The organism is Massilia sp. DWR3-1-1, from assembly GCF_049898325.1.
GTDB lineage: Bacteria > Pseudomonadota > Gammaproteobacteria > Burkholderiales > Burkholderiaceae_D > JAFCUW01.
This window is the reverse complement of record NZ_JAFCXL010000007.1, coordinates 55,130-170,472: the sequence shown is the minus strand read 5'-3', so window position 1 is coordinate 170,472 and position 115,343 is coordinate 55,130. Positions and strand designations below refer to the sequence as shown.

At 65.2% G+C, this 115,343-nt stretch carries 93 protein-coding genes, 1 tRNA gene and 2 pseudogenes (2 of these 96 running past the window's edge); 64 read left to right on the top strand and 32 right to left on the bottom strand.

The features are described from left to right. The 15 genes from rlmH to ACP7EY_RS09565 form a co-directional block, all read left to right on the top strand. Positions 1-193 carry the 3' portion of a 23S rRNA (pseudouridine(1915)-N(3))-methyltransferase RlmH gene (gene rlmH / locus ACP7EY_RS09635; RefSeq protein WP_426192843.1) on the top strand. Its footprint begins 278 nt before the window's first position, so the window shows 193 of its 471 coding nt (coding positions 279-471); the start codon falls outside the window, past its left edge; its stop codon occupies positions 191-193. A gap of 103 nt (positions 194-296) precedes the next feature. Next, positions 297-938, top strand: coding sequence for a Maf family protein (locus tag ACP7EY_RS09630; RefSeq protein ID WP_426192841.1), 642 nt, complete (start codon positions 297-299; stop codon positions 936-938). 513 nt (positions 939-1,451) lie between these two features. Next, complete coding sequence (rng, locus tag ACP7EY_RS09625) at positions 1,452-2,915, top strand: ribonuclease G (protein ID WP_426192839.1); 1,464 nt, start codon at positions 1,452-1,454, stop codon at positions 2,913-2,915. 78 nt (positions 2,916-2,993) lie between these two features. Then, positions 2,994-3,500, top strand: a complete 507-nt coding sequence (locus ACP7EY_RS09620; protein WP_426192837.1) for an STY0301 family protein — start codon at positions 2,994-2,996, stop codon at positions 3,498-3,500. Positions 3,501-3,527: 27 nt separating this feature from the next. Further along, complete coding sequence (locus tag ACP7EY_RS09615) at positions 3,528-4,655, top strand: YjhT family mutarotase (RefSeq protein WP_426192835.1); 1,128 nt, start codon at positions 3,528-3,530, stop codon at positions 4,653-4,655. Between the two features lie 16 nt (positions 4,656-4,671). Next, positions 4,672-5,370: a FadR/GntR family transcriptional regulator gene (locus tag ACP7EY_RS09610; RefSeq protein ID WP_426192832.1), complete on the top strand. Its 699-nt coding sequence runs from the start codon at positions 4,672-4,674 to the stop codon at positions 5,368-5,370. Positions 5,371-5,560: 190 nt separating this feature from the next. Then, on the top strand, positions 5,561-7,117 hold the full coding sequence (locus ACP7EY_RS09605) for an ABC transporter substrate-binding protein (protein WP_426192829.1): 1,557 nt from the start codon (positions 5,561-5,563) through the stop codon (positions 7,115-7,117). Between the two features lie 98 nt (positions 7,118-7,215). Beyond that, entirely contained in the window at positions 7,216-8,169 is a 954-nt protein-coding gene (locus tag ACP7EY_RS09600) for an ABC transporter permease (RefSeq protein ID WP_426192827.1), read from the top strand. Positions 8,170-8,199: 30 nt separating this feature from the next. Next, entirely contained in the window at positions 8,200-9,060 is an 861-nt protein-coding gene (locus tag ACP7EY_RS09595) for an ABC transporter permease (protein WP_426192825.1), read from the top strand. Positions 9,061-9,065: 5 nt separating this feature from the next. Further along, positions 9,066-9,986 (top strand): dihydrodipicolinate synthase family protein, encoded by a 921-nt coding sequence (locus ACP7EY_RS09590; RefSeq protein ID WP_426192823.1) that lies wholly within the window; start codon positions 9,066-9,068, stop codon positions 9,984-9,986. A gap of 29 nt (positions 9,987-10,015) precedes the next feature. Next, positions 10,016-10,999 (top strand): ABC transporter ATP-binding protein, encoded by a 984-nt coding sequence (locus ACP7EY_RS09585; RefSeq protein WP_426192821.1) that lies wholly within the window; start codon positions 10,016-10,018, stop codon positions 10,997-10,999. A gap of 19 nt (positions 11,000-11,018) precedes the next feature. Continuing rightward, on the top strand, positions 11,019-12,032 hold the full coding sequence (locus ACP7EY_RS09580) for an oligopeptide/dipeptide ABC transporter ATP-binding protein (RefSeq protein ID WP_426192819.1): 1,014 nt from the start codon (positions 11,019-11,021) through the stop codon (positions 12,030-12,032). Between the two features lie 133 nt (positions 12,033-12,165). Continuing rightward, positions 12,166-12,852, top strand: a complete 687-nt coding sequence (locus tag ACP7EY_RS09575) for an N-acetylmannosamine-6-phosphate 2-epimerase (protein ID WP_426192817.1) — start codon at positions 12,166-12,168, stop codon at positions 12,850-12,852. Beyond that, the gene (locus tag ACP7EY_RS09570) at positions 12,833-13,744 is read left to right on the top strand and encodes an ROK family protein (protein WP_426192815.1); all 912 of its coding nucleotides are present in this window, start codon (positions 12,833-12,835) and stop codon (positions 13,742-13,744) included. The genes ACP7EY_RS09575 and ACP7EY_RS09570 overlap by 20 nt, the downstream gene beginning before the upstream one ends. Then, entirely contained in the window at positions 13,741-14,832 is a 1,092-nt protein-coding gene (locus ACP7EY_RS09565; protein ID WP_426192813.1) for a hypothetical protein, read from the top strand. Before ACP7EY_RS09570 ends, ACP7EY_RS09565 begins: the two co-directional genes overlap by 4 nt. A gap of 91 nt (positions 14,833-14,923) precedes the next feature. Here the strand turns inward: ACP7EY_RS09565 and ACP7EY_RS09560 are convergent, their stop codons facing one another. After that, positions 14,924-16,105, bottom strand: coding sequence for an N-acetylneuraminate epimerase (locus ACP7EY_RS09560; RefSeq protein WP_426192811.1), 1,182 nt, complete (start codon positions 16,103-16,105; stop codon positions 14,924-14,926). Positions 16,106-16,370: 265 nt separating this feature from the next. Between ACP7EY_RS09560 and ACP7EY_RS09555 the strand changes: the two genes are divergently transcribed. The 4 genes from ACP7EY_RS09555 to ACP7EY_RS09540 all read left to right on the top strand — a co-directional run bounded on the left by ACP7EY_RS09555 (position 16,371) and on the right by ACP7EY_RS09540 (position 20,712). Then, the gene (locus ACP7EY_RS09555) at positions 16,371-19,328 is read left to right on the top strand and encodes a TonB-dependent receptor domain-containing protein (protein ID WP_426192809.1); all 2,958 of its coding nucleotides are present in this window, start codon (positions 16,371-16,373) and stop codon (positions 19,326-19,328) included. A 170-nt stretch (positions 19,329-19,498) separates the two neighbouring features. Continuing rightward, positions 19,499-19,645: a hypothetical protein gene (locus tag ACP7EY_RS09550; RefSeq protein ID WP_426192807.1), complete on the top strand. Its 147-nt coding sequence runs from the start codon at positions 19,499-19,501 to the stop codon at positions 19,643-19,645. Between the two features lie 3 nt (positions 19,646-19,648). Beyond that, entirely contained in the window at positions 19,649-19,783 is a 135-nt protein-coding gene (locus ACP7EY_RS09545) for an STY0301 family protein (protein ID WP_426192996.1), read from the top strand. A 146-nt stretch (positions 19,784-19,929) separates the two neighbouring features. Beyond that, the gene (locus ACP7EY_RS09540) at positions 19,930-20,712 is read left to right on the top strand and encodes a nuclear transport factor 2 family protein (protein WP_426192805.1); all 783 of its coding nucleotides are present in this window, start codon (positions 19,930-19,932) and stop codon (positions 20,710-20,712) included. A 21-nt stretch (positions 20,713-20,733) separates the two neighbouring features. Here ACP7EY_RS09540 and ACP7EY_RS09535 read toward each other — a convergent pair whose 3' ends face one another. The 6 genes from ACP7EY_RS09535 to ACP7EY_RS09510 form a co-directional block, all read right to left on the bottom strand. Continuing rightward, entirely contained in the window at positions 20,734-25,890 is a 5,157-nt protein-coding gene (locus ACP7EY_RS09535) for a diguanylate cyclase (protein ID WP_426192803.1), read from the bottom strand. Positions 25,891-26,000: 110 nt separating this feature from the next. Beyond that, complete coding sequence (locus ACP7EY_RS09530; RefSeq protein WP_426192801.1) at positions 26,001-26,810, bottom strand: substrate-binding domain-containing protein; 810 nt, start codon at positions 26,808-26,810, stop codon at positions 26,001-26,003. A 29-nt stretch (positions 26,811-26,839) separates the two neighbouring features. Next, the gene (locus ACP7EY_RS09525) at positions 26,840-27,514 is read right to left on the bottom strand and encodes an energy-coupling factor ABC transporter ATP-binding protein (RefSeq protein WP_426192799.1); all 675 of its coding nucleotides are present in this window, start codon (positions 27,512-27,514) and stop codon (positions 26,840-26,842) included. After that, complete coding sequence (locus tag ACP7EY_RS09520) at positions 27,511-28,218, bottom strand: ABC transporter permease (protein ID WP_426192797.1); 708 nt, start codon at positions 28,216-28,218, stop codon at positions 27,511-27,513. Before ACP7EY_RS09520 ends, ACP7EY_RS09525 begins: the two co-directional genes overlap by 4 nt. A gap of 11 nt (positions 28,219-28,229) precedes the next feature. Beyond that, positions 28,230-29,102 (bottom strand): formate dehydrogenase accessory sulfurtransferase FdhD, encoded by an 873-nt coding sequence (locus tag ACP7EY_RS09515; protein ID WP_426192795.1) that lies wholly within the window; start codon positions 29,100-29,102, stop codon positions 28,230-28,232. A 125-nt stretch (positions 29,103-29,227) separates the two neighbouring features. Next, positions 29,228-30,856, bottom strand: coding sequence for an OFA family MFS transporter (locus tag ACP7EY_RS09510; protein ID WP_426192793.1), 1,629 nt, complete (start codon positions 30,854-30,856; stop codon positions 29,228-29,230). 274 nt (positions 30,857-31,130) lie between these two features. Here ACP7EY_RS09510 and ACP7EY_RS09505 point away from each other — a divergent pair, with 274 nt between their 5' ends. The 8 genes from ACP7EY_RS09505 to ACP7EY_RS09470 all read left to right on the top strand — a co-directional run bounded on the left by ACP7EY_RS09505 (position 31,131) and on the right by ACP7EY_RS09470 (position 39,147). After that, on the top strand, positions 31,131-31,952 hold the full coding sequence (locus ACP7EY_RS09505; protein ID WP_426192994.1) for an IclR family transcriptional regulator: 822 nt from the start codon (positions 31,131-31,133) through the stop codon (positions 31,950-31,952). A 16-nt stretch (positions 31,953-31,968) separates the two neighbouring features. After that, on the top strand, positions 31,969-33,129 hold the full coding sequence (locus ACP7EY_RS09500; RefSeq protein ID WP_426192790.1) for an acyl-CoA dehydrogenase family protein: 1,161 nt from the start codon (positions 31,969-31,971) through the stop codon (positions 33,127-33,129). Beyond that, positions 33,129-34,667, top strand: coding sequence for a class I adenylate-forming enzyme family protein (locus ACP7EY_RS09495; RefSeq protein ID WP_426192788.1), 1,539 nt, complete (start codon positions 33,129-33,131; stop codon positions 34,665-34,667). Before ACP7EY_RS09500 ends, ACP7EY_RS09495 begins: the two co-directional genes overlap by 1 nt. Positions 34,668-34,735: 68 nt before the next feature. Beyond that, positions 34,736-35,890, top strand: coding sequence for an ABC transporter substrate-binding protein (locus tag ACP7EY_RS09490; protein WP_426192992.1), 1,155 nt, complete (start codon positions 34,736-34,738; stop codon positions 35,888-35,890). A gap of 30 nt (positions 35,891-35,920) precedes the next feature. Beyond that, positions 35,921-36,793: a branched-chain amino acid ABC transporter permease gene (locus ACP7EY_RS09485; RefSeq protein ID WP_426192786.1), complete on the top strand. Its 873-nt coding sequence runs from the start codon at positions 35,921-35,923 to the stop codon at positions 36,791-36,793. Next, a complete protein-coding gene (locus tag ACP7EY_RS09480; protein ID WP_426192783.1) occupies positions 36,790-37,734 on the top strand; it encodes a branched-chain amino acid ABC transporter permease in 945 nt (314 codons plus the stop codon). The genes ACP7EY_RS09485 and ACP7EY_RS09480 overlap by 4 nt, the downstream gene beginning before the upstream one ends. Further along, positions 37,727-38,434, top strand: coding sequence for an ABC transporter ATP-binding protein (locus ACP7EY_RS09475; RefSeq protein ID WP_426192781.1), 708 nt, complete (start codon positions 37,727-37,729; stop codon positions 38,432-38,434). The genes ACP7EY_RS09480 and ACP7EY_RS09475 overlap by 8 nt, the downstream gene beginning before the upstream one ends. Positions 38,435-38,445: 11 nt before the next feature. Continuing rightward, positions 38,446-39,147, top strand: coding sequence for an ABC transporter ATP-binding protein (locus ACP7EY_RS09470; protein ID WP_426192990.1), 702 nt, complete (start codon positions 38,446-38,448; stop codon positions 39,145-39,147). Positions 39,148-39,152: 5 nt separating this feature from the next. Here the strand turns inward: ACP7EY_RS09470 and waaF are convergent, their stop codons facing one another. Continuing rightward, entirely contained in the window at positions 39,153-40,178 is a 1,026-nt protein-coding gene (gene waaF / locus ACP7EY_RS09465) for a lipopolysaccharide heptosyltransferase II (protein ID WP_426192779.1), read from the bottom strand. After that, the gene (gene msbA, locus ACP7EY_RS09460) at positions 40,179-41,912 is read right to left on the bottom strand and encodes a lipid A export permease/ATP-binding protein MsbA (RefSeq protein ID WP_426192776.1); all 1,734 of its coding nucleotides are present in this window, start codon (positions 41,910-41,912) and stop codon (positions 40,179-40,181) included. Positions 41,913-42,076: 164 nt separating this feature from the next. On the opposite strand from msbA, the gene ACP7EY_RS09455 reads away from it, so the two are divergent. Then, on the top strand, positions 42,077-43,384 hold the full coding sequence (locus ACP7EY_RS09455) for an O-antigen ligase family protein (RefSeq protein WP_426192774.1): 1,308 nt from the start codon (positions 42,077-42,079) through the stop codon (positions 43,382-43,384). Beyond that, the gene (locus tag ACP7EY_RS09450) at positions 43,381-44,217 is read left to right on the top strand and encodes a glycosyltransferase family 2 protein (protein WP_426192772.1); all 837 of its coding nucleotides are present in this window, start codon (positions 43,381-43,383) and stop codon (positions 44,215-44,217) included. The genes ACP7EY_RS09455 and ACP7EY_RS09450 overlap by 4 nt, the downstream gene beginning before the upstream one ends. An 11-nt stretch (positions 44,218-44,228) precedes the next feature. On the opposite strand, the gene dnaE is transcribed toward ACP7EY_RS09450, so the two are convergent. Beyond that, complete coding sequence (gene dnaE, locus ACP7EY_RS09445; RefSeq protein WP_426192769.1) at positions 44,229-47,780, bottom strand: DNA polymerase III subunit alpha; 3,552 nt, start codon at positions 47,778-47,780, stop codon at positions 44,229-44,231. 173 nt (positions 47,781-47,953) lie between these two features. Between dnaE and ACP7EY_RS09440 the strand changes: the two genes are divergently transcribed. The 9 genes from ACP7EY_RS09440 to ACP7EY_RS09400 all read left to right on the top strand — a co-directional run bounded on the left by ACP7EY_RS09440 (position 47,954) and on the right by ACP7EY_RS09400 (position 60,492). Next, positions 47,954-48,271: a hypothetical protein gene (locus tag ACP7EY_RS09440; protein WP_426192767.1), complete on the top strand. Its 318-nt coding sequence runs from the start codon at positions 47,954-47,956 to the stop codon at positions 48,269-48,271. A gap of 68 nt (positions 48,272-48,339) precedes the next feature. After that, positions 48,340-49,215 carry a sulfurtransferase gene (locus ACP7EY_RS09435; RefSeq protein WP_426192765.1) on the top strand — a complete coding sequence of 292 codons (876 nt, stop codon included), beginning with the start codon at positions 48,340-48,342 and terminating at the stop codon, positions 49,213-49,215. Between the two features lie 201 nt (positions 49,216-49,416). Further along, positions 49,417-50,211, top strand: a complete 795-nt coding sequence (locus tag ACP7EY_RS09430; RefSeq protein ID WP_426192763.1) for an ABC transporter permease — start codon at positions 49,417-49,419, stop codon at positions 50,209-50,211. Further along, positions 50,208-51,458 carry an ABC transporter ATP-binding protein gene (locus tag ACP7EY_RS09425; RefSeq protein WP_426192761.1) on the top strand — a complete coding sequence of 417 codons (1,251 nt, stop codon included), beginning with the start codon at positions 50,208-50,210 and terminating at the stop codon, positions 51,456-51,458. The genes ACP7EY_RS09430 and ACP7EY_RS09425 overlap by 4 nt, the downstream gene beginning before the upstream one ends. Beyond that, on the top strand, positions 51,455-53,110 hold the full coding sequence (locus ACP7EY_RS09420) for an FkbM family methyltransferase (protein ID WP_426192759.1): 1,656 nt from the start codon (positions 51,455-51,457) through the stop codon (positions 53,108-53,110). The genes ACP7EY_RS09425 and ACP7EY_RS09420 overlap by 4 nt, the downstream gene beginning before the upstream one ends. Next, positions 53,110-56,871, top strand: a complete 3,762-nt coding sequence (locus ACP7EY_RS09415) for a glycosyltransferase (RefSeq protein WP_426192757.1) — start codon at positions 53,110-53,112, stop codon at positions 56,869-56,871. Before ACP7EY_RS09420 ends, ACP7EY_RS09415 begins: the two co-directional genes overlap by 1 nt. Before the next feature lie 91 nt (positions 56,872-56,962). Then, positions 56,963-57,940: a glycosyltransferase family 2 protein gene (locus tag ACP7EY_RS09410; protein WP_426192988.1), complete on the top strand. Its 978-nt coding sequence runs from the start codon at positions 56,963-56,965 to the stop codon at positions 57,938-57,940. Continuing rightward, the gene (locus ACP7EY_RS09405; protein WP_426192755.1) at positions 57,933-58,310 is read left to right on the top strand and encodes a GtrA family protein; all 378 of its coding nucleotides are present in this window, start codon (positions 57,933-57,935) and stop codon (positions 58,308-58,310) included. Before ACP7EY_RS09410 ends, ACP7EY_RS09405 begins: the two co-directional genes overlap by 8 nt. Positions 58,311-58,425: 115 nt before the next feature. Continuing rightward, the gene (locus ACP7EY_RS09400) at positions 58,426-60,492 is read left to right on the top strand and encodes a DUF7024 domain-containing protein (protein WP_426192753.1); all 2,067 of its coding nucleotides are present in this window, start codon (positions 58,426-58,428) and stop codon (positions 60,490-60,492) included. Positions 60,493-60,507: 15 nt separating this feature from the next. Here the strand turns inward: ACP7EY_RS09400 and ACP7EY_RS09395 are convergent, their stop codons facing one another. The 3 genes from ACP7EY_RS09395 to ACP7EY_RS09385 form a co-directional block, all read right to left on the bottom strand. After that, positions 60,508-62,577, bottom strand: a complete 2,070-nt coding sequence (locus tag ACP7EY_RS09395) for an acyltransferase family protein (protein WP_426192751.1) — start codon at positions 62,575-62,577, stop codon at positions 60,508-60,510. A 117-nt stretch (positions 62,578-62,694) separates the two neighbouring features. Further along, the gene (locus ACP7EY_RS09390; protein WP_426192749.1) at positions 62,695-62,820 is read right to left on the bottom strand and encodes a hypothetical protein; all 126 of its coding nucleotides are present in this window, start codon (positions 62,818-62,820) and stop codon (positions 62,695-62,697) included. 124 nt (positions 62,821-62,944) lie between these two features. Beyond that, positions 62,945-64,621 (bottom strand): DEAD/DEAH box helicase, encoded by a 1,677-nt coding sequence (locus tag ACP7EY_RS09385; RefSeq protein ID WP_426192747.1) that lies wholly within the window; start codon positions 64,619-64,621, stop codon positions 62,945-62,947. A 419-nt stretch (positions 64,622-65,040) separates the two neighbouring features. Between ACP7EY_RS09385 and ACP7EY_RS09380 the strand changes: the two genes are divergently transcribed. Then, a complete protein-coding gene (locus ACP7EY_RS09380) occupies positions 65,041-68,208 on the top strand; it encodes a ligand-binding sensor domain-containing diguanylate cyclase (protein ID WP_426192745.1) in 3,168 nt (1,055 codons plus the stop codon). 5 nt (positions 68,209-68,213) lie between these two features. Here the strand turns inward: ACP7EY_RS09380 and ACP7EY_RS09375 are convergent, their stop codons facing one another. The 4 genes from ACP7EY_RS09375 to ACP7EY_RS09360 form a co-directional block, all read right to left on the bottom strand. Further along, entirely contained in the window at positions 68,214-69,020 is an 807-nt protein-coding gene (locus ACP7EY_RS09375) for an anti-sigma factor family protein (RefSeq protein WP_426192743.1), read from the bottom strand. Further along, entirely contained in the window at positions 69,017-69,481 is a 465-nt protein-coding gene (locus tag ACP7EY_RS09370; RefSeq protein ID WP_426192741.1) for an RNA polymerase sigma factor, read from the bottom strand. The genes ACP7EY_RS09375 and ACP7EY_RS09370 overlap by 4 nt, the downstream gene beginning before the upstream one ends. Before the next feature lie 201 nt (positions 69,482-69,682). After that, positions 69,683-70,300: an LON peptidase substrate-binding domain-containing protein gene (locus ACP7EY_RS09365; protein WP_426192739.1), complete on the bottom strand. Its 618-nt coding sequence runs from the start codon at positions 70,298-70,300 to the stop codon at positions 69,683-69,685. Between the two features lie 50 nt (positions 70,301-70,350). Continuing rightward, the gene (locus tag ACP7EY_RS09360; RefSeq protein WP_426192737.1) at positions 70,351-70,788 is read right to left on the bottom strand and encodes a hypothetical protein; all 438 of its coding nucleotides are present in this window, start codon (positions 70,786-70,788) and stop codon (positions 70,351-70,353) included. A 192-nt stretch (positions 70,789-70,980) separates the two neighbouring features. Between ACP7EY_RS09360 and ACP7EY_RS09355 the strand changes: the two genes are divergently transcribed. Next, positions 70,981-71,655: a thiol:disulfide interchange protein DsbA/DsbL gene (locus ACP7EY_RS09355; RefSeq protein ID WP_426192735.1), complete on the top strand. Its 675-nt coding sequence runs from the start codon at positions 70,981-70,983 to the stop codon at positions 71,653-71,655. A gap of 39 nt (positions 71,656-71,694) precedes the next feature. Here the strand turns inward: ACP7EY_RS09355 and ACP7EY_RS09350 are convergent, their stop codons facing one another. Then, the gene (locus ACP7EY_RS09350; RefSeq protein WP_426192733.1) at positions 71,695-72,609 is read right to left on the bottom strand and encodes a LysR substrate-binding domain-containing protein; all 915 of its coding nucleotides are present in this window, start codon (positions 72,607-72,609) and stop codon (positions 71,695-71,697) included. Positions 72,610-72,708: 99 nt separating this feature from the next. Between ACP7EY_RS09350 and ACP7EY_RS09345 the strand changes: the two genes are divergently transcribed. Further along, positions 72,709-73,596: a DMT family transporter gene (locus tag ACP7EY_RS09345; protein ID WP_426192731.1), complete on the top strand. Its 888-nt coding sequence runs from the start codon at positions 72,709-72,711 to the stop codon at positions 73,594-73,596. 8 nt (positions 73,597-73,604) lie between these two features. Here ACP7EY_RS09345 and ACP7EY_RS09340 read toward each other — a convergent pair whose 3' ends face one another. Beyond that, complete coding sequence (locus ACP7EY_RS09340; RefSeq protein ID WP_426192729.1) at positions 73,605-74,096, bottom strand: Lrp/AsnC family transcriptional regulator; 492 nt, start codon at positions 74,094-74,096, stop codon at positions 73,605-73,607. Positions 74,097-74,298: 202 nt separating this feature from the next. Between ACP7EY_RS09340 and ACP7EY_RS09335 the strand changes: the two genes are divergently transcribed. Together ACP7EY_RS09335 and ACP7EY_RS09330 are read left to right on the top strand one after the other, a co-directional pair. Further along, complete coding sequence (locus ACP7EY_RS09335) at positions 74,299-77,100, top strand: TonB-dependent receptor (protein WP_426192727.1); 2,802 nt, start codon at positions 74,299-74,301, stop codon at positions 77,098-77,100. A gap of 82 nt (positions 77,101-77,182) precedes the next feature. Further along, entirely contained in the window at positions 77,183-78,556 is a 1,374-nt protein-coding gene (locus ACP7EY_RS09330) for a M20/M25/M40 family metallo-hydrolase (RefSeq protein ID WP_426192725.1), read from the top strand. A gap of 37 nt (positions 78,557-78,593) precedes the next feature. Here the strand turns inward: ACP7EY_RS09330 and ACP7EY_RS09325 are convergent, their stop codons facing one another. Together ACP7EY_RS09325 and ACP7EY_RS09320 are read right to left on the bottom strand one after the other, a co-directional pair. Beyond that, entirely contained in the window at positions 78,594-78,905 is a 312-nt protein-coding gene (locus ACP7EY_RS09325) for a hypothetical protein (protein WP_426192723.1), read from the bottom strand. A 163-nt stretch (positions 78,906-79,068) separates the two neighbouring features. Beyond that, entirely contained in the window at positions 79,069-80,202 is a 1,134-nt protein-coding gene (locus ACP7EY_RS09320) for a sensor histidine kinase (RefSeq protein WP_426192721.1), read from the bottom strand. Between the two features lie 362 nt (positions 80,203-80,564). Here ACP7EY_RS09320 and ACP7EY_RS09315 point away from each other — a divergent pair, with 362 nt between their 5' ends. Genes ACP7EY_RS09315 through ACP7EY_RS09305 form a run of 3 tightly spaced genes read left to right on the top strand, consistent with a single transcriptional unit; the run spans position 80,565 to position 85,485 of the window. Beyond that, a complete protein-coding gene (locus ACP7EY_RS09315) occupies positions 80,565-81,776 on the top strand; it encodes an acetate/propionate family kinase (RefSeq protein WP_426192718.1) in 1,212 nt (403 codons plus the stop codon). Between the two features lie 20 nt (positions 81,777-81,796). Continuing rightward, positions 81,797-84,181 carry a phosphoketolase family protein gene (locus tag ACP7EY_RS09310; protein WP_426192716.1) on the top strand — a complete coding sequence of 795 codons (2,385 nt, stop codon included), beginning with the start codon at positions 81,797-81,799 and terminating at the stop codon, positions 84,179-84,181. Next, on the top strand, positions 84,178-85,485 hold the full coding sequence (locus ACP7EY_RS09305; RefSeq protein WP_426192714.1) for an Nramp family divalent metal transporter: 1,308 nt from the start codon (positions 84,178-84,180) through the stop codon (positions 85,483-85,485). The genes ACP7EY_RS09310 and ACP7EY_RS09305 overlap by 4 nt, the downstream gene beginning before the upstream one ends. A gap of 246 nt (positions 85,486-85,731) precedes the next feature. Here the strand turns inward: ACP7EY_RS09305 and ACP7EY_RS09300 are convergent, their stop codons facing one another. From ACP7EY_RS09300 to ACP7EY_RS09290, 3 genes are all read right to left on the bottom strand, one after another. Then, positions 85,732-86,109 carry a response regulator gene (locus tag ACP7EY_RS09300; RefSeq protein ID WP_426192711.1) on the bottom strand — a complete coding sequence of 126 codons (378 nt, stop codon included), beginning with the start codon at positions 86,107-86,109 and terminating at the stop codon, positions 85,732-85,734. 3 nt (positions 86,110-86,112) lie between these two features. Further along, positions 86,113-87,537: an RAD55 family ATPase gene (locus tag ACP7EY_RS09295; protein WP_426192709.1), complete on the bottom strand. Its 1,425-nt coding sequence runs from the start codon at positions 87,535-87,537 to the stop codon at positions 86,113-86,115. Positions 87,538-87,765: 228 nt separating this feature from the next. Then, complete coding sequence (locus ACP7EY_RS09290; RefSeq protein ID WP_426192986.1) at positions 87,766-88,608, bottom strand: metallophosphoesterase; 843 nt, start codon at positions 88,606-88,608, stop codon at positions 87,766-87,768. Between the two features lie 95 nt (positions 88,609-88,703). Between ACP7EY_RS09290 and ACP7EY_RS09285 the strand changes: the two genes are divergently transcribed. Next, positions 88,704-89,399 (top strand): VIT1/CCC1 transporter family protein, encoded by a 696-nt coding sequence (locus tag ACP7EY_RS09285; protein WP_426192707.1) that lies wholly within the window; start codon positions 88,704-88,706, stop codon positions 89,397-89,399. A gap of 109 nt (positions 89,400-89,508) precedes the next feature. Further along, positions 89,509-90,081: pseudogene (locus tag ACP7EY_RS09280) on the top strand (phosphoribulokinase); the annotation flags it as partial. A gap of 22 nt (positions 90,082-90,103) precedes the next feature. Here the strand turns inward: ACP7EY_RS09280 and ACP7EY_RS09275 are convergent. Both ACP7EY_RS09275 and ACP7EY_RS09270 read right to left on the bottom strand, forming a co-directional pair. Next, entirely contained in the window at positions 90,104-90,289 is a 186-nt protein-coding gene (locus tag ACP7EY_RS09275; protein WP_426192705.1) for a zf-HC2 domain-containing protein, read from the bottom strand. An 18-nt stretch (positions 90,290-90,307) separates the two neighbouring features. Beyond that, positions 90,308-90,883, bottom strand: coding sequence for a sigma-70 family RNA polymerase sigma factor (locus ACP7EY_RS09270; RefSeq protein WP_426192703.1), 576 nt, complete (start codon positions 90,881-90,883; stop codon positions 90,308-90,310). Between the two features lie 202 nt (positions 90,884-91,085). Here ACP7EY_RS09270 and ACP7EY_RS09265 point away from each other — a divergent pair, with 202 nt between their 5' ends. From ACP7EY_RS09265 to ACP7EY_RS09200, 14 genes are all read left to right on the top strand, one after another. After that, positions 91,086-91,682 (top strand): cytochrome b/b6 domain-containing protein, encoded by a 597-nt coding sequence (locus ACP7EY_RS09265; protein ID WP_426192701.1) that lies wholly within the window; start codon positions 91,086-91,088, stop codon positions 91,680-91,682. A 35-nt stretch (positions 91,683-91,717) separates the two neighbouring features. Continuing rightward, positions 91,718-92,497: a molybdopterin-dependent oxidoreductase gene (locus ACP7EY_RS09260; protein ID WP_426192699.1), complete on the top strand. Its 780-nt coding sequence runs from the start codon at positions 91,718-91,720 to the stop codon at positions 92,495-92,497. A 56-nt stretch (positions 92,498-92,553) separates the two neighbouring features. Next, a complete protein-coding gene (locus tag ACP7EY_RS09255) occupies positions 92,554-92,856 on the top strand; it encodes a pentapeptide MXKDX repeat protein (protein WP_426192697.1) in 303 nt (100 codons plus the stop codon). Positions 92,857-92,966: 110 nt separating this feature from the next. After that, on the top strand, positions 92,967-93,731 hold the full coding sequence (locus ACP7EY_RS09250; RefSeq protein WP_426192695.1) for a DUF1223 domain-containing protein: 765 nt from the start codon (positions 92,967-92,969) through the stop codon (positions 93,729-93,731). A gap of 589 nt (positions 93,732-94,320) precedes the next feature. After that, the gene (locus tag ACP7EY_RS09245) at positions 94,321-95,478 is read left to right on the top strand and encodes a methyl-accepting chemotaxis protein (RefSeq protein ID WP_426192693.1); all 1,158 of its coding nucleotides are present in this window, start codon (positions 94,321-94,323) and stop codon (positions 95,476-95,478) included. Between the two features lie 2 nt (positions 95,479-95,480). Next, complete coding sequence (locus ACP7EY_RS09240) at positions 95,481-95,849, top strand: response regulator (protein WP_426192691.1); 369 nt, start codon at positions 95,481-95,483, stop codon at positions 95,847-95,849. Further along, the gene (locus tag ACP7EY_RS09235) at positions 95,846-96,154 is read left to right on the top strand and encodes an STAS domain-containing protein (RefSeq protein ID WP_426192689.1); all 309 of its coding nucleotides are present in this window, start codon (positions 95,846-95,848) and stop codon (positions 96,152-96,154) included. Before ACP7EY_RS09240 ends, ACP7EY_RS09235 begins: the two co-directional genes overlap by 4 nt. Then, on the top strand, positions 96,151-98,241 hold the full coding sequence (locus ACP7EY_RS09230) for a chemotaxis protein CheA (RefSeq protein WP_426192687.1): 2,091 nt from the start codon (positions 96,151-96,153) through the stop codon (positions 98,239-98,241). Before ACP7EY_RS09235 ends, ACP7EY_RS09230 begins: the two co-directional genes overlap by 4 nt. Positions 98,242-98,250: 9 nt before the next feature. Continuing rightward, positions 98,251-99,075, top strand: a complete 825-nt coding sequence (locus tag ACP7EY_RS09225) for a CheR family methyltransferase (RefSeq protein WP_426192685.1) — start codon at positions 98,251-98,253, stop codon at positions 99,073-99,075. 78 nt (positions 99,076-99,153) lie between these two features. Continuing rightward, a complete protein-coding gene (locus ACP7EY_RS09220) occupies positions 99,154-100,800 on the top strand; it encodes a methyl-accepting chemotaxis protein (protein ID WP_426192683.1) in 1,647 nt (548 codons plus the stop codon). Further along, a complete protein-coding gene (locus ACP7EY_RS09215; protein ID WP_426192681.1) occupies positions 100,800-101,345 on the top strand; it encodes a chemotaxis protein CheW in 546 nt (181 codons plus the stop codon). Before ACP7EY_RS09220 ends, ACP7EY_RS09215 begins: the two co-directional genes overlap by 1 nt. Positions 101,346-101,359: 14 nt before the next feature. Further along, entirely contained in the window at positions 101,360-102,931 is a 1,572-nt protein-coding gene (locus tag ACP7EY_RS09210; RefSeq protein WP_426192679.1) for a methyl-accepting chemotaxis protein, read from the top strand. Next, a complete protein-coding gene (locus tag ACP7EY_RS09205) occupies positions 102,932-103,996 on the top strand; it encodes a protein-glutamate methylesterase/protein-glutamine glutaminase (protein WP_426192677.1) in 1,065 nt (354 codons plus the stop codon). Between the two features lie 108 nt (positions 103,997-104,104). Then, positions 104,105-106,609 (top strand): sensor domain-containing protein, encoded by a 2,505-nt coding sequence (locus tag ACP7EY_RS09200; protein ID WP_426192675.1) that lies wholly within the window; start codon positions 104,105-104,107, stop codon positions 106,607-106,609. A gap of 463 nt (positions 106,610-107,072) precedes the next feature. Here the strand turns inward: ACP7EY_RS09200 and ACP7EY_RS09195 are convergent, their stop codons facing one another. Continuing rightward, the gene (locus ACP7EY_RS09195; protein ID WP_426192673.1) at positions 107,073-107,669 is read right to left on the bottom strand and encodes an energy transducer TonB; all 597 of its coding nucleotides are present in this window, start codon (positions 107,667-107,669) and stop codon (positions 107,073-107,075) included. A gap of 300 nt (positions 107,670-107,969) precedes the next feature. Between ACP7EY_RS09195 and ACP7EY_RS09190 the strand changes: the two genes are divergently transcribed. Both ACP7EY_RS09190 and ACP7EY_RS09185 read left to right on the top strand, forming a co-directional pair. After that, positions 107,970-108,437, top strand: a complete 468-nt coding sequence (locus ACP7EY_RS09190) for a cache domain-containing protein (protein WP_426192671.1) — start codon at positions 107,970-107,972, stop codon at positions 108,435-108,437. Between the two features lie 78 nt (positions 108,438-108,515). Continuing rightward, positions 108,516-110,048, top strand: a complete 1,533-nt coding sequence (locus tag ACP7EY_RS09185) for a methyl-accepting chemotaxis protein (RefSeq protein WP_426192669.1) — start codon at positions 108,516-108,518, stop codon at positions 110,046-110,048. An 81-nt stretch (positions 110,049-110,129) separates the two neighbouring features. Here ACP7EY_RS09185 and ACP7EY_RS09180 read toward each other — a convergent pair whose 3' ends face one another. The 5 genes and pseudogenes from ACP7EY_RS09180 to dnaG form a co-directional block, all read right to left on the bottom strand. After that, positions 110,130-110,531, bottom strand: coding sequence for an STY0301 family protein (locus ACP7EY_RS09180; protein WP_426192667.1), 402 nt, complete (start codon positions 110,529-110,531; stop codon positions 110,130-110,132). Between the two features lie 29 nt (positions 110,532-110,560). Further along, positions 110,561-110,946, bottom strand: a pseudogene (locus tag ACP7EY_RS09175) (BPSL0067 family protein). Between the two features lie 228 nt (positions 110,947-111,174). After that, positions 111,175-111,253: transfer RNA gene (locus ACP7EY_RS09170), tRNA-Ile, on the bottom strand. Positions 111,254-111,366: 113 nt separating this feature from the next. Next, the gene (rpoD, locus tag ACP7EY_RS09165; protein ID WP_426192984.1) at positions 111,367-113,559 is read right to left on the bottom strand and encodes an RNA polymerase sigma factor RpoD; all 2,193 of its coding nucleotides are present in this window, start codon (positions 113,557-113,559) and stop codon (positions 111,367-111,369) included. Positions 113,560-113,889: 330 nt separating this feature from the next. Then, a protein-coding gene (dnaG, locus tag ACP7EY_RS09160; RefSeq protein ID WP_426192665.1) for a DNA primase crosses the window boundary here: on the bottom strand, positions 113,890-115,343 show its 3' portion. The gene runs 343 nt beyond the window's last position; only the last 1,454 of its 1,797 coding nucleotides appear in the window; the start codon falls outside the window, past its right edge — the gene reads right to left on this strand; its stop codon occupies positions 113,890-113,892.

Sequence of the window (115,343 nt, the reverse complement as noted above, 5' to 3'; positions counted from 1 at the left end):
GCAGGACGGTGGCGACACGGCGCTGCTGATCGGCGGCGCCGATGGCCTCGATCCGGGCCTGAAAGCGCGCGCCGAAACCCTCATTCGCATCTCCAGCATGACGCTGCCCCACGGCATCGTGCGGGTCATGCTGGCCGAACAGCTCTACCGGGCCTGGTCGATCACCCACAATCACCCGTATCACCGGGTGTGAGGCGGCCCCCGCCCTACCCATAATCATTATTCGCTAGTATTAATGGGTAATACCAGGAACTTTATTGCTATATTGTTCCCTGTTGATCCCACCGGCTACCGCGATGAAACTGCTCGACCATAAAATCTACCTGGCCTCCCAGAGTCCCCGGCGCCGCGAATTGTTGCGCCAGGTGGGGATCGACTTCGAGTTGCTGCTGCTGCGCAACGACAGTGCGCGCGGTGTCGACGTCAGCGAAATCGTGCTGCCGGGCGAAGCGCCGGCCGTGTACGTGGCGCGGGTGGCGGGCGAGAAGGCGGCGTTCGCGTTCAAGGCCGTGCAGATGCGCCGCATGATCCCCCGTCCCGTGCTGGCGGCCGACACCACCGTCACCATCGACGGCTTAATCCTCGGCAAGCCGGCCGACACGGACGAGGCGGTGGCGATGCTCGAGCGCCTGTCCGGCCGCACCCACCAGGTGCTCACCAGCGTGGCGGTGCACCATGCCGGCGTGGCCGAGCAGTTCACCCAGGTCTCGCACGTGCGTTTCGCGCCCCTGTCGGCGGCCACCATCAAGGCCTACTGCGCCACCAGCGAACCGTACGACAAGGCGGGCGGCTACGGCATCCAGGGCCTGGCGGCGCTGTTTGTCGAGCATATCGACGGCAGTCACTCGGGGATCATGGGGTTGCCTTTGTTTGAGACAGCGAAATTAATACGGGATCATACAAAAGTGAACCCCTACTTTTGTATGGGATTGAAGTGACAGAACCTTTTGAACACCGGCTTACAAGCGCACACCCGATCTGATCAAACAAAAGTGAATCCCTACTTTTGTTTGGCTTGAAGTGACAGAACCTTTTGACAACCAGCTTACAAGCGCACACCCGGTCAGGTAAAAATCACTGGCGGAGCCAGATGTTTTTTAGAGGGGTACGCAACCCCGATGCGGATTGGCGGTCGCCTCGGGGAATGGCGCATGGGGTGATGCAGCCTGCCACGGCGAGGGTTTGAACTTCGCGCCGTGCTGCAATTTCTCTACGAGGCGACAGACGATTCGCATCGGGTTTGCGTTCCCTCTGAAATGCCCGGCTTCGCCGGGCGTTTCTGCCTGACCAGCTCCAAACAAAAGTAGGGGTTCACTTTTGTTTGCTCCTCAGCATCGGGTTTGCGTTCCCTCTGAAATGCCCGGCTTCGCCGGGCGTTTCTGCCTGACCAGCTCCAAACAAAAGTAGGGGTTCACTTTTGTTTGCTCCTCAGCGCCGTGTATGATCTCGCCATGAACGAAGACATCCTTATCAATATCACGCCGCAGGAAACCCGGGTCGCCCTGGTACTGCAAGGCGCCGTGCAGGAATTGCACATCGAACGCACCCTCACGCGGGGGCTCGCCGGTAACGTCTATCTGGGCAAGGTGGTGCGGGTGCTGCCCGGCATGCAGTCGGCGTTTATCGACATCGGCCTCGAACGCGCGGCCTTTCTCCACGTGGCCGACATCTGGGAGGCGCGCCCGCACGACGGCCAGAACGTCGCCCCGACCGCCATCGAAAAACTGCTGTTCGACGGCCAGGCCATCACCGTGCAGGTGATCAAGGACCCGATCGGCACCAAGGGCGCGCGCCTGTCGACGCAGATTTCCATCGCCGGGCGCATGCTGGTGTATCTGCCGCAGGACAATCACATCGGCATCTCGCAGAAAATCGAAAAGGAATCGGACCGCGACATCCTGCGCAGCCGATTGCAATCGCTGCTGCCGCCGGAAGAAAAAGGCGGCTACATCGTGCGCACGATGGCCGAGGAAGCCAGCGACGTCGACCTCAAGGCCGACGTCGACTACCTGCGCAAGACCTGGGGCGCCATTTGCGTGGGCGCGCGCACCAAGCCCGCCACCAGCCTGCTGTACCAGGATCTGAACCTGGCCCAGCGCGTGCTGCGCGATTTCGTCCACGACGAGACCGCCACCATCCAGGTCGACTCGCGCGAGAACTATCTGAACCTGGTCGATTTCGCCAAGGCCTACACGCCCACCGAACTGCCGCGCCTGCAGCACTACACGGGCGAGCGCCCCCTGTTCGACCTGTACGGCGTCGAGGAAGAAATCCTGCGGGCGCTGGGCCGCCGGGTCGACCTGAAATCGGGCGGCTACCTGATCGTCGACCAGACCGAGGCGATGACGACGATCGACGTCAACACGGGCGGCTTCGTGGGCGGCCGCAATTTTGCCGACACCATCTTCAAGACCAACCTGGAAGCGGCGCACGCCATCGCCCGCCAGTTGCGCCTGCGCAACTTGGGCGGCATCATCATCCTCGACTTCATCGACATGGACAACGCCGAGCACCGGGGCGCCGTGCTGGCCGAGCTGAAAAAAACCCTCTCGCGCGACCGCACCAAGGTGTCCGTGAGCGGCTTTTCCGCGCTGGGCCTGGTGGAAATGACGCGCAAGCGCACCCGCGAGTCGCTCGCCCATATCCTGTGCGAGCCCTGCCCCGCCTGCGCCGGCAAGGGCCAGGTCAAGACCAGCCGCACCATCTGCTACGAAATCCTGCGCGAACTGCTGCGCGAAGCGAAGCAGTTCAACCCCCGCGAGTTCCGCATCCTGGCGTCGCAGGAAGTAATCGACCTGTTCCTGGAAGAAGAATCGCAGCACTTGGCAATGCTGGGCGATTTCATCGGCAAGCGCATTTCGCTGCAGGTCGAGACCAGCTATCACCAGGAGCAGTACGACGTAATTCTGAATTGATGCCTGGCGTCCGAGCCGCACGATTGGCGCGGTACGACAGCCCGTGACGTTTTCTTTACCGCAAGGGAAAAGAAAGAAATGGGAAATGCATCGATCCCGCTGACAATGCCGATGTGTTTTCCGTCATCGAATCATCCCCGCACGCGCAAATTGATTCTGCTTGCACGCGCGTCCTTCACGGTCACGGCTGGCTTGACGCCGGACGCGTCGGCTGGCAACAGATCACCCATCGTTTGCCCCACCGAACTACCGGCTTCTTCAATCCTCGTACGCTCCGTACCGGCGGGCTGGACGGCGCAGCGGCGGCCGGTCCCGATACGGGCGCTGCGCCAGTCCCCGTCCCGTCGTGGCCCCGCCGGCCAGGTCCATCACTACAAGTTCGCTGCCCCTTTCGTCAATGGCAAATGGATCGAGTGCCACTACGGTGCCTTGAACGAGCTCACACTGTCGCCCCGACTGCCTGACAATACCGCCCAGTGGCAATGCTGCGAGGGGACAATTTTTGCCATTGTAAGATGTTTGACATCTGACATCTTGCATGCTACGATGCAGCCATACAGTCCAACAAACGTACAAGCCGAATAATCACGCTTTGTCGTCACATTCAACGGTATGACAGTGGAAACTTATCATTGCAAGTCAGTTAAGCAAAGCGACCAGGCGCTCGAATTGGCCTGGCCTCATTTTCCACTAGCCTTGACACAGGCAGTCGGTGTTCGTCTTGGTAACACGCTGTTTGCCGGCCTGGGATCGGCAAGTCAGGCCTGGTTTGCGCTCGATATCACCGCGGCGCCCAAGGCCTGGCATCCTCGCGCAGAGTTCCCGTTTGCTGTGCGCAAGGACGCCGTGGCCGCCGCTGCCGATGGCAAAATCTATGTCTTTGGTGGCAGCGGTCGTTCGACGGGAACGCAGAGCCTTCATCAATTCGATAGCATCGCCTGCTACGACCCACAGACCGACTGCTGGACAGAATTGGCAGCCCGTTTGCCAGTTGGCATGTTAGGCGCTTCTGCTGCAGCGATCGGCTCCTGCATCTACATTTTTGGCGGCTACAACAAGCCGCAATTCGATCAGTTTTTTCAAGCTTACGAGACGGCGGCGCGGGAGCAGCAGGCGGCGATTTTGTACGCATTCATGGATCGCGATGCAAAAGAATTTGCCTGGAACGACCATGTCTGGGAATTTGATACGAGCGACCACCGTTGGCGCGATATCGGTCAAGTACCGCATGCACCCAATTGCGGCAGCGGCGTTATCGTCGACGGCGGTGAAGTCTTCCTGGCCAATGGCGAGATCAAGCCCGGTTTGCGAACGGCCAGCGTCAAGCATGGCTCAATTCAAAACGGCGAGTTGATGTGGCTGGCAGATAAAGATCTGCCGCCATCGGATCAGCCGCAAGAAGGAATTGCAGCGGCATTTTCCGGAAAATGCGGTATGGTCAAGATACTCGCGGGTGGTAGCAATTTCATCGGCGCGCGCCAGAACTACCAGTCAGGAAAAAAATACGCACATCGTGGCTTGAACAAACTGTGGCGCGATGAAATTTACGTGATGAGAAATGAAATGTGGGAATTCGCCGGGCGCTTGCCGCATGGCCGTGCAAACGGACTGAGTTTTGAAGTTGAGCAGGGGTTGTTGCTGGTGGGGGGTGATACACAAAATGGACAGCCCTGCCTTGAAACCTGGTTGCTTTCTTATCAAAAATGCACAGGAATAACCATTAGTAGTCACAAATTATGATAGGAAAAGCAACATCATGTCGAAAAAAATTCCTGCTTATCGCCTGGCACAATCACAGATCAAGCAATTCATCGTAAGCAGACGGCTCAAATCAGGCGACGGTCTGCCGCCTGAAGGTGTACTCGCTGAAGATCTTGGCATCAGCCGCCCGTCGCTTCGTGAAGCTGTGAAGTCGTTGGAATCGCTCGGCATCCTGGAATCCCGACACGGCGAAGGGATCTATGTCAAGGCGTTTTCATTCGATTCCATTATTGAGAACCTGCCGTATTCCATGGTGGAGGACGACGCTCAGGTAACCAATCTGCTGTACGTTCGCACCTATCTGGAACTCGGTGCGATTCCCTCGGTCGTCAGAAATATACAACCCGAAAATATCGAAAAACTGCGATCGCTCGCTGAATCCATGTTGAGCAAAGCGTTGGCACATCAGACCTTCTTCGATGAAGATCGGGCCTTCCACGCCGAGATGTATCGCTGCATGGACAACACCTTCCTGCTGTCGCTGATCGATTTGTTCTGGCGGATCTTCAACAACTTGATTCACTATTCGGGCGGACTGGTTGTCGATCCCGGGGAGCTGGAAACGACGGCGCGCGACCATATGGCAATTGTCGAAATGCTGGAAAAGAAAGACAAGGCCGGATTGATGTGGGCGCATTCCAAGCATTTCGAATCAATTTCCAAGCGCTATCCAAAGGCTGCCGAGCAGCTGTAAGAGTTCAGCACCTCAGTGGCACACTCGTTACCTGCGCGTGCTGTCATGAATGAGGCGACCTCGAATTTATAGAAAAATCTGATGGAGCAGTCAGGGTGGAAACGCTCGTCCAAATATTTGATCGCACCACAATAAACAGCCAGCCCGTAACGCCATCGTCCTCTGTCAATTGAACAGGCCCGGAGACCCCATGAATATCAAAAAAAATATCAGCACAACCATCCTGTCGATTGCCTTGGCCGCAATGATGGGGAGCGCGGCCGGCGTGCGTGCCGCCGACCAGATATTTACGGGCGCCTTCGATGTGGGCTCTGCCGGCAATGCGCAAAAATTCAATCCGCTGACGGCCCCCGCAGGTTTTGGTTTTTATAACAAATATTTCAGTACCCTGACTTTATACGACGTCGGTCTTCAGAAAATTTCCGGCGATCTGGCGGAAAGCTGGACGTATGCCAAGGATGGCAAGAGCCTGACCATCAAATTGCGCAAAGGCGTGCAATGGCATGACGGCCAATCGTTCACCGCGGCGGATGTCAAGTTCACCCTGGAACTGGTGAAAAATCCAGCGATGGCCAGCGTATTTTCCTCCCGTCTGAAGGATGTGAGCTCGATCAGGGTACTCGATCCGAATACCGTGGTCATCGATCTGGTGCAGATGGATGCCTCACTGCCAGACGCGTTCACCAACATCATGATGGTGCCAGCGCATTTGTTGGGAAAAATTCCTGCCCGAGAGTTGCGCACATCTAATTGGTGGAAATCGCCGGTCGGCACCGGTCCTTTCAAATGGGCCAAATACACCCCGGATCAATTCGTCGAACTGGTCGCCAATCCAGATTTTTACCGCGGCAAACCCCTGCTTGCCAAAATGGTCAATCGTTACTTCAAGGACGGCAGTGCTGCGACAATCGCCCTGCAAGCCGGTGAAATCCAGTTCAGCGCCATGACGCTCGATGAAGTCAAGGAAAACCAGGGTAGCAAGGCGGTTGACGTGATCGCCGGTCCTTCGCATGTCTTGAACTATATCGGTTTCAATAACAACGATGCGCGTTTCAAGGATGTGCGCGTACGCCAGGCAATCCTGCTGGCGGTGGACCGCAATGCCATCGTGAAGCATATTTACAAGAATACCGCCACCGTCGCCAACTGCGTCTTGACGCTGGCTGATTATGTCCCGGCGGATATCAACAAGTACGACACCAACGTTCAGAAAGCCAGGGCCTTGCTTGCGGCGGCCGGCTGGAATCAATCTGAACCTCTGGAATTGCTGACTTATTACAACGATCAGGCAAGCAAGGACGTGATGGCGGTCTTGCAATCCATGCTGGCGCAGGCGGGTGTCAACGTCAATCCGCGTTTCGTCGACGGGCCGACATTTGGGACCATTGTCGATTCGAATAAGTTCAGCCTGGTGTATGCAGGCGGCGGCAATGGCCCTGACCCAGGCACGCTGGTCCCGTTGATGAAGTCGTCGTACGCACCGCCAAATGGCGTCAACCGCATGCGCGTGAACCTTGCTGAACTCGATGCGCTGTTCGACGCTGCCCAGCAAGAAACCGATAGCGCCAGGCGCACCCTCATCTACCAGCAAATGTGCCGTGTGACCAATGCCCGTTTGCCGTGGATTCCTCTGTGGGTGGGCAATCGTTTCGGCGGGTTTGCGAAGAACGTTCAGAACGTTATATGGACGCCAGCGCCGGGCGGTGGTCGCTATCAGGATTACCCGGAACGCTGGTCCATCAAATAATCGGGCTGGTGGAACCATCGCGCGTTCATTGTGCTAATTATTTTCAAATTGGTTGTTACACCGAGAGGCAGTGCGGCGCAAGCCTGGCTGGATAGAGCATGCTGAAATATATCTTCAATCGTCTGCTGGTCACACTTCCTACGCTGCTGGCGATTTTGGTCACCGTCTTTGCGCTGATCAACATGGCGCCCGGCGATCCGGTCGATGCCTTCGTCCCGCCCAACACCGCCTTGACGCTGGAGCAAAAGGAGGCCTTGCGTCATGAGCTCGGCCTGGACGCATCCGCGCCAGTGCGCTTCATCATGTGGGTCAGGCAAGTCGCTGGCGGCGACCTTGGCTATCGGTACAAGGACGGCTCCAGGGTGCTCGATGAAATCAAGAGTCGGATTGTGCCGACGTTGATGCTGGCCTTCGCCGGACTGACCGGCGGCTCGCTTCTAGGCATCATGCTCGGTATCTTTTCCGCGCGTCGCTACAACAGCAAGACCGACCACGCCTTGTCCGTTCTCGCGTATCTGGCCATTTCAACCCCGACGTTCCTGCTCGGCATCTTGGGCATGTATCTATTTTCCCTGAAGCTGGGCTGGTTTCCAACCGGCGGCTATTCCGCACCAGGCAAAGACGGTCTGCTTCATACCCTGTATTACCTGGCCTTGCCGGCGACGGTATTGTCAATCCAGTTCATTGCCATTCTGATGCGCTACACCCGCGCCGGTTTGCTCGACGTGATGACCCAGGAATACATCCGCACTGCGAAGGCCAAGGGCTTGTCCGCGCGCGCCGTCACCCTGCGCCATGCGTTCCCCAATGCGCTTATTCCCATCGTGACGGTCATCGGCGCCAATTTCGGCGCGCTCATTGGCGGCGCGGTGTTTGTCGAGACGGTGTTTTCCTGGCCTGGCATGGGCATGCTGTTTTTGGACGGCATCGAGAGCCGTGATTATCCACTGATCATGGGCATCGCCCTGTTTATGGCAATTGCAATCCTGCTGTTGAATATGCTGACCGACGTTATTTATTCGTGGATAGATCCGCGCATCACCCTGAAATAATTTACCTGTCAATCGTCATACGGACCTATCGTGATAAATCATACGAGTATCGGCGCAGCACGCTGGAAGAAATACAAATCCAACAAGATGGCGGTCGTTGGTCTCCTGATGTTCTTGTTGATTACCTTGCTGTGCATGTTTTCGCGCGTCCTGTTCCAGTTCGATCCGAATGCGATCGATCTGAATGCGACGCTTTTGCCACCCTCTGCGACGCACTGGCTGGGCACCGACCAGATCGGGCGCGACATGCTGGCGCGGACATTCGCCGCCGGCCGCATTTCCTTGCTGGTCGGTGTCGCCAGTGTGACGCTGGCGGTGCTGATCGGTGCCACGTTGGGCGCACTGTCCGGCTATTTCGGCGGCTGGGTAGACAGCCTGATCATGCGCCTGGTCGACATGGTGATGACTTTTCCGCCAATTATTGTGCTGATGACGCTGGCCGCTGTGATGGGCTCCGGCACGGGCAAGACCGTGATTGTGATCGGCCTTTTATCCTGGCCGCTGGTATGCCGCCTGGTTCGGGCGCGGATACTGAGCTTGCGTGAAATGGAATTCGTGGCTGCTGCCAAAACAATGGGCGCAGGCCATGCCTACATTATGTGCAAGCACTGCCTGCCTAACACCATTGATGTGCTCGTGGTTTTTTCTTCGCTCGGTTTCGTCTCGGCCATCATGGCCGAAGCAGGGCTGAGTTTTCTCGGCTTGGGAGTGCAGTTTCCCGATGCAAGCTGGGGTAGCCTGATCAGTATTGCCCGTGAGGCCTCCGTCCTCAAGCAATATCCGTGGATCTGGCTGCCTTCCGGTATTTTCATCGTGGTGACTGCGCTTTCAGCCAATTTTATCGGCGACGGTTTGCGCCAAATTTTTGACTCCAAAACAACAAAGGAATAATCAGCATGTCCACTTTGAAATTGCATGGCATTGTGCCCCCGGTCGTGACTCCTTTGAACAAGGATTTCGGTGTTGACGAAAAAAGTCTGCGTAGAGTTATTCGCCATCTGATCGACGGCGGTGTGCATGGCCTGTTTCTGCTCGGTTCGACGTCCGAATGCGTGTTTCTGAACGCTAAGCAACGTGCCGAAGTCATCACCATCGCGCTCGATGAGGCCGCTGGCAAAGTCCCTTGCGTGTGCGGCACCATGGATCCCACCACCGACCGCGTTATCGAGAACGCCAGGCAAGCCCAGTCGCTCGGGGTTGACGGCCTGGTTGTCACGTCGCAGTTCTACACCCGCTCCAGCCAGGGCGAAACCATCGACCATTTCAGCATGATCAAGGATGCAGTCGATCTGCCCATCCTGGCCTACGATATTCCAGTTTGCACCAATCTGAAACTGTCGCGCGAAACCATTCGGGAGATGTACCAACGCGGATTGATTTGCGCAGTGAAGGACAGCAGCGGCGATATCGAAAACATGCGCATGCTGGGACTGGATTTTGCCGACGAGCCTGATTTCTCGATTCTCAGCGGCTCTGAAACGGTGGTCGATTACGCTTTGCTTGGCGGTGCGCACGGCAACGTGCCCGGCTTGGGCAACGTCGATCCAGCCGGCTACGTCCGCCTGTATAACGCTGCCAAGGCCGGCGACTGGGTCGCTGCGCGCAAGGAGCAAGAGCGTTTGATCAAATTGTTCCAGATCGTGTTCCAGGGGGTGCCGGACACCAGCCCGAACGCCTCCGGTGTCGGTGGCTTCAAGACGGCGATGCACTTGATGGGCATCATCGAAAACCGCCACATGAGCCGCCCTAACCGGGTGTTGCCCGATGCCGCCGTGGCCAAGGTCAGGGAAATTCTAATCGCCACCGGCCTGCTGTAATTGCGTTGTATAGAAAAGAGGTAATCGCAATGTATAACTCCGCAGTGATTCTCGACGTCAAAGGGCTGACGACATCGTTTCAAACTCCGGGCGGCACCGTCAAGGCGGTGAACGATCTCAGTTTTTCGCTGAAAGGCGGCGAAACGCTCGCCATCGTCGGGGAATCGGGATGCGGCAAATCGGTTACCTCATTTTCTCTCATGCGTCTGCTGTCGCGCCAGGCGGCTATTGAGGGTGAAGTCTGGTTGACAGCGCGCGACGGCAAGCGCCTGAACTTGCTGGCGCTGTCAGAGAAGGAAATGGAAGGCGTGCGCGGCAACCAGCTCGGCATGGTCTTCCAGGAACCGATGACCTCGCTCAATCCCTTGCAGCATGTCGGCGACCAGATCGCCGAAGCGATGATCGCGCATGGCATCTGCAAAACGGCCGCGGCGCAGGCGCGCGCACTCGAGCTGCTCACGCTGGTCGGCATCTCGGCGCCGGAAGTGCGCGCCAGGCAATATCCGCATCAAATGTCGGGAGGGATGCGCCAGCGCGTGATGATTGCGATGGCGCTATCGTGCAATCCGCAAGTACTGATCGCCGACGAGCCGACCACCGCGCTCGACGTCACCATCCAGGCGCAGATCCTGCGGTTGATGCGCAAGCTGCAACGCGAAGTGGGCATGGGCATGGTGTTCATCACGCACGACATGGGCGTCGTCGCTCAAATCGCCGACCGGGTCGCCGTAATGTATGGCGGGCAACTGGTGGAAACCGCCGATACCAAGACCCTGTTCAAGAATCCGCTGCATCCCTACACCCGCGGCCTGCTGGCATCGGTGCCAAGACCGGGGCACAGCGGGCGGCTGGTGGGCATTCCAGGGCAAGTGGAAACCATCTACGGAGAACATGTGGGTTGCCGGTTCGTCAATCGCTGCGCTCAGGCCACCGACCTGTGCCGCGCCGACAGGCCGGCCTTGATCGCGCATGCCGAAGGTCAACTCGTGCGTTGCCATTTCGCCGTTGTATAACGGATTAATAGGGGGAGCCATGTACCCAATGACAGAAAAAACCTCCGTTGCCGGTGAGAGAGGCGACGCCATTTTGAGTTTCGCCAACATTGGCCTGACTTTTCAGACCCGGATTGGCATGTTCGGCAAGCCGCAACCCTTGCATGCGGTGCAGGACGTGTCGTTCGACTTGCTGCGTGGTGAAGTGCTCGGCATCGTCGGCGAATCCGGTAGTGGCAAATCGACGCTGGCCAAGCTCACGATGCGTTTGCTGGAGCCGACGTCGGGCCACATCCTGTATGAAGGCAAGCCGATCGCCTCGTACAAAGGGGCCGCGCAAAAAAAATTGCGCAGCGATATGCAAATGGTGTTCCAGGATCCCAACGCAAGCCTCAATCCGCGTATGACGATAGAACAAAGCCTGCAAGAGCCCTTTGTCTTGCATGGCCGCGGCAGCAAGCGCGAACGGCATGCGGAAATCGTCCGCCTGCTCGGCGTAGTTGGCTTGCCGATAACGGTTTTGCAGCGCTATCCTCAAGAATTGTCGGGTGGACAAAAACAGCGTGTCGTGATTGCGCGCGCCCTGGCGCTGAAGCCGAAAGTGCTGATTGCCGATGAGGCCGTGGCCGCGCTCGACGCATCGGTCAAGGCGCAGATCATTAACCTGCTGCTCGATCTGCAACAACAATTTCAGCTGTCAATCATCTTCATCTCGCACGACTTGCCCATGGTGCAGGCGATGTGCGACCGCGTGCTGGTGCTGTACCTGGGTCGCCTGATGGAATACGCGCCACGCTCCGTGATCGCCGAGGGCGGCGCGCATCCGTACACGCGTGCATTGTGGAAAAGTTCGCCGACCGCCGATCCGGACCAAGGCATGGCGGAACAAGATACGCTGGGCGGAGAGATCGCCAGCCCGCTGAATCCGCCGAGCGGTTGCGTATTTCACACCCGTTGCCCTGAGGCCATGGAACGCTGCAGGCAAGAGCTGCCCAAGCTGACCAGGTTGGCGCCGGCGCATGGCGTAACTTGTATCTTGTTCGAGAAGTCTTAGCGCCGATACGCGCTGCCATGCGCCGGCTTTGTCATTTTTCATCTGCGCCGCCAAGGTTTATTGCGTGAAGCCTCTTACGATGACTCGCAGAACCAGGCCGTGCTGATTACGACCATTCCAAAGACCCCATAAAATGAATCTCTCCCAACTGAAAAACTCGCTCGTCGTTTCCTGTCAACCGGTCCCAGGCAGCCCGATGGACAAGCGCGACATCATCGTCGCCATGGCCGGCGCCGCGGTTGCCGCCGGCGCCGGCGGCTTGCGCATCGAAGGCGCGGACAATGTACGTGCGGTGACTGCGCTGATCAAAAATGTGCCGGTCATCGGCATCGTCAAGCGCGACCTGGATGACAGTCCCGTGCGCATCACGCCGTATTTGCACGACGTGCACGCGCTGATCGAGGCCGGAGCTGCCGTGATCGCCTTCGACGGCACCAATCGTCAGCGTCCGGTTGCAGTGGCTGAACTGCTGGCCGCGACCCATGCCGCGGGGCGCCTGGCGATGGCCGATTGCTCAACCCTGGAAGACGGTCTGGCTTGCATGGCGCTCGGTTGCGATCTGATCGGTTCCACCTTGTCCGGCTACACCGAGCAAACAGCCGGCTTGCCCGATGACGGACCGGACCTGGAATTGGTCAGACAGTTGTCTGCTGCCGGCGCGCTGGTGGTGGCCGAGGGCCGCATCCGCACCGCCGCTGACGCTGCCGCTGCGCTCAGCGCCGGCGCGCATTGTGTGACCGTGGGCTCGGCAATCACGCGCATCGAGCACATCACCGAATGGTTTATCAGCGCCATGAACCATGCAGTCAAGCCAGACTGAAATGCTGCTGGCACTCGATATCGGCGGCACCAAGGTTGCCGCGGCGCGCGTGGAAAACGGCGTCATCCTCGAACGCCGCCAGCAGCCGATGGCGTACGATGCACAAGGTTTTGCGCGCGTTATCGACATCCTGACAGCGGGCTGGTCGGCGCCAGAACGGGTCAGCGTGTGCACCACCGGCTACATCGACGGCGGCAGGGTGCATTCGGTCAATCTCGACATCATCAAATTCTGGGATGGCTTCGCGCTGGCCGATCTGCTGCAGGCGCGTTTCGCTTGCCCGGTCACCCTGATCAATGATGGCCAGGCGGCAGCATGGGGCGAATACCTCGTCCGGCAAACCGACTACGCGCAGGCGGCCAACCTCTTGTTTATCACGCTGTCGACCGGGGTCGGTGGCGGCCTGGTGCTCGATGATCGATTGCGCGTCGGCCCGCACGGCCTGGCCGCGCACGTCGGCCATGCAGGCGTACGGCTGGCGGCGCTGGATGGCGCGACGAGGTGCGGCTGCGGCCGCCTCGGTTGCCTGGAAATGATTGCTTCTGGTACCTCGTTGGCGCGGCAGGCGACAGCGCTGTTCGGCAAGCCCATGAACAGCGCGGAACTGTTTGCGCTCGCCGCCCACGATGACCAGGCCGAAGCCATCATCGCCAATGCCGCGCAAGCGGTGGCGGAAGCGATAGGTGGCTTCCACATGATCGTCGACCTGCAGGAAGTGGTGATCGGCGGCAGCGTGGGCCTGGCCAACGGCATGCTTGATCGCATCCGCACTGCATTAAAGGGCCTTGCGCTGCGCGCCGCGCCCATTCTGAGCGCCGCGCGCCGGGGCGGCGATGCCGGTTTGGCCGGCGTGATCGCGTTGGATAACGCATTTACGGAGAGTTATAAATGATTGAGGAGGAACCAGTCAGCCGGTGGTACGTGCTGGTAATTGCGGGCCAGTCCAATGCGCAGGGTTTCGGTGAAGCCATGCCCGAACTGGACGATTTGCGGAGATCACCCCGCATCCAGCAGTTGGGCCGCTACCGCGGCATGCGCCCCGATGGCGTGTACGAAGACCGTTGGAACAAGATCGTCGACGCCAGCCACGCCCTCGATGATGTCAAGGACATGCGCTTCTGCAATTTGACGGGCAATACCGACCTGCGCCGTTCAGGCACGGTCGGTTCCGGCGTTTTCATTGCCCGTCGCTTGCTGACCTTGTTGCCAGGCGATGCCGGCATACTGCTGCTGCCGCAAGCGCATGGCGGTGCCGGCATGCGCTTCGGCGAACCCGGCTCCTACCGATCCGAACCGGAATGCGCGCCGCAACAGCAACCGGGCGCCAGCGTCGGGCGCAGCGTGTGCAATTATCCTGGCCTGGACGACAGCAACACCCAAGGGGCGATGGCCTGGGCGGGAGCGGATGGCGCTGCGTCGCCGCTGTACCGCGACTTGCGCGACCGTGTGCGCTACGCGCTGGAGTTCAATCGCGCCAATCGTCTGCTCGGTGTCGTCTGGGTCCAGGGCGAAACTGACGCCCACGCGGGCGGTCCTCATGCCGAACACCATTGCGCCGATTTCAGCATGATGGTCGATCGCCTGGGCGCAGACTTGGCCGACCTCGAGTCGCAATTTCCCACAGGCGACTGGACGCAGGTCCCGTGGATCAATGTGCTGGCCACGCACTGGTGGGACGAAGCGATCGAGGGGCATAAAAAAGTCATCGACGGTTACCGCATGCTGGCGCGGCAGCGTCCACAGCAAATGTGCCTGCTCGATGTTCGCCGCACGGAAAGCGGCGAAATCATGGAAACCAACAAGACGCATTGTATCGATCCCGCTAGCGCAGCGTATCCGTCCGCATTGAACAGCGTTGTGACGGACGGACGTTCATGCGAACCCGAAATGATCCACATCCATCTGTCATCGGGCGCCTATCGCGGTGAAGTCTCGCGCCGGATTGCGCAAGCACTGGCACAACGCTGTCTGATCGAATAAGCCACGCGCTGTTTGCGCACGCCGGCAATGCACCTGCGGCCGGCGGATTGCCGGCCATCCGCCGGCATCCCAGCGTGGATATCGCCGGACATCAACGAACGATATCGACGCTCTTGCCGTTCCACTTTATCATGAACACATCATTGCTGCCGGCGCCGCCTTGCAATTCGCCGCCCACCACCAGCACGCCGTCATCGAGCTGGACATAAGAGCCATAGCCCATCGGCGCTGGCAATTTACCGACGGCCATCCATTTCCCCTTGATTTCGGCGTAAATATCGGCGCGCCAGGTCTTGCTGAGCCCTTTGTGGGCAAATAATCGACCACCGTTGAATTGCTTCCAGGCGCCCGGGAAATTGGCACCACCGGCAGCGAGCAAGACGCCGCCGCTGTAACCCGCAAAGGCGCCGGCGATACCTTCTTGCGCGGCTTCACCGGGAGCCGCCGCCATGGGCGACAGCCTGGCCCAGTGCAGTGTTTCGCCGCTCACGGTCAACCGCTTCACATTGGGCGAACGCAGGCCGGGCTTGATCTCTCCGCCGATCAGGGTCACCTGCTTGCCCTTGACCGCAACGGCGCTGGCCACGGTGGCAGGGTTTGGATCGATACCGAGATTGCGCCATTGATTCCTGGCCGGGTTGTAACTCAATACGTGGGCGGTGAACAGATAGTCCTGGGGACGCTGGTCGAAATAACGTTCGTCGACGTCGTCTTGCCTGGCCTTGCTGGTCGCTGTCGCGATAGCGCCGTCTTGCACCCCGGCGCTGGCCGCATCGAAGTAATCGACGAAATACCCTTCAAAGATCGCCTTGCTGGCGCCACCGAAGAACAATATATTCTGGCGATCGGATGTCGTCGCAGCGGAGGCCAGACCGCCCAGCGGTGAACGTGTCGGCACCTTGCTCCAGCTGTTGGCGGCGGTATCGTATTTCCAGACGGTGTCGAAAATGATGAGTCGCTGATCGGCCGGATGCGCTTTTCCCTGGCCGTTGAACACGTACACATTGGCGCCTATCGCGACCGCATTGGCGTTGTTACGCTGCTGGTCGGGGAAAGGCGCGAGCGCTTCCCATTGCGCGCCGGGTTTGGCCATGTCGAGCGCATACCAGGCCTGGCCAGCGCTGCCCAGACCGGCGTAGACGGTATCGCCCACTTTCGCCGCTGCCGTCATTTTTACAGCGAGCGGAAATTTCGGGAGGCGGTCACCGGCCACGGCCGGCGCCGCCACCAACAGGGCGGGAACCAGGACGCAGGCAAAAACAATTTTTTTCATAGTCGGACAAAACCTCAGGATAAGGCATACGCATCGGCGCCGGGCAGATCGGTTCTAGATATATGATATCTGAACTTACGCCATCTGTTCTATACAGGCGGGTAAGAAAGTGCCTCACGCCGGGCGCGTCGCTGTGCTGAAAGTAGGGATTCGGCTGTGATGTCTGTTTTCGACAACAATTCTGTTGGCATTTTAATTGCGTATGGCGCGAGATTAAACTACGATTTGAAAGTCAGATATCTGATATCAAACAAAGGGAGATGTTGTGAAATATTTAACTGCAAAGAAATCGAAGACATGCAAGACCCAGCAGCGCTGGTCGTATGCGGCCCTGATTGCGTGCCCTGCACTCCTGCTGGCTGTCCCGGCGACCAGCTACGCCAACGGGGATCAGGAGGTCGCAGTTTCGACTGAGAAAGATCGCGACAGCACAATACAGGTTGTCACGGTTACCGGGTCGAACATCCGGCAAGCACAAAATTCGGTTTCATCGTCGCCCATCACCGAGGTGGGAGAAAATCTCATCAAGGGTACGGCATCGATCTCCATTGGAGATGTATTAAATAGCATCCCTTCAATCACTTCCGGTATCTCCTCGTCATCGAACAATACCTCTGTCGGCGGCGACGCCGCCAACGTTGGCGTGGCGACGACCTCGCTGCGCAATCTGGGGTCGGCACGAACACTGGTTCTCGTCAACGGTCGCCGCTACGTCTCGGGCGTATCGGCCAACACCGGCTATGGCGTCGACCTCAACAGCATTCCTACTTCACTGATTCAACGTGTCGATGTGCTTACGGGCGGACAGTCGGCAATTTATGGTTCCGATGCCGTTGCTGGTGTCATTAACATTATCACGAAGAAAAATTTCAGCGGCTTTGAATTCAACGCTTTCGGCGCCGGAGCAGAAGCGGGTGGCGCAGGACGAAAAAACGTCGACATGACCTTCGGACGAAACTTCGAATCGGGCAATGCGTGGATCTCCGCCGGCCAGTCCAGGGAAAACGCATTGCGCTCGTCGGAACGGGCTTTCGCAGCCTATGAGCAAGCCTATATCGATGCCGACAAAGATGGCATTCGCGAATCGATCGCGCGGCGCAACGGGCCTGCCCACGTGCCTGGTGCGGCGCTGATTGCGCCGAATGGCTTGTCGATCTTCGGTAACGGCGCCAAATTCAATACGAATCAACCGTTGCTTGATTCTAACTATACCCCTCAGGGAGCGGCCGACTGGGACAACCAGAACGCGCGCCGATTCCTGGTGGCGCCGTATCAGCGCAACTATGTCGCCTCTGGCCTGAACTTCGACCTGAGTCCCACTTCCCGTATCGATGTCGAACTGAACTACAGTGGCACTTCCTCTTCGGTGGCCCTGGAGCCGGCGCCGGTATCGGTCGTCAGCGATGTGTTTCGTGTCGCAACGGGCGGCAAGACCGGCATCAATGTTGCCACCAGCCCGTACTTTGTCGGCAGCAGCGCCGGCGCGCAGCTGGTCAATGCCCTGGGCGCCGACACCTCGCTCGACCGTGTTCAGACGTTCAAGCGACTGACCGAATTCGGCGACCGGACGGTGGCGAACAAGCGAAACACGTTCAGGATCGCGACCGGTCTGACGAACGACCTGAGCAGCGGAATGTCGCTCAAATCGACCGCGGTGTATGGCGTGACCTTGCAAACCCAGACCAACACGGGTGACTTTAGTATCCCCAATTTCCGCAACGCCGTCACGATCGTACCTGACGGCAAGGGTGGCTATCAGTGCGCTGATGCGGTAGCGCGCATTGAAGGCTGTAAGCCGGTCAACCCGTTTGGCACCAGCGACAGTCTGGCAGGCAAAGCCGGCATTACCGGATTTTCACCGGAAGCCATCAAGTATCTGACCATCGCTACCGGTCAGACGGCCGAAATCAAGCAAACCGTTCTGAACAGCGTTCTGTCCGGCGCGCTGCCATTCTCGATTTCCGACAAACAGCCGATCAACTTCGCAGCCGGCGTGGAATACAGAAAAGAGCAAGCCCAGGAAACACCGGATGCTTATCGGCAGCAGGGTCTTTCCCGGGACCTGCAGGTGTCAGCGATATCCGGTCAGTTCGATGTCAAGGAAGCCTTTGCCGAAATCGACGTGCCGGTTGCTCGCTGGCTGAGCGTGGATCTGGCGGCTCGCCTGGGTTCGTACTCGACCATTGGCACTGCGCCCACCTATCGCCTGGGCATCAACGCGCCCGTCATGGACAGCCTTCGCTTCCGGGGCAGCTGGTCCAAGTCGGTACGGGCGCCGAATATCAATGACCTGTTTTCCAACGGCACCACTAGCACTGCCGGGTCGAACACCGATGTATGCAATGGCGTGACTGCAAGCACTGCCGGCAATGTTGCCCAGAATTGCCGTTCGATCCCTGCGGTTGCGCGCCGTATCGCCAGCCTCGGTTCGTACACGCTGGTTGGGTCGGAAGCGAACAACACGCGCCTGTTGCAGGCCGGTTCATCGAGTCTGCGCGAGGAGACCGCCAATTCCGTGACGCTTGGCGCGGTGTTTACGCCGGTACGCGGCCTGTCGTTCTCGGCCGATTACTTCGACATCTCGATCAAGAATGGTATCACCCGTGACACTGCGGATGTGTATGTGCGGCGTTGCTATGGCGCCGCCGCCACTTCGTTCGATCCGACCTGCGGTGGTAACCTGGTGCGCGATATCAATGATGGTCCGATCCTCAATTTGCGCTCACCGCTGATCAACGCCGCCAATATCACCACGCGTGGCGTCGATCTGGAGCTGGACTATTCGCGGCCGAATTTCAACTTTGCCGCATACGCCAACTACTTGAATCGCTACGATGTGACCAACTCGACCGGCGCTGTCGAGAAATTCGTGGACCGTCCCCTCTTTCCGAAGTGGCGACTGTCGTTCAACGGCACCTACAAGGTAACGAAACAGTTCGAAGTATTCTCGCAAGTTCGCTATCGTAGTTCGACCAAGGCGTTTCTGGAGGCGAACAACTTGTCCGAGGATTTGAACAAGCTCAATTCAGCGACCTATGTCGACCTGCGCTTCAATTATCGAATCACCGATAACCTGGATGCCTATGTGGGCGTCAATAATCTCGCTGACGCTCAGCCGGACATCAACCCACGCGATGCGGCTACCGGCACCAATACGGAGCCACGGGCCTACGATGTGATCGGGCGACAGTACTTTGTTGGTCTGAGGGCCAAGTTCAAGTAACCGGGCCAGAACTGGCGGGGCTGCTTTTTGGCCCCGCGCGCGGCCGCCGCCTGGCGCCCGCAGCTAACCCACTGTTTGCGCAGCGGCCGTTCTGCGGCTGCCACCACTGAACCTTGTTGCTGTCGGGGTCGATGCCGGCGGCAAGGGCCAGGCGCTGGTGGTCAACGCATGTGGCGGCGCTCCTGTATCTGCGTGCCGCCGGCGCAGCGCCGGCCGCACCCGACAAGGGCGCGGCGCTGCGCGAGGCCTCGTCCCGTCGTGGCCCCGCCGGCCAGGTCGATCACTACAAGTTCGATGGTCCTTTCGTCGATGGCTAATGGATCGCGTGCAGCCACGCTGCCTTGAACGAGGTCACACTGTCGCGCCGCCTGCCTGACAACACCGCGCAGTGCCTTGTCACCACGTGCAAGGGCGACAAGGCCGGGCAGAGCGCGGTGCACATCGACTGCGACTAGAACGCCCGGGCACAACGCTTATCGCCGTTTGCCACCACTGATGCATACAAGACGACCACTCGTCCTTTCAGCCCGGCAGTCGGGGCGGCCCTGCCGCTACAGTCATCGCCTCTCCACTTACTGCCCCGCACGGCGGGGCGACGACGATGAAAACGACGATCACGACCATGCTGCTCGCCAGCGCCCTGCTGGCCCCCCTCACCCACGCCGCCGGCCCCAAGGCGGGCTGGGAAGCCGAGGTGCGCAGCTTCGACGCGGCCTATTGGGCCGCCTACAACCAGTGCGACCTCAAGGCCCTGCGCGCGATGCACAGCGACGACCTGGAGTTTTATCACGACGCCGGCGGACTGCGGCGCGGCAAGAGCGCGTTCGAGGCGGCGATGGCGAGCAATATCTGCGCCAATCCCGCGCGCAAGGTGCGCCGCGAAGCCATCGCCGGCACCGTGCAGGTGTTTCCCATGATGGAAAACGGCGCCCTGTATGGCGCCGTCGTCGAGGGCAATCACCGCTTCTACAATGCCGCCCCCGGCAACGCCGAGGTGCTCACCGAGCGCGGCCGCTTTACTTCGCTGCTGCTGCTCAAGGACGGGCACTGGACGGTGGCGCGGGCGATGAGCTACGCGCATGCGCCGGCGCCAGCGGCGGCCACGCTGGCCGAAGTGGCAGCGGCGCCGGGTGCCCTCGCGCTGCTGGCCGGCACCTACACGGCCACGGACAAGATGGTGCTGACCGTCAAACCGGCCGGCAATGGCCTGCTGGTGCTGGCCGGCGGCAGCACCTTCGCCCTCTATCCCACCAGCGTCAACAACTTCGCCATGAAAGAGCGCGACATCCAGGTCAGTTTCACGGTCGATGCCGGCGGCAAGGGCCAGGCGCTGGTGGTGCGCGAACGGGGGGCGATCGTGGCGCAGGCGGCGGCGAACCGGTAATCAGGACGGTGGCACGGGCGCTCAGGGCGCGGCCAGCACCACCATGTTGCGCCCGCCCGCCTTGGCCGCGTACAGCGCCGCGTCGGCCGCGTGCAGCAGGCCATCGGCAGCGGCGGTGGAGGTGGGCAGGACCACCGCCACGCCCACGCTGATGCTGACGACGGCATTCGGCACGGCCGCATGGGCCAGCGCCAGGGTGGCGATGGCGGCGCGCAGGTGCTCGCCCACCTGGACGGCGTCGGCCGCCGCGGTGTCGGGCAGCACCACGCAGAATTCCTCGCCACCGTAGCGCGCCACCAGGTCGCCCGGGCGGCGCAGCACGCCCTGCAGGGCCGCCGCCACCTGGGCCAGGCAGGTGTCGCCCGCCTGGTGGCCGTAATGATCGTTGTATTTCTTGAAGTGGTCGATGTCGAGCATGATCACGCCGATGCTGGCGCCGGCCCGCTGGCAGCGCGACCATTCGCGGCGCAGCACGTCGTCGAAGTGGCGCCGGTTGGCCAGGCCGGTGAGCGAGTCCGTCACCGACAGGGTGGCCAGCTGGCGGTTGGCCTCTTCCAGCTGGGCGGTGCGTTCGGCCACCCGCGCCTCGAGACGGTCGTGCATGCGCGCGTGGGCGATCGAGATCATCGCCTGCGCCCCCAGCATGCCCAGGAACTCCACCCGCTCCTGCGTGAAACAGCCTTCGACCAGGCTGTTTTCGAGGTACAGCAGGCCATCGATGCGGCCGCCCTGGCGGATCGGCAGGCACATCACGGAGCGGGCGCCGTGCGCACGCACGTGCGGATCGTTGGCGAACAGGGGCGCGTCGGCGATGCGCTCTTCGATGACGGCGGCGCCGCTGCGCAGTACGTAGCGCAGCACCGACAGCGGCAGCGGCAAGGTGTCGGTGACGACGCCGCCGAACAGATCCACGGGCCGCCCCAGCAGGACGCGCGCGCCATCGCCGTCGATGTCCGCTTCCAGCCGCCACACCGCGCTCTCGCCGTCGCCCTCGCGCAGCAGCAGGCGCGCCACCTGGGCGCCGGCATTCTCGCGCACGATGTCGATCAGGCGGCCCAGCACCGCGCCCAGGCCGATCTCGTTGCCCAGCGCCTGCGCCGCCTTGAGCAGCGAGGCCAGGTCGAGCGCCTCGTTGCCGGCCACGCGCGCGGCGGTGCCGGTCCCGACGCCGCCGGACGCGCTCAGCGTGGACGGCGCCCCCGCATAGGGCGCGCGCCCCAGCCGCGCCAGCGGCGACGCCTGCAGCAGGGCGACCTTGGCGTGGGCGCCCCACTGGCGATAGCGGCCGATGGCGTCGCGCAGGAACACCGCCGCCACTTTCGGCTGGCCCTGCTCGACCCAGAACTGGGCGCACAGCTCATGGGCCAGCGCCTGGATGTTGACGTAGCCGGCCTCGCCGGCGCCGTCGGCCGCCGCCCGGTAGGCATCCACGGCGGTGGCGACATCGCCGGCGTTCCTGGCCCGCTCGGCCAGCACCAGCGCGTATTTCGGTCCCACGTTGGCGGGAGCGTGCCGCGCCCAGCCGGCCAGCTGCCCCACCAGCGGCGCCAGCCGCGCTGCGATGGCGGCGCGCGCTTCGTCGTCGAGTGCGCCGGCCGGCGCGCGCAGGGCGCGCAGCCAGATCAGGGCCGCATGGAAGGTCGCCTCGGGCACCTTTGCCTGGCCACGCATCGATTGCGCCACCAGCGGCAAGCGCAAGGCCAGCGCCTCGGCGTCGGCGCTGGCGAACAGGCAGGCGTTGCGGATCTGGCCCTGCAGGTAATACGCCTGGTACAGATTCGAATTGCCGTAGCGGGCCAGGAAATCGGCTTCGTCGAAGTACAGGTCGGCGGCGGGCGCGGCCACTCCCATCAGCGCCAGGATCGGCTGCACGGCGGCAGCAACGCAGCAGTCGGCCATCGATTGCTGGCCGTTGGCGCGCATCAGCGCCAGGTCGCGCCTTACGCTCTCGAGCAGGTCGGGCAGATAGGCGCCCAGGGCGATGCGATCGGTGGCGCGCACCGCCGCCACCACCCCGACCTGCACGTAGTCGCCGATTTCCAGCGCCCAGCCGAACGCCTCGTCGTACAGCACATCGGAGTCGCGCAGGGGCCGCGTCCAGTGGCTGGTGGCAGCGCCGAACATCAGGCTCGACAAGGTGCGGGTCTGCAGATTGTCGCGGCTGCGGGCCAGCCGCACGGCCATCGCGCCGAAGCGGTAGGCGATCGCCGGATCGAAACCGCGCACCACCTGCATCATGGCGAAGCCGGTGTAGCCGACCGCCGTGAAGTCGCTGTTGCCCTTGTCGATCGACAGCCGCGTCATCGCCATGATCATCATCGTGCACAGCGCCTGCTGGCCGGCGTAATAGCCGGCCATCCACAGCCCCTGCATCATCTGCATGGCCGCCACGGCGGCCGCATCGACCATCTCGGGGGCGCCCAGCAAGGCGTCGATGACGGCATCGACGGCGGCGCCGCCGCCGGCGGTCTGCGCGGCGCGCAATTGCTCGAACTGGCGCTCCGCTTCCTGCACCAGTTCGGCGGCGTCCTCGGGCAGCCCGAAGCCCAGCAGCGCCAGTCCTTCACGCTGGACCGCGATGGCATCGAGCAGGCGGCCCTGCAGCTGGTACTGGTGGGCCTGCACGATGATGCAGCGGGCATGCTCGAGGCGGTCGACGCTGCACGCGCGCACGCGCGGGTAGATCGCTTCGGCCTGGGCGAAATCGCCGCACAGGTAAGCCGCTTCGGCCGCCCCCAGCGCCAGCTCGAACCACAGCCCGTGATGGGGCCCGCTGGGGCGCGCCGCCTGCCAGCCGGGCTGCAGGCCGGCCGTCGGCAGCAGCGACAGGCCGATGTCGTGGTGCGACAGCGCCGCGCCGAAGGCCGCCGAGCGGCGCGCCTTGACCGCCGCCAGGTGGTTCAGGCGCGCCAGCTCGAAGCGCTCGTCGGCGTCGTCGATCAGCTCGCGGCCGGCGTTGATCTGCTCGACGATGCCGAACAGGTTGGCCTCGCGCTGGGCCGGGGTGGCGTGGGCCAGCAGCAGGCGGCCGATGCCCAGGTGGCGCGCGGCGCGCTCGGCCGGATCGGCCATCAGGTAGGCGGCCTGCTGCACGCGGTCGTGCAGGAAGCGGTAGCCGATGCCGCCCTGGGCGTCGGCGTCGGCATCGGGCGGCTCGCCGCCCGCTTCGGCAGCGCTGTGGGCGCCATCGCGCGCCAGGTATTTGTAGCGGCCGTCGAGCGGCTGCACCAGCCCCGCCTCTAGCGCCGGCCACAGCGCCGCCTGCGCCGCCGCCGGCGCCAGCTGGGCCACCACGGCCAGCGTGTCCAGGTCGAAGCGGCTGCCGATCGAGGCGCCCAGTTGCAGCAGCGAGCGCGCCGTGTCGGGCAGGCGGCCGATCTTGGTGGCGAGCAGGTCGCCGACGTTGTCGGTGGTGTGATGAAAGTCGATGGCGGCCAGGTCCCAGTTCCAGCAATCGCCGGCGGCGTCGTAGCGCAGGTGGCCCTGCTCGGCCATCGCCTGCAAGAACTGGTTGAGAAAGAACGGGTTGCCGCCGGTCTTGCGGTGGCATAGCCGCGCCAGCTCGAGCAGCGCGGCGGCGGCGCTGTCGGCGCGCAGGGCGTCGCCCAGCAGCGCGGCCACCTGCTGCACCGTCAGCGCCGCCAGGTCGATGACGGCGACCGGCAGGGCGTCCCGTTCAAGGCGCGCGCGCATCGCCGACAGCGGGTGGCCGGGACCGGTCTCGTTGTCGCGGTAGGCGCCGATCAGCAGCAGATTACCGCCGCCCTGGCGCCGCACCAGCAGCTCGATCATGCGCAAGGTCGGCGCGTCGGCCCACTGCAGGTCGTCGAGAAACACCACCAGCGGCTGGCCGGGCGCCTTGAAGACGTCGATAAACTGCGGCAGCACGCGCGCCAGCCGGGCCTGGGCCTGCCCCGGCGAGAGGGGCGCGGCGGCCACCACCGGCCCCACCACCAGCGCCAGCTCCGGCAGCAGTTCGACCATCACGCCCAGCCCGGCGCCCAGCGCCGCATGCAACTGGCGGCGGCGCGCCGCCAGTTGCGCTTCCGGTTCGCCCAGCAGCTGATGGACCAGCGTGCGCAGCGCTTCGATCAGGCTGGCATACGGCACGTCGCGCCGGAACTGGTCGAATTTGCCGGCCAGGAAGGCGCCGCGGCGCGCCACGATGGGCTTGTGGACTTCATTGACGACGGCCGACTTGCCGATGCCGGAATAGCCGGCCACCAGCAGCAGTTCGGTGCCGCCCAGCGCGGCGCGCTCGAACGCCGCCATCAGGGCGGCCACTTCGCGCTCGCGCCCGTACAGGGTCTGCGGCATCACGAAGCGCGCGCTGCGATCGGCCAGCCGCGCCGGCTGCGGCGCCCGGGCATCGCGGCAGGCTTCCAGGTCGGCCTTGAGCGCGCCCAGGCTCTGATAGCGCCGTTCGGCGTCCTTCTCGAGCAGGCGCTGCAAGATCACCAGCAGGCCGTCGGGCAGCGTGCGCAGGGCCGGCAGGTCCCAGGCCGGCGCGCGCGCAATGTGGCAGTGGATCAGCTCCATGGCGTCGGCGGCGACAAACGGTGGGTGCCCCGCCAGCAGCGTGTACAGGGTGGCGCCGATGGCGTACAAATCGGCGCGGTAGTCGAGCAGGCGGTTCATGCGGCCGGTCTGCTCGGGCGCCATGTACGCCAACGTGCCTTCGAGCGCGTGCGGATGGACCATCCCTTGCGCTTCCTGCGGCAGCTCGCTGGCGATGCCGAAGTCGATCAGTTGCAGGCGCGCCGCCTCGGCGTTCCACACCAGGTTGGACGGATTGATGTCCTTGTGGATGATGCCCTGGGCGTGCACCGCCTCGACGGCGTCGCACAACTGCACGGCGATGGCAAAAAATTCGCTGGGCGCCAGCACACGCCGGCGCAGCAGCTTGTCGAGGGCGATGCCGCCGATATCGGCCAGCACCATGGTCCAGCGCCCGCCCGCCTGGGTCAGCGACAGCGGCGCCACCACGCCCGCGTGGGCGCAGCGGCGGGCGATCTCGAATTCGCGGCGGAAGCGGGCACTGTCCTGGAACGAGGGGAATTCCTGGTTCGGCTGCTTGACGATGAGCGCGGCGCCATCCCTGCCGCGCGCACGCAGCACGCGTGAACGCGCACTGGTGTGTAGCTGGTCAAGTAGGTCGAAGTCTGGCGCCGCGCTCATGGTGTGGCTGGCGCCGTGTGGCGCCGCCTTTGTTGCGATTTTACAAGTATAGCCGATCACTGCCCTGCCATAGGGCGTTCCCGTAACAGTGACCGGCGCAGGACAGGGGCTTATTTCGCCGTCGGGAAGAACAACTGCTGGCCGGCCGGTTTGAAGGCGGCGATGCGGGCCTGGCCTTCGGCGGAGGTAATCCAGTCGATCAGCAGCCTGGCGCCCTTGTAGTTCACGCCGGGGTGCCTGGCCGGGTTGACGGCGATGATGCCGTACGGGTTGTACATCGACTTGTCGCCCTCGACCACCACCTCCAGCCCCGTCTTGGCCTTGTAGGCGCCGTAGGTGGCGCGGTCGGTCAGGGTGTAGGCCTGCAGTTCGGCGGCCATATTGAGCACTTCGCCCATGCCCAGGCCGGCGGAGAGGTAGTTGGTGCCGGCCGGGATCACGCCGGCCGCCTTCCAGTAGGCCTTCTCCATGATGTCGGTGCCGGAATTGTCGCCCCGCGAGATGAACTTGGCGCCGCTGCCGGCGATCTTGCGAAACGCCGCCAGCACGTCCTTGCCGCCCTTGATACGGGCCGGGTCGGCGCTGGGGCCGGCGACGATGAAATCGTTGTACATGACGTCGCGGCGGTCGATCCCCCAGCCGTCAGCGACGAACTTGTCTTCGGCGGCGCGGGCGTGCACCAGGGTGACGTCGACGTCGCCGTTCTTGCCCAGTTCGAGGGCCTTGCCGGTGCCGACCGAGATGACGTTGACCTTGGTGTTGGTCTTCGCCTCGAACACGGGCAGCAGCCAGCCCAGCAGGCCGGAATTGTCGGTGCTGGTGGTGGTCGACAGGCGGATCACCATCGGTTCGGCGGCGCCGGCCAGGTTCGAGACGAACGAGGCGGCGATCAGGAGGGCTAACAGGCTGCGGCGTTTCATGGGGGACTCCTTGGGTGACAGTGGATGGATCAGGGGGTCTGGCGGTATTCAATATGGCCGTCGCGCAGCTTGATGCGCTGCACGCCGGGCAGGCCGATCAGGTCGGGATCGTGGCACGCCATGATGACGCTGCTGCCGGCCTTGATCAGGGTGGGAATGAGCGCGATGACCTGCTCGCGGGCGGCGCCGTCGAGATTGGAGGTGGGCTCGTCGAGCAGCAGCAGGCGTGGCCGCAGCACTTTGGCGCGCGCCAGCGCCACCCGCTGTTTCTCGCCGCCCGACAGGCTCACCGGATCGCTGTGCCGCAAGTGGTCGACGCCGGCCCACGCCATCGCCTCGTCCACCGCCGATTGTACGAGCTTCTGGTCGACCCCGCGCGCACGCAGGCCGTAGCCGATGTTGCGCGCGACGCTGGTGGAGAACATGATGGGATGCTGGTGCACGTAGGCCACCGCCGCGCGCAGGGCCGCCGGATAGGGCGACAGCGCCAGCGGACGGCCGTCGAACCAGACCGTGCCCGCCTCGGCCGGCTCGAGCCCGGCCAGGATGCGCAGCAAGGTGCTCTTGCCGGCGCCGTTCACCCCCGTCAGGGCGTAGGCGCTGGCGGCGTCGATGGTCAGGCGCTCGATGGCGAACAGCGTGCGCGCTTCGCGCCCGCTGCCAAACTGCTTGCGCAACTGCTCGATGACCAGCAGCGCGCTCACAGGCGGCCCCGCGCGGCGTGGGCGTCGCCCTGCAGCAGCATCAGGGCGCCGTTCATCAGCAGGGCGATCGCCACCAGCACCATGCCCAGCGCAATGCCCTGGGCGAATTCGCCCTTGCTCGTCTCGAGCGCGATGGCGGTGGTGATGGTGCGCGTCTCGCCGGCGATATTGCCGCCCACCATCAGCGCGCAGCCCACTTCCGAAATCACCCGGCCAAAGCCGCTGATGATGGCGGCCATCACGCCGAAGCGCGCTTCGTGCAGCACCGTCGTCATCACCCGCCAGCGCGAGGCGCCGTGGGCGATCGCCGTTTCGGCGTAGCGGGGATCGGCCGCCTGCACCGCCGCCAGCGTGAACGCCACCAGCACCGGCACGGCGATGACGAACTGGCCGGCGATCACGCCGGGCTGCGAAAACAGCCACTGCAGGCCGCCCAGCGGGCCGTGGCGCGACAGCAGCAGGTACAGCAGCAGGCCAATGAGCACGGTGGGCAGCGACAGCGCCGCCTGCGCCAGCCAGATCAGCACGCGGCGCCCGCGAAAACGGTGCGCGGCGATGGCGTAACCGGCCACCACCGCCACCGGCGTGGCCAGCAGCAGACCGACGACGGCGGTTTTCAGCGAGATCCAGATGATTCGCCACAGCGCGGCGTCGCCGGCCAGGAACAGGGCGAACGCGCCGCGAATGGCGTCGAGCAGATTCATGGGCGCTGCAGTTACAGGGGGCGCAGGGCCGCATCGAGCAGGCCCGGCTCGAACACGATGCGCTGCTGGCCCGACAGCACCAGGAAGTGCTTGCCCGAGCAGCGCGAGAGCAGCGACATGCCGACCCGCTCGGCCACCATGTGGCCCATCTGGGTGGTGCCCGAGCGCGACAGCAGGAACGGAATGCCCATTTGCGCGCCCTTCATGACCATCTCGGAGGTCAGGCGCCCGGTGGTATAGAACACCTTGTCGCCGCCGCCCATATCGTCGAGCCACATGCGCCCGGCGATGGCGTCGACGGCGTTGTGGCGGCCGACGTCCTCGAAAAAATGCAGCAGCTCGCCGTCGCTGGAAAACAGGGCGCAGCCGTGCACCGAGCCGGCCTGCTTGTAGATCGAGTTCTGGGTGCGGATGGTATCGACGATTTTATAAATGACCGACTGCGCCAGGCGGGCCGCGGGCGGCAGCGATATCTGCTCGATTTCGTCCATCAGGCCGCCGAACACCGAGCCCTGACCACAGCCGGTGGTGACGACTTTTTTTGCCGTTCTCGCCTCGACGTCGGCGATGCCGTTGCGGGTGACCACGGCCACCGCGTCGACCGACCAGTCGACCTGCACCGATTCGATCTCGTCGATCGATCGCACCAGGCGCTGGTTGCGCAGGTAGCCCAGGGTGAGCGCCTCGGGCGCCCCGCCCAGCGTCATCAGGGTCACCAGTTCGCGCTTGTCGACATACACGGTGAGGGGGCGCTCGGCCGGGATGGCGATGGTGGAACGGCGGCCACGTTCGTCGACCACCTCGACATCATGGGTGAGCGCGGCGCTCGCCTGCGACAGGATCGGGCGAGGTGGGAGGGCAAGCGGGAAGGATGGGGGCGGCATGCCGTGATTGTGCCATAGCGTGAAAAAGCCGGGGCCACGCTGCATGCGCGGCCCCGGCTTTTTCGGGGGGATCGGACGGTTAATTTTGAAAAACCTGACCGCGGTCAGGTCTGCCGAAACCGCTATCAGTGGAACAGCACGACCGCCTTTTGCAGGGTGATCCAGATGCCGATCGCCAGCGGGATGCCCACCACCGCCCAGGCCAGCGCGATCGCCACCGGCGAGGTGACACTGGTGCTGACGGCGCCACCGGTGCCGGACGAGCCGTTGATGTCGCGGTCGTGCGCCAGCCGCTTCTCTTCGGCCAGTTCGGCCTCGCTCATGAAGTGCTTGTCGGCGACCGGGCGCACCAGTGCATTGCACAGCAGGCCCAGGGCGACGATGCCGGCCAGGATGTACATGGTGACGTCGTAGACCTGCGCCTTCGGCACGCCGTGGGCGAGCTGGTATTCGCGGATGTAGGTCACCAGCACGGGACCGAACACCCCGGCCACCGACCAGGCGGTGAGCAGGCGGCCGTGGATGGCGCCCACCATCTGGGTGCCGAACAGGTCGGCCAGGTAGGCCGGCACGGTGGCGAAGCCGCCGCCGTACATCGACAGGATGATGCAGAAGAAGGCGACGAACAGGGGCAGGTTGCCCGCATGGGCCATCGACGGGATGAAGGCGTACAGGAGCAGGCCCAGGCCCAGGAAAATGAAATACGTGTTCTTGCGGCCCAGGTAATCGGAGATCGACGCCCAGAAGAAGCGCCCGCCGATATTAAACAGCGACAGCAATCCCGTGAAGCCGGCGGCGATGGCCGCGGTCTGGCCCAATTGCGCGGGAGTGAGCGAGGCGAAGCCGCCGTCGACGCCGATCAGGCGGCCGCCGAACACTTCCTGGATCAGCGGCGAGGACATGCCGAGAATGCCGATGCCGGCGGTGACGTTCAGGCACAGCACGCCCCACAGCAGCCAGAACTGGGGAATCCCCCACACTTTACTGACGTGCACATGGCGCCGGGTGATCATGGCATTGGCCGCCTGGTTGACGGGCGGGGTCCAGCCGGCCGGTTTCCAGCCGCTGGCCGGCACCCGGTACGACAGCGCGCCGCCCATCATGAAAATAAAATAGATCACGGCCATGGTGAGGAAGGTTTCGTACACGCCCACCGAGGTGGGGGTGGCGAAGTACTTCATCAGCTTGTCGGCCAGCGGCGCGCCAATCATGGCGCCGCCGCCGAAGCCCATGATGGCCATGCCGGTGGCCATGCCGCGGCGGTCGGGGAACCACTTGATCAGGGTCGAGACGGGGGAAATATAGCCGAGCCCCAGGCCGATGCCGCCGATCACGCCGGACCCCAGCCACATCAGCCAGATCTGGTGGGTCTTGATGCCGATCGCCGAAATGACCATGCCGCCGCACCAGCAGATGGCGGCGACGACGCCGGCCTTGCGCGGACCGGCGTGTTCGAGCCAGCCGCCGAAGACGGCGGCGGACGAACCGAGCAGGACGAAGAACAGGGTGTACATCCAGCCCAGCATCGAGATTTTCCAGTCGCAGTCGCTGGCGAAGACCTGGGCCAGGAAACCCATCTCCGGCGCGCAGGCCAGCGATTTGCTGATGCCGATGGCTTTCGACAGGGGCAGCCAGAACACGGAAAAGCCGTAGGCCATGCCGATGCAAAGGTGAATGGCCAGCGCGGCCGGGGGTACCAGCCAGCGGCTAAAGCCTGGGCCGGCGATGGTGCGGTCTTTATCGAGAAATGACATGTGTCTCCACTCCAGTGTGATCCTGGCCGCCGCCCGTCCGCCATCGGCCGGACGCGACTGGATTGTTTTTATCTGGAAAGCATACCATGGTGCAATAGCAACATCACGTGGCAATAACGTGACAAGCGCGGTGCAGAGAAATTTTCCAACAGGAATTTATGTGTTCCGCTGTGCGAACTGACGTTTTGAAATTCGATTGACGGGCGCCCAAAGCCGGTTCACACTGCCACGCAATGCAAGCAGCGAGGCGACCATGGCAGCACAGATCGATGTAATGCGGGACTACGCCGCCTTCGAGGGCGAGGATGGCGACGGCGGCGGTGACGGTGACGGCAAGGACCGCCAGTTCGTCAATGCGCTCGCGCGCGGGCTCGAAGTGCTGCGCTGCTTCCGTCCCGGCGAACAGTTCCTGGCCAACGCCGAACTGGCCCGGCGCTGCGGCATCCCCAAACCCACCATATCACGGTTGACTTACACGCTGACCAGGCTGGGCTACCTCAATTACTCGGAACACCTGGGCAAATACCAGCTGGGCGCCGGCGTGCTGGCGCTGGGCTACCGCATGCTCTCGAGCTTCGACGTGCGCACGCTGGCGCGCGGCCCGATGGCCGAACTGGCCGAGTATGCGCAGGCCTCGGTGTCGCTGGGCACGCGCGACCGCCTGAGCATGGTCTACATCGAAACCTGCCGCAGCAGCGCCAACGTCACCTTGCGCCTGGACGTCGGTTCGCGCATCCCCATCGCCACCACCGCGATGGGCAAGGCGCTGCTGTGCGTGCTACCGCAGGCCGAGCGCGATTACCTGCTCGATCACGTGCGCCAGCACGAGCCGGAACGCTGGCCGCGCATCAAGGCCGGCATCGAGCAGGCCTACAAGGATTACCAGGACCTGGGCTTTTGCGTCTCCGCCGGCGAGTGGCAGAGCGACGTCCACGCGGTCGGCGTGCCCACCTTCGGCGCCGACGGCGAGCAACTGCTGGCGTTTAACTGCGGCGGCCCGGCCTTCCTGTTCTCGCGCGACAAACTGGTGGGCGAGCTGGGCCCGCGCCTGGTCAGCCTGGTCAAACAACTCGAAACCCAATTAGGGCGCGGCTGAACCCGCGCACACCACCATGATCCGTGACGAAGAAACCCTGTCGATCCTGTTAGATAGCATTGCCCGCTTCGTGCGCGAAGTGCTGGTGCCGGCCGAGCATGGGGTCGCCGAGAGCGACACCATCCCGCCCGCCATCGTCGCCCAGATGCGCGAACTGGGCCTGTTCGGCCTGTCGATCCCGGAAGCCTACGGCGGCTTCGAGCTGACCATGGAAGAAGAAGTCCGGGTGGCCTTCGAGATCGCCCGCACCTCGCCCGCCTTCCGCTCGCTGATCGGCACCAACAACGGCATCGGCTCGCAAGGCATCGTCATCGACGGCACCGCCGAACAGAAAGCCCATTACCTGCCCAAGCTGGCGGCCGGCGACATCATCGGCTCGTTCGCCCTGACCGAGGCGGGCTCCGGTTCGGATGCGGCTTCGCTGCGCACCAGCGCCGTGCTCGAGCCAGCGGGTACCCATTACCTGATCAACGGCGCCAAGCGCTACATCACCAATGCGCCGGAAGCGGCCATCTTCACGGTGATGGCGCGCACCGACCCCACCCTGCGCGGGGCCGGCGCCATTTCCGCCTTCATCGTCGAGCGCGACACGCCAGGCCTGTCGCTGGGCAAAATCGACCGCAAGATGGGCCAGCAGGGCGCGCACACCTGCGACGTCATCTTCGAGAACTGCCGGGTGCCGGTGGCCAACCTGATCGGCGGCAAGGAGGGGGTGGGCTTCAAGACCGCCATGAAAGTGCTCGACAAGGGCCGCCTGCACATCGCCGCCGTCTGCGTGGGCGCGGCCGAACGGATGCTCGACGACGCCCTGCGCTACGCGCTCGAGCGCCAGCAGTTCGGCCAGCCGATCGCCGAGTTCCAGCTGATCCAGGCCATGCTGGCCGACTCCAAGGCGGAGATCTACGCGGCCAGGTCGATGGTGATCGACGCCGCCCGCAAGCGCGACAACGGCGACGACGTCTCCACCGAGGCTTCGTGCTGCAAGCTGTTCGCCTCCGAGATGTGCGGCCGCGTGGCCGACCGCTCGGTGCAGATCCACGGCGGCGCCGGCTATATTTCCGAGTACGCGGCCGAGCGCTTCTACCGCGACGTGCGCCTGTTTCGCATCTACGAAGGCACCTCGCAGATCCAGCAGATCGTCATCGCCCGCAACATGATCCGGGCGGCGCGCAAATAATGGACACCGCGGCCCTGCTCGCTGCCCTGCCCGCGCGCATCGACGCCATCGTGCGCGCGCGGGCAGCGGCCAGCCCCGCCGCCGTCGCCCTGAGCGAAGCGGGCCACGCCGTCAGCTACGCCGCCCTGGCGCAGCAGATCGACGCCCGCGCCGAATTGCTGCGCGCACTGGGCGTGCGCGGCGGCGACCGCGTGATGGTGGTGGGCGAGAACTGCGTCGACCAGGTGGCCTTGATCTTCGCCTGCGCCACCATCGACGCCTGGAGCGTTGCCGTCAATGCGCGCCTGTCCGGCGCCGAGATCAACAACCTGCGCGCGCACAGCGGTGCGCGCCGGGTGCTGTACCTGGCCGCCGTGTCGCCCGAGGCGCGCGCCCATGCCGTGCGCGCTGGCGCCAGCGCGCACGGCGAACTGCTGGTCGGCGCCCTCAACGCCGATTGCACGCCGGAGCCGGTCAACACTGGCAACGACCAGGTGGCCGCGCTGATCTACACCACCGGCACCACCGGCCACCCGAAAGGGGTGATGCTGACCCACCGCAACCTGCTGTTCATCGCCGCCGTCTCGAGCACGCTGCGCGGGCTGACGCCGGCCGACCGCGCCTATGGCGTGCTGCCCATTTCGCACGTCTACGGGCTGGCCTCGGTGATGCTGGGCACCCTGTACGCGGGCGCCTGCGTGTGCCTGGCGCCCCGCTTTTCCGCCACCGCCATGCTGCGCGCCATCGTCCACGAGCGCCTCACCATCCTGCAGGGCGTGCCGGCGATGTATGCGCGCCTGCTCGAACTGGCGGGCGGCCCCGTCACCTCGCGCCTGCGCTTTCTGTACGCGGGCGGCTCGCCGCTCGATCCCCTGCTCAAGCAACAGGTCGAAAAGGTGTTCGGCATCGCGCTGCACAACGGCTACGGCATGACCGAGTCCTCGCCCACCATCAGCCAGACGCGCCTGGACGCACCGCGCAACGACACCTCGGTGGGCCAGGTGATCGACGGCGTGGCCGTGCGCATCGTCGACGCCGGTGGCGCCGATGTCGCGCCGGGCGAGGCGGGCGAATTGTGGGTGCGCGGACCGAACGTCATGGCCGGCTACTACCGCGAGGCGGCCATGACGGCGGCCACCATGCGCGACGGCGACTGGCTCAACACGGGCGACATGGCGCGCCAGGGGCCTGACGGCGCCCTGTTCATCGTCGGCCGCACCAAGGAACTGATCATCCGCTCGGGCTTCAATGTCTACCCGCTGGAAGTGGAAACGGTCCTGAACGCGCACCCGGGCGTGGCCCAATCGGCGGTGGTGGGACGCCCGGCCGCGGACGGCAACGAGGAAGTGGTGGCGTTTATCGAGGCCGATCCGGCCCGGCGGCCCGACGAGGCGCAACTGCGCGCCTTCCTGGCCACGCGCCTGTCGCCCTACAAATGCCCGAGCCGGATCGTCATCATGGACACGCTGCCGGCGGCGGCCACCGGCAAGATTTTGAAGGGCCGCCTGAAAACGATGGCGGCAGAACTACCAGGCAGCAGCGGGGATGCGCGTCCCTGAGGCATGCTTGACACCAGCAGCATCCTAAAAAAAACCATCAGCAAGGAGACAGCAAGATGAACACATCGATGAAAAAAATCGGCCTGGCGGCACTGGTCGCATCGGCCTGCAGCTTCGGCGCCAGCGCCGAGGAAATCAAGGTCGGCGCGGAACTGCCGCTGACCGGTTCGCTGGCGCGGGTCGGCGCCGGCATGCAGGAAGGAATCATGGTCGCGGCCGAGGTTTTCAATAAAACCAACGGCAAGCACACCATCAAGATCGTCACCATCGACGACGAATCGGCGCCCGCCAAGGCCATCGCCGCGGTCGAAAAACTCGCCAGCGACGGCGTGGTGGCGATCACCGGCGGCTACGGCAGCAACAACATTTCGCCCGCCTCGGACGCCGCCAACAAGCTCGGCCTGGTCTACATCACCTCCGGCGGCGTCGACGACGCCCTGGTGGCGGCCGGCCGCAAGAACTTTTTCCGCATCAATAACTCGGCCGGCTACGAAAAAGCCATGGTCGGCATGCTCGCCGACGTGGGCGCCAAGTCGGTGTCGATCATCTATTCGACCAAGGACGCCACCTCGGGCCTGGCCAAGGATGTCGAGAAGACGCTGGCGGCGAAGGGCGTGAAAGTGTCGATGCACAGCTTCGATCCCGCCATCACCGATTTCAAGCCGATCATCAACAAGGTCAAGCTGCAGGACAAATCGGAAGTGATCGCCATGGTCGGCTACGAGAACGACTACGTTGGCATTTTGCGCGCGGCGCGCGTGCTCAAGCCGGCCGTCAAGGCGATGGTGGGGGTCTGGTCGCTGGCCACGCCGAAGATGGCGGCCGACTTTCCCGACCTGATGCCGAACGTGTACGGCACCGCCCTGCTGCCGTTCCCGGCCGAATTCAAGACCGCCGACGGCAAGGCTTTCGCCGATACCTACAAGGCGCTCTACAAGAAAGAGCCTGACTACCTGGGCCAGTTCGGCTACGTGCAATCGATGCTGCTGTTCGAAGCGATCGCGCGCGCCGCCGACAAGGGCACCCTGAAAAAAGGCGGCGTCGCCGAGGAAATGCGCAAGACCGACCGCGAGACCCTGATCGGCCGCGTGCAGTTCGGCGCCAACGGCGACAACCCGAACTTCGTCCACCGCATGGGCCAGCACCAGGACAAGAAGATCGTCATCGTCTGGCCGAAGGAAACCGCGACCGGCAAGATGGCCTATCCGGCCACGCCCTGGTAAGGCGCCTGTTCCCATCACAGAGACGACGACATGACTGAACTGATATTGCAGGCCCTGTATTCGGGCCTGCTGCAGGGTGGCTCCTACGCCCTGATCGCGCTCGGCCTGGCACTGGTGTTCGGCACCATGAAGGTGATCAACCTGGCGCACGGCGAACTGGTGCTGCTGGCCGCCTACATCGCCTACGCGGTCGAATCGGGACTGGGGCTCGGGCCCATGTTCGCCATCCCGATCGCGCTGGTGGTGGTGTGCATCGCCGCCGTGCTGGTCTATTCGGTCGTCAGCCGCATCAAGCAGGACCGCGAGATCAACTCGCTGATCCTGACCTACGGCATCGGCGTCATCCTCACCAACCTGATCCTGCTGATCTGGCACGCCGACGTGCGCTCGACCTCGTCGACCTGGCTGCAGGAAGCGTTCGTGGTGGGTCCCCTGTACAGCATGCGCAGCGAGCTGATTTTCTTCGGCGTGTCGATCGTGCTGATGGTGGCGCTGTGGTGGTGGCTGTCGCGCTCGTGGTACGGGCGCGCCGTGCGGGCCGTCTCGAGCAACCGCGACGCCGCCAAGCTGATGGGCATCGATCCGGGCCGCACCGAACTGGTCTCGTTCATCGTCGCCGGCGTGCTGGCGGCGTTTGCCGGGGTCGCCCTGTTCAGTTACGGCGTGATCCAGCCGGCCTACGGCGGCGCCCTCACCGTCAAGGCCTTCATCATCACCGTGCTGGCCGGCGTCGGCTCGATTCCCGGCGTGCTGCTGGGCGCCATCCTGCTGGGCGTGGCCGAAGCGCTCACCGTCACCCTGGCCAGTTCGGCGCTGCAGGAACTGGCCGGCATGGGCTTGTTCCTGCTGGTGTTGTTCGTCATGCCCAACGGCCTGTTCGGCGCGGCCCGGAGGCGCGGATGAAACACCGCCTCGCCATCACCGCCCTGCTCGTCGTCGCCTACCTGGTGGTGCCGTTCGCACTGGGCGCGAACAACTACATCATGAGCATGATCGTCGCCGCCCTCATCATCGGCGGGGTCGCCATGTCGTGGGCCCTGCTGGGCAACCTGGGCGGCATGGTCAGCTTCGGCCACGCCGCCTTCTTCGGCGTGGGCGCCTATGTCTCGGCCATCGTCACCGTCAAGCTGGGCGTGCCGGTGCTGCTGGGGGTGCTGCTGGGCGGCGTGGGCGCCGTGCTGGCCTCGGTCGTCATGCTGCCCGTGCTGCGCCTGCGCGGGCCGTATTTTGCCCTGGCCATCCTCGCCTACGCCCATATCTTCCGCATCCTCGCCACCGAATGGACGTCGGTGACGGGCGGCTCGGGCGGGGTGTCCGGCATCCCCGGTTTCCCGGTGCTGTTCGGCTTCGACTTCGGCAACAAGCTGGGCGCCTACCTGATCGCGCTGACGCTGGTGGTGCTGTTCGCGGTGATGTACCAGCGCATCCGCGCCAGCTACTACGGCATCGCCCTGCGCGCCATGCACGACAGCGAAGACGCCACCCGCGTGGTGGGCGTGAACAGCACCCTGCTCAAGGGGGCCATGCTGATGGTGTCGGCCTTCATCGCCGGCGTGTTCGGCGCCGTCAATTCGCACTACATCAATTTTCTCGAGCCCGACTACGCCTTCAGCGCCCTGTGGGTCACCCTGCCCATCGTCGCGGCGATCTTCGGCGGCTACCGCACCATCCTCGGCCCCGTCATCGGCGCGCTGGTGGTGTACCTGGCCGACCAGCTGATCTTCAAGAGCTACCTGCCGACCGGCCACCAGCTGGTGCTGGGCGTGCTGCTGGTGGCGATGATCGTGTTCCGGCCCGCGGGTCTGATGTCGCTGTTCAAGAAGAAGGGCGGCGCCCATGCTTGAACTGAAAAACGTCTCGGTGCGCTTCGGCGGCCTGACCGCCGTCAATGACGTCTCCCTCACCATCGCCAGCAACGACGTGATCGGCCTGGTCGGCTCGAACGGCGCCGGCAAGACCACCCTGTTCAACGCCATCTCCGGTCTGGTGCAGCCGACCTCGGGCAGCATCGTCTTCGGCGGGCGCGACATGCTCGGCGCGCCCATGTACCAGCGCGCGCGCATGGGCATCGGCCGCACCTTCCAGGTACCGCAGCCCATGCACGAGCTGACGGTGCGCGAAAACCTGCTGGTGGCGCAGCGCTTCGGCACCGGCCGCGTCGACGCCAGGCGGCTCGACGAGATCCTCGAATTTACCTCGCTCACGGCCAAGGCGGGACGCGACGCCGCCACCGAACTGGCGCTGACGGAACTGAAGGCGCTGGAAGTGGCCAAGGCGCTCGCCACCGACCCGCAGCTGCTGCTGCTCGACGAAGTGCTGGCGGGGCTCGAGACCACCGGCAAGCGCCGCTTCATGGGCATGCTGCGCGATCTGCACACGCATTTCAACGTGGGCATCGTGATGATCGAACACGATATCGAAACCATCAGCAGCCTGTGCCCGCGGGTGGCGGTGCTCAACTTCGGCCAGCTGATCGCCGACGGCACCCCCGACGCGGTGTTCCGCGATCCGGCGGTGATTCAAAGTTATACGGGAGCGGCGTGATGGCACCATCGATGCTGGAATTGACGAACGTACGGGCCGGCTACGGCGCCATCAATGTGCTGTGGGATGTCAGCCTGTCGGCCGCGCGCGGGCAGCTCACCACCATCATCGGCCCCAACGGCGCCGGCAAGACCACCCTGCTGCGCGCCATCATGGGCCTGGTGCCGGTCAGCCACGGCGCCATCAGCCTGGCCGGCCAGCCGCTGGCGGGCAAGCGCACCTGGGACATGGCCGATCTGTCGGTGGCGATGATCCCCGAGGGCCGCATGGTGTTTCGCGACATGAGCGTGGAAGAAAACCTGACCATGGGGGCGTTTCCGAAGGCGCAGCGGGGCCACCTGGCGGCGCGGCTGGAGGAAGCTTATGTGATGTTTCCCCGCCTGCGCGAACGGCGCCGCCAGCTGGCCGGCTCGCTCTCGGGCGGGGAGGCGCAGATGCTGGCGATGGCGCGCGGCCTGATGTCGGACCCGTCGCTGCTGATCATCGACGAGCCCTCGCTGGGCCTGGCGCCGCTGGTGGTCAACGAGCTGTTCGAGATCCTGGCCCGCCTCAAGGACGGCAAGCGCACGCTGATCCTGGTCGAGCAGAACACCGAGCGGGCGGTGGCAGTGGCCGATCACGTGTACCTGATGCAAAGCGGGAAGGTGGCGCTGTCGCAGCCGGCGGCCGCCGTGGACCTCGAGCACCTGCACGCGCTGTATTTCGCGCGCTGAGCCGCTTATTTCACCAGCATGGGCCGCAAGGCCTGCCACACCAGCGCCGGCGCCAGCTGCTTCATGCAGTCGTGGTGCCCCAGCGGGCAGGTGCGCTGTTTGCACGGCGCGCACGCCAGCCGCAGTGAAATCGACGCCGCCAGGTCCGAGAACGGCGGCGCGTGATCAGGGTCGGTGGGACCGTACAGGGCCACCACCGGCCGATTGAGCGCCGAGGCGATGTGCAGCAGGCCCGAATCGTTGGCAATGACGGCGTCGGCGCGCGCGATCAGGGCGATCGCCACCTCGAGCCGGGTGGCGCCGGCCAGGTTGACCACGCTGGCGCTGTCGGCCAGCAGGCGCACTTCCTCGCCTGCCGCCTGGTCCTTGGGCGAACCGAGCATGACGATCTTCACGCCCGGGTGGGCGTCGAGGATGGCGTGCGCCAGCGCGGCGAAGTGGGCGGCCGGCCAGCGCTTGGCGGCGCCGAACTCGGCGCCGGGGGCGAACACCACCAGCGCCTGGCCGGGAGCGAGCCCGGCACCGGCGGCGGCGGCGTCCTGCGCCGCCGCGCCCACCTGCATGCGCGGCTTCAGGCCACCCTGCAGGGGCGCCGACGGCGGCGCCGCCAGCGCCCCGTAAAACGCCACCATCGGCCGCGCCGGCACCTCGTCGTGGTGCATGACGTTGATCAGCCCATAGCGCGATTCGCCCTTGTAGCCGACCCGGGTGGCAATCCCCGCCAGCCACGGGATCAGCGCATATTTGAGCGTGTTGGGCAAAATGTACGCGGCCGCGTAGCCGCGCCGGCGCAGCGCGCGGGCGTACTGCCAGCGTTGCTTCAGTTGCAGCGCGCCGTGGCGAAACGGCGTCTCGAGCACGCTGTCGACTTCGGCCATCGCCCGCCACACGGGCGCCACCGACGGCGCCGCCAGCACGTCGATGGGGCGATCGGGCTGCGCCTGCTTCAGGCGCCGCAGCAAGGGCTGGGCCATCACGGCGTCGCCGATCCAGTTGGGAGAAATGACCAGGGTGCGCATCGGTGCGTCCATCTACGCGGCCTCGGAAAACTGCAGGCGGTACAGGTTGGCGTAGGTGCCGCCCTTGGCCAGCAATTCGTCGTGGCGACCCGTTTCGACGATGCGGCCCTGGTCGAGCACGACGATGCGGTCGGCCCGTTCGATGGTCGACAGGCGGTGCGCGATGACGACCGTGGTGCGCCCCGTCATCAGCGCGTCCAGCGCCGCCTGCACGGCGCGCTCGGACTCGTTGTCGAGCGCCGAGGTGGCCTCGTCGAGGATCAGGATGGGCGCGTCCTTGTAGATGGCGCGGGCGATCGCCACGCGCTGGCGCTGGCCGCCCGACAGGCGCAGACCGTTTTCGCCGATCGGCGTGTCGACGCCCTGCGGCAGGCCCGCCACCACCTCGTTCAGGTGCGCCGCCGTGATGGCCGCCTGCAGGCGCGCCTCGTCGACCTGCTCGGCGCCGTAGGCGATGTTTGCCTTGAGGGTGTCGTCGAACAGCACCACGTTCTGGCTGACCATGGCCAGCTGGGCGCGCAGGCTGGTGAGCGTGATGTCCTGGTAGGCCACGCCGTCGAGCACAATGCGACCCGACTGCGGCGCGAAAAAGCGCGTGAGCAGGTTGACGAAGGTCGATTTGCCACCGCCCGAGACGCCCACCAGCGCCACCGTCTGCCCCGGCAGCACGTCGAGCGAGACGCCGTCGAGCGCCAGGCTGCTCGCCTGCGGGTACTGGAACGACACGTTTTCGAAGCGCACATGGCCGCGCGCGCGTTGCAGGACGGTGCTGCCGTGGTCGTCCTCGGCGGGGGCGTCGATGATGTCGAACACGGTTTCGGCGGCGATCATGCCGCGCTGCATGGGGCCGTTCACTTCGACCAGCGCCTTCAGGGGCTGCAACAGCATCAGCATGAGGGTAATAAAGTTGGTGAATTCGCCCACGCTCATGTTCGAGCGGATCGCCAGCACGATCACCACCGACACCGCCAGCGCGGTGGCGATCTGGGTGATCGGTACGGTGGCGGCGTGGGCCACCGTCATGCGCTGCGAAAAACCGCGCAGGGCGGCGCTGCGCGCTGCGAAGCGCTTGCGCTCGTAGCGCTCGCCGGAAAACACGCGGATCACCTGGTGCCCGCGCGCCGCCTCTTCCACCACCTGGGTCATCTCGATGGTGATGCGCTGGTTGTCGCGGTTCAGGCGGCGCAGGCGGCCGGTGGTGGTGCGCACGATGACGGCGGTGGCCGGCACCACCACCAGCGCCACCAGGGTGAGCTTCCAGTTCAGCAGCATCAGGCCGATCAGCAGGCCCGCCACCACCATCGAGTCGCGCACGAAGGCGAGGAACACGGAGTTGATCATGTCGACCACCTGGCGCACGTCGCCGATGACGGTGTTGATGATCTTGCCCGTCGACTCGTGGGCGAAGCGCGCCACCGGCAGGCGCAGCACGCTCTCGAACACCATGGCGCGAATGTCGTTGAGGACGCGGCTCATGACCCAGTTGTTCAGATAGGCGGTGGAAAACGTGAAGACCCCGCGCAGCACGAAAATGGTCAGCAGCACCGCCGGCACCAGCCACAGGCTGAACGGCTCCCGGTGGGGGCCGAAACCGCGGTCGAGCAGCAATTCGAGCGCCTTGCCCAGCAGGGGCTGGGTGGCGGCCGTACCGGCCATCGCCAGCAGCGACAGCAGCGCGCGGCCACGGTAGGGCCAGACCACGGCGGCCAGGCGTTTGGCGATGTTCTTGTTTTCCGTCGATTCCACGTTGTCACTTTCACGATGCGCGGCGGCAAGCCGCCTTCAAGCCGGTATTCTCGCACGAGCGGTCGCGCCCTTGCCAGTTGACAGTGCGGGGCCATGTGGGCGCCCGCCAGGCACCGCCTTTGGTAGAATGATGAACAAGTTTGAGTGCCCCCCGGCCCCCCTCCATGACCAGCACAACCCCGACCGCCCTGACGAAGATTGAAAAAATCGTTTGCCAGCTGTTCTTGCTCGCCCTGTTCTTCGTCTCATTCTCGACGGCGCTGACGAATGTCTTCGTCGGCCTGAGCTATCTCGGATTTATCGTCGCCGTCTGCACCAGTGCGCCCCTGCGCGCGGTGCTGGCGTCGCCGCGGCTATTGCTGCCGGGCCTGCTGGCGCTCGGTTTGCTGGCCCTCTATGTGCTGGGCACCACCTGGACGATTGCCTCGCCGGACGACATCGCCACCGCCCTGCGCAAGTATTCGCGCCTGATGATTTTACCGATCGGCATTGCGCTGGCCTGGCGCGATCCCACGCTGGCAGCGCGCGCGCTGGCCGCCTGCCTGGCCGGCACCGCCGTGCTGGTGGTGTCAATCTACCTGACGAGCATGGGCTTGATGCCCTCGTCGAGCCTGGGCTGGTGGCGTGTCAGCGCCGACCGCCAGGACGCGTTTGTATTTCGCAATCACATCACCATCGGCTTCCTGCTGGGCTTTGCCGCCAGCGCCTGCCTGCTGCGGGCCACCTACGCGCGCACCACGCGCCTGCGCATGGCGGCAGCGGGCACGGCGTTGACGGCGGCCCTGCCCATCATGTTTCTCAGCCAGGGCCGCACCGGCTACGTGGTGCTGCTGGTGGGCCTGGTGGGCGTGTTCGTGCTGCGGGTGCGCCTCACCGCCGTGCGCGTGGCCGCTGGGCTGGCGCTGCTGGCGCTGCTGTTCGGCGGCATGTATGCGACCTCGACCAACGTCAAGATGCGCACCGACGCCATGGTCCATGAAATCGCGACCGACGAGGTGCAGTCGCCCAATGGCTTGCGCGTGAGCTTCATCGAAGTGGGCCTGGCCGTGATCCGGCAGCACCCCCTGATCGGCATTGGCACGGGTGGCTTCGCCCAGGCTTACGCACCCACGGCGCAGCGCAACTGGCCGGCCAGCCACGAGATGGCGACCGCCCGCCACCAGCCCCACAGCGAATTCATGCTCACGGCCGTGCAACTGGGCCTGCTCGGCTGCATCGTCTATTTCGGCATGTTTGTCGCCATGGGCCGCGCCGCGCTGGGCCCGCGCACCTTCGAGCGCGACATGCTGGCGCTGATGTTGCTGATCTACGTGGTCACCTCGTCCTTCAACAGCCTGCTGTGGGACACCACCGAGGCGCACTGGTTCCTGCTGCTGTCGGGCTGCCTGTATGTGGGTGCCCGGCGCGCCCAGGCCGTCGCCGCCACCCCCGCCGTGCTGCACGACAGCATGCGGGCGGGAGCGCGCGCGTGAAGGGCGAGCGCCACTTCGGCGGCCTCATTTCGCTCATCATCACCACCTACAACCGCCCCGACGCCCTGGCGGCGGTGGTTGACGCCTGCTTCACCCAGAGCGACCGCAACTTTGAAATCATCATCGCCGACGACGGCTCGGGCGAGGCCACCGGCGCCACCGTCGCCACCCTGGCGGCGCGCGCCCCGCTGCCCCTGCGCCACCTCTGGCAGAGCGACCAGGGCTTCCGGCTGGCGATGGCGCGCAACCGTGGCATCGCCAGCGCCGCCGGCGACTACCTGATCATGCTCGACGGCGACTGTGTTCCCCAGCAGGATTTCATCGCCCGCCACCGCGCGCTGGCCCAGCCCGGCTTCATGGTCACGGGCAGCCGCATCCTGGTCGACCAGGCGACCACGGCGCAGGTGCTGTCGGGCCAGCTGGTCTTGCAGGCCCTGGGCCTGGCGCAACTATTGCGCCTGCGCCGGAGCGGCGCCATCAACAAGGCGGCACAGTTGCTCATCAAGCTGCCCGATGTGGGCCGTGCCCGGCGGCGCTTCAGCTATCGCCGCATCAAGGGCTGCAATATGGCCATGTGGCGCGCCGACCTGGAGCAGGTCAATGGCTTCGACGAAAGTTTCAAGGGCTGGGGCCACGAGGACGCCGACATCGTCCTGCGCCTGTTTAACGCGGGCATCCTGCGCAAGGACGGCGCCTTCGCCACCGAGGTGTTTCACCTGTGGCACCGCGAAGCGCAGCGCGATTTCGCCGCGTCCAACAAGACGCTGGTGCTGGAACGGCAACGCAACGGCACCACCCAGGCAGCGCTGGGACTGAAAAACGGCGCGCGCTGATCAGGACGAGGTCAGTACTCCACCGCCACCTGGCTCGCCCCCAGCACCTGTTCGAGCGCCAGTTGCAGCGCGTCCGACGGCGCCACCCGCCACTCGTCGCCCAACTGCAATACGCACTCCACCCCTTGTGGCTTGATGCGCATCGCCACCGGCAAGCCGTCGTTGTTGCGAAATGGCTGCAACACCTCGGCCACCTTGGCCGGGCTGATGGTGCACGCCATGTCCATCGCCAGCCGGTGCCCGTACTGGATGCGCGAGGTGGCGATATCGAACACTTTTTCGGCCGTGATGCGCAGGCCGCCATTGAAGCGGTCTTCCGACACCTTGCCGACGACGAGCAAAAATTCGTCTTCCTTGAACATGTTCTTGTGAGCATCGAACAGTTCGTTGTAGATCGTCACTTCCACCACCGCCGTCTTGTCGTCGAGCGAGACGATGAGGATGCGCCCGCGCTGCGTCATCTGGCTGCGCACGCCCGTGATGACGCCGCACAGCATGCGCGACTCGCGCGAGGGATCGAGGTCCTTGAGCTTGGTGCGGGCGAAGCGGCGCACTTCGGCCGCGTAGGTGTCGAACATATGGCCCGACAAATAAAAGCCCAGCGCGATTTTTTCTTCGGACAGTTTCTGCTTCTCGCTCCAGGGCGCCACCTTCAGGTACTCGGGCGGCGCCACCAGGTCGGCGTCATCGCCGCCGAACAGGCTGACCTGGTTGATCGAGGCCTGCGCCTGGTCGGCGCATTCGACGGCGAACGCCACCGAGGCGAGCAGGATGGCGCGGTCGACGCCGAAGCAGTCCATGGCGCCGGCGCGGATCAGCGATTCGACCGTGCGGCGGTTGATCTGCTTGCGGTCGACCCGCTGGCAGAAATCGAACAGGTCGACGAACTTGCCCCCCTTGAGGCGGGCGGCGATGATCGCTTCGATGGCGCCCTGCCCCGAGCCCTTGACGGCGCCCAGGCCGTAGCGGATGTTGGTGACGCGCTTGCCCGTGACGGACGGCGCTTCGCCTTCGGGCGTGAAGCGGTAGTCGGAATGGTTGATGTCGGGCGGCAGCAGGGTCAGATTGCAGACGTCGATGGCGTCTTCGACCAGGATCTTGATCTTGTCCGTGTCGTCCATCGCCAGCGACAAGTTGGCGGCCATGAAGGCGGCCGTGTGGTGCGCTTTTAGATAGGCCGTGTGGTACGACAGCAGGGCGTAGGCGGCGGCGTGCGATTTATTGAAGCCGTAGCCGGCGAACTTTTCCATCAAGTCGAAGATCTCGTCGGCCTTGGCCGCCGACAAGCCATCCTTGGCGGCGCCGGCGCGGAAAATTTCGCGGTGCTCGGCCATTTCCTCGGCCTTCTTTTTACCCATCGCCCGGCGCAGCATGTCGGCCCCGCCCAGCGAGTAGCCGCCGACGATCTGCGCCATCTGCATCACTTGCTCCTGGTAGACCATGATGCCGTAGGTCTCGGACAGGATCGCCTCGGTGCGGGGATCGGGGTAGTCGAATTTTTCGCCGTGCTTGCGCTTGCAAAAGTCGGGGATCAGGTCCATCGGGCCCGGACGGTACAGGGCCACCAGCGCGATGATGTCCTCGAAGCGGTCGGGCCGGGCGTCCTTGAGCATGCCCTGCATGCCGCGCGACTCGAGCTGGAAGATGGCGACGGTTTTCGCCTTGGTCAGCAGGTCGTAGGAGGCGCGGTCGTTGAGCGGCAACTTGGCCAGATCGAAATCGGCGTGGGCCGGGTCGAGCTGCTTGATATAGCGCACCGCGCGGTCGAGGATGGTCAGCGTGGTCAGGCCCAAAAAGTCGAACTTGACCAGGCCGACCGCTTCCACGTCGTCCTTGTCGTACTGCGACACCACGCCGGAATCGCCGCCCTGCGTGTACAAGGGACAGAAATCGGTGAGTTTACCGGGGGCGATCAGCACGCCCCCCGCGTGCATGCCGATGTTGCGGGCGATGCCTTCGACCTGCTGGGCCAGGTCGAGCAGCTGCTTGACCTCGTCCTCGTTTTCCAGCCGCTCGGCCAGTTGCGGTTCCTCGGCGATGGCGTCGGCGATGGTCACCGGCTTGCCCGGCTTGAACGGGATCAGCTTGGAGATGCCGTCGCAAAAGTTGTAGCCGAAGTCGAGCACGCGGCCCACGTCGCGGATGGCGCCCTTGGCGGCCATGGTGCCGAAGGTGGCGATCTGCGAGACCGCCTCCTTGCCGTACAAATCCTTGACGTGCTGGATGACGCGGTCGCGCCCTTCCTGGCAAAAGTCGATGTCGAAGTCGGGCATCGACACCCGTTCAGGGTTGAGAAAGCGCTCGAACAGCAGGTTGTACTGGAGCGGATCGAGGTCGGTGATGAGCAGCGAATACGCCACCAGCGAGCCGGCGCCCGAACCGCGGCCAGGGCCGACGGGGACGCCGTTTTCCTTGGCCCACTTGATGAACTCGGCAACGATCAGGAAGTAGCCGGGGAACTTCATGTTGCAGATGGTGTCGGTCTCGAATTTCAGGCGCGCATCGTAGCGGGGCCGCTCGGCCTCGCGCCTGGCCGCGTCGGGATACAGTTGCAGCAGGCGCAGTTCGAGGCCCGCCTGCGACTCGGCCACGAGGAACTCGTCGATGGTCATGCCGGGCGGGGTGGGGAAATTCGGCAGTTGCGGCTTGCCCAGGGTCAGCACGACGTTGCAGCGCTTGGCGATTTCCACCGAGTTGGCCAGCGCCGCCGGCATGTCGGCAAACAACTCCGCCATTTCCGCCTGCTTTTTAAAGCGCATTTCTTCGTTGAAGCGCTTGACGCGCTTGCCGTTGGCCAGCATTTCGCCTTCGGCAATACAGGTGCGCGCTTCGTGGGCGATGAATTCGTTCTGTTCGAGGAACTGGATGGGATGGGTGGCCACCACGGGCAAACCGAGCTTGGCCGCCAGCGCCACCGCGTTGCGCAGGCTGGGCTCCTGGTTGGCCTGGCCGGCCCGTTGCACCTCGATATAGAAGTGATTGGGGAAGATCGCCGCCCAGCGCCGCGCGCAACGCTCGGCCAGCTCGGTGTTGCCGTTTTCGAGCGCCATGCCGATGTCGCCAAAGTGCGCGCCGGACAACACGATCAGGCCGTCGGCCTGGCTTTGGCCCGGGTGCAGCGATGATTGGCTGGTGGCGAGCGCTTCGAGCCACTCGGGGCGGATTTCGGCGCGGCCCTTGTGCTGGTTCGACAGCCACGCTTGCGAGAGCAGTTCGCACAGTTGCAGGTAGCCCGCATGGTTCTTCGCCAACAACAACAGGCGCGAGGGCCGGTCGCGGTTGTCGTCGTTGCTGATCCAGGCGTCCACGCCGATGATGGGCTTGACGCCCTTGCCGCGCGCGGCCTTGTAGAACTTGACCATGCCAAACAGATTGGCCAGGTCGGTGATGGCCAGCGCTGCCTGCTTGTCCTTGGCGGCGGCGCCGACGATGTCGTCGATGCGCACCAGGCCGTCGACAATCGAATACTCGGAATGCAGGCGCAGGTGCACGAAGGCGGGGGCCTGCGGGGCGGGCGACGAGGGTGCGGCCAGGGCCGCCTGTTCCAGAACTTCCATACTCATTTTTGGCAATCTGCTGCGCTGCGAAGAAGTCCTATTTTACTCCCTGACCGTCAAATCGCGGCACAGCCCGCCGTGGCAGGGACGCCACTGTAAGCAAATGTAATCGTGTCAACGGGCATGATTTGCCCGGCGTTAATGAAGGGCAACTCAACCACAACAACCCAGGGACTTCCATGAAAAACCTTTTCGCCGCACTGTTTGTCACCCTCGCCGCCACCAGCGCCTTTGCCCAGACCGCCACGCCGGCGGCCGTGAAAGCCGATGCCAAAGTGGCAAAAGCGGAAGTCAAGGCGGACGCCAAGGTGGCCGTCGCTGAAACCAAGGCTGCCGGCACCGTCGCCAAGGCCGATGCCAAGGCGGCCACGGCCGAAGTGAAAGCGGACGCCAAGGTTGCCAAAGCAAAAACCAAGGCCAAGGCGAAAAAAGCCAAGGCTGCCGTCGCGGCCGACGCCAGCGCCATGACCAGCGCCACCAAGGGCGAGACGAAGTAAGCTGTTGTAATCAAAAAGGGGCAAGATCGTCGATCTTGCCTTTTTTTCGTTTTGGGGGGCGGTTTATAATGCACGCTACTCCGCTTACTTTTATCGCCACCATGCCAGCCAGTACCGAACGCTTCGTCAACATCGCCGCCTACAAATTCATCACCTTCGAGGATCTCGAGGCGATCCGCCCCTGCTACCAGGAAACGTGCCTGGCGCTGGGCCTGAAGGGCACCATCCTGCTGACCCCGGAAGGGATCAACCTGTTCCTGTCGGGCACCCGCGCCCACATCGACAGCTTCCTGCTGTGGGTGCGCAGCGACGCCCGTTTCGCCGATCTGGAAGTGAAAGAAAGTTATTCGGACGAGCAATCGCACAAGCGCATGCTGGTGAAGATCAAGAAAGAGATCATCACCATGCGCATGCCCCTGATCCAGCCGGAACTGGGGCGCGCGCCCGCGGTCAAGGCCGCCACCCTCAAGCGCTGGCTCGATCAGGGCCACGACGACGACGGCAAGCCGGTGGTGATGGTCGATACCCGCAACGCCTTCGAAGTCGATGTGGGCACGTTTGACAACACCATCGACTACCGCATCGAAAAATTCACGGAGTTTCCGGAAGTCATAGCCGCGAACCGGGCGGCGCTGGCCGACAAGACCGTCGTCACCTTTTGCACGGGCGGCATCCGCTGCGAAAAAGCCGCCATCCACATGCAAAACATTGGTTACGACAGTGTCTACCAGCTCGAAGGGGGCATCCTCAAGTATTTCGAGGAGGTGGGCGGCGCCCACTACACCGGCGACTGCTTCGTGTTCGACTACCGCACCGCCCTCACCCCGCAATTGCAGCCCAGCGTGACGGTGCAGTGTTTTGCCTGCCGCGCGGTGGTCACGCCCCGCCAGCAACTCGATCCCCGCTACGTGTACGAAGTGTCGTGTCCCCAGTGCGCGCAATGAGGTAACGATCTGCGTCAGCAGTGCGCGCGGTACCGGTGGCGGCGCGCCACACCTTGCCTTGCCGTCAACGCCTACCATAGCGGTAAATAAAGTGCGCCCGGTTGCGGCGACGTGAGCATTTCGTCATCGTTGATAGTGATACACTGCCGGACGGTATCTGGCGCGTCGTTTTCTGGCGCGTCGTTTTCTTAAAGGCCCTGAATGCTTGGAATGTTGCTCGGCGCCTGGCGCTACCGTTTTTTCATTTTTTCGTCCATCAAGACGGAATTGCGCAGCAAGTTCGTGCGCAGCCGGCTGGGCGGGCTATGGATGATCCTCAACCCCCTGTCGCACGTGCTGATCTTCGCCTTCGTGCTGTCGGCGGTGCTGTCGGCAAAGCTTCCGGGCATCAATAACCCCTATGCCTACGCGATTTACCTGATGGCGGGCACGCTGAGCTGGTCGTTGTTCGCGGAAATCGTCAACCGCTGCCTGACCCTGTTCATCGACAACGGCAACATCCTCAAAAAACTGGTGTTTCCCCGCATTGCCCTGCCCCTGATCGTCACGGGCAGCGCGCTGGTCAACAATGTGCTCTTGTTCGCCGCGATCCTCGTCATTTTTGGCGTGCTGGGCCACGCCCCCGGTTTGAGCTTGCTGTATCTGCCCCTGCTTCTGCTGGTCAATATTGCGCTGGCGCTCGGCATCGGCCTGGGCCTGGGCGTGCTCAATGTCTTCATGCGCGATGTGGGCCAGGTGGTGCCCGTGCTGATGCAATTGCTGTACTGGTTCACCCCCATCGTCTACATGCCCACCATCATTCCCGCGCAATACCACAGCGCCATCGCCCTCAATCCCCTGCTGCCCATCGTCACCGGCTACCAGGAGGTGTTGCTCTACAACCGGCCGCCGGACTGGTCGGCGCTGGCCATCGCGGCGCTGGTGGCCACGCTCCTGCTGGGGTTCTCCATGGTGCTGTTCCGGCGCGCCAGCCCGGAAATGGTGGACCAGTTATGAGCGGCGAACTGCAGGTACACAAGCTGGGCAAAGCCTACCGCCAGTGGGGCAGCGAGCTGCGCCGCGTCGCCAGCTGGTTCATTGCCTCGGTCAAGCCACGCAGCGAACACTGGGTCTTGCGCGACGTCAGTTTTGCCATCGGCCCTGGCGAAGCGGTCGGCATCGTCGGCCAGAACGGCGCCGGCAAGAGCACCCTGCTCAAGCTGATCACGGGCACCACCCAGCCCAGTGAGGGCGCCGCCCACGTGCGCGGCAAGGTCGCCGCCATCCTCGAACTGGGCATGGGCTTCAATCCCGACCTGACGGGGCGCCAGAACGCCTACCACTCGGCCGGCCTGATGGGCTACTCGCTGCCCCAAATCAACGCCGCCATGGCCGACATCGAAGCGTTCGCGGAAATCGGCGCCTATTTCGACCAGGCCGTGCGCACCTATTCGAGCGGCATGCAGATGCGCGTGGCCTTCAGCGTGGCCACCGCGTTTCGTCCCGACCTGCTCATCGTCGACGAGGCGCTGTCGGTGGGCGACAGTTATTTTCAGCATAAAAGTTTCGACCGCATCCGCCAGTTCCGTGCCGACGGCGTCTCCATCATGCTGGTGACCCACAGCATGAGCGACGTGCGCGCCCTGTGCGACCGCGTGATCCTGCTCGACAAGGGCCGGGTACTGAAGGACGGTCCGCCCGACGAGGTGGTCGATTTTTATAATGCGATGGTGGCGGAGAAAGAAAACGCCGGCATGACGGTCGAGCAGAAGCGCGCCCACAACGGCTGGCTGCTCACCCGGAGCGGCAGCGGCGAGGCGCGCGTGCACAGCCTGCGGCTGGTCGACGCCGCCAGCGGCGACGAGGTGGCGGCGGCGCGCGTGGGCCAGGCCCTCGAACTGGTGCTGGAGGCGTCGATCCACGCCGCCATCCCCCGCCTGGTGCTCGGTTACATGATCCGCGACAAGCAAGGCCACGTGGTGTGGGGCACCAACACCTGGCACACGCGCCAGGTCGAGCATGCGCTGGGCGCGGGCGAGCTGGTCACCTTCCGCCTGCCCTTCACCTGCTCGCTGGGGCCCGGTTCCTACTCGGTCTCGCCGGCGCTGGTGAGCACCGACAATCACCTGACCGACAATTATCAGTGGGTCGACAATCTGCTGGTGTTCGACGTGCTCAACGTCGACCACGACTATTTTATTGGCAGCAACTGGCTCGATGCCGGCTTTGCCATCACACGTCGCACCGACGGCGGACAAGCATGAGTATCATTTCATACGCACAAAATTTTGAAGACGTCATGCTGTGGCGCGCGCTGGGCCACGTGAGCGGGGGCTTGTATGTCGATATCGGCGCCCAGCATCCCGTCGTCGACTCCGTCAGCATGGCCTTTCACGAAGCGGGCTGGCACGGCGTGCACGTCGAGCCCGTGCCCGCCTACGCGCAATTGTTGCGCCAGGCGCGCCCGAACGACACCGTCCTGCAAGTGGCGCTCGGCGCCACCGACGGCACGCTCGAATTGCACGTGATCGACGATTCGGGCCTGAGCACGGCGGTGGACGCGTACGCCGACCAGCACCGCAACGACAGCGGCATGCCGGCGCGCAGCGTGCAAGTGCCGATGCTGACAATGCGCTCGGCCCTGGCCCACCTGGCCGGGCGCACCGTGCACTGGCTGAAAATCGATGTCGAGGGTTTTGAAGAGCAGGTCTTGCGGGGCTGGGACAGCAGCACCCTGCGGCCGTGGGTGCTGGTGGTCGAAGCGACCAGGCCCGGCTCGCCCGAGGCCGATTTCGCCGGCTGGGACCCGCTGGTGACGGCGGCCGGCTACCTGTTCGTGTATTTCGACGGCTTGAACCGGTTTTATGTGGCCGCCGAGCACGCCGAACTGGCCGCCGCCTTCACCGCGCCGCCGAATGTCTTCGACGGCGCCCAGCTGAGCGGGCTGGCCAGCGCGCCCTGGTGCCATCGCCTCCTCACCGAGGCGGCCGAGAACGCCCGCCGCGCCGAGGAACACGCGCTATGGTTGCGCAATGAATGGAACGCCGCCAGTGCCCACGGGCAAGGGGCCGAGCAGGCGCTGGCCCGGCAGCGCGAAGCGTACGAGGGCCTGGAAAGCGCGCTGGCCCGGCAGCGCGAAGCGTATGAGGGCCTGGAAAGCGCGCTGGCCCGACAGTGCGAGGCCTGCGCCGCGCTCGAGCGCGTGGTGGCGATCGAGCAGGCGCGCGACGCCGCCGCCACCGAGGACTGGCTGGCTGCGCAGGCACGCGCCGCCGCCGCCGAGCAGGCGCTGGCGGCCGAGCGACTGCGCACCGATGCCGCCGAGCGCGAGCTGGCATTGATCGACGACGCCCGGCACGACAGCCTGGCCCTGGTCGAGCTTTTGCGCCAGTTGCGCGACGAACAAGCGGCGCAGATGGCGACGCTGAGCGAGCAGCAGGCATCGACCGAGGCGGCGCTGGAAGCGAAAATCGCCGACCTCCAGCATTGGTCGCACCACTGGTACACCATTGCCGAGCAAAGAGAACAAACCCGCCTGGCGCTGCTGCGCAGCAGCTCCTGGCGCCTGAGCGCGCCCTTGCGCGGCGCCGCCAGCCTGGCGCGGCGCAGCGCCCGGCTGGCCCGGCGCGTGCCGCCCGCCCTGCGCCGGCGCACGCTGGCGCTGGCGCGCCGGGCGGTGCGCTGGGCAGTGCGCGCGGTGCTGGCCAATGGACGCCTGAGCCAGCTGGCCAGGGGCGTGCTCGGTTCCCATCCGGCACTCAAGGCGCGGCTGCGCCATGCCACCGTCAGCGCCGACGCCGACGAGCGCAGCCGCATCAACGGCGCCGACGGCGCGCTGCATCCCGCGCAGCTGAGCGAGCGTGCGGGACGTTTATATCTGGGCCTGCGCAAAGCCGCCCCTACCAAGGACCATTGATGCGTATCGTGATCGACATGCAGGGCGCCCAGGCGAGCAACCGCCAGCGCGGTATCGGCCGCTACGTGATGGCGCTCACGCACGCGCTGGTGCGCCAGCGCGGCCCCCATGAGATCGTGCTGGCGCTCAATGGCGCCTTCGCCGACACCATCGAGCCCCTGCGCGCCGCCTTCGACGCCAGCCTGGGCCAGGACGCCATCCGCGTCTGGGACGGCGCCGAGGGCGTGGCCGGCGGCGCCGACGATGCCCGCTGGCGCCGTGGCGCCGCCGAGCTGGTGCGGGAAACCTTCCTGGCCGGCCTGGCGCCCGACGTGGTGCTGGTGTCGAGCCTGTTCGAAGGGCTGGGCGACGACGCCGTCACCAGCATCGGCGCGCTGGGAGCGCACCTGCCCACCGCGGTCATCCTGTACGACCTGATTCCCCTGATCCGGCGCCAGCCCTACCTGGACAACCCGGTGGTCGAGGCCTGGTACGAAAACAAGCTCGACCATCTGCGCCGGGCCGACTTGTTGCTGGCCATCTCCGCGTCCTCGCGCGGCGAGGCGCTCGAGCACCTGGGCGTGCCGGCGGCGGCCTGCACCACCATCTCGACGGCGGCGGACGGCCATTTCGTCGCCGGCACGCCCGCGCCCGCCGCCGCCGCCGCCCTGCGCCAGCGCTACGGCCTGGCCCGGCCCTACCTGATGTACACCGGTGGCATCGACCACCGCAAGAATGTCGAGGGCCTGATCGGCGCATATGCGCTGTTGCCGCCGTCGCTGCGCCAGGGCCACCAGCTGGCGATCGTCTGTTCGGTCGAGCCGGCGGCGCGCCAGCGGCTCACCGCGCTGGCCCGTTCGGCCGGCTTGCACAGCGACGAACTGGTGCTGACGGGCTACGTGCCGGAAGCGGACCTGGTCGCCCTGTACCAGCTGTGCGCCGCGTTTGTCTTTCCCTCGCTGCATGAAGGCTTCGGCCTGCCCGCGCTGGAAGCGATGTCCTGCGGCCGCGCCGTGATTGCCGCCAACACCTCGAGCCTGCCGGAAGTGGTCAAGCGCGCCGACGCCCTGTTCGACCCCCACAGCGCGGCGCAGATGGCGCAAAAAATCGCCCAGGTGCTGGGCGACGCCGATTTCCGCGCCGAACTCGAACGCCATGGCCTTGAACGGGCGCAGGCATTTTCCTGGGACACCAGCGCACAGACCGCCCTGGCCGCCCTGCTCGCCTGGCACGAACGTGTGGGCGCGCCCGCGCCCGCGGCGCTGCCGGCGCGGCGGCTGCGGCTGGCCTTCGTGTCGCCGCTGCCGCCGGCGCGCAGCGGCATCGCCGATTACAGTGCCGAACTGTTGCCGGAACTGGCGCGCCATTACAACATCGACGTCATCGTCGATCAGCCCGGCGTGGCCACGCCATGGATCCGCGCCAACTGCGGCGTGCGCAACAGCGACTGGCTGCGCCAGCACGGGGCCGACTACGACCGCGTGCTCTACCACTTCGGCAATTCCGACCACCACCAGCACATGTTCGGCCTGCTCGACGACGTGCCCGGCGTGGTGGTGCTGCACGATTTCTTCCTCTCCGGGATCAGCGCGCACATGGAAGTGACGGGCTACCGGCCCGGCTATTGGGCGCGCGCCCTGTACGACGGCCACGGCTACGGCGCCCTGCAGGCGCGCTTTCACGCCGCCGACACGGCCGACGTGGTGTGGGCCTATCCGTGCAACCTCGCCGTGCTGCAACGGGCGCGCCAGCTGATCGTGCATTCCGACAGCTCGCGCCGGCTGGCGGCGCAGTGGTATGGCGAAGACGCCGCGCGCGACTGGGCCGTCATTGCCCTGCTGCGGGCGCCGCACGTGCCGGCCGAGCGCACGGCGGCGCGCCGCGCGCTGGACCTGGCGGACGACGCGTTTGTCGTATGCAGCTTCGGCATGCTGGGCCCGAGCAAGCTCAACCGGCGATTGCTGGACGCCTGGCTGGCCTCCCCGCTGGCCGCCGACAGCGGCTGCGTGCTTGTGTTCGTGGGCGACAACCCGGTCGGCGAATACGGCGCCGCGCTGCAGGCGGCGATCGACGCCACCGGCGCCGGCGATCGCATCCGCATCACCGGCTGGACCGACATGACGGTATTTCGCCAATGGCTCAGCGTTGCCGATATGGCCGTGCAACTGCGCACGCGCTCGCGCGGCGAGACCTCGGCCGCCGTACTCGACTGCATGAACTACGGCTTGCCCACCATCGTCAACGCCAACGGCAGCATGGCCGATCTGCCCGATGACGGGGTATGCAAGCTGGCCGACGACTTCGACGACGCCGCGCTGGTCGACGCGCTGACCCGCTTGTGGCGCGCGCCGGCGCAGCGCGCAGCGCTGGGCGAACGGGCGCGCGCCATCATCGGCCAGGCGCACGCGCCGCGCCACTGCGCCGACCAGTACGCGCACGTCATCGAGGCGGCGTACGCCGCGCGCGCCGGCAGCGAGGCCACCCTGAAGGTGGCGCTGGCCCAACTTGAGCACGCGCCCGCGCAAGAGGCCCCGTGGATCGCCGTGGCCGCCGCCGCCGCCGCCGCGCTGGCACCGCGGCCGGCACGGCGCCAGTTGCTGGTCGATATCTCCGAACTGGTGCAGCGCGACGCCCGCAGCGGCATCCAGCGGGTGGTGCGCAGCATCCTGCGCGAATTGCTGGCCAGGCCGCCGCACGGCTTCCAGGTCGAGCCCGTCTACGCCACCGCCCAGCACGGCTATCGCTACGCGCGCCGCTACACGCAAGGGGTGCTCGATTGCCCGCCGCTGCTCGACGATGCCGTCATCGACCCCCTGCCCGGCGACATCTTTCTGGGCCTCGACCTGCAGCCGCACGTGGTGGCGGCCCACCGCGACTACTACCAGCGCCTGCGCGCGCGCGGCGTGCAGGTGCACTTCGTCATCTATGACCTGCTGCCCGTCATCTTGCCGGACGCCTTCGGCCGCCATGCGGCCAAGCACCATGGCCAATGGCTCGAGGTCGTCACCGCCGGCGACGGTGCGCTGTGCATTTCCGCCGCCGTGGCCGATGAAGTGCGCCAGTGGATGGGCGCGCACGGCGTGGCGCCGCAACGCCCCTTCCACATCGGCGTGTTCCACCTGGGCGCCGACATTGCCGCCTCGGCGCCCAGCGCGGGCCTGCCGGACGATGCCGACACGGTGCTGGCGGCGCTGGCGGCGCGTCCCACCTTCCTGATGGTGGGCACGCTCGAGCCGCGCAAATCGCACGCGCAGGCACTGGCCGCGTTCGAGCTCCTGTGGAAAGCCGGCCAGCAGGTCAACCTCGTCATCGTTGGCAAGCAGGGCTGGCTGGTCGACGCCCTGGTGCGCCGCCTGCGCGGCCACAAGGAAAGCGGGCGCCGCCTGTTCTGGCTCGAAGCGATCAGCGACGAGTACCTGCAGCGCGTGTACGCGGCCAGCGCCTGCCTGCTGGCGGCCAGCCTGGGCGAAGGCTTTGGCCTGCCCCTGATCGAAGCGGCCCAGCAGGGCCTGCCCATCATCGCCCGCGACATCCCCGTGTTTGTCGAGGTCGCCGGGGAGCACGCCTTCTATTTTTCCGGCACCAGCGCCGCCGACCTGGCCGACAGCATCAGCGCCTGGCTCGCCCTCCACGCGCGGGCGGCAGCGCCGCCGTCGACCGGCATGCCGTGGCTGACCTGGGCCGACAGCGCGCGCCAACTGCTTGCCGCGATCGACCGGGCGCACGCACAAGCGGGAGCGGCGGCGCGCGGCCCCGCCCCCACCCTCCGCGCACCACACTGAACGGGACACGCCCATGCACGATTCTCCGCCAATGGACCTAGCCGCGGCGCTGCGACCGGGCGCCCTGGCGCCGCGCGCCGCCATCGCCACGATGGCGACGCCGCTGGTCGCCGTGGTCATTCCCAGTTACCGGGTCACCCGCCACATCCTGGGCGTGATCGACGCCATCGGCGCCGAGGTCAGCCGCATTTACGTCGTCGATGATCTGTGCCCCGATCGCTCCGGCGATTACGTCGAGCAGCATTGCACCGACCCGCGCGTGCGGGTGCTGCGCCATGCCGTCAATGAGGGCGTCGGCGGCGCCGTCATGACCGGTTACCAGGCCGCCATCGCCGACGGCATGGCCATCATCGTCAAGGTCGATGGCGATGGCCAGATGAATCCGGCCCTGATGGGTGATTTTATCGGCCCCATCTTGCGCGGCGAAGCCGATTACACCAAGGGCAATCGCTTCTTCGACCTGGAAAAAATCGGCGCCATGCCGCCCATGCGCCTGTTCGGCAATGCCGTCCTGTCCTTGATGACCAAGCTGTCCTCCGGTTACTGGGATTTGTTCGATCCCACCAACGGCTACACGGCGATCCATGCGGACGCGGCGCGCTACCTGCCGTTCGACAAGATCAGCCGCCGCTATTTCTTCGAGTCGGACATGCTGTTCCGCCTCAATATCGTCAACGCCGTCGTCGTCGATGTGCCGATGGACGCCAGCTATGGCGACGAAGTGAGCAATCTGAAAATCTCGCAAGTGGTGACGGAATTTTTTGCCAAGCACGTCCGCAATTTCTGGAAACGCCTGTTTTATAATTATTATTTGCGCAACATGTCGCTGGCCTCGATCGAGTTGCCGCTCGGTGTCAGCATGGTGCTGTTCGGCGTGATCTTCGGCGCCTCGCACTGGTTGATGTCGGCGCGCTCGGCCATGGCGACCCCGGCCGGCACCGTCATGCTGTCGGCAATGCCGATCCTGATGGGCATTCAGCTGATCCTGGCGTTTCTCGCGTACGACATTGCCGCCGTTCCCAAACGGCCCATCCACCGCCGCCGTCAACGACTGCCCGTGCATGATTAAATGGTCGCCGCACAGCGTGCAGTTCCTCGTGTATGTGTCCGGTGGCGTGCTGTGCGCGCTGATCGACGTCGGCGTCATGACGGTATTGCTGGGCAAGGGCGCCAGCATCGTGCTGGCCACCTCCGTGGGCTTTCTTGCGGGCCTGTGCGTGAACTACCTGTTTCATGCCAAGATCACGTTCAAGAAAATGGTGGGACTGGCGCCGCTCGCACGCTACCTGGCGGTGGTGGCGATGAACTATCTGCTCACGCTCGCTTGCGTCTATGCCGCCGTATGGCTGGGCGCGGGCGCGCTGGCGGGCAAACTGTTCGCGCTGCCGCTGGTGGCCGTCAGTGGCTTCGTCCTGGGAAAGCGCTGGATCTTCCGATGACGTGTTCTCCCTCGGCCATCCGTGCGCCATCGCGCCTGTCCCGACACGAGGGCCCGCACCGACCGCCGCCCCCGTCGGCATCCCTGTTTCCTCACTTTGATCGGCACGAGCGCCCATGAACCTCCCCCCCCTGACCAGCCGACTCAAAACCACCTGGTGTATTGCAGCCATGCTGCTGTTTGCCTGCATGGTGTGGCGCAACGCCGGCCTGCACGCGGTGGTGATGGCCGATGAATGGTATTACAGCAGCTTCGCGCGGCTGGTGCCGCTGGCCGACGCCACCCTTCCCTCGTACCTGTATCTGCTGGCGGCGAAGTCGACCACCGCCTGCGGCACCGGCTTTCTCGAATGCGCGCGCCTGCTCAATGTGATGGTCTTTCTCGGCGCCGCCCCCCTGATCTACGGCGTGGCCCGGCGCTTTGCCGCGCCCCGCTTCGCTTCGCTGATCGCACTGTGCGCGGTGGCGGGGCCGGTCAACAGTTACACGGCGTATTTCATGCCGGAAGCGCTGTATTTCACGGGATTTTGGGCACTGACACTGGCCCTGTTCCGGTTTCGCGATGCGCCGACGGGCGGCCGCGCCGCCGTGCTTGGATGCCTGCTGGGCGGCATGACCCTGATCAAGCTGCACGGCTTTTTCCTGCTTCCCGCCGTCGTGCTGTTCATGCTCCATGCGACGCTGAGCCGGGCCGATGGCGCGCCCGCCCCCTCCGTGGCCAGGGTGCTGGGCCTGCTCGCGCTGGCCGTGGGCCTGACCCTGGGCGTGCGTTTTGCGGGCGGCTACCTGGTCGCCGGCAGCAACGGCCTGAGTCTGTCGGGCCGCTTGTACGCCCAGGCAAGCAATGCGGGCGCCCACGCCCCCCTGTTGCAGTTGCTCAAACTGGCAGTATTCAATCTGCGCGGCCATGGCTACGGCATGGCCCTGCTGTTCGGCATGCCGCTTGCCGCCCTGCTCGCGTCCCTGGCCACCTTCAAGCGCCGCAGCCAATGGCGCACGCCGGCCGGCGCGCTGGCCCTGTACACCTTGCTCGTGTTGGGCAGCCTGGTCGCCGTCACGGTGTTGTTTACCGCGTCTGTCGCCGGCGCGGGCCAGGAAAGCAATTTCCGCCTGCATATGCGCTACTACAATTTCTGCCTGCCTTTGCTGCTGATCATCGCCGCGGTGGCGTGGGGCGAGCAATCGCCAGGCCCCTCGCGTACCGTCAGAATGGTGCTGGCGCTGCCCATTGCAGCGACCATCCTGTTCGCCGCACTGACCTTGTGGCAGCCCTACACCCCCAGTTTTGTCGACAGCCCCGAGTTGCAGGGAATGACCGCCTGGCGCCAGGGGTTTTACCTGTTGAGCAGCTTGTCGCTGCTGAGCGTGCTGGCATGGGCGTACCAGCCGCGCTGGGGTGTCCGGCTGTTTTTTGCCGGCTTCATGCCCCTGTTCCTGGTCATTGCCGGCTACGCGATCAACCATGAAGTTGCCAGGGGCGGCGCCTCCAACCAATACGACCAGGCAGGCACCTTTGCGCGCAATTTTTTAAGCGCCGACGAGCGCGCGCACCTGGCCATCGTCACCGACGACGGCAGCGGCATGTTCAGGACGCAGTTCTATACGGACGATGCGCGGGTGTTCCAGCACATGGCGCCGCAAGGCAGCCTGATCGCCCCGAACGCCCTGCCAGCGCACATCGAGTGGGTCCTGTTTGTGGGCAAATATGCGCTGCCGAAGGGCGCCGTGCTGCGCGGGCAGGCGCGCACTTTCAGCCTGGTCGAACTGTCGCCGCAGTCGGCCGACCATTTCAGCGTCGCGTTCGCCAAACCCGATGGTGGCATGCTGGCATCGAGCCGCGGCCTGTCCGGGCTCGAGCCGTGGGGGCGCTGGTCCGATGGGGCGACGGTGCAACTGCTGCTCGGCCAGCCGCTCCCCAAAAAATTCAAGCTGGGCATGCTGGTGGAAGCCTACGGACCGAACGACGGGCAGCAGGCGACGGTGCGGGTGGGCGAACAGCGCCAGCAGGTACGGATTGGCAAAGCGAAGCAGTGGGTCGAGCTGGAATTTAGCACCACCGAGGCGGTTCGCGCCATCGAGATCACGGTGCCGCAACCGACCTCGCCGCACGATCTGAACGGCAGCGAAGACCGCCGCCAGCTGGGCATCGGTTTTAGCACGCTGCGGATCGACGAATTGCCCTGACGGCGGACGGACGCCTCAAGGGCGGCGCGCCGCCCGCGCCGCCTGCTCAGCGGCGAACTTCGATCCGAGCAACAAGTCGCCGTCATAGGTGAGGTGATTGACGTCGCGGTACATCAGTTTGCCGTCGATCATGCCATGGCAACGGCTGGCGTCGCACAGGTAGGGCGCCGTCGAGAACACCTCAACGGTGGGAAACTGTTTGAGCACCGACTGCACAATGGCATTGTGCGCGCGCGTGGCGTCGTCGAACGTGGCGCGTGCCATTGAACAGTCGGTCCTCGTCGTCGAGCTTGGGATGGCGCCCCGCTTGATACACGAGCGGGGCTCGAAATCGAGGTTCGGCACATCGTAGATGTAGATCACGTGCTTGCCCGCCGCCACATAGCGGCGCAAGGTCTCGCGAAACTGCGCGATCAGCAGCGTGCCGTCGGGCGTATCGGCGCTGAACTTCTGAATCGTCGACAAGATCACCTTGTGGACCGTTGGCGTGTTGAGGGCAAGATCGAGCATCTGCCTGGTCGCTTGCTGGTACTTGTCGCTGCCCGGTCCGTCGGCCCCCCCCCAGAACGGAATCCGGGTCCCCAGAAACCACAGGTTTTCACCTTGGGCCGTATAGTATTTGGTGAAGCCCGCCGACAGGTGGTAAGCGTGGCTGTCGCCCACCATGGCCACCGTCGGCGCAGCGTCAGGTTTCGCAAGCAGGCAATACTCCCACAAGGTGGCAAAGCCGTAGCGCAGCTTGCATGCGGTCGCGCTGGCACGGTCTTCGACCGTCAGCAAGGCCTTCTGCTGGGCGGCCGTCGCGACGACACTGGCGCGCTCGGGCAAGCCCTGGGCCCGATAGATCAGGCCGGCAACGCCGGCCACCACCAGCATCAGTGACACCAGCAGGATGGTCGCCCCCTTGCGCCCGCGCCGCCGCAAGGGCAGCTCGACCAGGCGATACGTCAGCCAGGCAAGCAGTACCGCCGCGACCACCGCGCCCAGGCGAATCTGCCACGATGGCATGCCCGATTCGATGATGCGGGCGAACGACAGCAAGGGCCAATGCCATAAATACAGCGGATAGCTGATCATCCCCAGCCATACCATCACGCGATTGCCCAGGATGTGGCGATTGACCCAGGCGGTCGGGCCGGCGGCGATCAGCAGCGCCGCACCCAGTACGGGCAACAGGGCCCACCAGCCGGGAAAGGCCTGGTCGGAGCGCACCACGGCGCAGGCGATGACGATGCACAGCAAGCCGGCAGCCGACATGAGAGCACGCCCGCTGGCGCTGGCGCTGTCGAACAGGGCGCCGGAGACGGTCGCGCCGTGGTCCGCCGAGGCGTATTGCCAATGTCCGAAACGCAGCGCGAACTGTCGGAGCGACAAGCAGGCGAGCAGGGCGCCGAACAGCAGTTCCCAGGCCCGGCTGGCGATCGAATAGAACGTCGCGCTGGGAAACCGGTGGACGCCGGCCACGTTGACCAGCAAGGAAACGAGCAGGCACAGCAGGATCAACTGGACGACGCCCGACTTGAAACGAAACACCAGCGCCAGCAGAATCGGCCACACCAGGTAGAACTGCTCTTCGATGCCCAGCGACCACAAATGCAGCAGGGGCTTGGTCTCGGCGGCAACGTCGAAATAGCCCACTTCGTACCACAGCATCAGGTTGGCGATAAACCCCGCCCCGCCCATCACGTGTTTTGCCAGGAGCATGAATTCGTCAGGAAACATGGCGACATAGCCAAACGCCAGGGACGATCCCATGACCACGATCAGCGCGGGGAAAATGCGCCGTATGCGGCGCGCGTAAAAATCACGGAATGCAAACGAGCCCCGCTGCAAACCGCCGATCAGTATTTTTGAAATCAGAAAACCGGAGATGACAAAAAAGATATCGACGCCCACGAAGCCGCCCTTGATGGCGGCCGGAAATGCATGGAACAGTACGACGAAGCCCACGGCAATGGCGCGCAGGCCATCGATGTCGGCACGGTAGGTCAAATGCGATGGCGCCGGGCTCACTGTCGCTTGCCGATGCATGGGACTGACGTTCCAATGGGAGTTGGAAAACGACGGATGCGCCGATGCGGGCATCGACGATCCCGATGTGACGACTTCGGTCTAATTATAGGAAGACGCTGGCGATGCCGGCGCACTGTACGCGCAATACAAAAGGCGCTTTCACCGTTAGCTGTTGAGTTTCTTTCGAGCTCAAGCGCCGAAGTGACCGAGCGCCGACATGAAACAGCAGACGGCCAGCCTCTGGTGGGTATTAAAGGCGCGCAGCCGGGAGAACAGGCGGGTGAAATTCGGACGGACCTGCTTGCCTTGTGCCATGCTGCTCTCCCATCACGTTGGTGGAGCAGGTTTGACCTCAGCAATTCAAATCGGTTCGGGGTCGACCCACAGCAAACGGTGAAAGCGCCATACAAAACGGCGCCTGCGGCGCCGTTGTTACAGGTCAGGACTTGGGCCCGCCGCCCAGCAGCACGGCCAGCTTCTGGCGGCCCGGCTTGATCGACGGGTTGATCACCGGCCTGGCGGCATCGGTGGGCGCTGGCGTGGCCGGCTCGTAGGGCTTCGAGAACCACGGATCGGCCTTGTCGCGGCGCGGCAGCGGGCCACCCGGCCGCGCGGGGCGCTCGGCACGCTCGCCGGGACGGGCGATCGCCTCGCCTTCGGGACGGCGCGGACGGGCTTCGGTGGCCCGTTCGACGGCCCGTTCCGGCCGGGGCGCGCGCTCGCTGCCCGGCTCGGCGCTGCGTTCGCGCCCGCGCGGGGCGGCGCGCTCGCCGTAGGCTGGCGCCGGCGCCGGGTTGAAGCCGACCAGCTCGCCACGGGTGATGGTTTGCTTGATCAGCTTTTCAATATCGACCAGCAAGCGCTCGTCCTTGTCCGAGTACACGGAGACGGCGTCGCCCGAGGCGCCCGCGCGGCCCGTGCGGCCGATGCGGTGGACGTAATCTTCCGCGTTGTAAGGCAGGTCGTAGTTGATCACGCACGGCAGGTCGGTGATGTCGAGGCCGCGGGCGGCGACGTCGGTGGCGACCAGCACTTCGATTTCACCGCGCTTGAACGCGTCGAGCGCGGCCATGCGTTCCTGCTGGGTCTTGTCGCCGTGGATGGCGGAGGCCTTGATGCCGGCCAGTTCCAGGTGGCGCGCCAGGCGGGAGGCGCCGATCTTGGTGTTGGAAAACACGATGACCTGTTTCAGCTGGCGCTGGCGAATGATGAATTCGACCACCTCGACCTTCTGCGCTTCGGCCACTTTATAGACGACCTGGGTCACCTTGTCGGCGGTGGCGTTGCTGCGCGCGACTTCAATGGTGACGGGGTCGTTGAGGAAGCTGGCCGCCAGCTTCTTGATTTCCGGCGAAAACGTGGCCGAGAACATCAGGTTCTGGCGCTGCTTGGGCAGCATGTTGATGATGCGTTGCAAGTCCGGCAGGAAACCCATGTCGAGCATGCGGTCCGCTTCGTCCATCACCAGCATCTGCACCTGGCCCAGGCTGACGTTTTTCTGCTCGACGTGATCGAGCAGGCGGCCCGGCGTGGCGATGACGATCTCGACGCCGCCGCGCAGAATCACGGTCTGCGGCTTCATGTCCATGCCGCCGAACACCACCGTCGAGCGCAGCGGCGTGTGCTTGGCATAGGCCTTGACGTTTTCCGCCACCTGCACCGCCAGTTCGCGGGTGGGGGTGAGGATCAGCGCGCGCACGGGGTGGCGGGCGGGCGACATGCTGGGGCTGGCGTGGGCCAGCAGCAACTGGATGATGGGCAAGGAGAACCCGGCCGTCTTGCCGGTGCCCGTTTGCGCCGCACCCATCACGTCGCGCCCTTGCAGGACAATGGGAATGGCCTGGGCCTGGATCGGCGTGGGCACGGTGTAACCCTGGTCGCTCAGGGCGCGCTGGATGCGGGCGTCCAGGCCGAACTGATCGAACCGGACCGGGTCGCCGGCACGCTCAGCGTCAGCGGCAAGTTCGGCGGCAGGGGCTGCAGCAAATTCCGCAGCAGGGGTTGCGGCAAGTTCAGCGCGCACTTCGGCCGGGGCCGGCGTGGCGGCGGCTGCCGTGGCGCCGGGGTCCGGCAGAATAGTCGATTCGGGGGCGTGGCTTGCGTCGTTGTCGGGCATCAGGTCGGTCGGCGCGGCAGGCGCCTGCTTTCATCTATCAATATTCGATCGGGGTGGTGGACTGGCGCACGGGTGCGGCAAAAGCGGGCAGGCGGCGTTCACGCTGTGCAGCGGCAGCCACCGGTTGTAACGTCGCGTAACGCTGAGGCCGCGCAACCGGGCGCGCTGGCGACAGCCGGAACAGCGCCTTTTTACAGACCCATCACGATACCCTAATTTGCCCATACTGTATATGGGAGCGCGCCCGTGCACTGGCCGGCGCAGTGCCCGAACGCGGTTTTTTTCAGCGTAGTCGGTATGCAACATGGCTGGCGCGGCAATGCCGATTCGATTGACACGAAACATGGCGGGGCGCACAGTACCGTTGTTACGGTTGCAACGTCGCTACCACGGTTGCCGCCTGCCTTGCCTGGATACCGATGCCTCCCCTGCTCTTTCCACACCTGACGTCCGTGCTGCGCCTGATCGCCGCTGTCTGCCTGTTTGCCATGGCGGCGCTGGCGATGGCGACACCCACCTCCGACCTGCGCTTCAAGCGCCTGGGCTCGCTCGACGCGGACGATCTGTCGATCCTGTCGATGCTGCAAGACCGCCAGGGCTTTGTCTGGATCGGCACCCACAGCGGCGGCCTGTACCGGTATAACGGCTACCAGGCCGTCAAGTACACCCATGACACCCGCGGCCCCGGCAGCTTGCCCAACGACCGCGTCTCGGCCCTGTTCGAAGACCACCTGGGGCGGATCTGGGCCGGCACCCAGGACGGCCTGGCCCGCTTCGATCCCGCCAGCGGCACCTTCACCGCGCTGGCCCTGCCGCCCGGACCGTCGAACCAGCGCATCGTCAAGGCCATCGTCGGCGATGGCGCCAGCGGCATGTGGGTGGCCACCTGGGGCGGCCTGCAACACGTCGACAGCGCCAGCGGCGCGGTGCGCCGCTACCTGCATGACAAGAACGACCCGGACAGCCTGGGCGCCAACGACATCAATGCGCTGGCCCGCGATGCCGACGGCGGCCTGTGGGTGGCCACCTGGCCGGGCGGGCTCGATTACCTGGCCAAGGGCGCGACCGGCTTCCGCCACTACCGCATCGACACGGCGCAGGCGCCCGACGACAAGCTCAACATCGTGCGCGCGCTCCATGTCGGCGCCGACGGCACCTTGTGGATCGGCACGGAAGCGGGCGTGGTGACCTGGAACAGCCGCAGCCCGTGGAGCACGCGCACGCGCATCGCCTCGCCGCGGGTGCGCATCAACGCCCTGCACGCCGACGCCGCCGGCGCGATGTGGGCCGGTACCCTGGCGGCCGGATTGTGGCGCTGGGACCCGGGCGCTGCCGTCCCGGTCCACTACGCGCACCGCGCCAACGACCCGCACAGCCTGCAGTCGGACCACATCCGCGCCGTCATGACGGACCGCAGCGGCATGCTGTGGGTGGCCTCGTTCACCGACGGCATCAGCCTGGTCAACCTGAACAGCCATGGCTTCCAGCGTTTTATTCCATTCGACGCCGCGCTCGACAACACGCTGCCGAACAATTCCGTGCAAAACATGGAGACGGCGCCGGGCGGCCGACTATGGCTGGGCAGCAATACGGGCTTTTCCCTGTTCGACCCCGCCAACGGCGCCGTCATCAAGACCTGGCGCGCCGAGCCGGGACGTCCGGGCGGCTTGTCGAGCGACGTGATCTACAGCCTGCACCAGCAGGACCAGGGCCCCCTGTGGATCGGCACTGCGTCCGGCCTGAACCGCCTCGACCAGCCCGGCGGCGCCTTTCAAACTGTGCGTTTTGGCAAGTACGCCAAGGGCGCCAGCACGGCGATGGATTTTATTAACACCATCGCCCCGGGCGCCGGTGGCATGTTGTGGCTGGGCACCGGTCAACACCTGGTGCGCTACCACCCGGCCAGCGGCGCCGTCACCGTCTATCCCACCGATGCCGACAACCCGGCCGCGCGCAGCGTCACCGGCACCACCTGCATCGTCGAAGACCGGCGCGGACGCGTGTGGATGGGCTCGGACTGGAGCGGCGGCGGCCTCGACATGCTCGACCCCGCCACCGGCACGTTCCGCCATTTCCGCAGCGACCATGACACGCCGGGCAAGCCGGCCACGCTGGCCGACGACAACGTCGCCACCGTCTACCAGGACCCGCGCGGGCGCATCTGGGCCGGCACCGCCAAGGGACTGAGCGAAGTGATCACGGGCGCCGACGGCGCCATCAGCTTTCGCAACTTCGGCGGCGCCGACAGCGTGGGCGCCGTCAAGATCCTGGCCATCCGCAGCGACCAGGCGGGCATGCTGTGGCTGAGCACGGCAAGCGGCCTGGTGCGGATGGACCCCGTCAGCGGCAAGGTCACCCGCTTCAGCACCGCCGACGGCCTCACCGAAGGCTTCGCCGCCAACTCGGCCACGGCAGGCGCCGACGGCGTGCTGTACTTTGGCGGCGTCAAGGGCATGACGGGCGTGCACGCGCAGCAGGTGCGGCGCATGTCGGTGGCGCCCCAGGTGGCCCTGACCGATGTGAGCGTGTTCAACCGTTCACTGGCCACCGGCGCCGCCGCCGCCGGCGCCGGCATCAAGCTGGCCGGCACGGTGACGGCGCCCACCGCGATCACCTTGTCGGTGCAGGAATCGGTGTTCGCGCTGGAGTTTTCGTCGCTGCATTACACCGATCCGGCGCGCAACACCTATGCGCACCGCCTGATCGGCTTCGACCGCGACTGGGTCATCACCGACGCCAACCACCGCACCGCCACCTACACCAACCTCGACCCCGGCAGCTACCGCTTCGAAGTCAAGGCGGCCAACGAGCAAGGCATCTGGAGCGCGCAAGCGGCCACCGTGACGATCCGGATCTTGCCGCCGTGGTGGCAGACCTGGTGGGCGCGCCTGCTGGGCGCCGTGCTGGCCACGGGCCTGCTGGTGATGCTGTACCGGGCCCGCGTGCGCAGCCTGACGCGGCGCCAGAAAGACCTGCAGGCACTGGTGGCGGCGCGCACGGGCGAACTGGAAGAGAGCAACGCCAAGCTGGCCACGCTGTCCTCCACCGACGGCCTGACCGGCATCACCAACCGGCGCGGCTTTGATGCCGCCCTCGACACTGAATGGCGGCGCGCCCGCCGCAACGGCAGCACGCTGGCGCTGGCGATGCTCGACGTCGACCACTTTAAAAGTTACAACGATTGCTATGGCCACCAGGCAGGCGACCATTGCCTGCGCATGGTGGCGGACGTCATCGAATCGTTCGGCCGCCGTCCCGGCGACCTGGTGGCGCGCTATGGCGGTGAAGAATTTACCGTGCTGGCGCCGGCCACCGACGCCGCCGAGGCGCTGGCAATCGCCAACGCCATCTGCGTCGAACTGGCGCGCCTGGCCCTGCCCCACGCGGCCTCGCCGTACGCGGTGGTGACGGTGAGTATCGGCGTGGCCGCCCTGAACCCGGGCGAACTGGGCGAGGCGACCGAATCGGCCCTGCTGGTGGGCCTGGCCGACCAGGCCCTGTACCGCGCCAAGCAAGCCGGGCGCAACCGCGCGGCACTGGCCACGCCGATGGCGCCAGGCAAACGCACGCTGGCCTCCAAGGCCTGACCGCGCTAGCGCGACCAGTTGCGCGCCGCCGCCGCTTTTTCGGCGCGCGCGTCGAGCGCAGGGCCGACGGCGCGGGCGTCGATGGCCGCCTGCACGGGCGCCGGCAGCGCCTTGCCCGGCGCCCGGTAGCCACCGCCAGCGTCCTGCCCTTCGACGTAGACGGGCACATTCCAGCCGGCGCCGGCGCGGCAGGCCAGGCCGGCCGCCACGCCCAGTTCGAAGGCGCGGCAATACTGGCCGTCGCGACCGACGAAGCTGACGCCAATGCGCAAGCTGCCACCCGGCACAGGCGCGCCCGTCAGCTGGCCGTCGAGGGCCGCTTCGAGCGTGCCGTGGGCACGCAGCAGACCATTGCCGTTGACAACGGCAAACCGGGTCTCGCCGTGATACGCACCGACGGCCACGATACCGCCGACCAGGCCGGCCAGCAGCGCGGCCGCCAGCGCCGCCCATGCCCGCCCCCGGCGCCACCCGGGCGCCAGCGCGGCGCCCGGGTGGCGCGCCATCCCCAGGTTGCGCGCACTGCGCACGCTGTCGAGTTGGACCACCTTCGGCCGCGGCGGCGGCGCCCGCCCGCCGCTGTCGTGGCGCGCATTGCCGCCCGCGGCAACGACGGCGCACAGGCGCGCTGGCAGCGGCGCCTCGAGGACATGGGCATAGGCGCGCTGCACCTGCTGGCGCAACACCTGGTGCTGGCGCACCCGCGCCGCCACCCCGGGATCGGCCTGCATCGCCTGTTCGACCTGCTTGCGCACGCTATCGTCGAGTTCGCCGTCGGCGTAGGCCATCAGGGTGTCGTCGCCTGGCCTCATGGAACGGTCCTGGCGTGGTCGGACAGGTGCGCGGCCAGCGCGGCGCGGGCCAGCGCCAGTTCAGTCGTCAGCGCAGCCGGCGCGAGCCCGGCGATGGCCGCGGCCTGCCGGTATCCCATGCCATCGACCAGCACCAGCGCCACCAGCAGTTGCTGCTGGCCAGGCAGCGCGGCGAGCGCCTGCTCGATGGCGGCGGTGGCGCCGGCGGCGTGCGCACGGTTGTCGGCCACCGCCACGGTGGTCGCGGCGCCCTGCGCGCGCCAGCGCTGGGCGACGGCGCCGAACAGCCAGCGCTCGAGCGCGGCGCCGGCGCAGCGCTCGTGGGGGCTGGCGAGCGCCCGTTCCAGCGCCGTGATGAGCAGGGCGTCGGCATGCTCGGGCGCGGGCACGAGGGCGCGCACGAAGCGGCGCAGGCGCGGCAGCAAAGTGGCAAGCTCGGCGTGAAAGGCGGTTGGCGTCATCGGTGCGTGGCGGATCAGTCAGCAACGGAAACAGGCGATCAGGGTACGGCCGTCCTCGGTGACGCCGGGCGAACCAGAGCAACAGGCGCTGCGCGAACGGTATGCACATCCAGTTTATCACCGCGCCGCGCCGCGTGGCCGGCCGCCGTGGCTTTCGCGCGCGGCAATTGTTGGCGGCCCACGGCGGCGCCCGGGCGCGCCTCAGGAGGTGATCAGGCCGTGCTCGTCGAGCATGTCGTGCAGCAGTTCGAGGCGGATCACGGGATTGTCGAGCATGAGCAAATTGTGCTTTTGCGCCACCGGCAGCGGCAACAGTTCGCACCAGCGATTGGCCACCCAGCCGCAGTCGTCGAGGCGAAATGGCGGGCGCACGGGCCAGCGCTCTTCCGGGACCTCGTCGAGCGACGAGAGCACGCGGTCGAGGGCGTCGGCGGCGCCGCGCAGTTCGGCCGGGATGCGCACGGCCTGGTCGTCGGCCAGCAGTTCGACGTCGGCCATCCACAGCCCGCTGCGCAAGCGCTGCGCGCGCAGCACCCGAAAGCGCGCGCCACCGCGGCACACCACCTGCAGGAGACCGGGCGACGGTGCCGCATGGCTGTCGATGCTGGCCAGGGTGCCGGTGTCGGCGAACCGCTCGGTTTGCTCGGGCGCGCGCACTTCGGCGCCGGCCGTGAGCAGCACCACGCCGAAGGCGCCGCCGTCGGCGATGCACTTGCCGATCATGTCGAGGTAGCGCACTTCAAAAATTTGCAAGGGCAACACGCCATCGGGCGACAACACGGCGCCGAGCGGAAACAGGGGAATCGAAATGGTCGTCATGGCCCCATGATGCCAGAATGGCGCGCTGCCGGCGCACGATCGGCGCGCGCTCAGCGAGACGGCGGCGGCAGCGTCGGCCAGTAGCGCAGCGCGTGGCTGAACGCGGCCAGGCGCCACTTGACACGCTCCCAGCCAGGCGCCGGCAGGTCCACCACCGTCACCGTCAGGGTGCGCCCGGCCCAGGCGCTGGCGGCGACCGGATACACGCCCGCCTGTTCGAACGGCAGGCGAAACTGCTGGCCGGGCGCCACCAGCACGGGACCGAACTGCAGGGCGGCGCGGTCGGCATTGCGCAGCAACAGCACATCCTGCAAGCCCAGCGTCAGCGTGATGGCGGCCGGCAGGGTCGCGGCGGCGCCGGCGCGGATCTCGAGATCGTACTCGCGGCGCGCAGCCTGCAGCGGCGCCAGCGCCATCCACAGCAACAGCAGCGCGGCGCCCGCCCACAGGGCGCGCGCCAGGCGCCGGCCGGGCGGCGCGCTAGCCACGCCGTGACACGGGGGCGAGCCGCCGCCGACAAAAGGGAAAATTGAACAAAGCGGGACACATTCCGACGACATCGATGGGCGTGCATTCTATCGCAGCGACCGCCGTGGCCCCGGCGAATTAGCCATGTGGAAACCGTTATAATTGTCTGCAGCACATCATTACGCGCCTATCAACCCGACCCGATCGATCCCATGCCCACTCGCCGTCTCGTCCTGGCCGCCCTCGGCTTGTTGCCCACCCTGTCGCTGGGCGCGCCCGCTGCGCCGATCAACGGCGCCGAATATCTGACCCTGCCAGCGCGCCTGGCCACCCGGGCGGCGCCGGCGCAAATCGAGGTGATCGAATTTTTCATGTACCACTGCCCGTACTGCTACCAGCTCGAGCCCCAGTTGGCCGACTGGGTCAAGCGCCAGGGCAAGGCAATTGCATTTCGCCGCGTGCATATTCCCTACACGGGGGCGGCCGATCCCGAGGCGCACCTGTTCCTCACCGTCGAAGCGATGGGCAAGGGCGAGCAGATGTTCAGCAAGATCGAGCACGCCGTGCACGTCGAGCGCGTGCGCCTGAACCAGGACGGCCCGATCCTGGAATGGGCCGTCAACAATGGCCTCGACCGTGCCCAGTTTCTCGAGGCGTGGCAGTCGTTCGGCGTCACCACCGCCCTGCGCCGCCTGCCGCGCACGGTGGCGGACTACGGCATCACCAGCGCGCCGCAACTGGTGGTCGATGGTCGCTACGTGACCTCGCCCGGCCAGGCGGTCAGCCGCGCCGTCGAGAAACATGCGCAGGCGGCCAACCAGGCGGTCATCGCGGTGCTCGATGTGCTGGTGGCGAAGGCGCAGGCGGAGCAGGCCAGACAACCGTAAGCGCCCGTGCCAGCGCCCACGGGCGCCGCTTCAGGCGTGTCAGCGCGGCGCGCCGTCGGCAAAACTGGCCACCAGGAAATCGATCAGCACCCGCACCTTCGGCGCCATCAGCTTGCCGGGCGCGAAAATGGCGTAGACGCTGTCGCCGAAGCTGCCTTCGACAACGTAATCGGCCAGCGCCACTTGCAGGCGGCCGGCCGCGAGATCGGCCTGCACGGCGTACAGCGGCAGCAAACCCACGCCGGCGCCCTCGAGCACCGCCGCGCGCACCGATTCGCTGCTGTTGACGCGCAGGCGCCCCTGCACCGGCAGCGCCGTCGTCACGCCGGCGCGCGTGAAGCGCCACAGGGACGGCGCCGCCGGGTCGCCCAGGACGCAGGCGTGGTGCGCCAGGTCGGCCGGCGTGACCAGCGGCGCCCCCGCCGCCAGGTAGGCCGGCGTGGCGCACAGCGCGTAGTCGATCGCGGCCAGCCGGCGCGCCGCCAGGCCGTCGACGGGATGGCTGGTCAGCCGCACCGCCAGGTCGAAGCCTTCCTCGACCAGGTCGATGTAGCGGTCGGCCAGCACCAGCGAGATGCCGATGTCCGGGTATTGCCGCAGAAAGCCCGTCAGCAGGCGCGTCAGGTGCAGGTTGCCGAAGGCGCTCGAGGTGGTCACCCGCAAGTGGCCGCGCGGGCGCTCCTGCAAGCCGTCGACGGCATCGACCAGCGCCACCGCCTGCTCGGCAATGCGGCAGCCGTGCTGGTACACGATGGCGCCCGTCTCGGTCAGGGCGAGGTGGCGGGTGCTGCGGCTGAGCAGGCGCGTACCCAGCACCTGCTCGAGCCGCGCTACCTGCTTGCTGACGGTCGACTTGGTCGACGCCAGCGCCAGCGCGGCGGCCGAAAAACTCTTCAGATCGACCACCTTGACGAAGGCCAGCAGTTCTTCCAGGCTATGACGCAAACGGTCCATTGTTTCTCTTTTCGATACAGTATTGTTCCCGAGGAACGGATTGTAATGCAAGATTGCCCTAATTATGCTGGAGGTCTTTCCATCATTGTCAGGATCGCCATGAAAACCGCCACCACCGCCCCCGCCAGCGCCCTGCCGGCGCTATCGTTACCGCTGCTGTTCATCCTGATGTGGAGTTCCGGCTACATCGTCGGCAAGCTGGCGCTGCCCGATGTGGGCCCATTCACCCTGACCTTCATCCGCTTTGCCAGCGCCGCCACGATCTTGCTCGTGGTGGCCCTGATCAGCCGGGCGCCGTGGCCGGCCAGCCGCGCCCAGGTGGGCCACTTGATGGTGGCCGGCCTGCTGATGCAGGCGCTGCAGTTCGGTGGCCTGTACATGGGATTGCAAAAAGGCGTGCCGGCCGGCATCGCGGCCCTGATCGTGGGCACCATGCCGGTGCTGACGGCGCTGGGCGCGCAGCGCTTCCTCGGCGAAAAGGTCGGCCCCGTCGAGTGGCTGGGGCTGGTCGGCGGCCTGGTCGGCGTCACGCTGGTGGTAGGGGAGCAGCTGGCGGGCGTGGCGGACCTGGGCGCCTACCTGTACGTGGTGCTGGCGCTGCTGGGCATTGCCGGCGGCACCGTGTATCAGAAGAAGTTTTGCAGCACGATGGACCTGCGCACGGGCGGCTGCATCCAGCTCGCCACGGCGGCCCTCGTCATGGTGCTGTTGGCCGATCAGTTCGAATCGCTGCAGGTACGCTGGACCCCGACCCTGCTGTTTGCCACCGGCTGGCTGTCGCTGGTGAACTCGATCGGCGCCATCAGCATCCTGTTCGTGCTGGTGCGCAAGGGCGAAGCGAGCAAGGTGGCCGGGCTGTTCCACCTGGTGCCGGCGGTGACGGCGCTGCTGGGCGCGGTGTTGCTGGGCGAGCATTTCAGCGTTGTCAACGGCATCGGTTTCGCCATCACCGCCGCCGCCGTCTACGCCTGCACGCACCGCCCCTGAGCGGCGCCTCAGGCAAATTCAAGGGGCGGCAAGGGCGGATTGGTGGGCGCCTTGACCTCCTTGAGCACAAACGAGGTGTACACCTCTTTAATACCGGGCAGGCCGTTGATGTATTTTTCGGCGAACAGACCGTAGGCCTCCAGGTCCTCGGACACCACCATCAGCAGGTGATCGTAGCGGCCCGAAATGCGGTGGCAGGACAGCACCTGGGGAATCGCCGCCACCGCTGCCTCAAATTCGTGGACCAGCTGGGTGTGGCTTTTTTCCAGCGAAACGCTGATAAACGCCGTCACGTGGTAGCCCAGCTTCTTCGGGTCCAACCTGGCCTCGTAGGCGCAGATGACCCCATCGCTTTCCAGGCGCTTGACGCGCCGCCAGCAGGGCGACGCCGTCAGCGCCACCCGCTCGGCCAGGTCGGCGCTGGACAACCTGGCGTCGGCTTGCAGCGCCTGCAAAATCTTGCGATCGATCCGGTCCAATGTCACGCGCGATACAGTCATTGCGTCATTTCCCTATAAACGATATGAACATTGCAGATTGCACTGTTGTATGGGCATAAATATAGCAAGTTATTGCCCCATGCAAATTATATAATTTATTGATAGTTAATCAATGCAACCAGGGAATTGGGGCAACTTGCACAATTTCACCCGCACCGGTATTCGCCCGTATCCCCCACAGTCGCCACCAGGAGTTCATGCCATGCAAGCAAGCCGCCTTATCACGCCACGCCGAAAGCGCTCTGTCATCCTCGTCGCCGCCACCCTGGCGCCCGTGCTGCTGGGCGTGTTGCCCGCCACGGGCGCGTGGGCTGCCGGCCAGGACAAGGCGCCGGCGATCGAGCGGGTGATCGTCACCGGCTCGTCGATCAAGCGCATCGACGGCGAGACCGCCTTGCCGGTGCAGATCCTCAAGCGCGAAGACATCGAGCGGATCGGCGCCTCGTCGACAGAGGAACTGGTCAAGCAACTGAGCTCGCTCAGCAGCAACGGCAGCGCCACCACCGCCGCCAACGCCTCCGGTTTCGGCGGCGGCAATATCGCCACCGTGTCGCTGCGGGGACTGGGCAGCGCCCGCACACTGGTGCTGGTCAATGGCCGCCGCGTTTCCGTGTACGGCGGCGGTTCGGCCGGCGCGGCCGGCTCGTCGGTCGACGTCAACAGCATTCCCCTGTCGGCCATCGAGCGGGTCGAGGTGCTCAAGGACGGCGCGTCGGCCGTGTACGGCAGCGACGCCATCGCCGGCGTGGTCAATTTTATTTTGCGCAAGGATTTCCAGGGCATCGACACCAGCGCCACCTACGGCCAGCCCGCCCGCGGCGGCCACGGCAAGGACAAGAAAGCCACCCTGTTCGCTGGCTGGGGCAATTTGGCCGCCGACGGCTACAACCTGACGCTGGGCTTGAACATCCAGGAAACGGACGCCATTTTCGGCGCCGACCGCCCTTACGCAAACCGCCTGAACGTGGCGGAAAGCAACGATCTGACCTCGTCGATCACCTTCCCCGCCAATGTGCTGATCGGCTCGGCCTTGCGCACGCCCTCGCTGGGCAATTGCGGCCCCATCTCGCCGGTGACGCCGTTCAATCCGACCCGCTGCAGCTTCGACAACACCCAATACGGTTCGATCCAGCCCTACTCGCTCAAGCAAAGCGTGATGAGCAATGGCCGCAAGACGCTCTCACCCAACGCCGAAGCGTATTTCGAGGCAGCCTACACCAAGAACCGGGTCGATTCGACCACCCAGCCGGTGCCGCTGGCTTACAACGCCATCACCACCGCCAGCAATCCCTACGTGCCGGCGTTCAAGGCGCTGACGGCGCCGTACGGCAACCTGGGCAATGGCGGCTTCATCCTGCTGCCCAGCAGCCCCTACTACCCGAGCGCGTTTGCCGCCGCCAACGGCGTCGCCGGCAAGCCCTTGCTGCTGAACTACCGCGATGTCGTCAATGGCGCCCGCAGCACCCGCGACGAATCGGAAGCGTCGCGCCTGCTACTGGGCGTGCGCGGCAGCTGGGCCGGCTGGGATCTCGACAGTGCCGCCCTGTACAGCGAATCGAAAGTGAAAGAACTGCTGCTGGCCGGCTATGCGCAATATTCAAAAGCGCTGCCGATCTTTAACAGCGGCCTGATCAACCCCTTCGGCGAGACGGCCGACCAGACCGTGCTGGCCGCCGCCCGCGCCGCCGAATTTCGCGGCACCAGCTATGCGTCGAAGACCTCGATGGCCTCGATCGATGTGAAAGGTTCGCGCGAGCTGTTCAGCATGGCCAACGGCGCCGCGGCGCTGGCCCTGGGCGCCGAGCTGCGCCGCGAGAAATTCGCCTACGACCCGTCGGTGGCGATCCAGACGGGCGACATCGCCGGCCTGGGCGGCAATGCCTTCCCCGTGGTTGGCCAGCGCAACGTCACCTCGGCCTACGCGGAAATGAACCTGCCCCTGTTCCACAAGTTTGATGTCGACGGCGCCGTCCGCTACGACAATTACCAGGGGGTGGGCAGCACCGTCAATCCGAAGGCGTCGATCCGCTGGCAACCGAGCAACACCGTGCTGATCCGCTCGTCCGTCGGCACGGGCTTTCGCGCCCCCTCGCTGACCGACCTGTACACGCCGCAAGCGACCAGCGTCACCTCGAACGGCACGCGCGACCCCATCCGCTGCCCCAACATCGCCACCGGCGCCGCCACCGATTGCAGTTTCCAGTTCACCACCCTGACGGGCGGCAACCCCAACCTGCAACCCGAAAAATCGCTGTCCTACACGGCCGGCATCCTGCTTGAACCCATCAAGGAGCTCTCGATCAGCCTGGACGCCTTTCGCGTCAACCTCAAAAACGCCATCGTCGTCGGCGGCCTGTCCTCGGCCTACTTCCTCGCCAACGCCGAGCGCGCCACCCAGTATGCCGCCTTCATCCAGCGCGGCGTGGCCGATGGCAACGCCAGCGGGGCCGGTCCCATCACCGGCATCCTGCAAACCAACGCCAACCTGTTCAAGACCCAGCTGGCGGGGGTCGACGTGGACGCCAAGTACGGCTGGCGGCTGGCCTCGGGCAATCGCCTGTCGGCGCGCATGAGTGGCACCTACCTGGCCAAGTACGACGTCCAGGGCCCCAGCGGCGCCTACACCAGTTCGCTCGACACGGCCCTCAACGCCGGTGGCGGCGTGGTGCTGCGCTGGAAACACAATGCCAGCGTGGCCTACCAGATGGGGCCCTTGTCTGCCTCGCTGTCGCAGAATTACCAGAAAGGCTATGTCGACTCGCTGGGCAGCCGTGTGGCCGCCGGCAGCACGCCGCGCAAGGTGGCGCCGTACCAGACCTTTGACACCCAGCTGACCTACGCCGGCATCCGCGCGACGAAGCTGACGGTCGGCGTGAAAAACCTGACGGACCGCGATCCGCCGTACACCAACCTGGCGTCGAACTTTCTCGGCGGTTACGATGTCAGCTACGGCGATCCGCGCGGGCGCTTTGTGTATGCGACGGCGGCCTACAGCTTCCGCTGACCACCCACCACCCTCGCCGCGCAGGGGCCGCCACGGCGCCCCTGCGCCAGCGTGGCCTCCCCCCGTTTTCAAAGGAATTTTCATGGCCCATCCCCTCACCCACGGCATCCTCATGGCGGCCCTGCTCACCAGCGGCGCCCTGGCCGGCGCCGCGCCGGCCGTTAGCGGCCCCGACACCACCGTGCGCCGCGCCGACATCGGCGCCATCGTCGCCGCCATCTCGCCCGGCCGCATCGAAGGCTACGTCAACAAGCTGGTCGGCTTCGGCACCCGCCATACCCTGTCGGAGACGGACTCGGACACGCGCGGCATCGGCGCGGCGCGGCGCTGGATCAAGAGCGAACTGGAACGCTGCGGCGCCGGCAAGCTGGCGGTCGTCTTCGACGGCCACCTGCACCCGGTCGACCGGCGCATTGCCCGCCCGGTCGAGATCGTCAACGTCGTCGCCACCCTGCCCGGCACCCAGGCCGCCTCGCGCGAGCGCCTGTACGTCGTCAGCGGCCACTACGATTCGCGCAACAGCGACGACGCCGACGCCGTCGGCGATGCCCCCGGCGCCAACGACGATGCCTCCGGCACGGCGGCGGTGATGGAACTGGCCTGCGTGATGTCGCAATACAAGTTTGACGCCACCCTGATATTCATGGCGGTGGCCGCCGAGGAACAGGGTTTGTATGGCGCCGCCGATTTCGCCGAGAAGGCCAGGCAAAAGAAATTGAACATTGCCGGCATGTTCACCAACGACATCATCGGCAGTTCGATGAGCGACGATGGCAAGCGCGACAACACGCAAGTGCGCCTGTTTGCCGAGGGCATTCCCGCCACCCGCGACATGCCCGAGCACTTGCGCACGCTGATCCAGACCGGGGGCGAGAACGATTCGACGCCGCGCCAGCTGGCCCGGCTGGTCAAGGAAGTGGGCGAGCGCTACGTGCCCGATTTCAAGGTCACCGTGATCAATCGCCGCGACCGCTATCTGCGGGGCGGCGACCATGCGCCCTTCCTCGACCGTGGCTTTGCCGCCCTGCGCTTTACGGAACCGGCCGAAGACTTCAATCACCAGCACCAGAACGTGCGCAAGGAGGGTGATGTGCAGATCGGCGACCTGGCGCAGTTCGTCGATCCCGCCTACGTGGCCCAGGTGGCGCGGGTCAACGCGGCCGCACTGGCCGCGCTGGCGCTGGCGCCGGCGGCGCCGCAGGCGGTCAAAATCCTCACCGCCCGCCTGAGCAATCAAACCGACCTGAGCTGGACGGCCAATGCCGAGCCGGACCTGGCCGGCTACCGGGTGGTGTGGCGCGACACCACGGCGGCCACTTGGCAGCACAGCCAGTATGTGGCCAAGGTGACGGCGGTGAGCATGCCGATCTCGAAAGACAATGTGTTGTTTGGCGTGCAGGCGATCGATGTCGAGGGCAATGTCAGCCCGGCCAGCTATCCCGTACCGGGCCGCTGAGGGACGTGTTGCGGGCGCGGGCGGGCCCGCGCCCCGGTCAGTGCCGCCGCAAGCGCGCGAACAGGGCCTCGACGTCCAGGTGCGCCGCGGCCGCCTGGCGCGGGTCCAGTTCGGGCGCATCGAAGCGGCTGTCGGCCCGGTCCACGCCCACCAGCAGGGCGTCCTGGGTGGGCACGTAGCCGAAGCGGTCGAGTTCACCGAACACCGCCTGGGTGATCTCGATCAGTTCGACCGGCATGTCGTCGCGCTGCGCGTTCTTGGCGGCAAGGAAATCGTTGATTGGTTGTAGCAATTCGCGGTAGTGCCGTACTTCCAGCCTGGTGGCAATGCGAAACGTTCTTTCGTCCATGGTCACTCCCGTGCAGGGACCGGCCGCCAGGCGCCCCGTGGACCTGGCCGGCACGGCAAATCGGTGCCGCCATCTGCTCCTCGTACGACCGGTGCAGGCGCTATTAGTGCTGTCACAATGTTTGAGCGGGCGCAAACGCCCAACGTGTTCGGTCGTGCCCCCGTCAGGCCAGCACGGCGCGCCGGGGCAAGCTGATGGAAAACACGCAGCCTTCGCCCGCGATACTTCTCACCGACAAGGTGCCGCCATTGGCATTGACGGTCTGCTTGGCGATCGTCAGGCCCAGGCCGATGCCGTCGCGGTTGCGGTCCATCTGGGTAAATGGCAAAAACATGCGTTCGGCGGCGCCGGCCCGCAAGCCGCCGCAATGGTCCTGCACGTCGATCAGGATGTACTCGCCCGAGGCATACGCGCTCAGCCGCACTTCCGTGCCCGTGCGGGTAAATTTGAAGGCGTTCTGCAGCAAATTGGCCACCGCGGCGATGAGCAGGTCGCGCGCGCCCGTCAAGGCCAGCTCGCCATCGACGGGCAGGGTACGCAAGGTGCAGCCGTACTGCCGGGCCGACATGGCGGCGGCCTCGTAAATCTCGCCGATGAAGCCGGCCAGCGAAAACGCCCCCAGCAGATCGGCCGAGGGCACCAGCGGGCGCACATCGTCGAGCGACTCGGTGATCAGCCGGTCGAGCCCTTGCAGGCTGCGCTCGAGGATGGAACCGGTGGCGCCGGCCAGGCTCAACTGGCCGGCCTTGGCCGCGGCAAACGCCAGCGACGCCGTGCCCAGCAGATTGCGCAACTCGTGCGCCAGAAAGCCGACGCGGCGGTTCGATTCGAGCACATTGGCTTCGGCGGCGATGACGTCGCGCTGATAGCTAAATTCCGTCACGGCGTCGGAAATGGCATTGTCGAGACAACGGTTGAGGGTGCGGAATTCATCGACCTCGAACGGCGCCTCGCGCTCGACGGCCAGGTCGGTGATGGCCTGGCACAGGTCGCCGTAATCGTGCACCACCTGGTCGACGCTCAAACCGAGCGCCAGCAGATCCTTGCCATGCTGGGCCGCCGAGGCGCCCACCGCCGACAGCGCCGTCGCGCCATCGGCCGGCCCGGAAATGAGCCGGCTGGCCATGGGGTCGGGCGAAAGCTCGATCTTCAAGGTCTGGATCAATTGCTCAAGGAACAGGGGAATGCCGTCCTGCAACTGTTGTTCGGTGGCCGAGCGTCCCGGCCGGGTGCCCACCTTGACGCGGCAGCGGCGGGCCAGCTCGTCACGGTTATTGGACAGGAAATCGTGCATCATAAAAACCTTCGAACACATGGTGTTTGTGCTCCGTCGCAGATGTGCCAAGCAATCTTGACGACAGTAACCAATGCTAACATTTGTTCCACACCGTTTTTTAATACTCTTAGTCACTATTTACTACTTCCAATTAGTAGTGGTCCGCTGGCGCGGCGCACGCAAATGAACACTTGCCAGCGCATCGATACAGGCGCACGATGAAGGCCGGGGGATGATCCGGCAATAGTTGCGCCCGTTGTCCAGGCACCAGCTGCCCGTCCGTGCCGGCACCAGTTGCCTTGCAAGGGGCCGCGCGCCACCCCGTCACCCCGCTCCCACACCGCCGCAGGCCAGACGGTGCCACTCATGCACCAGGAGCTACCATGTCTACACCGCCGCTTACTGTGCTGGCCATCAACGCCGGCTCGTCCAGCATCAAATTTGCCCTCTATGATTTTCCTGCCCTGACCCTGCTCACGCACGGCGAAGTGAGCGGCATCGGCGGCCCGGCCAGCTGTTTTACCGTCGAAGCGGGGCGCGACGCCCCCGTCAAGCGCAGCTTTCCCATCCCCGAGCGCGTCACCGCCGTCCAGGTGCTGGTCGACTGGCTGGCCGAACAGGTCGATGCCGCGCAACTGCACTGCATCGCCCACCGCATCGTCCATGGCGGCGCCCGGCTGCGCGCGACCCAGGAAGTGAGCGAGGCCGTGCTCAGCGCCCTGTACGCGAACCGGCGCGACGATCCCGAACACCTGCCGCAGGAACTGCACCTGCTTGAAACGCTGCGCCGCCACTTCCCGCAGGCGCGCCACGTGGTGTGCTTCGACAGCACCTTTCACGCCACCATGCCGGGTGTGGCCAGCATGCTGGCCGTGCCGCGCCGCTATCACGACGCCGGCATCGACCGGCTCGGTTTTCACGGCCTGTCGTGCGAATACCTGATGCACCAGCTGCGCCTGCTGGAGGCGCCCGCGCTGGCCGCCGGCAAGGTTGTCCTGGCCCACCTGGGCGGCGGCGCCAGCGTCACCGCCGTCGAACACGGGCACAGCTGCGACACCAGCATGGGCCTGACGCCGTCGGGCGGGATTGCCATGTCGACCCGCTCGGGCGACATCGATCCCGGCTTCGCCTGGCATTGCATGCACCACGAACAAATGAGCGCGCAAGCCTTGCAGCACATGCTCACCCACGAATCGGGCCTGCGCGGCATCTCCGGCAGCACCGGCGACATGGCGCAGCTGCTGGCCCGCGAGGAGCGCGACAGCCAGGCCGCCGAGGCGGTGGCGCTGTTTTGCTACCAGGCCCGCAAGGCCGTATGCGCGATGGCGGGCGCACTGGGCGGCATCGATGTGCTGGTGTTTGCCGGCGGCATCGGCGAGCACGCGGCCAGCGTGCGCGCGCGCATCTGTTCGCACCTGGCGCACCTGGGCGTGCTGCTCGACGGCCCCCGCAACGACGCCCACGCGGCGCTCATCTCGGCGCCCGGCAGCCGCGTGCTGGTGCGGATCATCCGCACCGACGAGCAATGGATGCTGGCGGAAAATGCCCGCGTCCTGCTGGGCGCGCCCGCCAGCGCAGCCGAGCCGTCCCAATGACGACGGCACACGAGAGCGCCATGCACGACCCCGACCACCGCGCCACCACGCTGCGCGCCCTCCACTGCTACTGGCAGGCGGCCAATTTCCTGTCGGTGGGGCAGATCTATTTGCTCGACAATGCCCTGCTGCGCGAGCCCCTGCTACTCGAACATGTCAAGCCGCGCCTGCTCGGTCACTGGGGCACCACGCCGGGCCTGAATTTTATTTACGCCCACCTGAACCGGCTCATTGTCGAGCGCGACCTGTCGGTGCTGTTCGTCACCGGCCCCGGCCACGGCGGCCCCGGCCTGGTGGCCAACGCCTACCTGGAAGGGACGTATGCGGAAGTCTATCCGGCCGTCAGCGAAGACCTGGCCGGCATGCAGCGCCTGTTCAAGCAGTTTTCTTTCCCGGGCGGCATTCCCAGCCACGTCGCCGCCGACACCCCCGGCTCGCTGCACGAGGGCGGCGAACTGGGCTACAGCCTCTCGCATGCCTTCGGCGCCGCCTTCGATCACCCGGACTTGCTGGTGGCCTGCGTGGTGGGCGACGGCGAAGCGGAAACGGGGCCGCTGGCCACCAGTTGGCACTCCAACAAATTTCTCAACGCCGCCCGCGACGGCGCCGTGCTGCCCATCCTGCACCTGAACGGCTACAAGATTGCCGGCCCCACCGTGCTGGCGCGCATCCCCCGCGACGAACTGGCCGCGCTGATGACGGGCTATGGCTATGAGCCCTTCTTTGTCGAAGGCGACGACCCTGAGCTGATGCACGCCCTGATGGCCGACACGCTCGACCTGGTGGCCGCGCGCATCGCCCACATCCAGCACGACGCGCGCGTGCTGGGACAAACGGCGCGGCCGCGCTGGCCGATGATCATCCTGCGCTCGCCCAAGGGGTGGACCGGTCCCGTCACGGTCGACGGCAAGCCCAGCACGGGCACCTTCCGCGCGCACCAGGTGCCCATTGCCGACATGCACACGCCGGGCCACCTGGAACTGCTCGAACAGTGGCTGCGCAGCTACGCCCCGGAGCTGCTATTCGACCAGCACGGCCGCCTGCGCGACGTCTTGCGGGCGCTGCCGCCCACGGGCGCGCGGCGCATGAGCGCCAACCCGGTGGCCAACGGCGGCGCCCTCTTGCGTCCCCTGCGGCTGCCGGCGCTGCGCGCGCACGCGCTGGCGCTGGCCGCGCCCGGCACGGCCGTGGCCGAATCGACCCGCGTGCAGGGCGAATACCTGCGCGAAGTGATGCGCAATAACCTGCACAATTTCCGCATCTTCAGCCCCGACGAGACGGCATCGAACCGCTGGGGCGCCCTGTTCGACGTCACCGACCGCTGCTCGAGCGCGCAGATCATCGACGGCGACGAGCACGTGGCGGCGGACGGGCGGGTGATGGAAATGCTCAGCGAACACCAGTGCGAAGGCTGGCTGGAAGGCTATCTGCTCAGCGGCCGCCATGGCATGCTGTCGTCCTACGAAGCGTTCATCCACATCGTCGATTCGATGGTCAACCAGCACGCCAAGTGGCTCAAGGCGGCCAACGCCCTGCCCTGGCGGCGGCCGATCGCCTCGCTCAATTTTCTGCTCTCGTCCCACGTCTGGCGCCAGGACCACAACGGCGCCAGCCACCAGGACCCCGGCTTTCTCGACCATGTCGTCAACAAGCGCGCCGAAATCGCCCGCGTCTACCTGCCGCCCGATGCCAACACCTTGCTGGCCGTCACCGAGCACTGCCTGCAAAGTCGCAATTACATCAACGTGATCGTCGCCGGCAAGCATCCCGAACCCCAGTGGCTCGACATCGACGCCGCCATCGCCCATTGCCGCGCCGGCCTGGGCGTGTGGCAGTGGGCCAGCACCGAGGTCGATGGCAACGCCGACGTCGTCATCGCCTGCGCCGGCGACGTGCCGACCCTGGAAGCGCTGGCCGCCGTGCACCTGCTGCGCGCCCAGTTCCCCGACCTGGCGATCCGCTTCGTCAACGTGATCGACCTGATGACCTTGCAGCCGGAACAGGTCCATCCGCACGGCAAGAGCGATGCCGCCTTCGACGCCCTGTTTACCACCGACAAGCCAGTCATTTTCGCCTTCCACGGCTACCCCACGCTGATCCACCGCCTCACCTACAAGCGCAATAACCACGACAATCTGCACGTGCATGGCTTCCAGGAAAACGGCACCACCACCACGCCGTTCGACATGGTGGTGCTCAATGAGCTCGACCGCTACCACCTGATGCTGGCGGTCGTCGAGCGGGTGCCGCAACTGGCCCCGCAACGCGCACGCGCACGCCAGTACGTGGCCCAGCGCATGCTGGCGCACCGGGCGCAGATTTGCGAGCACGGCATCGACTTGCCTGACATCCTGTCATGGTCATGGCGCGACGCCGTCGGCCTGCCCCTGTGGCAGGACGGATGAAGGGGCCGGCCGGCGCCATCGACCCTGGCGCGCCGCCGCTCACGCGCAGGGGCCACGGCTGGCTGCGCAAGCTGGGCCCGGGCCTGATCACGGGCGCCGCCGACGACGACCCCAGCGGCATCGCCACCTACTCGCAGGCGGGCGCCCAGTTCGGCTTCGGCATGTTGTGGACGCTGGTGCTGACCTATCCGCTGATGGTCGGCATCCAGCTCGTGAGCGCGCGCATCGGTCGGGTCACCGGTCACGGCCTGGCCACCAATATCCGCCGGCACTATCCGGCCTGGCTGCTGTACGGCGTGATCGGCTTGCTGCTGCTGGCCAACATCATCAACATTGCCGCCGACCTGGCCGCGATGGGCGAAGCGGTGGCGCTGGTGGCGGGCGGACCGGCGCACCTGTACGCGGTCGGTTTCGCCCTCCTGTCGGCGCTGTTGCAGGTACTCATTCCCTACACGCGCTACGTGCAGGTGCTCAAGTGGCTGACCATGGCCCTGCTGGCCTATGTGGCCACCGTGTTCGTCGTGCAGATTCCGTGGGGCGAGGTGCTGCGCGAGAGCATCGTCCTGCCGTCCTTGCCCTGGTCGCCCGCCTTCATCACCACCATGGTGGCCGTGTTCGGCACCACCATCAGCCCCTATTTGTTCTTCTGGCAAGCCTCGCAGGAAGTCGAGGAAATGCGCAGCAACCCGTCCGCCCGCCCCTTGCGCGACGCGCCCGACGAAGCGCGCGCCGGCCTGGCCCGGATCAAGCTCGACACCTGGGTCGGCATGGGCTTTTCCAACCTGGTCGCGCTTTGCATCATGCTCACCACCGCCCTGACCCTGCACCTGCACGGCATCGACGACATCGACTCCTCGGCCCAGGCCGCGCTGGCCCTGCGCCCCATCGCCGGCGAGTTCGCCTTCCTGCTCTTTAGCATGGGCATCATCGGCACGGGCCTGCTGGCCATCCCCGTGCTGGCCGGCTCGGCCGCGTATGCGATGGCGGGCGCCTTCAAGTGGCCCAACAGCCTGCAGGCGCGGCCATCCACCGCCGGCCGCTTCTATATCGTCATCATCATCGCCACGCTGGGCGGCATGGCGCTCATCTTCGCGCCCATCGATCCGGTGCGGGCGCTGTACTGGAGCGCGGTGGTCAACGGCGTCATTTCCGTGCCCATCATGGGCGTGATGATGCTGCTGGCCAGCCGCCGCGACGTCATGGGCGAACTGGCCATCAGCCCCCGGCTCAGGGTGCTGGGCTGGCTGGGCACGGCGGTGATGGCGATGGCGGTGCTGGCGATGGGCGTCACCCAACTGGCGTAAGGTGCAAAATAGTGGCGACCAAGGCCTGAACAGGTCGAAAAAATAGCGCAGCCGTGGGATACTTGGCCTATTCAAACCCCAGGAGCACAGCATGGCCAAGGCACAGGACAGCAAGAAGGAAACCAAGAAGGAACCGGCAAAGACCACCAAGGAAAAAAAGGCCGCCAAAAAAGAGAAGCAGGAGCAGCGCGCGCGCCAATAACGGGGGACAGCAAGCGCCCGCGGCAGCGCTGACGGCGCGCGCTGTCAGCGCGCCGCGCGCGCGGCGAGCAGGCGGCCGATCTCGTCGATCAGGCGGGACATGGCCACCGGTTTCAACAGAAATACATCGTAGGTTGGACTGCTCAGGTCGTGGAAGTACGGCGCCCCGCTGGTGAGAATGAGCGGAATGCCGCAGGTATCGGGGCGCGCCTTGAGCCGGCGGCTGAACTCGATACCATCGACCAGTGGCATCATGCAGTCCGACACGATCACGTCGGGCAAGCGTGTGCCCAGTTTGGCCAGGGCGTCGGTGGCGCTATTGGCGGTGATCACCTCAAAGCCGTGGTACTCGAGATAAATCCCGTAGGTCTCCGTGATGTCCATCTCGTCGTCGACGAGCATGATGAGGGTTTTTTGTTTCACCGGTCACCCCGCCGCGCCGCCGGCGCCATCGGTGATGGCGATCGGTTCGCCGACAACGATGCCGCCGTCGCTGATGGTAAACAAGCGGTTGGCGCTGTCGTAAGCGTTTTCGCGCAATTTCATCACGGCGATGCGGCGGTGATTGAGGGCACCGACCGACAGGTATTCGAGCAGCATGACGTTGTCGTACAGCGCTGACGACAGCGGCGTCACCTCGGGCGCGCCCCGCTTGAAGTAGCTCAGCTGCTGGGTGATATACCCGGTCACGCCGCGCAGGCGAAATTCGTTCGTCAGGGCCACCAGGTAGCCGCGCGAGCGCTCGGGGTGCATGATCAGCTTGTCGAGCCCCTCGGCGCCATCGATCAGCAGCCGGGTGACCTTGCGCGCCTCGATGTCCTTGAGCATGCGCGAGGCGATGTCGTCGATCAGGATTTCCAGCGGCAACTGCCACATGATCGCCAGGCGGCCGCTGGCGACGTGCTGCTCGAAGTCGAGCCCGACCCGGCGCGCCTTGTGCACGACCATGGCGGGCGACTCGTGGAAGCCGACGATCAGGCAATCTTCGCCCTGGGCCAGGCCCTCGGCAATAAAATGCAAGCCCATGGTGGTCTTGCCCGCGCCCGGGCTACCCAGCAGGCAGGTGATCGAGCCGCTGTTGATGCCGCCGCCGATCCGCTGGTCCCAGCTGGGAATGCCGACGCTGAGCAGCGACTGCTGCATGGGCGGCGCCTGCTTGCCCGAACACAGCGCCTCGAAGCGGGGATACACCACCAGGCCGTCCGCGGCGATCTCGAATACGTGTTTTCCCAGCAAGTGCTTGGCGCCGCGCACCTTGAATACCTGCAACTCGCGGATCATCGCCATGCCCTGGCGATACAGGCCCAGTTCGATCACGCCGTCGACCAGGGTATTTTCCGAATCGGTGACGTTGCCTTCCACGGGCGAGAGCAGGAAGGTGGTGCACTGCATCGACGAGACGATCGAATTGAGCGAATGCATGAACTCCGCCAGCGCGATGTCGCTGGCGCTCGAATTGCGGATCGAGCGGAAGCCGTCGATGATCAACAGATGGGGCTGTTCCTGCGCCATGGTCGACACGAGCAGACCGAGCAATGCGCGCAGGCCCCCTTCCATCAGCGCCGCGTAGGCGGAAAAGAACACGATGTTCTTGCCGATCACGTCTTCATCGAAGAAGCTGAAGCTGCTGAAGTGGCTGAGCATTTTCACGTGGGCTTCGCCCAGCAGTGTAAACACCACCACCTTGCGGCCGGCGCGCGCATGTTGAAATCCGATTTGCCCCGCCAGCGTGGTCTTGCCGCTGCCGGCCAGGCCCTGCACCAGGTACAGGCCGCCGGCTGGCAGGCCGCCGCCCAGCACCGTGTCGAGCCCGGCGACGGTGGTCGCCATCTTGGGCAGCGTGCGTGCCATGTGAAGCTGTTGTGTTACCGCTGTCATCTTTTCCCTGTTCATCCCGGCATCCCAACTGATGCATACCGTTTGTCGTAAATTATGACAGAAGGTACCCGGCGCAATGCACGACGCCAGAAGTGCGCTTGCCATATCGGCAAGGAACGCAAGAATAAACAGGCTTTGTTGTAGTACAGTCGCAACGGCCGGCGGCGCCGTCCCAAAGGCCGCCGGACCCCGGCCGGCCGCTCAGCGTGGCGCCAGATCGATCACCAGGTCTTCGCGAAATGCCGCCTGCTCGCCCTTGCTCAGGTAGCCCAGCGGGTTGGCGACGACGCGGCATTGCCACGGCCCTTGCCCGTCCGTGCCCGTGACGCGGTAATCGTTCATGCAATGCAGGTGGCCGTGCATCCACACATCGACCAGGGGAAACAGCTCGTCGAGCGCATTGCAAAAGCCGGCCGTGCCTGCCGTCAAGCCGTAGCGGGGATCGGCGCTTTGCAGGCTGGGAGCGAAATGCGTCACCACCACGGTGGCGCCCTCGAACGGCAGCGCCAGCGCCTGCCGCAGCCAGGCCTGGCAATCGAGCGCCATGGCGCGCAGGCCCTCGGCCAGCACGGGCGCGCCCTGGCGCAGCGTGGTGTTCTTGCTCAGATAATAATTGGCGGCGCGGCAGGCCTTCGCCAGCGCGGCCAGTTGCCTGGCGCCGTCGCTCTCGCGGCGGGCAAGCGCCTCGAAGTCGCTCCACAAGGTGGTGCCGATAAAACGGACCTGGCCGATGGTGACAACTTCGCGGTCCAGCCAGGTGATGCCCAGCCGCTCGCAGGTGGCGCGCAGGCGCACGCGGGCATCGTCGAAGTCGAGCCCGTCGTACTCGTGGTTGCCCGGCACGAACAGTACGGTGGCTTTGCCCGCGCCCGGGCGCAAGGGCGAAAAGCGCGCCAGGCCGAAGTCGTCGCCGGGCAGGCGGCTGCCCGGCTGGTAGGAGCCGATGTCGCCGGCGAGCACGATGACGTCGGCATCGGCGGCGAGCTTGGGCTGAAAGTCCGGGTAACGTTCGAGGTGGAGGTCGGAGAAGAGCTGGATGCGCATCGGCGCAGTATAGAGGAGTTGCACGCGGCCATCGTGGCGGCAGGCGTAGAATCCAGGCAACCGTTAAATATTTTTCAATTTTTTAGATCGCCACCATGCCAAGAAGCCACACCGAATTGCACAAACTGGACAATGTGGGCTGGCTGCGCGCGGCCGTGCTGGGCGCCAACGATGGCATCGTCTCCACCGCCAGCCTGATCCTCGGCGTGGCCGCGTCCCAGGCCACCCACCAGGCCATCCTGGTCGCTGGCGTGGCCGGCCTGGTGGCGGGGGCGATGTCGATGGCGACGGGCGAATACGTGTCGGTGCAGTCGCAGGCCGATGCCGAGCACGCCGCGCTGGACAAGGAACGGGGCGAGCTGCACGACAACCCGGCCGGCGAGCGCCTCGAACTGGCCAATATCTACATTGCGCGGGGCCTGCCTGCCGCGCTGGCGCAGCAGGTCGCCGACAGCCTGACGGCGCACGATGCGCTGGCGGCCCACTCCAAGGATGAGCTTGGCTTGAGCGAGGCGACGCTCGCCCGGCCCCTGCAGGCGGCACTGGCGTCGGCGCTGAGCTTCGCCGTCGGCGCCGCCCTGCCGCTGCTGGTGGTGGTGGTGGTGCCGCACCAGCAGCTCATTGGTTTTACCGTCGCCGCCTCGCTGCTGTCGCTGGCCTTGCTGGGCGGGCTGGCCGCCCGCGTGGGCGGCGCCAATGTGGGCAAGGGGGTGCTGCGGGTGACGTTCTGGAGCGCCATGTCGATGGCGGCCGCGGCCGGTATCGGCGCCCTGTTCGGCACCGCCGTGTAGGGCCGCCATGTAGTGCCGTCGATCGCGCCTGCTCACGCCCACAGGGCGATCAGGGGCCCTGCTTGCGCCATCAGGAGAGCCTTAAAGGCGGCCGCCGCCGGCGACAGCCGACGCGGCGCCCTACGGCCAGCCGCCCGGCACCTTCACGCCATGGGAGGACCTGCCGGCCGACACCGACCTGCTGTTCTACGAGGGCCTGCACGGCGGCGTGGTCAGCGGCGCCGTCAACGTCGCCCGCCATCCCGACCTGCTCATCGGCGTGGTCCCCGTGATCAACCTCGAATGGATCCAGAAGCTGTGGCGCGACAAGGCCAAGCGGGGCTACTCGACCGAGGCCGTCACCGACACCATCCTGCGCCGCATGCCCGACTACGTGAACCACATCTGCCCGCAGTTCTCGCGCACCCACGTCAATTTTCAGCGCGTGCCCTGCGTCGACACCTCCAACCCCTTCATCGCGCGCGAGATTCCCGCGCCCGACGAGAGCTTCGTGGTGATCCGCTTCGCCGACCCGAAGGGCATCGATTTTCCGTATTTACTGAGCATGGTGGCGGCCTCCTTCATGTCGCGGGCGAACACCATCGTGGTCCCCGGCGGCAAAATGGAGCTGGCCATGCAGCTCATTTTTACCCCCTTCATCCTGCGCATGATGGAACGGCGCCAGCGCGCCATCATGCTTTGAGCCAGGCAGCCGGCGCGCCCGCTCAGCGGCGGCGCACGGCGCTGCGCAGGAGCGCCATCTGCCCGTTAAAGCGGGTACACGCCGTGCACATCACCAGGTGCACCCGCATCCTGCCGCGTTCGACGAGCGTGAGCTCGCGGTCCATCGATTCCGACACCAGGCGATGCACTTCGCGGCAGGTGGGCTTCCAGGTCTTGCGGTCGTTCATAGGGGTCTCCGCTATGGTTCAAGGCAGGGCGGCAGCGCCAAACCAGTTCAGGTCCAGGCACTCGCGCAGGCGCAGGCGGGCCCGGTACAGGACCGTCCACACGTTCGCATTGCTCACGCCCAGTTCCCGGCAAATTTCGTCGGTGTCGAATTCGAGCCATTCGCGCATCATGAAAATGCGCGCCGTCTGGGCCGGCAGCTTGTCCAGGCACACCACCAGGACGCGGAAAAAATCCTTCTGCGCCAGCACTTCTTCGGGATCGCCCCACTGGCGGGGCATATCGACCGTGTGACCATTGGCCACGAACAGGGCGTCGACCAGGTCGGCGTCGGCCGCATCGCCGTCGCCATCCCACGCCTGCTCGCGGCGCGCCGCGCGCAAGGCGTCGATGATTTTGTACTTGAGTATCCCCGTCACATAGGTGCGCAAGGTCGATTTTCCCGTGAAGGCGGCGGGCTTTTCCAGCACGGCGATGAGCGCCTCCTGCACCGCGTCTTCCGCCCGCGTCCGGTCGCGCAGCTGGATCAGGGCGAAGCTGAAAAGCTGGGGGCGCATCGCCTCGAGCTGGGCGGCGTAGTGGTAAGTCGATTCCATGGACTGCCTGTGGTCGATAAGTGTGGTGATCAAGGTGCATTCTGGCAGCGTTCCGCCTTGGTCGGGCGATGCCGCCACTTCCTGACAAACACGGCAAAGAAAATCTGCACGGCGCAGCCGGCGCCAGGAAACTGAAATAAATGTGTCAGGTTCGCCGCAGCTGCCCCGACCAAGCCGGGACGACACCACTGCGAGGCATGACATGCAATCCCGGCCCCCCATCATCCACCCGGCGTGGATGCGCCTGACCCACTGGCTCAACGCCATTGCGGTGCTGCTGATGCTATTGAGCGGCTGGCGCATCTACAACGCCGCGCCCCTGTTCCCGTTTACCTTCCCGCCCGGCGTGACCCTGGGCGGCTGGCTTGGTGGCGGCCTGCAATGGCATTTTGCCGCCATGTGGCTGCTGGTCTTGAACGGGCTCGTCTATCTCGTCCTCGGGGTCGCCACCGGCCGCCTGCGACGCCGCTTGCTGCCCCTGTCGCCGGCGGCCGTGTGGGCCGATACCCGGGCCGCCCTGTCGGGCACGCTGCGCCACGACGCGCGGGGCGCCTACAACGCCGTCCAGAAGCTGTGCTATCTCGCCATCATCGCCGATTTGCTGGTGCTGGTGGTGTCGGGTCTGGCGATCTGGAAATCCGTGCAGTTTCCCTTGCTGCGCCTGCTGATGGGCGGCTACGACAGCGCACGCTACGTCCATTTCGGCGCCATGGCCTTCGCCGCCGCCTTCATTGTCGTGCACGTGTTCATGGTGGCGCTGGTGCCGCGCACGCTGCTGAGCATGGTGCGGGGGCGCTAAATATTTGTTCTCATCGAAATTTTTCCGGAGAAACCATGATCAAGAAAATCAAGCTGTTCTTTCCGCACGAGAAAGAGATCATCAAGGATGCAGGCAAGCTCTTGAGCAAGCTGGACATGCCGTCGCGCCGCGTGTTCGGCACGCGCGCCCTGTCGCTCGGCGCGCTGTCGATGATGAGCGGCTGTTCGCTCAGCGACAGCGACTCCGTCGACACCATGCTCAAGACCATGTCGCACCTGAACGACGACCTGCAAGGCTGGCTGTTCGATCCGCAGCGGCTGGCGCCGACGTATGACGAATCGATGATCACCCGGCCGTTTCCCTTCAACGCGTTTTATGGCGAGCAAGACATCCCCCAGATCGACGCGGACTACGCGCTGGCCGTCAGCGGCCTGGTGCGCAGCCCCCAGCCATGGACCCTCGCGCAGCTGCGCAGCCTGCCCCAGGCCAGCCAGGTCACGCGCCACATCTGCGTCGAAGGGTGGAGCGCGATCGGCAAATGGGGCGGCGTGCCGTTTAGCGACTTCCTGCGCCGCATCGGCGCCGACACGCGCGCCAAATACGTCGGCTTTCGCTGCGCCGACGACTATTTCACCAGCATCGACATGGCCACCGCGCTACATCCGCAAACGCTGCTGGCGTTGACGTATGACGGCCAGATCTTGCCGCCCAAGTACGGCTACCCCATGAAGCTGCGCATGCCCACCAAGCTGGGCTACAAAAATCCGAAACACATCACCGAAGTCTTCGTCACCAACCGCTACCCCGGCGGCTATTGGGAAGACCAGGGATACAACTGGTTTGGCGGTTCGTGAACGGCGAACCCCATCGAAGGGCACGATTGTCGTGCGACACACTCAAGGAGAAAAAAATGAAACAACTGATGACGGCAGCGATGGCAGTGACGATGGCGTTCGCCTGCGGCGGCGCGATGGCGCAGGACGCCATGAAGAAGGACGGCATGGCGGCCGATGCGATGGCCAAGGATGGCATGCACAAGGATGCCATGGGCAAGGACGCGATGGCAAAAAAGAAGGCGGACAGCAAGCCGAAGGCGATGGCCAAGGATGCCATGGGCAAGGACGAGATGAAAAAGGACGAAATGAAAAAGGACGAGATGAAAAAGGACGAGATGAAAAAGGATGAGATGAAGAAGGACCCCATGAAAAAATAAACCGGGGATCGCGGCCGGTGCCGGCATTGATTGCGCGAGCGCCTGGACGGCGCCGCACGATGCCCAGCCGGTCGCCAGGGCGCCACCCGATGTCAAGCAAGGAGTACACGATGCGAACTTCCCTCGCTGTCGGCATGTTGGCCTGCATGGCTGCGGCGCAGCTGGCCTATGCACAAAGTTGTAGTGGACACAGCCCCGCGCACACGGTGGCGCTGCTCGAGCTGTACACCTCGGAGGGCTGCAGCAGCTGCCCGCCTGCCGACCGCGCCCTGAGCGGCCTGCGGGCGGCGGGACTGCGCGCCGAACAAGTCGCGCCCTTGTCGCTGCATGTCGATTACTGGGACCGGATCGGCTGGCGCGATCGATTTTCCCGGCCGGATTTTACCCAGCGTCAGCGGATGCTGGCGGCGGCGGCCAACACGACGCTGGTCTACACGCCCGCATTTTTCGTCAACGGGCGCGAACTGCGCAACTGGTCGGGCGCGCTCGCCGACACCATCGGCCGCACCAACGCGCGCCCTGCGCGCGCCGACATCGGCATCGCCGTCGAACGCGCCGACGCGGCGACCTACCAGGTCGTGGTGAAGGGCAAGGGTCCGCCGGGTTCATCGCTGCAAGTGGCGGTCCACCAAAATAATCTCGACAGCATCGTCACGCGGGGCGAAAACGGCGGGCGCACCTTGCACCACGATTACGTGGCGCGCCACTGGTTCCGTGCCGCCCCGCTCGACGCCGCCGGCACGGTCAAGTTGTCGCAATCGTTCAGCTTGCCGGACCGGCGGCCCGCCGCCGACTTCGGCATCACCGCCTTTATTTCTGCCAAGGATGGCAGCGTGTTGCAGGCATATTCATTGCCACTGTGCGGGACGCTGTAGCGACACCATCGCCCGGTGGTGTCGCCACGACGCAGCGCCGCCCCCCGGCCTGATTCGCTCGCGGCCAGTGCCAGCGCCAGCCCTGGTCCGGCCAGTCGGCCGCCCCACAGCCAACGATGAAAGCGCCATGTCAAATGGTCAAGTTACCACTTTTTATTTAGCCAAGATATTACACATTTAGCATGCATAAAATGGGGTACTTGCCCTTGCCAGTGCAGTGTGAACAAACAACGTATCGGTAGCAATTGTTAAAAACTGGTAGGAGAAAGCGCGCCGAGTGACGTAAGATTGCATCAAATGATTCTTAAAAGAAATATACGTTACTTCTGTATAGCCTATTGTAATTAGCTCTTCCCGCAGTATTTTTCCTCTGTGGCCACCCGATGCAGCAAGGCGCGCACGTCGCGCCTATTTGAGACCGCAGCCTGGCATCCGGCGCCTGAACAGCCCCCGCAGGTTTTCACCTTCCCCCCTCCCGTCCTTGATCTCAGGCCAGCGATGTGCCGAGAATCGAGCGCTGGAAGTCGCCTCAAGATATTGATGTTGCAATAACACGAAATGGGACGTTGATTGTCCCGAAGGAAATTTCTTGAAAGCTTATGACCGCATTTCCCCGGACGGCATCCGCCTCGGCGTACTCGGTGTTGCCGGCACGTTCGCCGTGCTCGTGGCCGGCAACGGGCGCTGGCAGGCGGTCGTGCTGGCCGGCGCATTCGCGCTGGCCGCGGCCGTCCTGGCCATGCGCAGTGCCGGCGCCCAGCGACGCCGGCAACAGGTGCTGAGCGGCTACCTGGCGGCGCAGCGGGATTTCGGCCGCGCCGTGGTGCCCGTGTGGGCCGGCCACATCGAGACGGCGCGTGCGCAGATGGACGGCGCGGTCGAGTCGCTGGCGATGCGCTTTGCCGCCATCGTCGACCGCCTCGAGCAGGCGCTGCACGTATCGAGCCAGGCCAGCGCAAGCGGCGACGGCGACGACGGCGGCATGGTGGCCGTGTTGGCGCACAGCGCGCAGCAGTTGTCGGCCGTGCTGGCGCAGCAGTCCTCGGCCATGCACAGCATGACGACCATGCTGGGCAAGGTAGAGGACCTCAACGCCTTCACCACCGAGTTGCGGGACATGTCGGAAGCGGTTGCAAGTATTGCTGCGCAATCGAATTTGCTCGCCTTGAACGCGGCCATCGAAGCGGCGCGCGCCGGGGCGCAGGGCAGCGGCTTTGCCGTCCTCGCCAAGGAATTCAGGCACCTGTCGAACCAGTCGGGCGAAACCGGCACGCGCATGGCCGAGAAAGTGCGCGTGATCAGCGAGGCCATCGGCACGACCTGCCAGGCGGCCCAGCTCTCCGTGGATGAGCAGAATCGCTCCCTGCACACCACCGTGACCGTGATTGGCGCCGTGCTGACCGGGTTCAAGGGCGTCGCCGATGGCTTGCTGACCTCGACCGACGTGCTCAAGCAAGAGAGCATCGGCATCAAGCAGCAAGTGGGCGAGGCGCTGGTGCAGCTGCAATTCCAGGACCGCGTCAACCAGATCCTGAGCCAGGTGACGAACAACATTCTGCAGTTCCCGCCCCACCTCGACGCGGCATGCGAGCGCTTCGCCGGCGCCGGCGAACTCGAGGCGCTCGATGTGCCGGCGCTGCTGGGAAAACTGAAGAAAACCTACGTGATGTCCGACCAGCATGCCGTGCACAGCGGCGCCGCGACGATATCCGCCATTGGCCCCGCCACTATTAATCCTGAGGTATGAACATGACAAAAACGATCCTGGTAGTCGACGATTCCGCATCGATGCGGCAAGTGATCGGCATTGCGCTCAAGAGTGCCGGCTACACGGTGATCGAAGGGCGCGACGGCAAGGATGCGCTGTCCAAACTGGCGGGACAAAAGGTGCACCTGATCATCAGCGACGTCAACATGCCCGTCATGGATGGCATCAGCTTTGTGAAGGAAGTAAAGCAAATGCAGAACTACAAATTTACGCCCATCATGATGCTAACCACGGAATCGGACGATGCGCGCAAGCGGGAAGGCCAGGCCGCCGGCGCCCGGGCGTGGATGGTCAAGCCTTTCAAGGTCGAGCAGTTGCTGGGCGCGGTACAAAAGCTGTGCATGCCATGAAGCCCCAGCGCGTGCGCCTGGACGGCGAGATGAGCATTTATCGCGCCGCCGAACTCAAGGAGACGCTGCTGGCGCCGCTGGCGGCCGGCACCCTGGTCGAACTGGACCTGTCGGCCGTCAGCGAGCTCGACACGGCCGGCGTGCAGTTGCTGCTGCTGGCCAGGCAAACCGCCCGCGGCCTTGGCGGCGATGTGTGCGTGCTGGCGTCCAGCGCGCCGGTCCAGGATCTGCTCGATCTGCTGGGCCTGGCTGACAGCTTCGCCCACCGCCACGGCGCCGCCGCCCTGCCCGGGGCGATGCCATGAATCTGGCCGCCGCACTGCAAACCTTCCTGATCGAATGCCGGGAATTACTCGAAGAGATGGAACACGCGCTGCTCGAAGTCGAGCAGGCGTCCGACAAGACCGAACTGGTCAATGCCATCTTTCGGGCCGCCCACACCATCAAGGGCTCGGCCGGCCTGTTCGGCCTCGATCACGTGGTCAGCTTCACGCACGTGCTGGAAAGCGTGCTCGATGAAGCGCGCTGCGGCAAGCTCGTCATCGCCGACCAGCTGGTGGCGCTGCTGCTCTCCTGCGGCGACCATATCGGCGTCATGGTGGCGCTGGTGGCCGACGGCCAGCTGGGCGCCGACGACGCCACCACCCGCGCCGGCGCGCCGCTGGTCGAGGCCTTGCGCGCCTACCTGGCGCCGGCGCCGCTGGCCCCGGCCGACGCCGACACCGACACCAGCGCCCAGGCCAGCTGGCACATTGCCGTGCGCTTCGGCCCCGATGTGCTCAAGAACGGCATGGACCCGCTCTCCTTCATCGGCTACCTGGGCACGCTGGGCGAGATCGTCGGCATCGCCACCCTGGCCGACGCCCTGCCGCCGGCGGCGGACATGGACCCCGAATGCTGCTACCTGGCTTACCACATCGCCTTTCGCAGCAGCGCCGACCTGTCCACCATCGAAGCGGTGTTCGAGTTCGTGCGCGACGACTGCACCTTGCGCATCCTGGCGCCGACGAGCAGCGTGGCCGACTACCGCCACCTGCTGCAGGCCCACAGCGCCCACGCCGCGCCCATCGGTGCGCTGCTGGTGCGCAGCGGCGCGCTGACGGCGCAGCAGCTCGCTGACGCAGTGGCGCCGCCAGCGCTGCCCGAGGTGGCCGCGCTGGTCGATACGGTGGAAACCGCGCCGGGCAGGACGCCACCTGGCACGCCCCCGAAGGCCCAGGAAAACCGCTCGATCCGGGTCGATGCCGACAAGCTGGACCATTTGATCAACCTGGTGGGCGAACTGATCATCGTGAGCGCCTCGGCCAACCTGATCGCGCGCCGGGCCCAGATCGCCGAACTGCACGACTGCGCCTCGACCCTGGCCACCCTGGTCGAGACGGTGCGCGACAGCGCGCTGCAACTGCGCATGGTCAAGATCGGCGCCACCTTCAACCGCTTCCAGCGCGTCGTCCATGACGTCTCGCGCGAGATCGGCAAGGACATCGTGCTGCAGGTGAGCGGTGTCGATACCGAACTCGATAAAACCGTGGTCGAGCGCATCGCCGATCCCCTCACCCACCTGCTGCGCAATGCGATGGACCATGGCATCGAGTCGGCCGCCGTGCGCGCGGCCGGCGGCAAGCCCACCACCGGCGTCGTCCGGCTCGACGCGTACCATGATTCGGGCAGCATCGTGATCACCGTCAGCGACGATGGCGGTGGCCTCAAGCGTGACAGGATCCTCGAGAAGGCGATCGAACGGGGCCTGGTCGAAGCGGGCCGGGTCATGAGCGACAGCGACATCTACGCGCTCATTTTCGAGCCGGGCTTTTCGACGGCCGAGCAGATCACCAATCTGTCCGGCCGCGGGGTCGGCATGGATGTCGTCAAGCGCAACATCAGCGCGCTGCGCGGCAGCGTCGGCGTCCATAGCGAAGCGGGCCACGGCACCACGGTCACCGTGCGCTTGCCGCTGACGCTGGCGATCATCGACGGCTTCCAGGTCGGGGTCGGCAAGTCGGTGTTCGTGATCCCGCTCGACATGATCGAAGAATGCGTCGAGTTCTCGTGCGAGCCGGGCCACGACTACACCAATCTGCGCGGCCAGGTCCTGCCCTTCATTCGCCTGCGCGAGCTGTTCGGGGTCGACGCCGGCGCGGTGCGGCGCGAGAGCATCGTCGTCATCAAGTACGCCTCGCAGCGCTGCGGCATCGTCGTCGATACCCTGCTCGGCGAATTCCAGGCCGTCATCAAGCCGCTGGCGAAACTGTTCAACCAGGTCGCCTGCATCAGCGGCTCGACCATCCTCGGCAGCGGCGACGTGGCGCTGATCGTCGATGTCCCTGCCTTGTTTGCGGCCATCGCCAGCAAGCAGGTGCATGCGCTGCGAGCAGCCAGCAGCCCACCATAAACAGTCGCCATGCCCCATACCATCGACATCAGCGACCGCGAGTTCGCCCAGTTCCAGCGCTTCATCCACGAAGCGGCCGGCATCAGCCTGTCGGCCGCCAAGAAGGCGCTCGTCAGCGGCCGCCTGGCCAAGCGCCTGCAGCAGTGCCAGCTGCACAGCTACGGCGATTATTTCAGCCTGCTGGCCAGCGGCACGGCGGGCGCCGAAGTGCAGGCCGCGATCGATCTGCTCACCACCAACGAGACCTATTTTTTCCGCGAGCCGAAGCACTTCGACATGCTGCGCCAGTACGTCGACCAGGTCCATCGGCGCGGCCAGCCGCTGCGCGTGTGGAGCGCCGCCAGTTCGAGCGGCGAGGAGGCCTACAGCATCGCCATGGTGCTGGCCGACTGCCTCGGCGACGCGCCGTGGGAGGTGATCGGTTCGGACATCAGCACGCGCGTGCTCGAACGCGCCCGCCTTGGCCACTACGCGCTCGAGCGCACCACCCACATTCCACCGGCCTACCTGAAGCGCTTTTGCCTGAAGGGGACCGGCCTGCAGCAGGGCACGCTGCTGATCGACCGCGGCCTGCGCCAGCGGGTGCGCTTCCTGCAAGTGAACCTGAACGTGCCGCTGCCCCAGTTGGGCACCTTCGACCTGATCTTCCTGCGCAACGTGATGATCTATTTCGACACCAGCACCAAGCAGCAGGTGGTGGCACGGGTCATCTCCCTGCTCAAGCCCGCGGGCCGCTTCGTCATCGGCCACGCGGAGAGCCTGCACGGCGTGAGCGAGCTGGTGCAGCCGCTGACGCCGTCCGTCTACAGCAGGAGCGCAGCCATGCAGCGCTGACCACCACCGTCTCCTTCCCGCCCGGGCCAGCATCGTCCGGGACGTCGCCTTACCCGTGTTTCACTCAGGAGTAGCACCATGTTCAGTAACATCAAAATTTCGGTCCGGCTGATCGCCGGCTTCCTGCTGGTAGCAACCTTGAGCCTGGTTGTGGGCGCGATCGGCATTGCCAACTCGGGCAAGATCAACGAGGCGGCCGAGTCCATCTACACGGACGACCTGATGGCGATGTCGTACATCAAAGAGGCCAACATCAACCTGATTTATGTCGGCCGCGCCCGCGCCAACTACCTGCTGGCGATCACGCCCGAAGAGCGCGAGCAGCGCCTGAGCTTCCTGCGCAAGAGCGTCGCGGCGATGAAAGACAACCTGGTCAAGACCCGGCCCCTGTTCAAGCTGCCCAAGGCGAAGGAACTGCTCGACACCATCGACAAGCAGTGGGAGGCGTATGACAAGGATCTGCAGGCGGTGCTCAACCTGGCCTCGCGCGAAAAACTGGCGACGCTCAGCGACGAACTGGAAAAGGCCATGAACGCGGAACGGCAGAAAGCCGACCGGCTCGACGAGCTGATGAGCGAACTGGCGGCAATGAAGGAAGTGCGCGCCAAGGAAAAATTCGATGTCGCCACCGCCCTGTACCACGACAGCCGCCGGGCGATGCTCATCGCGATGGGCGCGGCGATGGCACTCGGCCTGCTGCTTGGCATCCTCGTCAGCCGCAGCGTGACGATCCCGCTGAACCAGGCCCGGGAGGCGGCGGTCCGCCTCTCCGAAGGCGACCTGAACGTGAAGATCAGCTCGCAGGCCCGGGACGAGACGGGGCAGATGCTGCGGGCGATGCAGGCCATGATCGCCCGCCTCAGCCAGGTCGTCGCCGACGTCAACAGCGGCGCCCAGTCGCTCGCCAGCGCCGCCCAGGAAGTGAGCGCCACCTCGCAGTCGCTGTCGCAGGCCTCGAGCGAGCAGGCGGCCAGCGTGGAGGAGACCAGCGCATCGATCGAGGAAATGACCGCCTCCATCGCCCAGAACACGGCCAACGCCCGCGTCACCGACGGCATGGCCAGCAAGGCGGCGCAGGAAGCGGTCGACGGCGGCGAATCGGTCAATGCCACGGTGGCGGCGATGCGCCAGATTGCCCGCAAAATCGGCATCATCGACGACATCGCCTACCAGACCAATTTGCTGGCCCTGAACGCGGCGATCGAAGCGGCGCGCGCCGGTGAACATGGCAAGGGCTTCGCGGTCGTCGCCGCCGAAGTGCGCAAGCTGGCCGAGCGCAGCCAGGTGGCGGCGCAGGAAATCGGCGAAGTCGCCAGCAGCAGCGTGACGCTGGCCGAGAAGGCCGGCAAGCTGCTGCAGGACATGGTGCCGAGCATACGCAAGACGTCCGACCTGGTGCAGGAAATCGCCGCCGCCTCGGCCGAGCAGTCCTCCGGCGTGGGGCAGATCAATTCGGCAGTCATCCAGCTGAGCCAGACCACCCAGCACAATGCCTCGAGTTCGGAACAGCTGGCCGCCACCGCCGAGGAAATGAGTAGCCAGGCCGAGCAATTGCAGCAAACCATGGCCTTCTTCCGGCTCGACGGCATGGACGCCGTCGGCGGCCAGCGCAGCGCGGCGCGCGCCGCGCCGCCCGCACGCGGCAAGGGCCGCTTCAAGCCGGCCACCAAGCTGACGCTGGCCGCCGCCGGCGAGCTCGATGAATCCCAGTTCGTCAAATTCTGATGGGCGCGCGCACCAACGTAGCGCTGTCCGGCGCCGTCGAGCAGCAGCAGTTTCTGACCTTCATGCTGGGCGGCGAGATGCTGGCCGTGGGCATCTTGCACATCAAGGAAATCATCGAGTATGCGGGCGTCACGACAGTGCCGATGATGCCGGCCTGCATACGCGGCGTGATCAACCTGCGCGGCGCGGTGGTGCCGGTGATGGACCTGGCGGCGCGCTTCGGCAAGCCCGCCAGCGAGGTCACCAAGCGCACCTGCATCGTGATCGTCGAACTGGGTGAACCGGGCGAGCGCCAGGACATGGGCATCGTCGTCGATACCGTCAACGCGGTGCTGGAAATCGCGGCGGCCGACATCGAACCGGCGCCGGCGTTCGGCGCCCGCATCCGCACCGATTTCATCGCCGGCATGGGCAAGGTCAATGGCAAGTTCGTCATCCTGCTCGACGTCGAGCAGGTCTTGTCGGACATGGACATCGGCGCGCTCACGCAGATCAACGAGGCCGGCGCGGCGCTACCCGCCCCTGCACTTTCCCAGCACCCATAGGCGAAGCGCATACCATGTTCAAGAACCTATCGATCACCTGGAAGCTTGCGCTGCTGGTCGGCACCATGCTGCTCGCGCTTGCCGCCATCGGCCTCACCGGTTATGCGGGCATCGCCGCCACCGGCGAGGCCCTGAAGGCCGTCGGTAGCAACAACTTGCCGTCGATTCAGGGTTTGCTGACCGTCAATGAAGGCCAGACCGCGGTCAAATCGGCCACGCTGCTCACGGCGATGTCCGAAAACGACACCGACGCGCGCCAGCAGTTTGCCACCGTCCAGCAGTTGCGCAAGAAGGCGTGGGACAGTATCGACGAGGGCTGGCAACTCTACGCGGCGCTGCCGCAGACGGCGCAGGAAGCGCTGCTGTGGAAGCAGTTCCAGGCCGCCTGGGCAGACTGGAAAGCGAGCGATCAGCAACTCCACGCGACCATTGAGCGGCTCACGGAGAACCGCGACGGCGCGGCGCAGAAAGCACTGTTCCTCACGTTTCACCAGCAATACGGCTTGTCGCGTCCCCTGTTCAGGACGGCCGAGGCGGCGCTGCTCCAGCTCGTCGACCTCAACAGCGTCAATGCCAGGGCCAGCGTCAAGGCCGGCGTCGACGAGGCTGCCAGCGCCGCGCGGGCGATGCTGGCGGCGGCGCTGGCGGCGCTGTTCGTCTCGCTCGCGCTTGCCGTGGTGATCGGCCGCTCGATCATCAGCCCCTTGCGCCTGGCCGTGCAGGCGGCCAACCGCCTGGCCGAGGGCGATCTGACCATGCGCATCACGGCCTCGGCCAACGATGAGCCCGGCCAGATGCTGCGGGCGATGGGCAATATGGTGGCACGACTGGCCCACGTCGTTGCCGAAGTGAACCGCAGCACGCAGGGCCTGGCCAGCGCCTCCGAGCAAGTGAGCGCCACCGCCCAGGCGCTGTCGCAGGCGTCGACCGAACAGGCCGCCGCGGTGGAGCAAACCAGTGCCTCGGTCGAGCAGATGACGGCATCGATCGCGCATATAACGCAAAACGCGGCCGTTACGGACGGCATGGCCGGCCAGGCGGCCGACCAGGCGGCGGGCGGGCGCGATTCGGCCAGCGCCACCGCCACGGCCATGCAGGACATTGCACGCAAGATCGGCATCATCGACGACATCGCCTACCAGACCAACCTGCTGGCCCTGAACGCGGCCATCGAGGCGGCGCGCGCGGGCGAGCATGGCAAGGGCTTCGCGGTGGTGGCGGCCGAAGTGCGCAAGCTGGCCGAGCGCAGCCAGCTTGCCGCGCAGGAAATCGGCGAAGTGGCCGCCAGTAGCGTGCAGATGGCCGAGCAGGCCGGGGTGCTGCTCAATGAAATGCTTCCGGGCATCCTCAAGACATCCGCGCTGGTGCGCGAGATCGCGGCGGCGTCGAGCGAGCAGTCGTCCGGGGCGCGCCAGATCAGCCTGGCGGTGAACCAGCTGAGCCAGACGACCCAACAGAACGCCTCCAGTTCCGAAGAGCTGGCCGCCACCGCCGAGGAAATGAGCGGCCAGGCCGAGCAATTGCAGACGACCATGGCATTTTTCAAGCTCGACAGCACCGGCGCCGCCGGGCATCGGCAGCGCTAGATGAACCGCATCAAGGTCATGGTGATCGACGACTCGGCCGTGGTACGCCAGGTGGTCAGCGAGCTGCTGCAGGCCGATCCCGCCATCGAAGTGCTGTGCGCGGTGGCCGACCCGTTGCTGGCAAGCGTGCGCATGAAAGCGCAGTGGCCGGACGTGATCGTGCTCGATATCGAGATGCCGCGCATGGACGGCATCACGTTCTTGCGCAAGATCATGAGCGAGCGGCCGACCCCGGTGGTGATCTGCTCGTCGCTGGCCGAGAAAGGCGCCCGCACCTCCATCGAGGCGCTGGCCGCCGGCGCGGTGGCCATCATCACCAAGCCGCAACTGGGACTCAAGCAGTTTTTGCACGACAGCAGCAACGCGCTGCTCAGTGCGGTCAAGGCGGCGGCGCGGGCCAGGGTCAGCCAGCTCGTGGCCACGGAGAAGTACACGGCCGACGTGATCCTGGCCCCGGCCAGTGCGGCCGGCGCCATGATCCGCACCACCGAGCGCGTGGTGGCGATCGGCACCTCGACCGGCGGCACGCAGGCGCTCGAAGTGGTGCTCAAGGCGCTGCCGCGGGTGACGCCCGGCATCCTGATCGTGCAACACATGCCGGAAAAATTCACCGAAGCGTTCGCCTTGCGCCTGAACAGCCTGTGCCAGATCAACGTCAGGGAGGCGCGCCACGGCGACCGGGTCATGCCGGGGCTGGCGCTGATCGCCCCCGGCGGCAAGCACATGCTGTTGCGACGCAACGGCGCGCAGTATCACGTGGACGTCATCGACGGTCCCCTGGTCAACCGGCATCGCCCGTCCGTCGACGTGCTGTTTCGTTCGGTCGCCCGGCATGCGGGCGCCAACGCGCTGGGCATCATCATGACGGGCATGGGCAACGATGGCGCCGCCGGCCTGCTGGAAATGCGCACGGCGGGCGCGAGCACGCTGGCGCAGGATGAAGAGAGCTGCGTCGTCTATGGCATGCCGAAGGAAGCGGTGCTGCGCGGCGCCGTCGACAGGAGCGTCGCGCTGGGCGCGATCGCACGCCATATCGTCCAACAACTTGGCGCGCCGGGCCAGTAAGCGACGATAAAGTCACGCCGCCGTGACAAATAACCCGCAATTGTAAATTGAGCGCATACTGGTTCGTTCGTAATATTGCAATTTAATTAATTTTAGAGAGAATTGTCCATGCCAGAGTACAGCCGACCGGGCCCGTCGTCCGCCGCCAGCGAGCCTCTCGCGCGGCATGGCAGCAGCCATATCGAACAGCATTTCAAGGCACTCATCGAAAACTCCGACGACGCCATCATCAGCAAGGACATGGCGGGCCGCGTGACGAGCTGGAATGTGGGCGCCGTGGCATTGTTCGGTTACAGTGCGCTCGACATGGTGGGGCGTTCGATGCAGGCCCTGTTTCCGCCCGACCGGCGCGAGGAAGAGGCGCTGATACTGACCCGGATACTGGCGGGGGAAAAGGTCGATCACTTCGAGACCGTGCGCCGGCACCGGCTAGGCCACCTGCTGGCCGTGTCGGTGACGATCTCGCCGATCCGCGATGGCGCCGGGCGCATCGTGGGCGTGTCGAAGATCGCGCGCGACATTTCTGAACGGGTGGCGCTGGCCGCCGCCGCCGGCCAGTTCGAGGCGATCGTCGCCTCGTCCGAGGACGCCATCATCAGCAAGTCGCTCGACGGCACCATCCTCAGCTGGAACGCCGCCGCGCAGGCCATTTTCGGCTATGGCGCGCACGAGATGATCGGCACGTCCATCGACGTGCTGGTGCCGGCCGAATGGCGCGCCGCCGAAGACGAGATCCTGCTCCGGCTGCGCGAAGGCGGCAAGGTCGAGCATCGCGACACGGTGCGCCGCGCCAGGGATGGCCGGCTGGTCGACGTCTCGATCAGCAGCTCGCCGATTCGGGACGCGCGCGGCCGGGTCACCGGGATCGCCAAGATCGCCCGCGACATCACCAGCAAAAAACGGGACGAGACGCGCCTGCAGCTCACGGCAAGGGTTTTTAGCAGCACCCACGAGGGCATCCTGATCACCGATGCGCTCGGCTTCATCGTCGAAGTGAACGACTCCTTCCTGCGCATCTCCGGCTACCGGCGCGACGAATTGCTGGGGCAGTCGCCGCTGATGTTCAGCTCGTCGCGCCAGGGGCCCGAGGTGCGCGCGGCGATGTGGGCGGCGCTGCAGGCCACCGGCAGCTGCCAGGGCGAAGCGTGGAGCCGGCGCAAGGATGGCCAGGCGTATGCCGCCCTGCTGTCGATCAACGCCATTTGCGACGGCGCCGGCAAGGTGCACAACTACGTGGCGCTGGTGGCCGATATCACGCCGCTGCGCACCAAGCAGGAAGAGCTCGAGCGGCTGCTCCATTTCGATCCGCTCACCAAGCTGGCCAACCGCATCCTGCTGGGCGACCGCTTGCAGCAGGCGCTGTTGCTGGCGCACCGCAACGGCCAATCGGTGGCGGTGCTGTACCTGGACCTCGACGGGTTCAAGCTGATCAACGACAACCACGGCCACGACACGGGCGACCAGATGCTGGTGGCGGTGGCGCAGAATATGCTCGCGGCGATCCGCGACACCGATACGCTGGCGCGCATGGGCGGCGACGAATTCGTCGTGGTGCTGCAGGACGTGGGCGCGGCGTGCTACCCGGACCAGCTGATCGAGCGCATCCTGCACGCCTGCGCGCTGCCGGTCACCATTGGCAGCGCGGTGTTGCAGGTGTCGGCCAGCATTGGCCTGACGGTGTTTCCCGCCGACGGCGCCGACGCCGATCAATTGATCCGGCATGCAGACCAGGCCATGTTTGTCGCCAAGCGCGATGGCCGCAACCGCATCTGCCGCTTCGACCCGGCGCTCGAGGCCGGCATCGAACTGCGCAATGAGTCACTCTCGCGCCTGGCGCTGGCCATGCACCGGGACGAAATGGTGCTGTATTACCAGCCGAAGGTGAACATGCGGCTGGGCACGGTGACGGGAATGGAAGCGCTGGTGCGCTGGCGCCATCCCGAACGGGGCCTGCTGGCGCCGTCGGCCTTCCTGTCCGACCTGCAGGACGATCCGCTCGAGACGGTGCTCGGTGAGCTCGTCATCGTGCAGGCGCTGGCGCAGATGGCCCGCTGGCGCGCGGAGGGGCTGCGCCTGCCCGTGAGCGTCAACATCGCCGCCAGTCACCTGCAGATGCCTGATTTTGCGGCCCGCCTGGGCGTGCTGTTGCAGCGTTATCCGGACGTCGAGCCGGGCGACCTGGAACTGGAGATCCTCGAAACGAGCGCCCTGCGCGACCTGCAGGCGGTGGCCGCCGTGATGCAGGCCTGCCAGGCGCTGGGCGTGCATTTTGCGATCGACGACTTCGGCACTGGCTATTCGGCGCTCACCTACCTGCGCCGGCTGCCCGCCGAAACCTTGAAGATCGACCAGAGCTTTGTGCGCGACATGCTGGGGGACCGCGACGACGGCGCCATCGTCCAGAGCGTCATCGCGCTGGCCGGCGCGTTCGAGCGCGAGGTCATCGCCGAAGGGGTGGAAAGCTGCGAAGTGGGCGAGCGCCTGCTCGACCTGGGCTGCGACATCGCCCAGGGCTACGCGATTGCGCGCCCGATGGCGGCGCCGGCCATCGCGGCGTGGCTGGCGTGCTGGCAGCCGTTCGCCAGCTGGAAAGGGCGCGCCCTGGCCGCCTGAGCGGTGCGCACCTGCCCGCGCGAGCGCCACCTGGTTATGTAAAGCATATCGACACGCTGCGACGCACCCACTACCTGGGTCCGCGCCGCACCGAGGCAATTTCGGCGGGGTAGCGACGTTCGAGATCGAAGGCCTCGCGGCCCAAGGCGGTGGGGTAATTTGCGCAGACGGCGGCAAGTTTTTCCGCCCCCAGCTGGACCAGGTATTGTTGCGACAGATAATCCCGGCCCTGATCGAGTTGCCGGTTCAGGCTCTGCCACAGTGCCGGTCCCGCTTTCGCGCTGGCGGGGTCGCGGCTGGCCCAATAAGAACCTATCCCGGTAGGTAGGAGGAAGCGGATTGCGATGCATGGCAGCCGAGGGCAAGGCGCGAGGATGACGCATGGCAAGCCATGCGAAGACGAGCAACGACGCCATCGGTTGCCAGGCGCGCAAGCAGCGACTCCGACCTACCGGGATAGGTTCTAAGCCGGCAGGGCTTGCAGGGCGCCATTCATCTCGTCGATCAGGCCCTGGTGGCGCGCTTTCCAGTCGCGCACCGCGAGCGCGTTCGCCTCGCTGGTGTGCGGATGCTTGCTCGCGCAAATGTCGAACGTCCAGTCCACCACGCGGATCTGCGTCACCACCCGGCCCAGATCGCGGAAATACGAGGCGCCAGGTGGCGGCGCGCCCGCGCCTCCGGCTGGCGCCGCTGGCGCCTCCTTGAGCGTCCAGACCAGCTCCATGGTTTTCCATTGCGCCGGCTCGCCCGCTGGCGGTACGGCAAAGCGGCAGTCGCGGTTGTTCTGCAGCGATGCCTCGTCGAGCAGGGGATACCCGCTCGAGCGCGCCAGCTTGTTTTCCAGCACCTTGCCGTCCGGTCCAACCAGGAACGCCACGGCAACCGTGCCCGTTTCCTCGTTGCGCAAGGATTTTTTCGGCCAGATGGGCGCGGGACAGCTGCCCCGTGCCGTCGCCAGCACCGGCGTCGGGCCGGACCCTTGCGCCGCGGCGGGGCCGCACAGCGCGAGCACAAGGGCGGCGCCCGGTACAACACGGCACATCACGCATAGCAAAGCCATAGTTTTCCTGATTCGTTGATAAATGGGCCATCTTTCCCAAGAGTATGCGCGCGGCGGGGGATGCTTGCCAAGTTTGTTATTCAGGCATGGTCTCCAGGCAGCCATCCATGTCGGACCGGCGACGGGCGTCTCCGGCTGGACGCGACGTTGTAAAAACCGCCTCATACAAAAAAACATTTTGTTGCATGAGTGCATTATCGCTGGCATCGCGCTACTATGAATAAAGGGTATTCCGAAAGGGGCCACCTGATCGCGCCGGCCAGCGTCGGCTTTCCAATTCGCACAACGAAGGAGACTGCAATGTCCAAGTTCGCCCCTGTTTTTTGCCTCTCGCTCATCCTTGGCGCCAGCGCGCTGCCGCAGGTGTGCAGCGCCGCCGAAGGTGGCGCCACGCGCGCCGATGCCGAAGCCATGGTCAAGAAAGGCGTGGCCTACATCAAGAGCGCAGGCGACGCCAAGGCCTATGCCGACATCACCGCCAAGGCGCCGCAATTCATCCTGCATGACCTGTACCTGGTGGTCTACAAGCTCGACGGCTCCGTCGCCGCGCATGGCGCCAACGCCAAGATGGTGGGCAAGAATTTGATCGAACTGAAAGATATCGATGGCAAGGCCTTCGTCAAGGAGCGCGTTGACATGGCCAAGAGCAAAAGCACCTTCTGGCAGGAATACAAATTCACGAATCCCGAAAGCAAGAAGATCGAACCGAAGGCGATGTACTGCGAAAAACTGAACGAGACCGTCGTCTGCGGCGGCATCTACTTGTAGCGACCCACCGCGCCGCCCTTGCCGGGACACGCACCGCTCTTTTAAGCATAGGGATCTCCTGTGAAAATTGCACACAAAATGTTGATCGTCCCGGTGGTGGCGCTGGTTTGCCTGCTGGCCATGGGAGCGATGTCCTATGTCGCCATGCAGCAGAACGAGCGGCGCATGCACGAATTAAAACATGTCACGCTGACGGCGGAACAGCTGGCCAACCGGCAAGCGATCGCCCTGGGACAGGTGCATGCGGGGGTGTATGCCAAGATCGCCATCGCGGCCAGTCTTACCGATGACCAATTCAAGGAGTTCGGCAAGCAAACCGATCTCCAGCTCAACACCATTGCCCAAGGATTGACGGAGCTGAAAAGCTATGCCGGCGCCGCCGCCGAAGCGGCGCAAGCGCTGCCCGCCGTCGAACGTTACCGGGCCAGTGTCGCGCAGGCGCTCGATCTGGCGTCGATGGACCCGAACACGGGCGTGGCGGCCATGCAGAGCGCGACCACGCACTACCAGGTGGTGCGTAAGCAGCTCGATCAGGTCTTGCTCAACCTTGACAAGCGCACGGGCGATGCATTGCAAGAGACCAGGAACGCGGGCCAGCGCGCCGCCTGGTTCTCGCTGGGCACGATGGCCATCGGCTTTGCCGTGCTGGCGGCGATCGCCGCCTGGGTGGCGCGTGCCGTGGTGCGGCCCATCGACGACGCCTGCCGCGCGGCCGAGTCCTTGGCCGCCGGCGACCTGACCATGCGCATTGAGGCCGACAGCGACGACGAAGTGGGCAAGCTGTCGCGCGCGCTGGTGACGGTCGTGCAAAACTGGAATACCCTGCTGGGCGACATCAAGCAGGCCGGCGCCACCATCACGGTGGAGGCGGGCGAGATCGCGCTGGGCAATGCCGACCTGTCGGCGCGCACGGAATCGCAAGCCCAGTCGCTGCAGGAAACGGCGACATCGATGCACCAGCTGACCGATACCGTGCGTGAAAATGCCGACCATGCGCGCCAGGCCAACGAGATGGTGCTGTCAACCTCGGGCGTGGCGCTGGAAGGCGGCCGCGTGGTCGGCCAGGTGGTCGAGACGATGGGCTCGATCAAGGCCAGCTCGGGGCGCATCGTCGACATCATCGGCGTCATCGACGGCATCGCGTTCCAGACCAATATCCTGGCCTTGAACGCGGCCGTGGAAGCGGCGCGCGCGGGCGAGCAGGGTCGCGGCTTCGCCGTGGTCGCCACCGAAGTGCGCGGCCTGGCCCAGCGCTCGGCCACGGCGGCGCGGGAAATCAAGCGGCTGATCGAGGATTCCGTGGCCAGGATCGAAACGGGCAGCCAACTGGCCGACAGCGCCGGGCGCACCATGGGCGATATTGTCGCCTCGGTCAGGCAGGTGACGGAGATCATGAACGACATCACGGCCGCCAGCCAGCGCCAGAGCAAGGGCATCGAGGAAGTCAACATTGCCATCACTGAAATGGATGAGCTAACCCAGCGCAATGCCGCCCTCGTCGAGGAATCGGCCGCCGCCGCGCAAAGCATGCAGGACCAGGCGCACGAACTGCTCAGGGTAGTGGGCGCCTTCCGCCTCAGTGACGGGGCGCCGCAGTTGCTGCAGCGTTAGCGCTATTCCGGCAGGGTGGCACTGGCCGGCATACACGCTGTGATGGCGTGATGTCGGGGTCGAAATTCATCTATTTTTTAATTATTTGCACATGACCTCGACCGAGTGTCGGCTGCTTCCCGGGATGGTTTTGTAGCGGACAACGCAGGTTTTGATTCCCGGCTCCAGTTTTCTCGCCAGCGTGAATTGATTGCTCTCGCCATAGTCACACGTAAACCACACCCCCTCGGGATACGGCGCATCGAGTGCCACGTACTCTACCGTCGATTCAGTGTGGCTCTTGCGGGTGATTTTGCCGACCATCTGCCCGAGGCGCTCGGGCGGCCCTGCCGTTGGCCCTGCGGCGTGAAGGGCCAGTGGCGAGGAAACGCGCGCTGTCCAGCCCGCCGGCGGTGTGGCTATCTGGAGCGATGCAGCAGCCAACTCGGGCGGGCAAACGATGTCTACCGCAAGCGCGACGGGCGCGTACAGGGCTGCAAACAACGATGCCGCGAATGGCCGTGGTCTCATCTCTATTTGACTACGGAAAAGGCGTCAGCATTCTGGGGCGGGTCGATGTATTTCCCGCTGTTGTCCTTGCCGAGACGGTAAAGAAATCTCATCGAGATCTTGGGCTCTGGTCGTCCGGCCACTGGTCCATGATGTATATCCCATTCGATACCTGGCCCAGGTAAAACCCGGAATGATTCCCCCGGTTTTTTCGCGGCCACTTTCCGTCTACAAAAGTGGCAATCGCTGTGCCGGGAACCAGATTTTTAGTGCCGATGACAGGTTCGCCTTCACGCCAAAATTGTGCCGGCCCCGCATCGGTGAAATGCTTGACGAGCGTAACACATTCTTTGTCGCCGATTTTATCGTGATGTTGTAGTTGCCGAGCAGCTGAATATACGTGCGGCATATGCTCTCCGTTGACAGGCAAAAGGGAGCTCAGATGGTCGCTGGACTACTGTGATCGTATCTTGATTTTCAGCAATTGCTGTTCAAGACAAACGGCTGGCCAGCGCTTGTCAATGTCGTTGAGTAAAACGGACTGCCGTACCGGCATCCGTCGCGGGCCCCGCGCCAGGGCGCGTTGCATGCAAGTAAGCGCCCAGCAATGATGGCCGGGCCAAGTCCTTGATTGTACTGGTGGGCCTCCCGTGAGTCGAACACGGCACCAACGGATTATGAGTCCGCTGCTCTAACCAAGCATGAGCTAGAGGCCCGAAGTCGGTGCGGCGGGAGCGGCGCGAAGTGCCTTGCCTCTCCCCACCGTCCGGGACTGGGCCCGGAACGAAGTGGCGAGAGGATACGTGGCGCGCCGCTCGGTCGTCAAGCTTTAGTTGCCTTCTAAAAAGGACTTCAGCTTGTCGGAGCGGGAAGGGTGACGCAGCTTGCGCAGCGCCTTCGCTTCAATCTGGCGAATACGCTCGCGCGTGACGTCGAACTGCTTGCCCACCTCTTCGAGCGTGTGGTCAGTCGACATTTCGATGCCAAAACGCATGCGCAAGACCTTCGCTTCGCGCGGGGTCAGCGAATCGAGCACATCCTTGACGACACCGCGCATCGACGCGTGCAAGGCCGCATCCGACGGCGCCAGCGTGTTGTTGTCCTCAATGAAATCGCCCAGGTGCGAATCGTCGTCGTCGCCGATCGGCGTTTCCATCGAGATCGGCTCCTTGGCGATCTTCATGATCTTGCGGATTTTGTCTTCCGGCATTTCCATCTTGACCGCCAAGGTCGCCGGGTCGGGCTCCGCGCCCGTTTCTTGCAAGATTTGCCGGGAGATCCGGTTCATCTTGTTGATCGTCTCGATCATGTGCACGGGAATGCGGATCGTGCGCGCCTGGTCGGCGATCGAACGGGTGATGGCCTGGCGGATCCACCAGGTCGCATAGGTGGAAAATTTATAGCCGCGACGGTACTCGAACTTGTCGACCGCTTTCATCAGGCCGATATTGCCTTCCTGGATCAGGTCGAGGAACTGCAAGCCGCGATTCGTGTATTTCTTGGCGATCGAAATGACCAGACGCAAGTTGGCCTCGGTCATTTCCCGCTTGGCTTTGCGCGCCTTCATTTCGCCCGCGGCCATCTGGCGGTTGATGTTGCGCAGGTCCGGCAGCGGCAGCACCACGCGCGCCTGCAGGTCGATCAGGCGCTGCTGCAGTTCCTTGATGGTGGGGATGTTGCGGCCCAGGATGGCGCTGTAGGCGTGGCCTGCGTTGACTTCGCCGTCGACCCATTCCAGGTTGGTTTCGTTGCCAGGGAATACCTTGATGAAGTGGGCGCGCGGCATGCCGCACTTGTTCACGGCCACGTCGAGAATCTGCTTTTCGATGTGGCGCACTTCGTCGACCTGGCCGCGCAGGGTGTCGCACAGCTTTTCCACCACCTTGGCCGTGAAACGGATGCCCAGCAGCTCGTTGGAAATGACTTCCTGCGCCTTGACGTAGGCTTTCGAGTTGTAGCCGTCTTTCTCGAAGGCCTTGCGCATCTTGTCGAACTGCACCGAGATGATGTCGAACTTGTCCAGCGCCTGGTTTTTCAGGGCCTCGAGCTGCTCGGCGGAGAAGCCGGCGGCGCCGGAGGCGTTGTTCTCTTCTTCTTCCTCGCCCTCTTCCTCGTCCGCTTCTTCCTCGTCCTCGTCATCGTCCGAGGCGGCCGACGGCGGCGGTGGCGGTGGCGCCACGGCAGGGTCTTCCTCGACCATGCCGTCGACGATTTCGTCGATCTTGGTTTCGTCGTTGCGGATGCGGATGGCGGCCGAGATGATCTCGGCGATCGTCACGGGGCAGGCGGAAATGGCCTGGATCATGTCCTTCAGGCCGTCTTCGATGCGCTTGGCGATTTCAATTTCGCCTTCGCGCGTGAGCAGCTCGACCGAGCCCATCTCGCGCATGTACATGCGCACGGGGTCGGTGGTGCGGCCGAAGTCGGAGTCCACCGTCGACAGCGCCGCTTCGGCAGCCGCCTCGGCTTCGTCGTCGCTGGTGACGGTGGCGACGTTGTCCGTCAGCAGCAGCGACTCGGCGTCCGGCGCGTGCTCGTAGACGGCGATGCCCATGTCGTTGAAGGTGCCGATGATGCCTTCGATGGCTTCTGGATCGACAATGTTTTCGGGCAGGTGATCGTTGATCTCGGCGTAGGTGAGGAAACCGCGCTCCTTGCCCAGCTTGATGAGGGTCTTGAGCTTGTTGCGGCGCTTTTCCAGCTCTTCTTCGGAGGCCTCGGTGTCGGACGAGAACGCATCTTTGAGCAGGGCTTTTTCCTTCGCCTTGCGGTCCTTGGCCTTGGCCTTGTCGACCGCCTTCAGTTCGGCGCGCTCGACCGCGTTGAGGGCCGCCACTTCGTCGTTTTCAGGCTGGAATTCTTTCGGCTTGCGACCGCGCCGGCCCGGCACCTTGATGGACGGCAGCACGTAACCGGACGTGTCAATGGCGGCCAGGGTGGCCGCATCGGTGGTCTGGCTGACGGGCGTCGTGCTCGTGCGAGCTTCGGCCTTGTCTTGCGCGTTGTCCGCCTTGGCGGGCATGCTGGGCGTGGGAGCCACGTTGATTTCAGGATTCTTGGTTGGCACAGGCGCTTTCGATGTCACAACGACTAGCTTTATGGAAATTGATAAAGTTTGTTGCCGCCCTATTACAGGGCCTACGTCTCCTGGCTGCCTTGCAAGCAGCCTGGCACTACCGCGTTCTCAATACCTCGACACCTTACTATTCCGACATCATCACTGCATGCTTTCGACAAGCCTGGAAGGCCGCGAAAAATAGTGTCTTAGACACAATACTTATCGTTTTATTATAGCACGCACACCAAGTATTTCCAGTCCGTCCGAGCCCCCCCGCCGGCGCCGTTTGCCGGGCTAGCGCTGGGTCTTGTCGGCCTCCTCCTCGAGCGTCAGCTGGTTCTGGATGGCGGTGATTTCCCGATACCGGATGCCCATCTGATCTGAGGTCAAGCCGGAAGAAAACAACTGGCTAAGCTCCTGTTTTAACGTCTCTTTCTTGATCTGCCTCACCGCCCCGGCCAGCCAGGTTTTGACGCTGTCAAAATCGGACTCCGGTTCGGCGGCGATCTCGGCGATGATGGCGTCGTACTCGACACTGATCTCCTTGAGTTGCTGCGACAGCGCCGCGAAACCGCCGAATTCGCCCAACGCCTGGCCGGCGGCGACCAATTGTCGCAGGCGTTCGGCCGATTCGGGGCCGAAAAAGTCGAAACATTGCAGTGCCGATTCATCCAGGGTAAGGCTGAGTGGCGGATGCGCAACAAGATGGCGTAGCATCTGCAATTCCAGCCCCACCGGCTGCGGCCGGCCCTGGCGCGGCGGCGCCCTTCTGGCCACCGAGACGGGCTTGGCCAGTTCGAACAGGGTTTCGATTTCCGGCGGCGTCGACTGGGTCATGCTGGCCAGGCCGCGCACGATCTGCAGGCGCAGCGACGACGGCGCCATCGCCTGCAACAGGGGCTTGGCGTCGAACTGGGCGCGGGCACGGCCTTCCGGCGTGTCGAGGTCGTTCTCGCCCTGCGCTTCGCGCAACAGGAACGAGGACAGCGGCATCGCTTCGTGGATTTCCTGCTCGAACGCTTCGTAGCCCCGCTCGCGCACGAAACTGTCGGGATCATGTTCGGTCGGCAAGAACAAGAACTTGATGGTCTTGTTGTCCGTCACTTGCGGCAGGCACGCTTCGAGCGCGCGGCGGGCGGCGCGGCGGCCCGCCTTGTCGCCATCGAAGCTGAAGATGACGGTGTCGGTCTGGCGCAACAGCTTTTGCACGTGGGTGTTGGTGCAGGCCGTGCCCAGCGTGGCCACCGCTTGCGGGAAACCCAGCTGGGCCAGGGCCACCACGTCCATATAGCCTTCCGTCACCAGCACGTAGCCGGCGTCGCGGATCGCCTGGCGCGCTTCAAACAGGCCGTACAGTTCCAGCCCCTTCTGAAACAGCGGGGTTTCCGGCGAGTTCAGGTATTTCGGTTCGCCATTGTCGAGCACCCGCCCGCCAAAGCCGATCACCTGGCCCTTGGTGTTGCGGATCGGGAACATGATGCGCTCCCGAAAGCGGTCGTAGCGCTTCTTGTTGCCGCCGTCCTCGTCGACCTTGTCGATCACCAGGCCGGACTCGACCAGCGCGAGCACCTCGTAGTCGGGAAACACGGACTTCAGGTTGTCCCAGCCACTGGGGGCATAGCCCATGCCGAAGCGGGCCGCCACTTCGCCCGTCAGGCCCCGTTTTTTCAGGTAGGCGATGGCGTCGGTGGCGGTTTTGAGCTGGCCCCGGTAAAAATCGCAGGCCTGCGTCATGGCGTCCGTCAGCG

Bases quoted from the DNA above. Each gene is read 5' to 3' on its own strand.
- rng (WP_426192839.1), top strand. From the start codon at position 1,452: ATGAACGAAGACATCCTTATCAATATCACGCCGCAGGAAACCCGGGTC.
- ACP7EY_RS09385 (WP_426192747.1), bottom strand. From the start codon at position 64,621: ATGCCCGACAACGACGCAAGCCACGCCCCCGAATCGACTATTCTGCCG.
- ACP7EY_RS09275 (WP_426192705.1), bottom strand. From the start codon at position 90,289: ATGAACGACCGCAAGACCTGGAAGCCCACCTGCCGCGAAGTGCATCGC.
- ACP7EY_RS09310 (WP_426192716.1), top strand. From the start codon at position 81,797: ATGCACGACCCCGACCACCGCGCCACCACGCTGCGCGCCCTCCACTGC.
- ACP7EY_RS09455 (WP_426192774.1), top strand. From the start codon at position 42,077: ATGACCAGCACAACCCCGACCGCCCTGACGAAGATTGAAAAAATCGTT.
- ACP7EY_RS09540 (WP_426192805.1), top strand. From the start codon at position 19,930: ATGAAAACGACGATCACGACCATGCTGCTCGCCAGCGCCCTGCTGGCC.
- ACP7EY_RS09590 (WP_426192823.1), top strand. From the start codon at position 9,066: ATGTCCACTTTGAAATTGCATGGCATTGTGCCCCCGGTCGTGACTCCT.
- ACP7EY_RS09405 (WP_426192755.1), top strand. From the start codon at position 57,933: ATGATTAAATGGTCGCCGCACAGCGTGCAGTTCCTCGTGTATGTGTCC.
- ACP7EY_RS09490 (WP_426192992.1), top strand. From the start codon at position 34,736: ATGAAAAAAATCGGCCTGGCGGCACTGGTCGCATCGGCCTGCAGCTTC.
- rpoD (WP_426192984.1), bottom strand. From the start codon at position 113,559: ATGCCCGCCAAGGCGGACAACGCGCAAGACAAGGCCGAAGCTCGCACG.
- ACP7EY_RS09500 (WP_426192790.1), top strand. From the start codon at position 31,969: ATGATCCGTGACGAAGAAACCCTGTCGATCCTGTTAGATAGCATTGCC.
- ACP7EY_RS09420 (WP_426192759.1), top strand. From the start codon at position 51,455: ATGAGTATCATTTCATACGCACAAAATTTTGAAGACGTCATGCTGTGG.
- ACP7EY_RS09600 (WP_426192827.1), top strand. From the start codon at position 7,216: ATGCTGAAATATATCTTCAATCGTCTGCTGGTCACACTTCCTACGCTG.
- ACP7EY_RS09470 (WP_426192990.1), top strand. From the start codon at position 38,446: ATGCTGGAATTGACGAACGTACGGGCCGGCTACGGCGCCATCAATGTG.
- ACP7EY_RS09260 (WP_426192699.1), top strand. From the start codon at position 91,718: ATGATCAAGAAAATCAAGCTGTTCTTTCCGCACGAGAAAGAGATCATC.
- ACP7EY_RS09435 (WP_426192765.1), top strand. From the start codon at position 48,340: ATGCACGCTACTCCGCTTACTTTTATCGCCACCATGCCAGCCAGTACC.
- ACP7EY_RS09285 (WP_426192707.1), top strand. From the start codon at position 88,704: ATGCCAAGAAGCCACACCGAATTGCACAAACTGGACAATGTGGGCTGG.
- ACP7EY_RS09370 (WP_426192741.1), bottom strand. From the start codon at position 69,481: ATGACGCCAACCGCCTTTCACGCCGAGCTTGCCACTTTGCTGCCGCGC.
- ACP7EY_RS09290 (WP_426192986.1), bottom strand. From the start codon at position 88,608: ATGCGCATCCAGCTCTTCTCCGACCTCCACCTCGAACGTTACCCGGAC.
- ACP7EY_RS09480 (WP_426192783.1), top strand. From the start codon at position 36,790: ATGAAACACCGCCTCGCCATCACCGCCCTGCTCGTCGTCGCCTACCTG.
- ACP7EY_RS09340 (WP_426192729.1), bottom strand. From the start codon at position 74,096: ATGACTGTATCGCGCGTGACATTGGACCGGATCGATCGCAAGATTTTG.
- ACP7EY_RS09335 (WP_426192727.1), top strand. From the start codon at position 74,299: ATGCAAGCAAGCCGCCTTATCACGCCACGCCGAAAGCGCTCTGTCATC.
- ACP7EY_RS09425 (WP_426192761.1), top strand. From the start codon at position 50,208: ATGAGCGGCGAACTGCAGGTACACAAGCTGGGCAAAGCCTACCGCCAG.
- ACP7EY_RS09190 (WP_426192671.1), top strand. From the start codon at position 107,970: ATGTCCAAGTTCGCCCCTGTTTTTTGCCTCTCGCTCATCCTTGGCGCC.
- ACP7EY_RS09195 (WP_426192673.1), bottom strand. From the start codon at position 107,669: ATGGCTTTGCTATGCGTGATGTGCCGTGTTGTACCGGGCGCCGCCCTT.
- ACP7EY_RS09560 (WP_426192811.1), bottom strand. From the start codon at position 16,105: ATGAAAAAAATTGTTTTTGCCTGCGTCCTGGTTCCCGCCCTGTTGGTG.
- ACP7EY_RS09365 (WP_426192739.1), bottom strand. From the start codon at position 70,300: ATGACGACCATTTCGATTCCCCTGTTTCCGCTCGGCGCCGTGTTGTCG.
- ACP7EY_RS09265 (WP_426192701.1), top strand. From the start codon at position 91,086: ATGCAATCCCGGCCCCCCATCATCCACCCGGCGTGGATGCGCCTGACC.
- ACP7EY_RS09535 (WP_426192803.1), bottom strand. From the start codon at position 25,890: ATGAGCGCGGCGCCAGACTTCGACCTACTTGACCAGCTACACACCAGT.
- ACP7EY_RS09475 (WP_426192781.1), top strand. From the start codon at position 37,727: ATGCTTGAACTGAAAAACGTCTCGGTGCGCTTCGGCGGCCTGACCGCC.
- ACP7EY_RS09570 (WP_426192815.1), top strand. From the start codon at position 12,833: ATGCAGTCAAGCCAGACTGAAATGCTGCTGGCACTCGATATCGGCGGC.
- ACP7EY_RS09355 (WP_426192735.1), top strand. From the start codon at position 70,981: ATGCCCACTCGCCGTCTCGTCCTGGCCGCCCTCGGCTTGTTGCCCACC.
- ACP7EY_RS09315 (WP_426192718.1), top strand. From the start codon at position 80,565: ATGTCTACACCGCCGCTTACTGTGCTGGCCATCAACGCCGGCTCGTCC.
- ACP7EY_RS09240 (WP_426192691.1), top strand. From the start codon at position 95,481: ATGACAAAAACGATCCTGGTAGTCGACGATTCCGCATCGATGCGGCAA.
- ACP7EY_RS09200 (WP_426192675.1), top strand. From the start codon at position 104,105: ATGCCAGAGTACAGCCGACCGGGCCCGTCGTCCGCCGCCAGCGAGCCT.
- ACP7EY_RS09585 (WP_426192821.1), top strand. From the start codon at position 10,016: ATGTATAACTCCGCAGTGATTCTCGACGTCAAAGGGCTGACGACATCG.
- ACP7EY_RS09505 (WP_426192994.1), top strand. From the start codon at position 31,131: ATGCGGGACTACGCCGCCTTCGAGGGCGAGGATGGCGACGGCGGCGGT.
- dnaE (WP_426192769.1), bottom strand. From the start codon at position 47,780: ATGAGTATGGAAGTTCTGGAACAGGCGGCCCTGGCCGCACCCTCGTCG.
- ACP7EY_RS09565 (WP_426192813.1), top strand. From the start codon at position 13,741: ATGATTGAGGAGGAACCAGTCAGCCGGTGGTACGTGCTGGTAATTGCG.
- ACP7EY_RS09330 (WP_426192725.1), top strand. From the start codon at position 77,183: ATGGCCCATCCCCTCACCCACGGCATCCTCATGGCGGCCCTGCTCACC.
- ACP7EY_RS09395 (WP_426192751.1), bottom strand. From the start codon at position 62,577: ATGCCCGCATCGGCGCATCCGTCGTTTTCCAACTCCCATTGGAACGTC.
- ACP7EY_RS09325 (WP_426192723.1), bottom strand. From the start codon at position 78,905: ATGGACGAAAGAACGTTTCGCATTGCCACCAGGCTGGAAGTACGGCAC.
- ACP7EY_RS09185 (WP_426192669.1), top strand. From the start codon at position 108,516: ATGTTGATCGTCCCGGTGGTGGCGCTGGTTTGCCTGCTGGCCATGGGA.
- ACP7EY_RS09515 (WP_426192795.1), bottom strand. From the start codon at position 29,102: ATGCCGCCCCCATCCTTCCCGCTTGCCCTCCCACCTCGCCCGATCCTG.
- ACP7EY_RS09230 (WP_426192687.1), top strand. From the start codon at position 96,151: ATGAATCTGGCCGCCGCACTGCAAACCTTCCTGATCGAATGCCGGGAA.
- ACP7EY_RS09210 (WP_426192679.1), top strand. From the start codon at position 101,360: ATGTTCAAGAACCTATCGATCACCTGGAAGCTTGCGCTGCTGGTCGGC.
- ACP7EY_RS09415 (WP_426192757.1), top strand. From the start codon at position 53,110: ATGCGTATCGTGATCGACATGCAGGGCGCCCAGGCGAGCAACCGCCAG.
- ACP7EY_RS09375 (WP_426192743.1), bottom strand. From the start codon at position 69,020: ATGAGGCCAGGCGACGACACCCTGATGGCCTACGCCGACGGCGAACTC.
- ACP7EY_RS09350 (WP_426192733.1), bottom strand. From the start codon at position 72,609: ATGGACCGTTTGCGTCATAGCCTGGAAGAACTGCTGGCCTTCGTCAAG.
- ACP7EY_RS09615 (WP_426192835.1), top strand. From the start codon at position 3,528: ATGACAGTGGAAACTTATCATTGCAAGTCAGTTAAGCAAAGCGACCAG.
- ACP7EY_RS09250 (WP_426192695.1), top strand. From the start codon at position 92,967: ATGCGAACTTCCCTCGCTGTCGGCATGTTGGCCTGCATGGCTGCGGCG.
- ACP7EY_RS09495 (WP_426192788.1), top strand. From the start codon at position 33,129: ATGGACACCGCGGCCCTGCTCGCTGCCCTGCCCGCGCGCATCGACGCC.
- ACP7EY_RS09400 (WP_426192753.1), top strand. From the start codon at position 58,426: ATGAACCTCCCCCCCCTGACCAGCCGACTCAAAACCACCTGGTGTATT.
- ACP7EY_RS09255 (WP_426192697.1), top strand. From the start codon at position 92,554: ATGAAACAACTGATGACGGCAGCGATGGCAGTGACGATGGCGTTCGCC.
- ACP7EY_RS09235 (WP_426192689.1), top strand. From the start codon at position 95,846: ATGAAGCCCCAGCGCGTGCGCCTGGACGGCGAGATGAGCATTTATCGC.
- ACP7EY_RS09430 (WP_426192763.1), top strand. From the start codon at position 49,417: ATGCTTGGAATGTTGCTCGGCGCCTGGCGCTACCGTTTTTTCATTTTT.
- ACP7EY_RS09440 (WP_426192767.1), top strand. From the start codon at position 47,954: ATGAAAAACCTTTTCGCCGCACTGTTTGTCACCCTCGCCGCCACCAGC.
- ACP7EY_RS09530 (WP_426192801.1), bottom strand. From the start codon at position 26,810: ATGAAACGCCGCAGCCTGTTAGCCCTCCTGATCGCCGCCTCGTTCGTC.
- ACP7EY_RS09380 (WP_426192745.1), top strand. From the start codon at position 65,041: ATGCCTCCCCTGCTCTTTCCACACCTGACGTCCGTGCTGCGCCTGATC.
- ACP7EY_RS09510 (WP_426192793.1), bottom strand. From the start codon at position 30,856: ATGTCATTTCTCGATAAAGACCGCACCATCGCCGGCCCAGGCTTTAGC.
- ACP7EY_RS09605 (WP_426192829.1), top strand. From the start codon at position 5,561: ATGAATATCAAAAAAAATATCAGCACAACCATCCTGTCGATTGCCTTG.
- ACP7EY_RS09410 (WP_426192988.1), top strand. From the start codon at position 56,963: ATGGCGACGCCGCTGGTCGCCGTGGTCATTCCCAGTTACCGGGTCACC.
- ACP7EY_RS09610 (WP_426192832.1), top strand. From the start codon at position 4,672: ATGTCGAAAAAAATTCCTGCTTATCGCCTGGCACAATCACAGATCAAG.
- ACP7EY_RS09485 (WP_426192786.1), top strand. From the start codon at position 35,921: ATGACTGAACTGATATTGCAGGCCCTGTATTCGGGCCTGCTGCAGGGT.
- ACP7EY_RS09220 (WP_426192683.1), top strand. From the start codon at position 99,154: ATGTTCAGTAACATCAAAATTTCGGTCCGGCTGATCGCCGGCTTCCTG.
- ACP7EY_RS09630 (WP_426192841.1), top strand. From the start codon at position 297: ATGAAACTGCTCGACCATAAAATCTACCTGGCCTCCCAGAGTCCCCGG.
- ACP7EY_RS09520 (WP_426192797.1), bottom strand. From the start codon at position 28,218: ATGAATCTGCTCGACGCCATTCGCGGCGCGTTCGCCCTGTTCCTGGCC.
- ACP7EY_RS09575 (WP_426192817.1), top strand. From the start codon at position 12,166: ATGAATCTCTCCCAACTGAAAAACTCGCTCGTCGTTTCCTGTCAACCG.
- ACP7EY_RS09345 (WP_426192731.1), top strand. From the start codon at position 72,709: ATGAAAACCGCCACCACCGCCCCCGCCAGCGCCCTGCCGGCGCTATCG.
- ACP7EY_RS09225 (WP_426192685.1), top strand. From the start codon at position 98,251: ATGCCCCATACCATCGACATCAGCGACCGCGAGTTCGCCCAGTTCCAG.
- ACP7EY_RS09295 (WP_426192709.1), bottom strand. From the start codon at position 87,537: ATGGCACGCACGCTGCCCAAGATGGCGACCACCGTCGCCGGGCTCGAC.
- ACP7EY_RS09215 (WP_426192681.1), top strand. From the start codon at position 100,800: ATGGGCGCGCGCACCAACGTAGCGCTGTCCGGCGCCGTCGAGCAGCAG.
- ACP7EY_RS09270 (WP_426192703.1), bottom strand. From the start codon at position 90,883: ATGGAATCGACTTACCACTACGCCGCCCAGCTCGAGGCGATGCGCCCC.
- ACP7EY_RS09620 (WP_426192837.1), top strand. From the start codon at position 2,994: ATGGGAAATGCATCGATCCCGCTGACAATGCCGATGTGTTTTCCGTCA.
- ACP7EY_RS09305 (WP_426192714.1), top strand. From the start codon at position 84,178: ATGAAGGGGCCGGCCGGCGCCATCGACCCTGGCGCGCCGCCGCTCACG.
- ACP7EY_RS09320 (WP_426192721.1), bottom strand. From the start codon at position 80,202: ATGATGCACGATTTCCTGTCCAATAACCGTGACGAGCTGGCCCGCCGC.
- waaF (WP_426192779.1), bottom strand. From the start codon at position 40,178: ATGGACGCACCGATGCGCACCCTGGTCATTTCTCCCAACTGGATCGGC.
- ACP7EY_RS09390 (WP_426192749.1), bottom strand. From the start codon at position 62,820: ATGGCACAAGGCAAGCAGGTCCGTCCGAATTTCACCCGCCTGTTCTCC.
- ACP7EY_RS09205 (WP_426192677.1), top strand. From the start codon at position 102,932: ATGAACCGCATCAAGGTCATGGTGATCGACGACTCGGCCGTGGTACGC.
- ACP7EY_RS09580 (WP_426192819.1), top strand. From the start codon at position 11,019: ATGTACCCAATGACAGAAAAAACCTCCGTTGCCGGTGAGAGAGGCGAC.